The sequence below is a fragment of the Streptomyces sp. NPDC004031 genome (assembly GCF_053604375.1).
The window spans coordinates 1-115,343 of the sequence record NZ_JBSGHL010000009.1 but is presented as its reverse complement, the minus strand read 5'-3'; the positions used below and the strand labels follow the sequence as shown (position 1 = coordinate 115,343).

General features: G+C 73.1%; 94 protein-coding genes and 1 tRNA gene (1 of these 95 running past the window's edge). 34 read left to right on the top strand and 61 right to left on the bottom strand.

Translation table 11 applies throughout. From position 1 onward, the window contains the following. Positions 1–15: the 5' portion of a 5-dehydro-4-deoxyglucarate dehydratase gene (locus tag ACWERV_RS08085; protein ID WP_452930220.1), read on the bottom strand. The gene continues 918 nt to the left of window position 1, outside the view; only the first 15 of its 933 coding nucleotides appear in the window; the start codon lies at positions 13–15; the stop codon falls past the left edge of the window. A 313-nt stretch (positions 16–328) separates the two neighbouring features. Between ACWERV_RS08085 and ACWERV_RS08080 the strand changes: the two genes are divergently transcribed. Beyond that, positions 329–1,138, top strand: coding sequence for an NAD-dependent epimerase/dehydratase family protein (locus ACWERV_RS08080; RefSeq protein ID WP_452930218.1), 810 nt, complete (start codon positions 329–331; stop codon positions 1,136–1,138). A 14-nt stretch (positions 1,139–1,152) separates the two neighbouring features. Here ACWERV_RS08080 and ACWERV_RS08075 read toward each other — a convergent pair whose 3' ends face one another. After that, positions 1,153–1,914, bottom strand: a complete 762-nt coding sequence (locus ACWERV_RS08075) for an MgtC/SapB family protein (RefSeq protein WP_398187492.1) — start codon at positions 1,912–1,914, stop codon at positions 1,153–1,155. Positions 1,915–2,037: 123 nt separating this feature from the next. On the opposite strand from ACWERV_RS08075, the gene ACWERV_RS08070 reads away from it, so the two are divergent. The 7 genes from ACWERV_RS08070 (at position 2,038) to ACWERV_RS08040 (ending at position 8,430) form a co-directional block, all read left to right on the top strand. Continuing rightward, on the top strand, positions 2,038–2,676 hold the full coding sequence (locus ACWERV_RS08070) for a CatB-related O-acetyltransferase (protein ID WP_398187662.1): 639 nt from the start codon (positions 2,038–2,040) through the stop codon (positions 2,674–2,676). Positions 2,677–2,884: 208 nt separating this feature from the next. Beyond that, complete coding sequence (locus ACWERV_RS08065; RefSeq protein WP_452930215.1) at positions 2,885–4,060, top strand: macrolide family glycosyltransferase; 1,176 nt, start codon at positions 2,885–2,887, stop codon at positions 4,058–4,060. 135 nt (positions 4,061–4,195) lie between these two features. Next, positions 4,196–5,173 (top strand): cupin domain-containing protein, encoded by a 978-nt coding sequence (locus ACWERV_RS08060; RefSeq protein WP_452930212.1) that lies wholly within the window; start codon positions 4,196–4,198, stop codon positions 5,171–5,173. A gap of 237 nt (positions 5,174–5,410) precedes the next feature. Further along, complete coding sequence (locus ACWERV_RS08055) at positions 5,411–5,746, top strand: hypothetical protein (RefSeq protein ID WP_452930210.1); 336 nt, start codon at positions 5,411–5,413, stop codon at positions 5,744–5,746. A gap of 201 nt (positions 5,747–5,947) precedes the next feature. Continuing rightward, entirely contained in the window at positions 5,948–6,166 is a 219-nt protein-coding gene (locus ACWERV_RS08050) for a DUF397 domain-containing protein (RefSeq protein WP_452930207.1), read from the top strand. A gap of 75 nt (positions 6,167–6,241) precedes the next feature. Then, positions 6,242–7,438 carry a TerD family protein gene (locus ACWERV_RS08045; protein WP_452930347.1) on the top strand — a complete coding sequence of 399 codons (1,197 nt, stop codon included), beginning with the start codon at positions 6,242–6,244 and terminating at the stop codon, positions 7,436–7,438. Between the two features lie 347 nt (positions 7,439–7,785). Next, a complete protein-coding gene (locus tag ACWERV_RS08040; protein ID WP_398187477.1) occupies positions 7,786–8,430 on the top strand; it encodes an HNH endonuclease family protein in 645 nt (214 codons plus the stop codon). Positions 8,431–8,496: 66 nt separating this feature from the next. Here the strand turns inward: ACWERV_RS08040 and ACWERV_RS08035 are convergent, their stop codons facing one another. After that, positions 8,497–9,423: a quinone oxidoreductase family protein gene (locus tag ACWERV_RS08035; RefSeq protein ID WP_452930204.1), complete on the bottom strand. Its 927-nt coding sequence runs from the start codon at positions 9,421–9,423 to the stop codon at positions 8,497–8,499. A 146-nt stretch (positions 9,424–9,569) separates the two neighbouring features. On the opposite strand from ACWERV_RS08035, the gene ACWERV_RS08030 reads away from it, so the two are divergent. After that, positions 9,570–10,010, top strand: a complete 441-nt coding sequence (locus ACWERV_RS08030; protein WP_452930201.1) for a MarR family winged helix-turn-helix transcriptional regulator — start codon at positions 9,570–9,572, stop codon at positions 10,008–10,010. Positions 10,011–10,080: 70 nt separating this feature from the next. Here ACWERV_RS08030 and ACWERV_RS08025 read toward each other — a convergent pair whose 3' ends face one another. Together ACWERV_RS08025 and ACWERV_RS08020 are read right to left on the bottom strand one after the other, a co-directional pair. Then, on the bottom strand, positions 10,081–11,586 hold the full coding sequence (locus ACWERV_RS08025; RefSeq protein WP_452930198.1) for an alkaline phosphatase PhoX: 1,506 nt from the start codon (positions 11,584–11,586) through the stop codon (positions 10,081–10,083). A 757-nt stretch (positions 11,587–12,343) separates the two neighbouring features. Then, complete coding sequence (locus ACWERV_RS08020; protein ID WP_452930195.1) at positions 12,344–13,825, bottom strand: hypothetical protein; 1,482 nt, start codon at positions 13,823–13,825, stop codon at positions 12,344–12,346. A 368-nt stretch (positions 13,826–14,193) separates the two neighbouring features. Between ACWERV_RS08020 and ACWERV_RS08015 the strand changes: the two genes are divergently transcribed. Next, entirely contained in the window at positions 14,194–15,678 is a 1,485-nt protein-coding gene (locus ACWERV_RS08015) for a hypothetical protein (protein ID WP_452930192.1), read from the top strand. 19 nt (positions 15,679–15,697) lie between these two features. Here the strand turns inward: ACWERV_RS08015 and dapD are convergent, their stop codons facing one another. Further along, positions 15,698–16,678: a 2,3,4,5-tetrahydropyridine-2,6-dicarboxylate N-succinyltransferase gene (dapD, locus tag ACWERV_RS08010; RefSeq protein WP_398187462.1), complete on the bottom strand. Its 981-nt coding sequence runs from the start codon at positions 16,676–16,678 to the stop codon at positions 15,698–15,700. Between the two features lie 426 nt (positions 16,679–17,104). After that, positions 17,105–18,067 carry a helix-turn-helix domain-containing protein gene (locus tag ACWERV_RS08005; protein WP_452930189.1) on the bottom strand — a complete coding sequence of 321 codons (963 nt, stop codon included), beginning with the start codon at positions 18,065–18,067 and terminating at the stop codon, positions 17,105–17,107. A gap of 52 nt (positions 18,068–18,119) precedes the next feature. Between ACWERV_RS08005 and ACWERV_RS08000 the strand changes: the two genes are divergently transcribed. Further along, a complete protein-coding gene (locus tag ACWERV_RS08000) occupies positions 18,120–18,515 on the top strand; it encodes a cupin domain-containing protein (protein ID WP_452930187.1) in 396 nt (131 codons plus the stop codon). Between the two features lie 3 nt (positions 18,516–18,518). Here ACWERV_RS08000 and ACWERV_RS07995 read toward each other — a convergent pair whose 3' ends face one another. After that, on the bottom strand, positions 18,519–20,357 hold the full coding sequence (locus ACWERV_RS07995; RefSeq protein ID WP_452930184.1) for a DUF2264 domain-containing protein: 1,839 nt from the start codon (positions 20,355–20,357) through the stop codon (positions 18,519–18,521). A 111-nt stretch (positions 20,358–20,468) separates the two neighbouring features. Between ACWERV_RS07995 and ACWERV_RS07990 the strand changes: the two genes are divergently transcribed. After that, positions 20,469–21,260, top strand: a complete 792-nt coding sequence (locus tag ACWERV_RS07990; protein WP_452930181.1) for an alpha/beta fold hydrolase — start codon at positions 20,469–20,471, stop codon at positions 21,258–21,260. Positions 21,261–21,282: 22 nt separating this feature from the next. On the opposite strand, the gene ACWERV_RS07985 is transcribed toward ACWERV_RS07990, so the two are convergent. Continuing rightward, positions 21,283–21,936 (bottom strand): TetR/AcrR family transcriptional regulator, encoded by a 654-nt coding sequence (locus tag ACWERV_RS07985; protein WP_452930179.1) that lies wholly within the window; start codon positions 21,934–21,936, stop codon positions 21,283–21,285. 92 nt (positions 21,937–22,028) lie between these two features. Between ACWERV_RS07985 and ACWERV_RS07980 the strand changes: the two genes are divergently transcribed. After that, positions 22,029–23,573 carry an MFS transporter gene (locus tag ACWERV_RS07980; RefSeq protein WP_452930177.1) on the top strand — a complete coding sequence of 515 codons (1,545 nt, stop codon included), beginning with the start codon at positions 22,029–22,031 and terminating at the stop codon, positions 23,571–23,573. Positions 23,574–23,657: 84 nt separating this feature from the next. On the opposite strand, the gene ACWERV_RS07975 is transcribed toward ACWERV_RS07980, so the two are convergent. The 8 genes from ACWERV_RS07975 to ACWERV_RS07940 all read right to left on the bottom strand — a co-directional run bounded on the left by ACWERV_RS07975 (position 23,658) and on the right by ACWERV_RS07940 (position 30,315). Next, positions 23,658–23,996 carry a metal-sulfur cluster assembly factor gene (locus ACWERV_RS07975; RefSeq protein ID WP_031520951.1) on the bottom strand — a complete coding sequence of 113 codons (339 nt, stop codon included), beginning with the start codon at positions 23,994–23,996 and terminating at the stop codon, positions 23,658–23,660. Continuing rightward, positions 23,993–24,457 carry a Fe-S cluster assembly sulfur transfer protein SufU gene (gene sufU, locus ACWERV_RS07970; protein WP_398187439.1) on the bottom strand — a complete coding sequence of 155 codons (465 nt, stop codon included), beginning with the start codon at positions 24,455–24,457 and terminating at the stop codon, positions 23,993–23,995. The genes ACWERV_RS07975 and sufU overlap by 4 nt, the downstream gene beginning before the upstream one ends. 13 nt (positions 24,458–24,470) lie before the next feature. Continuing rightward, complete coding sequence (locus ACWERV_RS07965; RefSeq protein ID WP_398187656.1) at positions 24,471–25,718, bottom strand: cysteine desulfurase; 1,248 nt, start codon at positions 25,716–25,718, stop codon at positions 24,471–24,473. A 26-nt stretch (positions 25,719–25,744) separates the two neighbouring features. Next, entirely contained in the window at positions 25,745–26,509 is a 765-nt protein-coding gene (gene sufC, locus ACWERV_RS07960; RefSeq protein WP_452930174.1) for a Fe-S cluster assembly ATPase SufC, read from the bottom strand. Between the two features lie 7 nt (positions 26,510–26,516). Beyond that, complete coding sequence (locus ACWERV_RS07955; RefSeq protein WP_398187433.1) at positions 26,517–26,846, bottom strand: non-heme iron oxygenase ferredoxin subunit; 330 nt, start codon at positions 26,844–26,846, stop codon at positions 26,517–26,519. Further along, the gene (gene sufD, locus ACWERV_RS07950; RefSeq protein WP_452930171.1) at positions 26,843–28,012 is read right to left on the bottom strand and encodes a Fe-S cluster assembly protein SufD; all 1,170 of its coding nucleotides are present in this window, start codon (positions 28,010–28,012) and stop codon (positions 26,843–26,845) included. Before sufD ends, ACWERV_RS07955 begins: the two co-directional genes overlap by 4 nt. An 84-nt stretch (positions 28,013–28,096) precedes the next feature. Further along, positions 28,097–29,518 carry a Fe-S cluster assembly protein SufB gene (gene sufB, locus ACWERV_RS07945; protein WP_031520964.1) on the bottom strand — a complete coding sequence of 474 codons (1,422 nt, stop codon included), beginning with the start codon at positions 29,516–29,518 and terminating at the stop codon, positions 28,097–28,099. Beyond that, positions 29,515–30,315, bottom strand: coding sequence for a helix-turn-helix transcriptional regulator (locus tag ACWERV_RS07940; protein ID WP_398187425.1), 801 nt, complete (start codon positions 30,313–30,315; stop codon positions 29,515–29,517). Before ACWERV_RS07940 ends, sufB begins: the two co-directional genes overlap by 4 nt. 133 nt (positions 30,316–30,448) lie before the next feature. On the opposite strand from ACWERV_RS07940, the gene ACWERV_RS07935 reads away from it, so the two are divergent. From ACWERV_RS07935 to ACWERV_RS07925, 3 genes are all read left to right on the top strand, one after another. Further along, positions 30,449–31,384, top strand: coding sequence for an ABC transporter ATP-binding protein (locus ACWERV_RS07935; RefSeq protein WP_452930168.1), 936 nt, complete (start codon positions 30,449–30,451; stop codon positions 31,382–31,384). Then, on the top strand, positions 31,381–32,190 hold the full coding sequence (locus tag ACWERV_RS07930; RefSeq protein WP_452930166.1) for an ABC transporter permease: 810 nt from the start codon (positions 31,381–31,383) through the stop codon (positions 32,188–32,190). The genes ACWERV_RS07935 and ACWERV_RS07930 overlap by 4 nt, the downstream gene beginning before the upstream one ends. Before the next feature lie 66 nt (positions 32,191–32,256). Then, a complete protein-coding gene (locus ACWERV_RS07925; RefSeq protein WP_452930164.1) occupies positions 32,257–33,297 on the top strand; it encodes a COX15/CtaA family protein in 1,041 nt (346 codons plus the stop codon). Positions 33,298–33,360: 63 nt separating this feature from the next. Here the strand turns inward: ACWERV_RS07925 and ACWERV_RS07920 are convergent, their stop codons facing one another. The 3 genes from ACWERV_RS07920 to ACWERV_RS07910 all read right to left on the bottom strand — a co-directional run bounded on the left by ACWERV_RS07920 (position 33,361) and on the right by ACWERV_RS07910 (position 35,788). Continuing rightward, positions 33,361–34,410, bottom strand: coding sequence for an amidohydrolase (locus ACWERV_RS07920; RefSeq protein WP_452930161.1), 1,050 nt, complete (start codon positions 34,408–34,410; stop codon positions 33,361–33,363). Positions 34,411–34,477: 67 nt separating this feature from the next. Then, positions 34,478–34,783 carry a hypothetical protein gene (locus tag ACWERV_RS07915; RefSeq protein WP_452930158.1) on the bottom strand — a complete coding sequence of 102 codons (306 nt, stop codon included), beginning with the start codon at positions 34,781–34,783 and terminating at the stop codon, positions 34,478–34,480. 60 nt (positions 34,784–34,843) lie between these two features. Further along, positions 34,844–35,788 carry a heme o synthase gene (locus tag ACWERV_RS07910; protein ID WP_398187407.1) on the bottom strand — a complete coding sequence of 315 codons (945 nt, stop codon included), beginning with the start codon at positions 35,786–35,788 and terminating at the stop codon, positions 34,844–34,846. A gap of 397 nt (positions 35,789–36,185) precedes the next feature. Between ACWERV_RS07910 and tkt the strand changes: the two genes are divergently transcribed. The 5 genes from tkt to pgl are packed head-to-tail and all read left to right on the top strand — an operon-like array spanning position 36,186 to position 42,787. Then, positions 36,186–38,273 carry a transketolase gene (gene tkt, locus ACWERV_RS07905; RefSeq protein WP_452930155.1) on the top strand — a complete coding sequence of 696 codons (2,088 nt, stop codon included), beginning with the start codon at positions 36,186–36,188 and terminating at the stop codon, positions 38,271–38,273. A gap of 36 nt (positions 38,274–38,309) precedes the next feature. Continuing rightward, positions 38,310–39,428 (top strand): transaldolase, encoded by a 1,119-nt coding sequence (tal, locus tag ACWERV_RS07900; protein ID WP_452930152.1) that lies wholly within the window; start codon positions 38,310–38,312, stop codon positions 39,426–39,428. Position 39,429: 1 nt separating this feature from the next. Further along, on the top strand, positions 39,430–40,980 hold the full coding sequence (gene zwf / locus ACWERV_RS07895; protein WP_398187398.1) for a glucose-6-phosphate dehydrogenase: 1,551 nt from the start codon (positions 39,430–39,432) through the stop codon (positions 40,978–40,980). Further along, positions 40,977–42,029 carry a glucose-6-phosphate dehydrogenase assembly protein OpcA gene (gene opcA, locus ACWERV_RS07890; RefSeq protein WP_452930150.1) on the top strand — a complete coding sequence of 351 codons (1,053 nt, stop codon included), beginning with the start codon at positions 40,977–40,979 and terminating at the stop codon, positions 42,027–42,029. The genes zwf and opcA overlap by 4 nt, the downstream gene beginning before the upstream one ends. 38 nt (positions 42,030–42,067) lie before the next feature. Beyond that, positions 42,068–42,787: a 6-phosphogluconolactonase gene (gene pgl, locus ACWERV_RS07885; protein ID WP_452930344.1), complete on the top strand. Its 720-nt coding sequence runs from the start codon at positions 42,068–42,070 to the stop codon at positions 42,785–42,787. Between the two features lie 88 nt (positions 42,788–42,875). Here the strand turns inward: pgl and pgi are convergent, their stop codons facing one another. From pgi to ACWERV_RS07870, 3 genes are all read right to left on the bottom strand, one after another. Continuing rightward, entirely contained in the window at positions 42,876–44,543 is a 1,668-nt protein-coding gene (gene pgi, locus ACWERV_RS07880) for a glucose-6-phosphate isomerase (RefSeq protein ID WP_452930148.1), read from the bottom strand. A gap of 111 nt (positions 44,544–44,654) precedes the next feature. After that, positions 44,655–45,419, bottom strand: a complete 765-nt coding sequence (locus ACWERV_RS07875; protein WP_452930146.1) for a sugar isomerase domain-containing protein — start codon at positions 45,417–45,419, stop codon at positions 44,655–44,657. A gap of 159 nt (positions 45,420–45,578) precedes the next feature. Further along, complete coding sequence (locus tag ACWERV_RS07870; protein ID WP_452930143.1) at positions 45,579–46,721, bottom strand: BadF/BadG/BcrA/BcrD ATPase family protein; 1,143 nt, start codon at positions 46,719–46,721, stop codon at positions 45,579–45,581. 164 nt (positions 46,722–46,885) lie between these two features. On the opposite strand from ACWERV_RS07870, the gene ACWERV_RS07865 reads away from it, so the two are divergent. Then, positions 46,886–47,773: a MurR/RpiR family transcriptional regulator gene (locus ACWERV_RS07865; RefSeq protein WP_398187383.1), complete on the top strand. Its 888-nt coding sequence runs from the start codon at positions 46,886–46,888 to the stop codon at positions 47,771–47,773. A 50-nt stretch (positions 47,774–47,823) separates the two neighbouring features. Here the strand turns inward: ACWERV_RS07865 and ACWERV_RS07860 are convergent, their stop codons facing one another. From ACWERV_RS07860 to uvrA, 11 genes are all read right to left on the bottom strand, one after another. Beyond that, positions 47,824–48,159: an RNA polymerase-binding protein RbpA gene (locus ACWERV_RS07860; protein ID WP_078862516.1), complete on the bottom strand. Its 336-nt coding sequence runs from the start codon at positions 48,157–48,159 to the stop codon at positions 47,824–47,826. A 199-nt stretch (positions 48,160–48,358) separates the two neighbouring features. Next, positions 48,359–48,592 (bottom strand): preprotein translocase subunit SecG, encoded by a 234-nt coding sequence (secG, locus tag ACWERV_RS07855; protein WP_031521006.1) that lies wholly within the window; start codon positions 48,590–48,592, stop codon positions 48,359–48,361. A 99-nt stretch (positions 48,593–48,691) separates the two neighbouring features. Then, positions 48,692–49,447, bottom strand: coding sequence for a triose-phosphate isomerase (gene tpiA / locus ACWERV_RS07850; protein ID WP_398187650.1), 756 nt, complete (start codon positions 49,445–49,447; stop codon positions 48,692–48,694). 31 nt (positions 49,448–49,478) lie between these two features. Next, positions 49,479–50,693: a phosphoglycerate kinase gene (locus ACWERV_RS07845; protein WP_398187378.1), complete on the bottom strand. Its 1,215-nt coding sequence runs from the start codon at positions 50,691–50,693 to the stop codon at positions 49,479–49,481. A gap of 191 nt (positions 50,694–50,884) precedes the next feature. After that, positions 50,885–51,889: a type I glyceraldehyde-3-phosphate dehydrogenase gene (gene gap, locus ACWERV_RS07840; protein WP_452930139.1), complete on the bottom strand. Its 1,005-nt coding sequence runs from the start codon at positions 51,887–51,889 to the stop codon at positions 50,885–50,887. 200 nt (positions 51,890–52,089) lie between these two features. After that, the gene (gene whiA, locus ACWERV_RS07835; protein ID WP_398187372.1) at positions 52,090–53,067 is read right to left on the bottom strand and encodes a DNA-binding protein WhiA; all 978 of its coding nucleotides are present in this window, start codon (positions 53,065–53,067) and stop codon (positions 52,090–52,092) included. After that, positions 53,058–54,074: a gluconeogenesis factor YvcK family protein gene (locus ACWERV_RS07830; protein ID WP_398187369.1), complete on the bottom strand. Its 1,017-nt coding sequence runs from the start codon at positions 54,072–54,074 to the stop codon at positions 53,058–53,060. Before ACWERV_RS07830 ends, whiA begins: the two co-directional genes overlap by 10 nt. Positions 54,075–54,076: 2 nt before the next feature. Beyond that, entirely contained in the window at positions 54,077–54,979 is a 903-nt protein-coding gene (gene rapZ / locus ACWERV_RS07825; RefSeq protein ID WP_398187647.1) for an RNase adapter RapZ, read from the bottom strand. Between the two features lie 104 nt (positions 54,980–55,083). Further along, positions 55,084–57,210, bottom strand: a complete 2,127-nt coding sequence (uvrC, locus tag ACWERV_RS07820; RefSeq protein ID WP_452930135.1) for an excinuclease ABC subunit UvrC — start codon at positions 57,208–57,210, stop codon at positions 55,084–55,086. 96 nt (positions 57,211–57,306) lie between these two features. After that, positions 57,307–57,738, bottom strand: a complete 432-nt coding sequence (locus tag ACWERV_RS07815; protein ID WP_452930132.1) for a Rieske (2Fe-2S) protein — start codon at positions 57,736–57,738, stop codon at positions 57,307–57,309. Continuing rightward, positions 57,738–60,743: an excinuclease ABC subunit UvrA gene (gene uvrA, locus ACWERV_RS07810; protein ID WP_452930130.1), complete on the bottom strand. Its 3,006-nt coding sequence runs from the start codon at positions 60,741–60,743 to the stop codon at positions 57,738–57,740. The genes ACWERV_RS07815 and uvrA overlap by 1 nt, the downstream gene beginning before the upstream one ends. Positions 60,744–61,021: 278 nt before the next feature. Here uvrA and ACWERV_RS07805 point away from each other — a divergent pair, with 278 nt between their 5' ends. The 3 genes from ACWERV_RS07805 to ACWERV_RS07795 all read left to right on the top strand — a co-directional run bounded on the left by ACWERV_RS07805 (position 61,022) and on the right by ACWERV_RS07795 (position 62,984). After that, positions 61,022–61,756 (top strand): maleylpyruvate isomerase family mycothiol-dependent enzyme, encoded by a 735-nt coding sequence (locus ACWERV_RS07805; protein WP_452930127.1) that lies wholly within the window; start codon positions 61,022–61,024, stop codon positions 61,754–61,756. A gap of 4 nt (positions 61,757–61,760) precedes the next feature. Next, positions 61,761–62,417: an MBL fold metallo-hydrolase gene (locus ACWERV_RS07800; RefSeq protein WP_452930124.1), complete on the top strand. Its 657-nt coding sequence runs from the start codon at positions 61,761–61,763 to the stop codon at positions 62,415–62,417. Positions 62,418–62,621: 204 nt separating this feature from the next. Then, positions 62,622–62,984, top strand: coding sequence for a hypothetical protein (locus ACWERV_RS07795; RefSeq protein WP_452930121.1), 363 nt, complete (start codon positions 62,622–62,624; stop codon positions 62,982–62,984). Here the strand turns inward: ACWERV_RS07795 and ACWERV_RS07790 are convergent. From ACWERV_RS07790 to uvrB, 7 genes are all read right to left on the bottom strand, one after another. Then, entirely contained in the window at positions 62,965–64,557 is a 1,593-nt protein-coding gene (locus tag ACWERV_RS07790; RefSeq protein WP_452930119.1) for a protein kinase domain-containing protein, read from the bottom strand. The two genes, ACWERV_RS07795 and ACWERV_RS07790, sit on opposite strands and share 20 nt — an antisense overlap. Before the next feature lie 2 nt (positions 64,558–64,559). Beyond that, positions 64,560–65,357, bottom strand: a complete 798-nt coding sequence (locus ACWERV_RS07785) for a serine/threonine protein kinase (RefSeq protein ID WP_452930116.1) — start codon at positions 65,355–65,357, stop codon at positions 64,560–64,562. Between the two features lie 170 nt (positions 65,358–65,527). Next, a complete protein-coding gene (locus ACWERV_RS07780; RefSeq protein ID WP_452930113.1) occupies positions 65,528–66,535 on the bottom strand; it encodes a cytochrome c oxidase assembly protein in 1,008 nt (335 codons plus the stop codon). Positions 66,536–66,611: 76 nt separating this feature from the next. Further along, complete coding sequence (locus ACWERV_RS07775) at positions 66,612–67,673, bottom strand: TerC family protein (RefSeq protein WP_452930110.1); 1,062 nt, start codon at positions 67,671–67,673, stop codon at positions 66,612–66,614. Positions 67,674–67,811: 138 nt separating this feature from the next. Continuing rightward, positions 67,812–69,785: a TerD family protein gene (locus ACWERV_RS07770; protein WP_452930107.1), complete on the bottom strand. Its 1,974-nt coding sequence runs from the start codon at positions 69,783–69,785 to the stop codon at positions 67,812–67,814. Between the two features lie 118 nt (positions 69,786–69,903). Next, the gene (locus tag ACWERV_RS07765) at positions 69,904–70,482 is read right to left on the bottom strand and encodes a TerD family protein (protein ID WP_398187644.1); all 579 of its coding nucleotides are present in this window, start codon (positions 70,480–70,482) and stop codon (positions 69,904–69,906) included. A 120-nt stretch (positions 70,483–70,602) separates the two neighbouring features. After that, the gene (gene uvrB, locus ACWERV_RS07760) at positions 70,603–72,705 is read right to left on the bottom strand and encodes an excinuclease ABC subunit UvrB (RefSeq protein ID WP_398187332.1); all 2,103 of its coding nucleotides are present in this window, start codon (positions 72,703–72,705) and stop codon (positions 70,603–70,605) included. Between the two features lie 140 nt (positions 72,706–72,845). Here uvrB and ACWERV_RS07755 point away from each other — a divergent pair, with 140 nt between their 5' ends. Then, positions 72,846–73,373: a methylated-DNA--[protein]-cysteine S-methyltransferase gene (locus tag ACWERV_RS07755; protein WP_398187330.1), complete on the top strand. Its 528-nt coding sequence runs from the start codon at positions 72,846–72,848 to the stop codon at positions 73,371–73,373. A 20-nt stretch (positions 73,374–73,393) separates the two neighbouring features. Here the strand turns inward: ACWERV_RS07755 and ACWERV_RS07750 are convergent, their stop codons facing one another. From ACWERV_RS07750 to ACWERV_RS07720, 7 genes are all read right to left on the bottom strand, one after another. Continuing rightward, on the bottom strand, positions 73,394–74,626 hold the full coding sequence (locus ACWERV_RS07750; RefSeq protein ID WP_452930102.1) for an AfsR/SARP family transcriptional regulator: 1,233 nt from the start codon (positions 74,624–74,626) through the stop codon (positions 73,394–73,396). A gap of 121 nt (positions 74,627–74,747) precedes the next feature. Next, positions 74,748–76,838 carry an MMPL family transporter gene (locus ACWERV_RS07745; RefSeq protein WP_452930099.1) on the bottom strand — a complete coding sequence of 697 codons (2,091 nt, stop codon included), beginning with the start codon at positions 76,836–76,838 and terminating at the stop codon, positions 74,748–74,750. Between the two features lie 114 nt (positions 76,839–76,952). Beyond that, the gene (locus ACWERV_RS07740; RefSeq protein ID WP_452930096.1) at positions 76,953–78,590 is read right to left on the bottom strand and encodes a prenyltransferase/squalene oxidase repeat-containing protein; all 1,638 of its coding nucleotides are present in this window, start codon (positions 78,588–78,590) and stop codon (positions 76,953–76,955) included. Between the two features lie 115 nt (positions 78,591–78,705). After that, positions 78,706–80,247 (bottom strand): FAD-binding oxidoreductase, encoded by a 1,542-nt coding sequence (locus tag ACWERV_RS07735; RefSeq protein WP_452930093.1) that lies wholly within the window; start codon positions 80,245–80,247, stop codon positions 78,706–78,708. 176 nt (positions 80,248–80,423) lie between these two features. Further along, on the bottom strand, positions 80,424–82,193 hold the full coding sequence (locus tag ACWERV_RS07730) for an FAD-dependent monooxygenase (RefSeq protein WP_452930090.1): 1,770 nt from the start codon (positions 82,191–82,193) through the stop codon (positions 80,424–80,426). A 143-nt stretch (positions 82,194–82,336) separates the two neighbouring features. Continuing rightward, on the bottom strand, positions 82,337–83,269 hold the full coding sequence (locus tag ACWERV_RS07725; protein WP_452930087.1) for an aromatic prenyltransferase: 933 nt from the start codon (positions 83,267–83,269) through the stop codon (positions 82,337–82,339). A gap of 117 nt (positions 83,270–83,386) precedes the next feature. Continuing rightward, positions 83,387–85,237 (bottom strand): BTAD domain-containing putative transcriptional regulator, encoded by a 1,851-nt coding sequence (locus tag ACWERV_RS07720; RefSeq protein WP_452930084.1) that lies wholly within the window; start codon positions 85,235–85,237, stop codon positions 83,387–83,389. Positions 85,238–85,388: 151 nt separating this feature from the next. Between ACWERV_RS07720 and ACWERV_RS07715 the strand changes: the two genes are divergently transcribed. Next, complete coding sequence (locus ACWERV_RS07715; protein WP_398187307.1) at positions 85,389–85,553, top strand: hypothetical protein; 165 nt, start codon at positions 85,389–85,391, stop codon at positions 85,551–85,553. A gap of 105 nt (positions 85,554–85,658) precedes the next feature. Here ACWERV_RS07715 and ACWERV_RS07710 read toward each other — a convergent pair whose 3' ends face one another. The 4 genes from ACWERV_RS07710 to ACWERV_RS07695 form a co-directional block, all read right to left on the bottom strand. Then, on the bottom strand, positions 85,659–88,631 hold the full coding sequence (locus tag ACWERV_RS07710) for a BTAD domain-containing putative transcriptional regulator (protein ID WP_452930081.1): 2,973 nt from the start codon (positions 88,629–88,631) through the stop codon (positions 85,659–85,661). Between the two features lie 210 nt (positions 88,632–88,841). Next, positions 88,842–91,715: an AMP-binding protein gene (locus ACWERV_RS07705; RefSeq protein ID WP_452930078.1), complete on the bottom strand. Its 2,874-nt coding sequence runs from the start codon at positions 91,713–91,715 to the stop codon at positions 88,842–88,844. Between the two features lie 145 nt (positions 91,716–91,860). Further along, on the bottom strand, positions 91,861–93,483 hold the full coding sequence (locus ACWERV_RS07700) for an AMP-binding protein (protein ID WP_452930075.1): 1,623 nt from the start codon (positions 93,481–93,483) through the stop codon (positions 91,861–91,863). A gap of 201 nt (positions 93,484–93,684) precedes the next feature. Continuing rightward, the gene (locus tag ACWERV_RS07695; protein ID WP_452930072.1) at positions 93,685–94,782 is read right to left on the bottom strand and encodes a polyprenyl synthetase family protein; all 1,098 of its coding nucleotides are present in this window, start codon (positions 94,780–94,782) and stop codon (positions 93,685–93,687) included. A gap of 277 nt (positions 94,783–95,059) precedes the next feature. Between ACWERV_RS07695 and ACWERV_RS07690 the strand changes: the two genes are divergently transcribed. Together ACWERV_RS07690 and ACWERV_RS07685 are read left to right on the top strand one after the other, a co-directional pair. Further along, entirely contained in the window at positions 95,060–95,584 is a 525-nt protein-coding gene (locus ACWERV_RS07690) for a cupin domain-containing protein (RefSeq protein WP_452930069.1), read from the top strand. Between the two features lie 23 nt (positions 95,585–95,607). Next, a complete protein-coding gene (locus ACWERV_RS07685; protein ID WP_452930066.1) occupies positions 95,608–96,750 on the top strand; it encodes a DegT/DnrJ/EryC1/StrS family aminotransferase in 1,143 nt (380 codons plus the stop codon). Between the two features lie 76 nt (positions 96,751–96,826). Here ACWERV_RS07685 and ACWERV_RS07680 read toward each other — a convergent pair whose 3' ends face one another. The 6 genes from ACWERV_RS07680 to rpsA all read right to left on the bottom strand — a co-directional run bounded on the left by ACWERV_RS07680 (position 96,827) and on the right by rpsA (position 103,024). Beyond that, a complete protein-coding gene (locus ACWERV_RS07680; protein ID WP_398187288.1) occupies positions 96,827–97,834 on the bottom strand; it encodes a methyltransferase in 1,008 nt (335 codons plus the stop codon). Beyond that, positions 97,831–98,979, bottom strand: coding sequence for a type III polyketide synthase (locus tag ACWERV_RS07675; RefSeq protein WP_452930063.1), 1,149 nt, complete (start codon positions 98,977–98,979; stop codon positions 97,831–97,833). Before ACWERV_RS07675 ends, ACWERV_RS07680 begins: the two co-directional genes overlap by 4 nt. A 280-nt stretch (positions 98,980–99,259) precedes the next feature. After that, positions 99,260–99,622 (bottom strand): tetratricopeptide repeat protein, encoded by a 363-nt coding sequence (locus ACWERV_RS07670; protein ID WP_398187282.1) that lies wholly within the window; start codon positions 99,620–99,622, stop codon positions 99,260–99,262. 140 nt (positions 99,623–99,762) lie between these two features. Beyond that, a complete protein-coding gene (gene coaE / locus ACWERV_RS07665) occupies positions 99,763–100,383 on the bottom strand; it encodes a dephospho-CoA kinase (RefSeq protein ID WP_452930060.1) in 621 nt (206 codons plus the stop codon). 44 nt (positions 100,384–100,427) lie between these two features. Further along, positions 100,428–101,366 (bottom strand): proteasome assembly chaperone family protein, encoded by a 939-nt coding sequence (locus ACWERV_RS07660; RefSeq protein ID WP_452930058.1) that lies wholly within the window; start codon positions 101,364–101,366, stop codon positions 100,428–100,430. 158 nt (positions 101,367–101,524) lie between these two features. After that, entirely contained in the window at positions 101,525–103,024 is a 1,500-nt protein-coding gene (gene rpsA, locus ACWERV_RS07655; RefSeq protein ID WP_452930055.1) for a 30S ribosomal protein S1, read from the bottom strand. Positions 103,025–103,308: 284 nt separating this feature from the next. On the opposite strand from rpsA, the gene ACWERV_RS07650 reads away from it, so the two are divergent. Both ACWERV_RS07650 and hrpB read left to right on the top strand, forming a co-directional pair. After that, positions 103,309–104,130: a class I SAM-dependent methyltransferase gene (locus ACWERV_RS07650; RefSeq protein WP_398187271.1), complete on the top strand. Its 822-nt coding sequence runs from the start codon at positions 103,309–103,311 to the stop codon at positions 104,128–104,130. Between the two features lie 88 nt (positions 104,131–104,218). Further along, on the top strand, positions 104,219–106,759 hold the full coding sequence (hrpB, locus tag ACWERV_RS07645) for an ATP-dependent helicase HrpB (protein ID WP_452930053.1): 2,541 nt from the start codon (positions 104,219–104,221) through the stop codon (positions 106,757–106,759). A gap of 291 nt (positions 106,760–107,050) precedes the next feature. On the opposite strand, the gene ACWERV_RS07640 is transcribed toward hrpB, so the two are convergent. Continuing rightward, the gene (locus ACWERV_RS07640; protein WP_452930050.1) at positions 107,051–108,340 is read right to left on the bottom strand and encodes a lytic murein transglycosylase; all 1,290 of its coding nucleotides are present in this window, start codon (positions 108,338–108,340) and stop codon (positions 107,051–107,053) included. A gap of 221 nt (positions 108,341–108,561) precedes the next feature. Next, positions 108,562–111,231 carry a DNA polymerase I gene (polA, locus tag ACWERV_RS07635; RefSeq protein WP_452930340.1) on the bottom strand — a complete coding sequence of 890 codons (2,670 nt, stop codon included), beginning with the start codon at positions 111,229–111,231 and terminating at the stop codon, positions 108,562–108,564. A 160-nt stretch (positions 111,232–111,391) separates the two neighbouring features. Here polA and ACWERV_RS07630 point away from each other — a divergent pair, with 160 nt between their 5' ends. Both ACWERV_RS07630 and ACWERV_RS07625 read left to right on the top strand, forming a co-directional pair. Continuing rightward, entirely contained in the window at positions 111,392–113,731 is a 2,340-nt protein-coding gene (locus tag ACWERV_RS07630; protein ID WP_452930047.1) for an FdhF/YdeP family oxidoreductase, read from the top strand. A gap of 88 nt (positions 113,732–113,819) precedes the next feature. Further along, entirely contained in the window at positions 113,820–114,293 is a 474-nt protein-coding gene (locus ACWERV_RS07625) for a PaaI family thioesterase (protein WP_398187257.1), read from the top strand. Positions 114,294–114,376: 83 nt separating this feature from the next. On the opposite strand, the gene ACWERV_RS07620 is transcribed toward ACWERV_RS07625, so the two are convergent. Then, positions 114,377–114,449, bottom strand: a tRNA-Leu gene (locus ACWERV_RS07620). A gap of 214 nt (positions 114,450–114,663) precedes the next feature. Between ACWERV_RS07620 and ACWERV_RS07615 the strand changes: the two genes are divergently transcribed. Then, a complete protein-coding gene (locus ACWERV_RS07615; RefSeq protein WP_452930337.1) occupies positions 114,664–115,227 on the top strand; it encodes an ANTAR domain-containing response regulator in 564 nt (187 codons plus the stop codon). Positions 115,228–115,343: the final 116 nt, after the last annotated feature.

Below are 115,343 nucleotides of genomic sequence, written 5' to 3'. Positions count from 1 at the left end.
TGAGGGTGCGGTCATCTGGTCCCCCTGAAGGTCCGGATCTGTGCGCTCATCTGATTCACGTCCATATTCATGAACGCTGCCACGCTAAGCGAGCATCCGTGCGCGGGTCAAGCCGACGGACGCAGGTCAGAAGGGTCCGGGGCGGCCTGATCGATGTCCATATCCATGAACCAGAGCCACGGATATACTCGCCGGGCGCCGTCCGGGGCCGCCCGCGGCACCCCCGCGGACCGCACCGCACCGCCCCAGACACCGTCCCCGTACCGCCCCCGTACCACCCGCGCACCCCCAGGCCCCAGCGGCCGGTGAGACCGAGGAGAGACCCGCCATGACCGCTCCCCGCACCATTCTGCTCACCGGCGCCGCCGGCGGCCTCGGCACCCTCATGCGCGGCCTGCTCCCCTCCTACGGCTACCAGCTGCGGCTGCTGGACATGCTGCCGGTCGAGGGCGAGCCCGGCGCGATCACCGCCGACCTCGCCGACACCGAGGCGCTGCGCGAGGCCGTCCGCGGGGTGGACGCGATCGTGCACCTGGCGGGCATCTCGCTGGAGTCCACCTTCGACAAGATCCTCAAGGCCAATATCGAGGGCACCTACAACCTCTACGAGGCCGCCAGCGCCGAGGGCGTGCGCCGCGTCGTCTTCGCCTCCAGCAACCACGCGGTCGGCTACACCCCGCGCCCGCAGGGCGACGACCCGCTCATCCCGATCGGCACCCCGCGCCGCCCCGACACCTTCTACGGCCTGTCAAAGTGCTTCGGCGAGGACCTGGCGCAGCTCTACGCCGACCGGCACGGCATCGAGACCGTCTCGATCCGCATCGGCTCGTGCTTCCCCGAACCCGCCACCGTACGGGCCCTGTCGGTGTGGATGAGCCCCGCCGACGGCGCCCGCCTGCTGCACGCCGCCCTGACCGCCGACGTCACCGGCCACACCGTCGTCTACGGCAGCTCCGCCAACACCCGCCTGTGGTGGGACCTCGCCCCCGCCCGCGCCCTCGGCTACGAGCCGCAGGACGACTCCGAGGTCTTCGCCGCGAAGCTGATCGCCGAGCAGGGCGAGCTGGACCCGGACGACCCGGCGCACGCCCACCTGGGCGGCGCCTTCTGCACCGAGCCGCCCATCTGGCCGTACTGAGCCCCCGGCGGGCGTCAGTAGTCGGAGTCCTCGGCGGGCGAGGACACCCCGACGACGCCCGGCATCTCGGACAGCTCCGTCACCAGCAGCGGGACGTCCCCCGTGCCCTCCACCGACAGCGCGACCTCCGCCGCGCCCGCGCCGCCCCGCCCGTCCTCCCGGTCGGCCCACGGCGCCCGGTCGACGCGCACCTCCACGACCCGGAAACCGGCCTGCGTGCACCGCTCCAGGATGCGCGCCAGCACACCGGTGCCGACCTGGTAGGAGATGCGCAAGTCCGTCTGCCCGGGTCCGGCGACCGCCGGGAAGCGCGCGGTGACCAGCGGGAAGACCCGCACCACCAGGAAGTGCGCGGCGGTCGCCGCGACCGCGAGCAGCACCAGGCCGCCACCGCAGGCCATGCCGATGGCGGCGGTCAGCCAGATGGTCGCCGCGGTCGTCAGCCCGCGTACGGCGTCCCGGCGTACGAAGATCAGCCCGCCGCCGATGAAGCCGATCCCGCTGACGACCTGCGCGGCGATCCGCGACGGGTCCAGCACCACGCCGTCGTGGCCCAGCACTGTGCCGAAGCCGTGCTGCGAGACCTCCATGAAGAGCGCGGCCCCGACACCGACCAGGGTGTGCGTGCGCAGCCCCGCGCTCTTCTGCTGGACCGCCCGCTCCAGCCCGATCAGCGTCGAGAGCACGAGCGCCAGCCCCAACTCGCCGAGCTGCCGCACCCCCTGACCGCCGCCCGGATCCCACACAACTGACGCCGCAGGTTGCAAGGTGTGCATCTGACCCACGCTACTCCCCCGCCCCGCGGACCCGGCGGCCCCGTAAACGGGTGTCGCGCGGCGCACGTCCTGGCGATCATGGTGCGGACCCCCGCAGCCGAACGACGAGGAAACACCGTGCCCCTGCCCGTACCCGCCGATCCGACCGTCCTCCACCCGATGCCGGAACAGCCGCGGGTGGTGCTGCTCAAACCGCTGGTGACGTCCCCGCTGATCGAGGTCGGGGAGTTCTCGTACTACGACGACCCGGACGACCCGACCGCGTTCGAGACCCGCAACGTCCTCTACCACTACGGGCCGGAGAAGCTCGTCATCGGCAGGTTCTGCGCGCTCGGCACGGGGGTGCGGTTCATCATGAACGGCGCCAACCACCGGATGGACGGCCCCTCGACCTTCCCCTTCCCCACCATGGGCGGCTCGTGGGCCGAGCACTTCGACCTGCTGACCGGCCTGCCCTCGCGCGGCGACACCGTCGTCGGCAACGACGTCTGGTTCGGCCACGGGGCCACGGTGATGCCCGGGGTGCGCATCGGCCACGGCGCGATCGTCGCGACCGGCGCCGTCGTCACCGCCGACGTCCCCGACTACGGCATCGTCGGCGGCAACCCGGCCCGCCTCCTGCGCACCCGCCACCCGGCGGACGACGTCGCCCGGCTGCTCGCGGTGGCCTGGTGGGACTGGCCCCTCGACCACATCACCGCCCACGTCCGGACGATCATGTCGGGCAGCGTCGCCGAGCTGGAGGCGGCCGCGCCCCGGTAATCGGCGTGCGCCCTCGCCCGGAGCACGGTTACGCTCCGGGGCATGTTCTTCATGCACCAGCTCTACGGCTGACGCGGGGCGGGGCACCGCCCCGGCTCCCCGTCGCACACCCGCATGCGCACGGCCCGCTCCCGGACGACCGGTCGAGGGGCCGGCGCGCGGGCGTGCCGTGCCCATCCGCCGTAGACCTGAAGCGAGTTGATCATCCATGTCCCGTCGCCGCGCCCATGTCGCGATGATCGGTGTCCCCCTCGTCAGCCATGTCCTGCCCAGCCGCGCCGTCATCCGCGAGCTGGTCGCACGCGGCCACCGCGTGACGTATGCCAACGACCCCGCCGTGGCCGACCTGGTCGCCGCCACCGGCGCCGAACCGGTGTCCTGCCCCTCCGTGCTGCCCTTCGCCGACAACAACTGGCCCGAGGACCCCATCGCCGCGGCGGCCCTCTTCCTCGACGACGCGGAGCAGGCGCTGCCCCGGCTGCGCGCCTTCTACGACGCCGACCCGGCGGACCTCTACCTGTACGACATCGGCGCCTACGCCGCGCGCGCCCTCGCCGAGGCGCAGGGGCGGCCGCTGATGCAGCTGTCCCCGACGTTCGTCGGCTGGGACGGCTACGAGCAGGACGTCGCGGTCCACCTGCGGCAACTGCCGGGCGCGACCGCGTACCAGGAGCGGTTCGCCCGCTGGCTCGCGGAGTGCGGCGCGGTCACCACCGACGTGGACGCCTTCTGCGGCCACCCCGCACGGGCGCTCGCACTCATCACCCGCGCGATGCAGCCGCACGCCGACCGGGTCGACACCGGGGCGGTGACCTTCGTCGGCCCGTGCTTCGACCCGGCCGACGACGCCGGCACCTGGACCCGCCCGGCGGGCGCGGCCCGCGTCCTGCTGGTGTCGCTGGGCTCGGCGTTCACCCGGCAGCCGGAGTTCTACCGACGCTGCCTGGCCGCGTACGGCGACCTGCCCGGCTGGCACGTCGTCCTGTCGGTCGGCCGGCACACCGACGTGTCCGCCCTCGGCCCGATCCCGGCGAACACCGAGGTGCACCCGTGGGTCCCGCAGCGGGCCGTCCTGGCGCAGGCGGACGCGTTCGTCACGCACGCGGGCATGGGCGGGTGCAGCGAGGGGCTGCTCGCGGGTGTCCCGATGATCGCCGTACCGCAGGCCGCCGACCAGTTCATGAACGCCGACCGCCTGGCCGAACTGGGCGTCGCCCGCCGCCTCGACACCGCCGACGCGACCGCGCCCGCACTGCGCTCCGCCCTGCTCGCCCTGACCTCCGACCCGGAAGTGGCCCGCCGCAGCAGGGAGTTGCGGGCCGCCGCCGGCGCCGAGGGCGGCACCGCGCGGGCCGCCGACCTGGTGGAGGCCATGCTGAACTGAGCGCCAGGTCACACCCGGTGGGTCCGGGGAAAGCCCGGACCCGTCGGGCAGACTGCGTAGTCGTCCGGGCGGTGTCACGCCCGGGACGGGGAAGCGAAGGACGGGGGTCGGGGGATGTGGCACGGGGTGACGGCGGTGGACGTGCCGGCGCCGGACAGGTTCGACTGGTTCGTGGAGACGATCTCCAACTCCCTCATGCCCTCGGCCTTCTCCGCCCCCGACCCCGCCGCCTTCCACGCCGAGGGCGCGTTCCTGGACCTCGGCGCCGCGCAGCTGTCCCGGTTCGCGTTCTCGCCGCTGCACTCCCGGCGCACCCCCGCGCTGATCCGCCGCGGAGACCCCGAGCAGTACCAACTGGGCCTGGTGACCCGGGGTTCGGCCTGGTACGCGCAGAGCGGCGGTGAGGCAGAGCTGCGTTCCGGGGACATGGTGCTGTGGGACACCTCCCGGCCCTACGAGTCCCGTTCGGGCCTGGACGGCGCGGGCGTCGAGGCGCTCGTCCTCCAGATACCCAAGGCGGACCTGCCGCTGGCCGGCCGCCAGGTCGACCGGCTGCTGGCCCGCCGGGTCGGCGGCGACGCGGGAATGGGCGCGGTCCTCGCGCAGTTCCTGCTCGCCGTCGCCGGGAACGCCCCCGACGTCCGCGCCCAGGACCTGGACCGGCTCGGCGGCATGGCGGTGGAGCTGGCCACCTCGTGCCTGGTCCAGCAGCTCGGCGCCGAGGCCGAACCGCCCGCCGCCACCCGGACCCACGTCCTGCTCCGCCGGATCGACGCCTTCATCGAGCAGAACCTCGCGGACCCGGACCTGACCCCGCGGGTCATCGCCGAGCACCACCACATCTCGCTGCGCGGCCTCTACACCCTCTTCCAGGAGCACGCCCGCGGACCGCGCGGCGAGGGCGTCGCGGCCTCGATCCGCCGCCGCCGGCTGGAGCGCTGCCGCGCCGACCTGGCCCGCCCCCAGCTGCGCCGCCACCCCGTCCACGTCATCGGCGCCCGCTGGGGCTTCGGCAACGCGGCCGCCTTCAGCCGCGCCTTCCGCGCCGCGTACGGCACGACCCCGCAGGCCTACCGCGCGGCGGCGGCGCAGTCCGGCCCACCCCGCGCATGACGGCCCGCCGGGTGGCCGCGCCGTCACCCGCCCCTGCACGCATCGTCAAGGAGCGCTGCACGCGCGGCACACCTGCAAGATCCCCCCGTCCCTAGGCTCGGGACCGACCGGAACCGGGAGCCGGCCATGCGCCAGCCGTGGCGACCACGGCCCCCGGCGAGAAAAAAATGGGGAAGCACGATGAAAAGGAAATCTCTCGGCACATGGGCAGCCTCCGTCGCGGTAACGCTGGGAATCATGGCCGCCACCGTCGTCAGCAGTGCTGGGACCGCGTCCGCCGGGACCAACGGCCAGCAGCTCAGGTTCTACGACAGCGAGCACAAGGTCTACTCGGTGTACGTCGTGGGCCCGGACCAGAACGGCAACACCGTCAGCCACTGCTTCTCGACACCCGCCACTGACAACCACTTCACCGGCTGGTGGTGGAAGGGCCAGGTCCTGCTCTACGTCTACACCGACGCCAACAACTGGTCCTGCAAGAACATGCAGGAGGGCATGGCCTACGCCATCGTCCCCGCCTACCAGTCGGGCAGCGACTGGTACACCGTCTACGACACGGGCTGGTGGGACTGACCCCGTCACCCGCCCCCTGATCCCCGCGCCCCGCTCCCACCCCCGGGACCGGGGCGCGGGCTTTCCGCCACACCGGGCGGGCCCGCCGCGCCGAGGTGCCCCTCAGGCGATACGGCCCGCCTCGACGTCGGCGACGAACGCGGCCCAGGCCGACGCCGTAGCTCCGGTTTCGGGTGAGGTCCGCGAGGACATGCATGAGCCATGCAGCCGTACATCGAGTCCGCCTCGGCCACCGGACTGGACTGGGTGAAGTCGTCCTACTCCGGCAACAACGGCGACTGCGTCGAGGTCGCCGTCCTCCCCGACGGCAGCCGGGCGGTCCGGGACAGCAAGGACCCGCACGGTCCGGCCCTGCTGTTCCCGGCGGAGGCGTTCGCCGGGTTCGTCCGCGCGGCGGCAGGGGGCGGCCTCACGGCGTAGGGAAGGTCGTACCCGGACGGGTGCGGGTAATGGAACCGCAAAGGCCGCTGACGCGTTAGTGCGGGCATGACCGTAATGACCCCCGGCTCGAATGTGCCGCTGTCCGTGCCCCGTGTGACCGTCGAGGTCAGCGCGCCGGTGCGGCTGGACGTCTCGGGCCTGCTGCTCACCGGCGACGGCAAGGTGCGCTCCGACGACGACTTCGTCTTCTACAACCAGCCGCAGGGCGGCCCGGGGGTGACGCACCGCGCGGGCGGGGGCGGCGCGCCCGACGCCATCACCGTGGACACCGGCGCGGTGCCCGCCGGCATCGAGAAGATCGTCGTCACGGCGAGCATCGACGGCGGCGGCGCCTTCGCCGGGACGACGCCGACCGCCACCGTGCGCGGCGCCGACGACGGCGCCGTGATCGCCACCTTCTCCCCCACCGGGCTCGGGCCCGAGACGGCCCTGGTCGTCGTCGAGGTCTACCGCCGGGGCGGCGCCTGGAAGGTGCGCGCCGTGGGGCAGGGGTACGCGAACGGGCTCGCGGGCATCGCCACCGACTTCGGCGTGAGCGTCGAGGAGCCCCCGACGCAGGCACCGCAGGCCTCGCAGGCGCCGCCCGCGGGCCCGGCGGCCACGCATCTGCCGCCCCCGCCGTCCGCTCCCCCGGCGATGCCGCCCGCCCCGCCCGCGCCGCCGGCCGCGCCCGGCCGTATCAACCTCGACAAGGGCCGGGTGAATCTCCGCAAGAACGAGACGGTCTCCCTCGTCAAGGCGGGCAAGCCGCTGCTCTCCTCCGTCCGGATGGGCCTCGGCTGGGAGCCCGCGTACGGCGGCCCGGCGATCGACCTGGACGCGTCGGTCATCGTCTACGGTCCGCAGCGCAACCACCTGGAGACGTGCTACTTCGGGCACAAGAAGGCCCAGAAGGGCGCGATCAAGCACTCCGGCGACAATCTGACGGGCCACGGCTCGGGCGACGACGAGACGATCGTCGTCCACCTCGGCCGTCTCCCGCAGGACGCGACCGGCCTGGTCTTCACCGTCAACTCCTACTCGGGCCAGGCCTTCGACCAGGTCGCCAAGGCGTACTGCCGGCTGCTGGACGACTCCACCGGAGAGGAGCTGGTCCGCTTCGACCTGACCGGCGGCGAGCCGCGCACGGGCGTGCTGATGGCCAAGCTCGTCCGGCAGTATTCGGGCGAGTGGGAGATGACGGCGCTGGGCACCTTCGCGGACGGGCAGACCGCCAGGGCCCTCGTCCAGCCGGGCGCCGCCGCGCTCTGACGGACGCGGGCCCGCGCCCAAGGCTCCGCACCGAAGGGCCCCGCGCCGAACGGCCCGCGCCCAAGCGCTCCGGCGTGCGGCGCGAGGGCGCCCGCGCGTCCCGGCGAGCCCCGCCGAACGCGCACGCGCCCCGGCGCTCCTGACGCGCCGCCACACCTACCGGACGGTCCGATTCCACTTACGGAACTGGACCGTCCGGTTGTGCGCCGGGGCCCGGACACCCCCCGTAGTGTCATGGCCACCTAAATTTTACCGCTGAGCATCTACCCGCATAGACCCCGGGCCGGGACGCTGGTGTGAGTACGCCCCCTCACCCTCAACCCCCCTAGTCACGGGAGCGCTCAGCCATGCCCGCTAACCGCCTCGCCCGCCGCATAGCCGCCACCGCCGCCACCGCCGCGCTCGCCGCGACCGCCCTGCTGGCCGGCAGCGGCAGCGCCTCGGCCGCCCTGCCCACTCCCATCGCCGCCTCCACCGCCCGCAGTTACCTCTCCGGGATGACGGCCACCGCCGAGACGCACGCCTCGACCTACGACCGGGACCTCTTCCCGACCTGGATCACCATCTCGGGCACCTGCGACACCCGCGAGTACGTCCTGAAGCGGGACGGCAGCGGTGTGACGACCGACAGCTCCTGCAAGGCCACGTCCGGCACCTGGACGAGCGTCTACGACGGGGCGACCACGACCAACGCCTCCTCCTTCGACATCGACCACCTCGTGCCGCTGGCCGAGGCCTGGGGCTCCGGCGCCTGGGCCTGGACCACCGCGCAGCGGCAGGCCTTCGCCAACGACGTGACGCGCCCGCAGCTGCTGGCCGTCTCGGCGTCCTCCAACCGCTCCAAGGGCGACCGCGACCCGGCCGAGTGGCTGCCGCAGGCGTCCTTCCAGTGCACGTACGCGCGTGCGTGGGTGCAGGTCAAGCACTACTACGGTCTCACCGTGGACAGCGCCGAGAAGACCAAGCTCAGCTCGATCCTGAACGGCTGCTGACACGGGGCAGACACGTCACGGCCTCCCCGGCGGCGTACCCGGGGCGGCCGTGACACCCCAGGAGCCTCACGGCACGAGCACGACCTTGCCGCGGTTCTCCCGGGCCTCGATCACCGCGTGAGCCCGCGCCGCGTCGGGGAGCGCGAACTCCCCGTGCACGGCGGGCCGCAGCGCGCCCTCCGCGAACAGCCGCCACAACTCCCGCACCCAGCCCGCGTACCGCTCCGGCTGGGTCCTCGCCACGAGCGCGATCTGGAAGCCGATCGCCGACTTGCCGCCCGCCAGCAGGTCGTAGGCCTCGATCGTGCCGCCGCCCGAGCTGTACGCGACGAGCCGCCCGCCGGGCGCGAGCGCGCGCACCGCGGGTTCCAGCAACTCCCCGCCGACCGCGTCGAGTACGGCCTCGTACGGCTCGCCCCAGCTCTCGTCCCCGTAGACCACCACGTCGTCGGCGCCGAGCGAGCGGACGAAAGCGGCCTTCCCCGGGTCGCCCACCGCCCCCACGACGCGCCGCGCGCCCCGCAACCGGGCGAGCTGCACGGCGAGATGGCCGACACCGCTCGCGGCCCCGGTGACCAGCACCGATTCACCCGCCGCGACCCGCCCCGCCTCCAGCACGCCGAGCGCGACGACCCCGCTGCGCACCAGCGCGACCGCGTCCCGCGCGGTGGCGCCGTCCGGGATCCGCACCGCCATCGCGGAGTCGAGCAGCGCCTGGTCGGCGTAGCCGTGCCCGAAGCACAGGCCGGTGACGCGGTCGCCGGGCGCGAACGCGGTCACACCCTCGCCCACCCGGACGACCTCGCCCGCGACCTCGCCGCCCAGCGGGACCGGCGGGCCGCCCGCGCGCACCTTGCGCACGACGGGGAGCGTGACGCCCACCGCCGCGACCTCGACCAGCAGTTCGCCGGGCGCGGGCGCCGGGGCCGGGACCTCCTCCAGGAAGAGCCCGCCGTCCTGCTCGCCGCCGTGTCCGTACCGTATGCGCCGCATGCGCGATCGACCCCCGTGGTGACAGTCGTGTACGACCGTCGTGATGACCGTCGTACGACCTTCGTGACCGGTGAAATCCATTGGATGTCCCAACGGTATCCAGAAAACCGTGGGGATGTCCAACGTTTTCTCGTATGCTGCCGGGCATGACGGAGAACCCGCAGGCCCCCAGCAGCATCCGCGGCCTCCCCAGCTGGCTGCTCGGACGGGCGGCGGCCCGCGGACGGTCACTGGTCGCGGACGCGCTCGCGCAGCACGACACGAAGATGTGGCACCACGTGGTCCTGTCGGCCCTCGCCGACCTCGGCCCGGTCGCCCAGGCCGAACTGGGCCGGGCCGTCGCCCTCGACCCCAAGGACGTGGTCGGCGTCCTCAACGACCTCCAGGCGGCCGGCCTCGTCGTCCGCGCGCCCGACCCGGCCGACCGCCGCAAGAACGCGGTACGCCTCACCTCGGCGGGCGAACAGCGTCTGCGTGCCTGTACGGTGGCCGGCCAGGAGGCCAACGACCGGCTGCTGGAACCCCTTTCACCCGCCGAACGGGCGCAGTTCCTCGACATGCTGCGGCGGGTCAGCGGCGTGGCATGACCCGGCGGCGGGCATGCGAACGGCCGCCCCGGCGGCGAACTCCGGGGCGGCCGTCGGTCGTTCGGCGCGGTCAGCCGCGGGCGCGCTGGCGGCGCCACGGGCCGGTGATCGCGACCATGATGCCGGGGGTCTGGATGTTGGCGAAGAGCGTGCCACCGTCGGGCGAGAAGGTCACCCCGGTGAACTCGCTGAACTCCGGCTCCTCCTCGGTGCCGATGTTCAGCTCGTTGCGGGCCAGCGGGTAGGTCCGGCCGTCGTCGAGGGCGCCGAACAGGTGCTGCACGCCGACGCCGTCCTCGGCGATGATCAGGCCGCCGTACGGCGAGACGGTGATGTTGTCCGGGCCGTCGAACGCCCCGTCCTGCTCCGGCGCGGTGTTCACGCCCAGCAGCACCTTGAGGGTGAGCGTGCGGCGGGCCGGGTCGTAGAACCACACGGCGCCGTCGTGCTGCACCGGGCTCTCCTCGCGCGCGAAGGACGACACGACGTACGTGCCGCCGTCCGCCCACCACATGCCCTCCAGCTTGCGGGCGCGGGTGACCTGGCCCTCGGTGAACTGCTTGCGCACCGAGGTGGTCTTCGCGTCGCGGTCCGGGACGTCCACCCAGTCCACGCCGTAGCGGGTGCCGATCACGGTCGCCCGCGACAGGTCGTCGACGAAGTGACCCTTCGCGTCGAAGCAGCGGAAGGCCTGGAGCACGCCGTCGGTGTCGCCGAGCGTCGCGAGCCGGCCGCGGCCGTGGTGGAAGCCGTGCGGCGGAGTCCAGCGGTAGAGCAGGCCGTTGGGACCGGCGGCGTCCTCGGTGAGATACATGTGGCCGCGCTTGGGATCGACGACGACGGCCTCGTGCGCGTAACGCCCCAGCGCCCGGATCGGCTTGGGGTGACGGTTGGCGTGCCGGTCGTGCGGATCGACCTCGAAGACGTAGCCGTGGTCCTTGGTCATGCCGTTCTGACCGGCCCGGTCCTCGGTCTCCTCGCACGTCAGCCACGTGCCCCACGGGGTCGCGCCGCCCGCGCAGTTGGTGGAGGTGCCGGCGATGCCGACCCACTCGCCGACCGCGTCCGCGTGGCCCTTGCCGCGCCCGCCCTCGTCACCGCGCCAGTGCTGGGGCACCTCCACGACCGTGCAGCCGCCCGCGGCCGCGGGGTCGTACACCAGGTCCGCGGCATGCGGCACGGGATACGGCGCCTTCGCCAGCGGGCCGCCGATCTCGTGGTTGTTGACCAGCAGCGTCGCACCCCGGCTGCCGGCGAAGGCGGCGGTGCCGTCGTGGTTGGACGGCGTCGTCTCGCCGGAGTCCAGCGTCGTCGTCCCCGTACGCGTCACGACGCGGTACGAGAAGCCCGCGGGCAGCGCGAGCAGGCCCGCGGGGTCGGACTTCAGCGGCCCGTACCCCAGCTCGGGCGCGTGCCCGTGATCGTGGCCGTCGTGGCCGTGGTGACCGTCGTGGCCGTGCGCGTCCGACGCGAGCGCGCCGGGAGCGGTGGCCAGTACGTCGACGGCACCCGCCAAGGCGATGCCGGCCCCGGTGAACGCCGAACGCTGAACGAAATCCCTGCGGCTGAGCGGCACGGTGATCCCCTTGTCTCGCCTCCGCGGCACCCGCGCGCCGCGTGCGTCCTCTTGCCTGCGGCCGCCACGGTCCCCGCCGGGGGCCAACCCCGCATGAACGCTGCGCGTACGGTGGGGGTCAGCTTCATGGTGACCCCAAGAATTCGCAAAGCCCGCTTCAAGTCTCCCCCTGCGTGGGGCCAGCACTACCGTGCAGGGCCGTCGCCCGCAGGGCACACCTGCCCTGCTGGGCACCCGCCCTCAGGGCACGCGTACGCCGCGGGCCGAGCCTCCCCCGCCGGGGGCCTCCGCCGCGGGCACGCGCTTTCAGGGCACGGCTGCGCTGCGGGGCGAGCCTTCCCCGCCGGGTCCGCCACGGGCTCCCGTTTCCAGGGCGCAGCTGCGCCGCTGGGCACGCGTTTTCACGGCACGGCTGCGCCGCGGGACGAGCGTTTTTAGGGGCGCGGGGAACTGCGCGACAAGCCCCCACCGGGGCGCGGGTCGGATACCGACCCAAAGGGTCTCTTCGGTCCGATCCGGACCACCGGCCGGTGGGGGCGGGCCGCGCAGTTCCCCGCGCCCCTGATGGTTGCCCGGCGGCGCAGCCTCAGCGACTTCCGACTCCGCGCGGCGGAAAAACGCTCACCCTGCGCGGAAGGGGCGCCGCCCCGCGGGGCGAGGTCGATGGGCCCAGTGCGGCACGCGCAGCGACTTCCGCGTTCGCGCGGCCGAAAAACGCTCACCCCCCGAGGAGGGGGCGGCGTCTCGCGGGGCGAGGTCAGTGGGCCTCGCGCGAGCGGGCCTTGAATGCCGCTTTGCGCGCAGCCTTCGCCGCCCGGCGATCCGGGTGCAGCTGCCCCATCGCCTCCAGGACATCCGCCGCGGCGGGGTGGTCGACGCGCCAGGCCGCGTCGAAGAAGCCGTCGTGCCGGGCGACGAGATCGGCGACCAGCTCCGCGAGCAGCTCGTGGTCGTCGCCCGCGGCGAGCTGCGCGGCCAGCGTGTCGACGGTGAGCCAGTACACCATCTCCGGGTCGGGCGCCGGCACATCCCCCGCACCGCTCTCGGTGAGCCACACGCGGGCGAGCCCGCCGAGCTGGCGGTCGTCGAGGACCTCGCGGAGCGCGGGTTCGGCGCCGGCCCCGACGAGCGTGAGGGTCTGCTGGCACATGAGGCGCCGGGAGGGGCCGCCCTCGTCCGTGCCACGGGCGGCGGCGAGCAGCTCGCGGGCCGCCTCGGCGGGCTTGCGGTCGGCGAGCCAGCCCTCCGCTTCGGCGCGGGCGAGCTGGTCGGGGTAGCTCGCGAGCGCGTCGAGGAGTTCGGAGCCGGAGGCCTCGGCGAGGTCGCCGACGACGGGGGCGGACGCGCCGGCGTCCAGCAGGAGCTGCCGCAGGCCGTAGACGCCGAGCGGGGTGAGCCGGACGAGCCCGTAGCGGGAGATCTCGTCGGGGTCGAGGTCACCGCCGGACTCGGGGATTCCGGGTTCGTCCTCGTCCTCGATGAGGGCGTCGTCGAGCGGCTGGTAGTCGACGAGCCCGGTCGGGGCGAGCAGCCGGAAGTGGTCGTCGAGGCGCAGCATGACCTCGGTGACCTCTTCGAGGACGGCGTCGCTGGGCTGCTCCATCTCGTCGGGCACGACGAGCGACGCGGCGAGGACGGGCAGCGGTACGGCGCCCTGCACGGATTCGGTGCCGTCGTCGAGGGCGGCGAGGGTGTAGAGGTTGGCGAGGGCCGTGTCGAGGAAGTCGGCCTCCTCCTCCGGGTCCCAGTCGGGCCGGTCGGCGGGCGGCTCACCGTCCTCGGCGTCGTAGAGGCTCTCCAGGTCGGGGGCGGCGGCTTCGGCGAGCGCGGACTCGGCGGTCGCGAGCCACGCGTCCAGCACCTCCTGCACCTCACCGGCGGCGACGGCGTCGAAGGACTCGCCCGGCACCGCGCGCCCGGCGGCCTCACCCTGCGGGGTGGACTCCTCGGCCTCCTCCTCGATCTCCAGGGCGAGCAGCCCGGAGTCGACGGCGGCGGCCCACGCCTGCGCGGTCTCACCGAGCACGTCGGAATCCTCCGCGGAGAACCCCAACTCCTCGGCGGCGGCGACGAGATCCGCTTCCAGCAGCTCCCCCATCGCGTCCACCGCCCGCTCGGACCCGGCCCACCGGGCCAGCCGCAGCGCCCGCTCCAGCAGCGGCACGTCCAGCGCCGACCGGGCGAGGTCACCGGCGGGAAGCAGCCGCACCGGCGGCAGGACGAAAGGACTTGCGGACATCGGGACGGCTCCCCTTCGGCGTTCGGCCACATCGTCGGCGGCGACCCGCACCGCCCTGCTCCCCCTCAGCCTAGGGGGTGGGACCGCCCCGGCGGTGCCGCGCCGCAGGTGCGACGCAATCGGAGCCCGTATGTCAGTAGGGCGCCGCACACTGTCCCTGATGTCCTAACGATCACCGTTCCACTCAGAGGAGGCTGGAAATGTTCCGGTTCACGGCACTGCGCCGACTGCGTCATGCCGCACGCAGAGGCGTCCCGGCACCACACGGTACGGCCCCGACATCCGGCGTCCCGCCGGTGATCACCGGTCCTTCCGGTCCCCTGCCCCAGGTCCCATTCAACCGTCGTGTCCTGATGCTGGTGGATGTGGTGGATCAAGCGCATCACCTCGAACTGGCACAGCAGTTGCTGGAGGGACGCGGCTGGCCGGTGCGCCGCGCGGTCGCGGACGAGGGGCTTGCCACGGCGGCCGGGCATGTCGTCCTGATCGTCGAGGCCCGGTTGTATGGGGCAGCGCGCGGCGCGGTGCAGGCGGCGGTGCGGCACGTGGAACGGCTGGCCGCGAGCAACAAGGTCGGGATGTGGGTCCAGCAGGCTGCACCCGTCCGCCAGCCGCACCGGAACCAGCCCGTCTACCGGATCCACCGCAGCCCGACATACGGCAGCACGCGTGTACAACGGCTCACTTCATGGTGGATCCGCTACGGCTTTCCGAAGCTGGAGGGCGTACTGAGCGTGCCCGGACGCGCGATGTCCGCGACGGCCGAAGCGGCGCTGGCCACGCGCACCCTGGGCGACGAGCGGTACAGCCCCGGCACTCACGTCATCCGCGTACCGCTCGGCGGCCGCGGCGTCACGCGCTTCCCCGACGAGACCGCGCGCAGGCACAAAACCGTAAAACAAGGGGTGCTGTTCGGCCTGGCGGCCTTGGCGCTGTTCGTCGCGGGCATGGCCGCCTACGCGGCGCCATCACCGTGGGAGGCGCTGACCCTGCTCCCCGTGTTCGCCCTGGCCGGTCCGCTGGGCAGCGTGATCGTCCCCGAACCACCGGCGCCGCTGCGCCGACCGCGGTCACGGGTCTGGGCGTACGGCCTGGCGGGCAGCCTGCTCGCGTCGGCTATGGGGTTCCTCGTGGAACAGCAGGCGCCGGGGCCGCCCCGGCAGCAGGTGCTCGCCGTCGCGGTGGTCGTCGTGGGCGGCCTCGTCTTCTGGGGTGTGTGGCTGGCGCTGGCGCACTCGTGGTTCAGCCGCAACGCCAACTGGATCCTGCCGCTGAGCCTCGCGCCCGCCGCGCTCGTGCTGCCTTGGTTCGGGCACCTGATGTACGCCGTCTACCTCGACGAGACCTTCGGCATACCGGCCGGCTCGGTGCCGATGGAGATCGGCTCGAATTACGCGGTGGCTCTCAAACCGGTGCTGATCGCCGCGGCCTTCGCCCTGTTCTTCCTGAGCGTCGCCGGATGGGCCCGGCATTTTCACCAGCTCGTCGTCACGCCGCATCTGGTGTGGCTCTTCGTCCCACTGCTCACCGTGGTCTACGTCGGAACGGCACTCCTGGTGGGCCTCCAGCAGGCGGACAGCGCGGCGAACCGGACCGCGGCAGCAGCACGTGCGGGCCACGATCCGGCGCCGTACTTCGGTCTCGACGGCCGCCTGATGTGCGTACGACCGCTCGCCTCCGCGATACCTGTGTGGGACGGCCCCGTCCCCACGGGCCACGCCGTGCTCACCTTCGGGGGCGACGGGGACCGGCTGTGGGCCTGGGACCCTGACCGGGCCCGGTCCTTCAGCGTGCGGATGGAGGATGTCGCGGTCACCGCCCCGCAGGGGCACGGGGCCACCTGCGGGCGGTGATCTCTGTCGTCCTTGCGGGTCAGTTGTGGCTGTGCAGGACCGCGTTCAGGCCGCCCCACGAACCGGTGCGCGGGAGGACCTCGACCTTGCCGGTGGTGGAGTTGCGGCGGAAGAGGAGGTTGTCCGCGCCGGACAGCTCGACGGCCTTGACGATCTCCCCGTCCGGGAGCGTCAGACGGGTGCCGGCGGTGACGTAGAGGCCGGCCTCGACCACGCAGTCGTCGCCGAGCGCGATGCCCAGGCCCGACTCGGCGCCCAGCAGGCAGCGCTCGCCGACCGAGACGATCTGCGTGCCGCCGCCGGACAGGGTGCCCATGATGGACGCGCCGCCGCCGATGTCCGAGCCGTCGCCGATCACGACGCCCTGCGAGATGCGGCCCTCCACCATCGACGAGCCGAGGGTGCCCGCGTTGAAGTTGCAGAAGCCCTCGTGCATCACGGTCGTGCCGGACGCGAGGTGCGCGCCGAGGCGGACCCGGTCGGCGTCGGCGATGCGCACGCCGGACGGGACGACGTAGTCCGTCATCCGCGGGAACTTGTCCACGCCGTACACCGACAGGTGCAGGCCCTCGGTGCGGGCGGCGAGGCGGGCCGCCTCCAGCCGCGGCACCGGGACCGGGCCGATCGACGTCCAGGCGACGTTGGCCAGGACACCGAAGAGCCCTTCGAGATTCTGCTGGTTCGGGCGGACCAGGCGGTGGCTGAGCAGGTGCAGCCGCAGGTACGCGTCGTGCGCGTCGAGGGGCTTGTCGTCCGTGGACGCGATGACGGTACGGACGGCGATCACCTCGACGCCGCGGCGCGGGTCGGGGCCCAGCGCGGCGGGCGCCGCGCTCCCCAGGGCCTCGGCGGCCTCGTCCGCGGTCAGCCGCGTGGTGCCCGCGGGGCCCGGCTCCGCGGTGAGCTGCGGGGCGGGGTACCAGGTGTCGAGCACGGTGCCGTCGTCGGCGACGGTGGCGAGGCCGGCGCTGATGGCGCCGGTGGCGCGGAAGTCATTCATACCCCGACGCTAGCGGTTGCCGTGCCCGTCCCCGCACCCGGCCCGCCGCGACCAGGCCCTTCCGGGCCCCGCCCCCTCCGCCCCGGGGTGCCCCTTGCGGTGGGCGTCGCGTCCTTCCCCCGGTGGTGAGCTGAGCGCGCAGTTCCCCGCGCCCCCAGGTGATTGCCACTTGGCGCGGCATATCGCCTTTCCCCCGGTGGGGGCTTGTCGCGCAGTTCCCCGCGCCCCTGGTGTGTTGCCCTGCGCGGCATGAGCCAAGCGTTTTAGGGGCGCGGGGAACTGCGCGACCAGCCCCCACGGCGGGAAGGTCGCGACGCCCACCGCAAGAGGCACCCCCGGAGCGAAAGGGGCGCGGGGAACTGCGCGCGCAACCACCCACCGGCGGACGGTCGCGCGGGCCACCGCAAGAGGCACCCCGGGGCGGCCTCACGCCGCGCCGAAGCGGGAGCGGTACGCGGAGGGGGAGAGTCCCGTCACCCGGCGGAGCACCCCACGGAGGTGGGAGGCCGTGCCGAGGCCGGCCCGGCGGGCGACGACGTCGAGGCGGGGCTCGCCGCGTTCGATGAGCCGGCAGGCGAGGGCGACGCGCTCGCCGGTGAGCCAGGCGAGCGGCGTCGTCCCGAGCTGCGCCCGGAAGCGGCGGTGCAGCGTCGCGGGGCTGACGGCCGCGCGCGCGGCGATGTCGGCGACGGTCAGCGGCGCGTCGAGGTGTTCGAGGGCCCACGCCAGGACGGGTCCGAGCGACTGGTCGCGCAGTTCGGGCACGGGGCGTTCGACGAACTGGCGCTGTCCGCCGTCCCGGTGGCCGGGGAAGACGAGCCGCCGGCTCACCGCGTTGGCGATCTCCGCGCCGTGGTCGCGGCGTACGACGTGCAGCCCGAGGTCGAGCGCGGCGGCGCTCCCCGCCGCGGTGAGGATGTCGCCGTCGTCGACGAAGAGCACGTCGGGTTCGAGCCGTACCGCGGGGAAGCGGGCGCGGAAGAGGTGGGCCCAGCGCCAGTGCGCGGTGGCGCGGCGCCCGTCGAGGATGCCTGCTTCGGCCATGGTGAAGGCGCCGCTGCAGAAGCCGACGATCCGGGCTCCGCGCGCGTGCGCGCGGCGTATCGCGTCGAGTACGGGCGCGGGCCGGGGCGCCTCGACGTCGGGCCGGTTGGGGACGATGAGCGTGTCCGCGGTGTCGGCGGCGTCGAGTCCGGCGACACCGCCGAGGGTGAAGAAGCCGTCCCGCATGCGGGTCCGCGGCTGGGCGGCGCACAGCGTGAAGTCGTAGAGGTCGCGGCCGAGTTCGGGTCTGGGCAGGCCGAAGATCTCGATCGCGCAGCTGAGTTCGAAGGGGTTGGAGTTGTCGTCGACGAGGACGACGACCCGGTGCGAGGATCCCTGCGGCATGTGCGATTCCTAGCACTGCCACGGCGGTTCGCGCTCCCCGAGGATGATCGGCATGACGACTGAACCCACCGCCCTGGCCGCCGCTCTCGCTTCCTTCGACGACCTGTGGAGCCCGCGGATCGTGACGCGGGTCAACGATTACGACGTGCGGGTCGCGAAGGTGCGGGGCGTGCACGTGTGGCACGCGCACCACGACACGGACGAGTTCTTCCTGGTCCTGGACGGGGAGTTGAGCATCGCGCTGCGCGAGGAGGCGGGCGAGCGCACGGTGGTGCTGCCCCGGGGGTCGGTCTTCACCGTGCCCCGGGGCGTCGAGCACTGCCCGTCCTCGGCGGAGGGCGCGTCGATCATGGTGCTGGAGCCGACCGGCACGCTCACGGTCGGCGACAGCCACGAGGAGGTGCCGGACCACGTGGACGCCACGACCGGCCACCCCCTCGCGCTGTGACGGTCAGTGCCGCGCGGCGGGCGGCTCGGCCTCCCAGGCCGACGCCTGCTCGGGCCCGGCCCCCAGGACGGCGCAGCGCAGCCAGTGCTCGCCCGCCGGGAGGTGGGCCAGCAGGGTGGGGATCGCGGTGCGGCGGGCCAGCACGTTGGTGCCGGGGAGCGCTTCGACGACGTGGCCCTCGCGCGGTGCGGTGCCCGGTTCGGGCAGGTCGGCGAGGGCGCTGAGGTCGCCGGTGGGTCCGGCGGCGAGGGCGCGGCCCTCGCCGGTCACGCGGCGCGTGCCCGTACCGTCGCGGTCGACGGCGAAGCCCGCTTCCGCGGTGTGCAGGGCGCGCCCGGTGCGGATGCGGTGGGTGCGCAGGTGCCAGGGTCCGGCGGCGGTGAGCCAGGTGGTGATCTCGACGTCGGCCCAGGGGCGCCAGGTGCTGCGGACGGTGCCGTCCTCGGCGGAGGCCTCGAATTCCTCGCACGTCTCGCGGACACGGAAGTGGACGGGCTCGCCGTCGTCGTCGCTGACGGCGAGGACGGAGTCGTACGCCCCGTGGACGAGCCCGAGGTCACCGGCGGGGAGGCTGAAGCCGAAGCGCGTGGAGTAGGCGAACTTGGCGTACTTGGCGGGGCCGCCGCGCGCCCAGGTGTTCTGCTGGAGCCCGCTGAGCAGCGTGACGTCGCCTCCGGAGCGGGACAGAACGGCGCCCGCGGGCGGCTGGACGAGGGTTCCGGGCAGATCGTCCGGCAGCGGCTGCTCGTCCGCGGTCCAGAAGGCGTCGGTGGCGGGCAGCGCGAGTGGCAGGAAGGCCTTCATCGCCCAGTACGGGGAGGCGGGCCCGTTGTACTGCTCGGCGACTGCGGGCTGCGGGTAGCCGTAGCCGATGCTGAGCAGCCCGTCGGGCGCGATGCTCTCCGTACGGTCGCGCCACCAGCGCAGATGCCGCATGAGCAGGCCCTTGACCTCGCCCGCGGGCAGCGCGTCGGAGCCGGAGTGGGCGAGGGCGCCCCAGAAGGAGCCCTGCGCGAAGCGGTAGATGAGGCTGCGCCCGTACGGCACGGCGGAGCCGTCGTCGGCGAACCAGTGCCGGAAGCCCTGGGCGAACTCCCCCGCGCGCTGCCGGAACCGGGCGGCGCGGTCGGCATCCTCGTCACCGGCGAGGGTGGCGTAGATGAGGCCGTAGAAGTGCATGGCCCAGGGGATGTAGTAGTCGCGCTGCGGGGTGGGGCCGTCGGCGTACCAGCCGTCGGCGAGCGCGTAGGTCTCCAGCCGGTCGAGGCGGGCGTGCCGGGCGTCGCGGTCGTGGGCGTAGCCGACCCGGTCCAGGCCGAGCGAGACCATGACGGGGAAGAAGTTCCAGTTGTTGTCCGGGGTGCGGGCGTCGACGAAGCGGGCGAGCCAGGCGCCCGCGCGGTCCTTCTCGGCGCCGCTGAGCGGGTCCCAGAGCTTGTCGGGCGCGAGGGCGAGGGCGAAGCCGAGCGCGGCGGACTCCACCGTGCGCTGGTCGATGTCGCGCGGCTCGCCCCAGTACTCGGGGTGGGCGGGATCGGTGCCAGCGGCGAGGCCGCGCGCCCACAGGTCCCAGTGCGCGAAGTCGCCGCCGCCCGCGGCGAGCGGGGCCAGGCCCCACAGCGGGCGGGCGTAGCCCTCGAAGTCGGCGGCGGTGTCGGGGTGGTGGGCGATGTTGACGCCGAGCCGGATCCTGGCCCCGCCGGGGCTCGCGTACGGCGGCAGCGCCTCCGCCAGCTCCCGCGCGTACGCCTGCATCTCCGCGCGTGCCGACGCGGCCCGCGGGGGTGCGGACGCGCCGCCGCCCGTGCCGCCGAACGCCCCGCCATCCGTACCGCTGCCCATGCTGGCCGCCCTCCCGACGCCGATGTTGCGACAACTTTCGCAACTCCTTCGGCCCACGTCAACGCCCCTCCCGCCGTCACGGCCACGGCAGCGGTGCAGCACAATGGCCGCATGGAGCACGCGATACGGCACAAGGTCACGGTGTCCGGCGGCAGTTGGGTCACGGTCGACGTGTACGGGGAGCCGGGCGCGCCCGCGCTGCTCGTGCTCCCCGGCGTGATGAGCGACGCCGCCGGCTGGCGGGACGTGGTGGGCGCGCTCACCGCGTGGCCCTCGGCGGCGGTCGTCAACCGGCGCGGCCGCACCCCGTCCGGGCCGCTGACCGGCGACTACTCGCTGCGCACCGAGGTCGCCGACCTGGCCGCCGTCCTCGACGCGCTCGGCGAGCCGCGGGCGGTCTTCGGCTGGAGCTACGGGGCGCTCGTCGCACTGCTGGCCGCCGAGGAACGCCCGGTGCGGCGGCTGATCGGGTACGAGCCGGTGGTCCGGCCGTTCGGCGCGGACGCCCTGGAGGAGCTGAAGGCCGCGGACGCGGCAGGTGACCTGGACCGCGCGGTGGAGATCGTCAACCGGCGGATCTCCGGCTTCTCGGCGTCCTACGTCGAGGCGCTGCGCGCGGACCGCCCCACCTGGGAGCTGCTGCGCCGGCTCAGCGAACCGCTGTACGCCGAGATCGCCGCGCTGAACGCCGAGGAGCCGCGGGCCCTGGGCGGGCGGGCGGAGCGCGTCGACCTGATCGTCGGCGCGCACAACCGGGGCCTGCCGCCGTACGGAACGGCGTTCGAGGACGTCCGGGCGCTCGTACCGGGCGCGGCGGTCCACGAACTGCCCGGCCAGGGCCACCTGGCCCACGTCGAGGGACCGGCGGCGCTGGCCGCCCTGCTCGACACGCTCGCCGACTGAGCGGACCCGCCCGCCGCCCGGGTCAGGGGAAGGCCTTCGCCAGCAGCCCGAAGGCCAGTTCCGCCTCCGCGGTGGCCTGCGCGAGGGCGTCCGGGTCCCGCTCCCGCGCGAGCATCCGCTCCAGGTTGCGTACCGTCAGGGCCCGCTGCACCGCGAGGGTCTGACCGGCGAGCGCGCGCGGCACGATGCCCCGGGACGGGTCGCCCGCGACGCCCCCGTCCTCGGCGAAGAGGACCTCGGCGAGCGCCTCCGCGAGGCTGTCCTCGCTCAGGATCCACTGCTCCATCAGCCGCAGCTTCAGGCTGGGCGCGGCCATGACCATGCGCTGGAAGGCCAGGAACTCCGGGTAGTCGGCGAGCCCGGTGCTGGGGTCCCCGGCGGCCAGGCCCGCGAGGAAGTGCCGCCGCAGCGCGGCCACCGGGGACTCGCCGGACCGCCGGGACCTGACGACGCGCGCGGGCTCGTCGATGTGGTCGCGCAGCGGGTGGAAGACCAGGTCCTCCTTGGTCGGGAAGTAGTTGAAGACCGTCTTCTTCGACACCTCCGCGGCGGCGGCGACATCGGCGACCGAGACCCCGTCGAAGCCGTCCCGCAGGAAGAGCGCGACCGCCGTCTCGGAGATGTGCTCGCCCGTCCGCAGCTTCTTACGCTCCCGCAGCCCCAGTTCGTCAGCCATGGCCGGATCCTACCGGCAATGTTCGCCCGGGTTGATTATTGCACTCACTACATAGATTGCCTCCGAGCATCTTTACACCTAGTGTAAATCGCATGGGAGACAAGAACACCTGGGCCCCCGTCCACGACGGGCCGGTCCTGCTGATGAGCACCCGCCAGGTCAGGCTGGTGGGCGCGGCCGCCATCACCGTGCTGCTGCTGGCGATCCTGGACATCAACATCGTGTCCGCCGTGGCGTGGAAGACCGTCGCCGACCTCGACCCGGTCCACGGCATCGCCGAACTGCCCTGGCTGACCTCGTGCTACGCCCTCGCGGACTGCATCGTCGTACCGCTGTACGGCAGGCTCGCCGACGAGTACGGCGCCAAGCCGCTGCTGCTCACCGCGCTCGGACTCTTCACCGTCGGCTCGCTCGGCTGCGGCCTGTCCCGCACCCTCACCGAACTCATCGCCGCCCGCACCGTGCAGGGGCTCGGCGCGGGCGGACTCACCGCGATCACCCTCGTCGTCACCGGCACCCTCTTCGACGACCGCGACGACAGCGACCCGGACCGTACGGTCAAGCCCTCCAGCGCCGTCGGCATCGGCGCGGCGGTCATGTTCGGCATCGGCCTCGCCCTCGGGCCGACACTCGGCGGCCTCATCTCCGACAGCCTGAACTGGCGCTGGGTCTTCCTGCTCAACCTCCCCATCGCCGCCGCCGCGTTCGCGGTCTTCGCCCTCGTGCTGCGGCTGCCCGCCCGCCCGGTACGGCGCCGCGTCGACTTCCTCGGCGCCGCGCTGCTCGGCGGCTTCGGGGCGTGCGCGCTGCTGGTCGCCCAGTGGGGCGGCAGCCGCTACGCGTGGACGTCGGGCGTCGTCACCGCGCTCGCCGCGGGAGCGGTGCTCCTCGCGGGCTGCTTCGTGTGGCGCAGCCTCGTCGCACCCGAACCGCTCGTCTCACTGACCCTGCTGCGCAACCCCGTCTTCCGGATGATGATGCCCGTCTCCCTGGTCGCGGGGACGGGCGTGGCGGGCGGCCTGTTCTACGTCAACGGCTACCTACAGGTCGGCCGCGGCCTCAGCACCGGCCACGCCGGACTGCTCACGGCGTGCATGGCCGCGGGCGTCCTGGCATCCGTGCCGGTCGCGAGGCTCATCGTCAACACCCTGGGCAAGTTCAAGTACCTGCTGGTGGCGGCGGGCACGTTCGAGGCCGCGGTACTCATCGCCTTCGGCGGGATAGGGACGGGCACCAGCTACTGGCTCATCGGCGCCGGATGCTTCGTGCTCGGCATCGGCGTCGGGCAGTCGCTCGGCCTGGGCCTGCAGTACATGCAGAGTTCGGTGGACCCGGCGGACCTGGGGGTCGCGACGGGGTCCCTGCGGTTTGCGCAGCAGCTGGGGACGTCGTTCGGGTTCGCGCTCTACAGCACGATCGTCGCGCGATACCTGGACGCGCACCTGCGCGGTGCGGCGCGAGTGAACGGCAACCTCGACACGAGTGCGCTGCGGTTGCTGCCGGGGGCGGAGTACCGGGCCGCGGTGGGGGTGTTCGTGCACGCCACGAACGTGGTTTTCGCCGTGGCCGGCGTGCTGTGCCTGGCGGCGGGCCTGATGGCACTCGCCATCCGCGAGCGCGGCCGCTCCGCGGCGTAGCAGTTGACGCGTGCCGCGCGGGGCGCCCGTTTTTAGGGGCGCCCCGCGGGCGAAAAACGGGCACCGCCTTCCGCGGAGGGCAGCTCAGACGTTGAAGCCCAGGGCACGCAATTGCTCGCGGCCGTCGTCGGTGATCTTCTCCGGGCCCCACGGCGGCATCCAGACCCAGTTGATCTTCAGGTCGGCGACGATGCCCTCCGTCGCGGTCTGGGCCTGCTCCTCGATCACGTCGGTCAGCGGGCAGGCCGCGGACGTGAGGGTCATGTCCAGGGTGGCGACGTTGGAGTCGTCGACGTGGATGCCGTAGATGAGGCCCAGGTTGACGACGTCGATGCCCAGTTCGGGGTCGACGACGTCGTACAGCGCCTCGCGGATCTCTTCCTCGGAGGCCGGCTTCAGCGCGACCTCGGTGCCGTCAGTCATGCGGTCTCCTCGGGGGTGGTGCCGGACAGTGCCTGCGCCGTGGCGTCCTTCCAGGCCATCCAGCTCAGCAGCGCGCACTTGACCCGCGCCGGGTATTTCGAGACGCCGGCGAACGCGACGGCGTCCTCCAGCACCTCCTCCATCGCGTCGTCGGGCTCGATCTGGCCGCGGGACTGCATCAGCTCCAGGAAGGTCTCCTGGATCTTCCGCGCCTCGGCCAGTTCCTTGCCGACCAGCAGGTCGTTGAGGACGGACGCGCTGGCCTGGCTGATGGAGCAGCCCTGGCCCTCGTACGAGACGTCGCCGACGGTCTCGCCGTCCATCCGTACCCGCAGGGTGATCTCGTCCCCGCAGGTGGGGTTGACGTGGTGCACCTCGGCCTGGCCGTCGCGCAGGCCGCGCCCGTGCGGGTGCTTGTAGTGGTCCAGGATCACGTCCTGGTACATCGAGTCCAGCTTCACAGCAGCACCACCGTCACCCGAAGAAGTTCCTGACCTGCTCCAGCCCGTCGACCAGGGCGTCGACCTCGGCCGGAGTGGAGTACAGATAGAACGACGCTCGCGTGGTCGCGGGAATTCCGTACCGCAGGCAGACCGGGCGGGCGCAGTGGTGGCCGACCCGGACGGCGATGCCCTGCTCGTCGAGCACCTGGCCCACGTCGTGCGGGTGGATGTCGCCGAGCGTGAAGGAGATCGCCGAGCCCCGGTCCTGCGCGGTGTCGGGGCCGATGATGCGCAGCGACGGGACGTCGCGCAGCCGCTCCAGCGCGTACTCGGTGAGCGTGTGCTCGTGCGCGGCGATCTTGTCCAGGCCGATCGCGGTGAGGTAGTCCACGGCCGCGCCGAGGCCGATGGCCTGGGCGATCGGCGGGGTGCCGGCCTCGAACTTGTGCGGCGCGGGCGCGTAGGTGGAGGAGTGCATCGAGACGGTCTCGATCATCTCGCCGCCGCCGAGGAAGGGCGGCAGGTCCTCCAGCAGTTCCTGGCGGCCCCACAGCACGCCGATACCGGTCGGGCCGACCATCTTGTGGCCGGTGAAGGCCACGAAGTCGGCGCCGAGCGCCTGCACGTCCAGCACCATGTGCGGGGCGGCCTGCGAGGCGTCGATGAGCACCAGGGCGCCGACGTCCTGGGCGCGGCGCACGATGGCCTCGACCGGGTTGACGGTGCCGAGGATGTTGGACACCAGCACGAAGGAGACGATCTTCGTCTTCTCGGTGATGACCTGCTCGATGTCGGACAGGTCGAGCCGGCCGTCGTCGGTGAGGCCGAACCACTTCAGCGTCGCGCCGGTGCGCTGCGAGAGCAGCTGCCACGGGACGATGTTGGAGTGGTGCTCCATCTCGGTGATGACGATCTCGGTGTCCCGGTCGACCCGGTACGGCTCGTCCGCCCAGCCGAGCATGTTCGCGACCAGGTTGAGCGACTCGGAGGCGTTCTTGGTGAAGATGACCTCGTCGCGGCTGGGCGCGTTGATGAACGCGGCGACCTTGTCGCGCGCGCCCTCGTACAGCGCGGTGGCCTCCTCGGCGAGCACGTGCACACCGCGGTGGACGTTGGCGTTGGAACGCTCGTAGTACGCGTTCAGCACGTCGAGGACCTGGCGCGGCTTCTGCGAGGTCGCCGCGTTGTCCAGGTAGACGAGCTTCTTGCCGTCGTGGACGACCCGGTCGAGGGCCGGGAAGTCCTTGCGGATCGCCTCGGTGTCGAGGAGGCCGGGCAGGGGCCGCCGGGTCGGCGGGGGGAGTGTCACGCGGCAGCGCCACCCTTCACGTAGGACTCGTAGCCCTCTTCCTCCAGCTTGTCGGCCAGCTCCGCGCCACCGGACTCGGCGATGCGGCCGGCGGCGAAGACGTGGACGAAGTCGGGCTTGATGTACCGCAGGATGCGCGTGTAGTGGGTGATCAGCAGGGTGCCGACCTCGCCGGACTCGCGTACCCGGTTGACGCCCTCGGAGACGATGCGCAGCGCGTCCACGTCCAGGCCGGAGTCGGTCTCGTCGAGGATCGCGATGTGCGGCTTGAGCAGCTCCAGCTGGAGGATCTCGTGGCGCTTCTTCTCACCGCCGGAGAAGCCCTCGTTGACGTTGCGCTCGGCGAAGGAGGGGTCCATCTGGAGCCGCTCCATCGTCTCCTTGACCTCCTTGACCCACGTGCGCAGCTTGGGGGCCTCGCCGCGGATGGCGGTCGCGGAGGTGCGCAGGAAGTTGGAGACGGAGACGCCGGGGATCTCGACCGGGTACTGCATGGCCAGGAAGAGGCCGGCGCGGGCGCGCTCGTCGACGCTCATCGCGAGGACGTCCTCGCCGTCGAGCGTGACGGTGCCGCCGGTGATCGTGTACTTGGGGTGGCCCGCGAGCGAGTACGCGAGGGTGGACTTGCCGGAGCCGTTGGGACCCATGATCGCGTGGGTCTCCCCCTGCTTCACGGTCAGGTCGACGCCCTTGAGGATCTCCTTGGTGGAGTTGTCGGCCTCGACGGTGACGTGCAGGTCGTGGATTTCAAGCGTGGCCATGGGTGACTCAGGACTCCTGGGTGACGGAGACGAGCACGTCGTCCCCAACGATCTTGACGGGGTATACGGGCACGGGCCGCGTGGCGGGCAGCCCGGAGGGCTTGCCGGTGCGCAGGTCGAAACGGGACCCGTGCAGCCAGCACTCGATCTGGCAGTCCTCGACCTCGCCCTCGGAGAGCGAGACGTTGGCGTGCGAGCAGATGTCGTGGATGGCGTAGACGTCGCCGCCGGTGGAGACGACGGACACCGGGGTGCCGTCGATCTCGACCCGGCGGGGGGTGTCCTCCTCCAGCTCGGCGAGCTTGCAGACGGCGACGTACGCCTCGGTGGCGGTCATCCGACGGACGCCTCCAGCTCCGCGTCGATCTTCGCCATCAGCCGCTCCTCCAGGTCGGCCAGGCCGATCTGCTGGACCAGCTCGCCGAAGAAGCCGCGGACGACCAGGCGGCGCGCCTCCTGGCTGCGGATGCCGCGGGACCGGAGGTAGAAGAGCTGCTCGTCGTCGAAGCGGCCGGTCGCGGAGGCGTGACCGGCGCCGACGATCTCGCCGGTCTCGATCTCCAGGTTCGGCACCGAGTCGACGCGGGCGCCGTCGGTGAGAACCAGGTTGCGGTTGAGCTCGTAGGTGTCGGTGCCCTCGGCGGCGGCCCGGATGAGCACGTCGCCGATCCACACCGCGTGCGCGTCCTGGCCCTGCAGCGCGCCCTTGTAGGCGACGTCGGAGCGGCAGTGCGGGGTGTCGTGGTCGATGAAGAGCCGGTGCTCCTGGTGCTGGCCCTCGTCGGTGAAGTACAGCCCGTACAGCTCGGCCTCGCCGCCGGGGGCGCCGTAGACGACCCGCGGGTGCAGGCGGACCAGGTCGCCGCCGAAGGTCACGACGACCGACTTGAAGCTGGCGTCGCGGCCGACGAGCGCGGTGTGCTGGGCGGCGTGCACGGCGGTGTCGTCCCAGTCCTGCACGGACACCACGGTGAGCTTGGCGCCGTCGCCGATCAGGTACTCGACGTTGGCGGCGAAGGTGGTGTCGCCGGTGTGGTCGATGACGACGACGGCCTCGGCGAAGGCGCCGACCTCGACGACCTGGTGGCCGAAGGACGTGCCGCCCTCGCCGTGGACGGCGATCCTGACCGGCTCGGTCAGGATCGTGTCCTTGGGGATGCTGACGACCGAGGCCTTCTCGAAGGAGCTGAACGCCTGCGCGGCGACCCGGTCGACGGGCTTGCCCGCGCGGCCGATCCGCGGGTCGGTGCGGTCCACGGTCTGCACCGTGACCCCCTCCGGGGCGGTCACCTCGACGCGCAGGGCGCCGGTGGCCTCGGCGGTGCCGTCGTGCAGCCCGCGCAGGCGTTCCAGCGGAGTGAAGCGCCACTCCTCCTCGCGGCCGTGCGGCACCGGGAAGTCGGCCACGTCGTAGGACGGGGCCGCGCTGACCCGGGCGTCGGCGGGCTGTCCCACCGTGATGGCACCGTCCGTGGTGCTGCCCGCAGGGGTGATGTCAGCCATGGCTAGTCGTACAGCTCTCTTTCGGGAGGAACTCGGGAAGGCTCGCCGAACGTCGCGAGCGGGGTACGGGAGGCGGGCCGGCCGTCAGCCGACGGCGCCCTCCATCTGCAGCTCGATCAGCCGGTTCAGTTCCAGGGCGTACTCCATCGGCAGCTCCTTGGCGATCGGCTCGACGAAGCCGCGCACGATCATCGCCATGGCCTCGAACTCGGTCAGTCCGCGGCTCATGAGGTAGAAGAGCTGGTCGTCGGAGACCTTGGAGACGGTCGCCTCGTGGCCCATCGACACGTCGTCCTCGCGGACGTCGACGTACGGGTAGGTGTCGGAGCGCGAGACGGTGTCGATCAGCAGCGCGTCGCACAGCACGTTGGACTTCGATCCCGCCGAGCCCTCGCCGATCTCGATGAGGCCGCGGTAGGAGGTGCGGCCGCCGCCGCGCGCCACCGACTTGGAGACGATGTTGGACGACGTGTTCGGCGCCATGTGCACCATCTTGGCGCCCGCGTCCTGGTGCTGGCCCTCGCCGGCGAACGCGATCGACAGCGTCTCGCCCTTGGCGTGCTCGCCCATCAGGTAGACGGCCGGGTACTTCATGGTGACCTTGGAGCCGATGTTGCCGTCGACCCACTCCATGGTGGCGCCCTCGTAGGCGACGGCGCGCTTGGTCACCAGGTTGTAGACGTTGTTCGACCAGTTCTGGATCGTCGTGTAGCGGCAGCGGCCGCCCTTCTTCACGATGATCTCGACGACGGCCGAGTGCAGCGAGTCGGACTTGTAGATCGGCGCGGTGCAGCCCTCGACGTAGTGGACGTACGCGTCCTCGTCGACGATGATCAGCGTCCGCTCGAACTGGCCCATGTTCTCGGTGTTGATCCGGAAGTAGGCCTGCAGCGGGATGTCCACGTGCACGCCCTTGGGGACGTAGATGAACGACCCGCCGGACCACACCGCGGTGTTCAGCGACGCGAACTTGTTGTCACCGGCCGGGATGACCGTGCCGAAGTACTCCTGGAACAGCTCCGGGTGCTCGCGCAGCGCGGTGTCGGTGTCCTGGAAGATGACACCCTGGCTCTCCAGGTCCTCGCGGATCTGGTGGTAGACCACCTCGGACTCGTACTGCGCGGCGACACCGGCGACCAGGCGCTGCTTCTCCGCCTCCGGGATGCCGAGCCTGTCGTAGGTGTTCTTGATGTCCTCCGGCAGGTCCTCCCAGGACTCGGCCTGCTTCTCGGTGGACCGCACGAAGTACTTGATGTTGTCGAAGTCGATGCCCGACAGGTCCGAGCCCCAGGTCGGCATGGGCTTCTTGCCGAACAGCCGCAGGCCCTTGAGCCGCAGCTTCAGCATCCACTCCGGCTCGCCCTTCTTCGCGGAGATGTCCCGGACCACGTCCTCGGACAGCCCGCGCCGGGCGGACGCGCCGGCGATGTCGGAGTCGGCCCAGCCGTACTCGTAGTTGCCGATGCCTTCCAGCTCCGGGTGAGTGGTCTCGGTGGGAGCAGTCATGCGGGGTTCCTCCCGGACGTGCGGGCTGTTGCCTGATCGGTGTGGGTGGTGCTGTCAGCGGTTCCGAGCTGCGCCGTCTGCGGCGCCTGCGGGGCTCTCGGCACGAAGGTCGTGCACACGCCGTCGCCGTGGGCGATGGTGGCCAGCCGCTGGACGTGGGTGCCGAGCAGCCGGGAGAAGACTTCCGCCTCCGCCTCGCACAGCTCGGGGAACTGCTCGGCCGTATGGGCGACCGGGCAGTGGTGCTGGCACAGCTGCTCCCCGGCGGGGCCGGAGTCGCTGTTGGTCGCGGCCGTGGTCGCCGCGTAGCCGTCCGCGGACAGCGCGCGGGCCAGCGCCCGGGTGCGGTCCTCGGGGGCCGCGGCCTCGACGGCGGCGCGGTAGCGCTCGGCCTGCGCGGCGACGCGTGCCCGCGCGAAGGCCGACACGGCGGCCTGCCCGTCGGCTCCGCCGCCGGCGGTCTCGGCGATCCAGCGCAGCGCGTCGGCCGCGAGGGCGTCGTAGGCCTGGTCGAAGGCGTCCCGGCCGCAGTCGGTGAGCGCGAAGACCTTGGCCGGGCGGCCGCGGCCGCGCTGGCCGTAGACCCGCTGTTCGCGGGGCTCCACCACGTTCTCCGCGACGAGCGCGTCGAGGTGGCGGCGGACGGCGGCCTGGGTGAGGCCCAGCCGCTGCGCGAGATCGGCGGCGGTGGACGGTCCGTGGTTCAGGATGGACCGGGCGACCCGGTTGCGGGTGCGCCGCTCCCCGGTCGTCTGCTCCTCCGCCGCCTCCTGAGCGGCACCACCGACGTATTTCACAAAGACATTGTTGCGTAATTCCTCAGGCACGGGCAAGCCGCCTCGGCACCACCCGCGGTGTGCTGCGTCACTTAGGGTCACCTAATTCCGCCCCGCGGCCGGATCCGCTTTCCCGGCTCCCTAGACTCGTCCCATGCGAAACGCGTCCGGGGTCCCTGCTGTCGAGGTGACCGGTCTGGTCAAGCGGTACGGGGCCAAGGCCGCGGTCGACGGTCTCGACCTCGTGGTGCCGCGCGGCAGCGTCACCGCCGTGCTCGGCCCCAACGGAGCGGGCAAGACCACCACCGTCGAGGTGTGCGAAGGCTACCGCCGCCCGGACTCCGGAAGCGTACGCGTCCTCGGGCTGGACCCCGTCACCGAGGGGGCAGCGCTCCGCCCCCGGATCGGCGTGATGCTCCAGTCCGGCGGCGTCTACCCCGGCGCCCGCGCCGAGGAGATGCTCCGGCACACCGCCGCGCTGCACGCCCATCCGGTGGACCCGGCGCTGCTCATCGAACGGCTCGGCCTGGAATCCTGCGGCCGCACCGCCTACCGCCGGCTGTCCGGCGGGCAGCAGCAGCGGCTCGCGCTCGCCATGGCCGTCGTCGGCCGCCCCGAGCTGGTCTTCCTCGACGAGCCCACCGCGGGACTGGACCCCCAGGCCCGCCGCGCCACCTGGGACCTGGTGCGCGAGCTGCGCGCCGACGGCGTCGGCGTCGTGCTGACCACCCACTTCATGGACGAGGCCGAGCAGCTCGCCGACCAGGTCGTCATCATCGACGCCGGCCGCGCGATAGCCCGCGGCACCCCGGAGGAGCTGTGCCGCGGCGGCGCCGAGGGCACCCTGCGCTTCACCGGCCGCCCCGGCCTGGACCTCGCCTCGCTGCTCAAGGCGCTGCCCGCCGACAGCACCGCCGCCGAGCTGGGCCCCGGCAGCTACCGCATCGAGGGCAAGGTGGACCCGCAGCTGCTGGCCACCGTCACCTCCTGGTGCGCCCAGCACGGCGTCCTCCCCGAGGGGCTCGCGGTGGAGCGGCGCACCCTGGAGGACGTCTTCTTGGAACTGACCGGCAGGGAGCTGCGCGGATGACCGCCACCACGAGCACCACGGACACCGCGCCGGACGCCCCGCACGCCGGCATGTTCGCCCCCGGCCCCGGCCCCGCCGGGACCGCCGCGATGATCCGCGCCCAGGCGGTGCTGGAGACGAAGATGCTGCTGCGCAACGGCGAGCAGCTGCTGCTCACCGTCGTGATCCCGGCGCTGCTGCTGCTCGTCTTCAGCTCCGTCGACATCGTCGACACCGGCGCGGGCAAGTCCGTCGGCTTCCTCGCCCCCGGCGTCCTCGCGCTCGCCGTGCTCTCCACCGCCTTCACCGGCCAGGCCATCGCCACCGGCTTCGAGCGCCGCTACGGCGTGCTCAAGCGGCTCGGCGCCTCGCCGCTGCCGCGCTGGGCGCTGCTGACCGCCAAGACCTGCTCGGTGCTGGTCACCGAACTGCTCCAGGTCGTGCTCCTGGTCGTGATCGCCTTCGCGCTCGGCTGGTCCCCGCACGGCAACCCGCTCGCCGTGCTCGTCCTGCTGCTGCTCGGCACCGCCGCCTTCTCCGGGCTCGGCCTGCTGATGGCGGGCACGCTGCGCGCCGAGGCCACGCTCGCCGCCGCCAACCTGGTCTTCCTGCTGCTGCTCATCGGCGGCGGGGTCATCGTGCCGATGGACAAGTTCTCCGGCCCCGTACGGGACGTGCTCCAGCTGCTGCCCGTGTCCGCCCTGTCCGACGGCCTGCGCGACGTCCTGCGGGACGGCGCCGCGATGCCCTGGGCCGACCTGGGCATCCTCGCGGTGTGGGCGGCCGTCGCGCTGGCCGCCGCGAGCCGCTTCTTCCGCTGGGAATAGCCGCCCACGGACCCCGCGCGGGCCCCCTCGTGAAAACACGCACAAGGAGGCGCCTACGATGGCTCCGTGCCGAAGCTGCCCGAAATCGCGCGAAACCCGCTCGCCTTCATCGCCGCCAGGTGGACCCCGGACCCCGTGACGGTCCGCCGGGCGACCCTGGCCGCCCTGGTGATGTCCGTGGTCATCGTGATCACCGGCGGCGCGGTCCGGCTCACCGCGTCCGGCCTGGGCTGCCCGACCTGGCCCACGTGCAGCGGGGACAGCCTGCTCGGCACCCGCGAGATGGGCATCCACCACGCCATCGAGATCAGCAACCGCATGCTGACGTACGTGCTGTGCGCGGCGGTCGGCTGGGCGATCATCGCGATCCGCGCGATGGAACCGCACCGCACCGGCCTCCACCGGCTCGCGTGGGCCCAGTTCTGGGTCGTCGTCGGCAACGCGATCTGGGGCGGCCTGACCGTCCTGACCAAGCTCAACCCGTACGTCGTCGCGCTGCACTTCCTGCTCACCGCGGCCCTCATCACGGTCGCGGTCCTCACCTGGCAGCGCACCGCCGAGGGCGACGCCTCCCCGCGCCCGCTGGTCGGCAAGCCGGTACGCCAGCTGGGCCTGGTGCTCGTCGCCGCCTCCGCGGTGCTGATCACGGTGGGCACGCTGGTCACGGGCGCGGGCCCGCACCCCGGCGACAGCAGCGGCAAGTACAAGCTCCAGCGCATCGAGGTCGACTGGAAGACCATCGCCCAGCTGCACGCCGACTTCGCCTGGATCGTCGTCGGCCTGACGATCGCCCTCTGGTTCGTCCTGCGCGCGGTAGACGCCCCCCGCGGCCCCCAGCGCCGCGTGACCGAACTCTTCGCCGTCCTCATGGCCCAGGGCGTCATCGGCTACGTCCAGTACTTCACCCACCTCCCGGCGGCCCTCGTCGACCTCCACATGTTCGGCGCGAGCCTCGTCTGGATCGCCGTCCTCCGCGTGGTCCTCGCGATGCGCGAACGCCCGGAATCCGAACCGGGAGAAGCCCATCAGGGGCGCGGGGAACTGCGCGACCAGCCCGCACGGCGGGAAGGCCGCGAACCGGCCGCCAGTGGCACCCCGGGAGCGTAGGACCAGCCACGACGGCGGGAAGGCCGCGCGACCAGCGCGAGACGCACCCCCGGAGCGAAACCCCTACCCGGCCGGCAGGCCGAAGACGCGCCGGGCGTTCTCCGCCCCCACCAGCGCGGCCACGCGCCCCGCGTCGGACGCGGACCACTCCCCCGCCCCGACCCGCGCGGCGGCGAAGGACTCCAGGGCCGCCCGGAACCCCCGCGCCGCGGCAACGTGCAGCTCGGCCAGCCCCACCGCGCCGCCGGCATAGAGCACCTTGCCGAAGGGCGCCAGCGCGAGCACGGGCCCGGGGTCCCCGCCGACCCCCACGTAGACGTGCGCCAGCTCCCCCGCGAGGCGTGCCCCCGCGGTCTCGTGGGCCGGTCCCGGCAGCAGCACGACGTCCGTGCCCTCCCCCGCGGTGTCCCGCAGGAACCCGGCGGCGGCGTCGGGCCCCGGACCGTCCTGGCGGTGCCGCAACAGCAGCGGCAGGCCCTCCGCCACCGCCTGCCAGGCGAGGTGCCGCAGCAGTACGGGGTCGGCGGGCCGCTCGCCCACCCGGCGGGAGCCGAGCCAGCGCGCGGCGGCGGTTCCCAGTTCCGAGGGGCCGGGCGGCCCGCCGTCCAGCTCCTCCGCCGCGCACGCGAAGCCCACCGCGCCCAGCGCGGCGCCCCGCGCGGACTCGGCGAGATTGGCCAGAAAGCCCCCTGCCGTTCCGGAGGTGTCGGCAACCTGCTGGGCCATCTGCTCCAGCCGCACGATCTCGTACGCGGCCGCGCCGCCCGCCGCCGCGAGTTCCGCCGGCGGCGCCAGTTCACCGGGCTCCCCGGTGTCGACCAGGTACGTGTCCACGCCGGTGCCGCGCAGCAGCCGCCGTACGGACTCGTACGCGCCCAGCTCGCGGCGTCTGGCCAGATAGCGCGCCGGGGCGCAGTGCGGTTCGAGGCCCAGCAGCGGCGGGCACCAGCGGCGTACGGCGAAACCGGCGGGGCTGTCGAAAAGCGTGGTGTGCGGCGCGGCGGTCCCCGGCAGCCAGGCCTCGAAGGCGCCGATGCCGAGGTCGGCGGGGTGCACACCGTGGCCGTACGCGTCCACCAGGTGCCCCCGCTGGAGCGCCCGCGCCCCGGCCATCGCCGCCCCCTCGCCGTCCTGCCCGCCCGTCAGGACCCCGTCATGGTCCTCATGGCAGGTGACAGCGTCAGGTGTGCGACCCGCCGCCGATCTGAATTCCGGCCATCCTTCGCCACTCGTAGGGCCCGGTCCGCACGCGGCCCGCGAGTTCGCCCCCGAAGTCCTCGGCGAGGGTGAGGCCGGCGGCGGTCACCGCGTCGCGGGCGGCGTCGTAGCCGGGTGCGACGAGGTCGCCCCAGGCGCCGTCCTGTCCGACCAGCACGATGCGGGCGCCGCGGGCGCCGATGTATTCGACGGTGGCTTCGGCGCCGCCGTGCTTCTGCGCGAAGCGCGCTGCCTGCCGGGCGAGCCGCGCTGTCCCTTTGCTCTCCATGGGCGTCATGCTACTCGCGGGTAGCCAGAGCGGGGCCCCCGCTGCGGCGGGCGGGAGCGCTCAGTGCAGGAAGGGGTCCACCGCGACGGCGACGAAGAGCAGCGTGGCGTACGTGATCGACCAGTGGAAGAGCCGCATCTCCTTCAGCTTCGGGCCCGTCACCCCGGCCTTCGCCCGCGCGTGCAGCGCATGCGCTTCCTTGAGCCAGAAGGCGCCCAGCAGGGCCGCGACCACGGGGTAGAACCAGGACGTCTCGCCGAGCGGCCACCACAGCGCGAGCGAGGTCAGGACCATGACCCAGCTGTAGAGGACGATCTGCCGGGCCACGACCTGGTTGCCCGCGACGACCGGGAGCATCGGGACGCCGACGCGCTCGTAGTCGTCCTTGACCTTCATGGACAGCGGCCAGTAGTGCGGCGGCGTCCAGAAGAAGAGGACGAGGAAGAGGACGAAGGGCGCCCACGCCAGCTCGTTGCGGACGGCGGACCAGCCGATGAAGACCTGGAGGCAGCCGGCCACCCCGCCCCACACGATGTTCTGGGCGGTGCGGCGTTTGAGGCCGAGGGTGTAGACGAAGACGTAGTAGAGGATCGCGGTGAGCGACAGGCCCGCGGACAGCGGGTTGACCAGCAGCGCGAACCACACCGTGGAGACCACGGAGAGGGTGATGCCGAAGACCAGGCCCTCGCGCGGCGAGATCAGCCCGGTGACCAGCGGACGCTGCTCCGTGCGGTGCATCATCGCGTCGATGTCGCGGTCGATGTACATGTTGAGCGCGTTGGCGCCCCCCGCGGAGAGATAGCCGCCGATCATGGTCGCGACGACCAGCCACAGGTCCGGCACGCCACCGGCGGCCAGGAACATGACCGGAACCGTCGTGATGAGCAGCAGCTCGATGATCCGCGGTTTCGTCAGTGCCACGAACCCCATGACACGGGCCGCCAGCGGCCGATGCACGGGGCCTGTCGCGATGACCCCCGCGGGTCGGGTTTCGACGGCCGTCACGAACACCCCAAGGAGATGAGTCCAGCAGGCCGGCAAACACCTGGCCCCGCCTGCTGCACCAGCGGGCCGGCCACGGTGCGGCCTGCGCGTACCACGCCACTCTAGACGTAGGGAATACCCCGGCTGCTTCCGGGGTCGGTCGTGTTGCCGGGCCCGGCCCCCGGCGCCGGACCGCGGACCGTTATCGGGTGTTCGTCCGGTGTTCTCCGGCGTTCGTACGTGGTCCCTACGCCGTTCAACCGGGGCATATAAGCCGTCACCGGGATTCGGGAGGCGAACACGGACGTACGGGGGCAGGATCGAATAGGTGAGCGCGCTCGGCGGTAGGCTCAGCCGCGTCGGGTAGGCACCACGTCACCGGCGCGTTCGACATTGTTGAGAGGAGCCCTGACCCAGGGTGAGCAAGCAGCCGACCACCGCAGACCTTGACTGGACCGATCTGGACCGGCGGGCCGTTGACACCGCCCGAGTCCTGGCCGCCGACGCCGTGCAGAAGGTCGGCAACGGCCACCCCGGCACCGCGATGAGCCTGGCCCCGGCCGCGTACCTGCTCTTCCAGAAGGTGATGCGGCACGACCCCGCGGACGCCGACTGGACGGGCCGCGACCGCTTCGTGCTGTCCGCGGGCCACAGCAGCCTGACGCTCTACACCCAGCTCTACCTCGCCGGTTACGGCCTGGAGCTGGCGGACCTGGAGGCCTTCCGCACCTGGGGTTCGCGGACCCCCGGCCACCCGGAGTACGGCCACACCACGGGCGTGGAGACCACCACCGGCCCGCTTGGCCAGGGTGTCGCCAACGCGGTGGGCATGGCGATGGCCGCCCGCTACGAGCGCGGCCTGTTCGACCCGGACGCCGCCCCCGGCGCCTCGCCGTTCGACCATATGATCTGGGCCATCGCCGGTGACGGCTGCCTCCAGGAGGGCATCTCGGCCGAGGCGTCGTCCATGGCCGGGCACCAGAAGCTGGGCAACCTGGTGCTGCTGTGGGACGACAACCACATCTCGATCGAGGGCGACACCCAGACCGCGGTCTCCGAGGACACCCTCAAGCGCTACGAGGCGTACGGCTGGCACGTCCAGCGCGTCGCGCCGCTGGAGAACGGCGACCTCGACCCGCAGGCGCTGTACACCGCGCTGCTGGCGGCCAAGGCCGAGACCGAGCGGCCGTCCTTCATCGCGATGCGCTCGATCATCGCCTGGCCCGCGCCGCACGCGCAGAACACCGAGGCCGCGCACGGCTCGGCGCTCGGCGAGGACGAGGTGCGCGCGACCAAGGAGGTGCTCGGCTTCGACCCCGACCAGCACTTCGCGGTCGAGGACACGGTGATCGCCCACACCCGCGCGGTCGGTGACCGCGGGCGCGAGGCCCGGCAGGAGTGGGAGAAGTCCTTCGCCGCCTGGCGCACCGCCAACCCGGAGCACGCGGCGACCTTCGACCGGGTCGCGGCGGCTGAGCTGCCCGCGGGCTGGGAGGAGCACCTGCCGGTGTTCGAGACCGGCAAGTCCGTCGCCACCCGCGCGGCGTCCGGCAAGGTGCTGGAGGCGCTCGGCGCGATCGTGCCCGAGCTGTGGGGCGGCTCCGCCGACCTCGCGGGCTCGAACAACACCACGATCGACAAGACCTCGTCGTTCCTGCCGGCCGGCAACCCGCTGCCGGAGGCGCAGCCGTACGGCCGCACGGTGCACTTCGGCATCCGCGAGCACTCGATGGCCGCCGAGATGAACGGCATCACGCTGCACGGCAACACCCGTGTCTACGGCGGCACGTTCCTGGTCTTCTCCGACTACATGCGCAACGCGGTCCGGCTGTCGGCGCTCATGCACCTGCCGGTCACGTACGTGTGGACGCACGACTCGATCGGCCTGGGCGAGGACGGCCCGACCCACCAGCCGGTGGAGCACCTGGCCTCGCTGCGCGCGATCCCGGGCCTGAACGTGGTGCGCCCGGCGGACGCCAACGAGACGGTCGTGGCGTGGCGCGAGATCCAGAAGCGCTGGACGAAGGAGTTCGGCAAGGGCGCCCCGCACGGTCTGGCGCTCAGCCGCCAGGGCCTGCCGACGTACGACCGCAACGAGGACGCGGCGCGCGGCGGTTACGTGCTCTTCGAGGCCGAGGGCGGCCCGGCGCAGGTGATCCTCATCGCCACCGGCTCCGAGGTGCAGCTCGCGGTGGGCGCGCGCGAGGAGCTCCAGGCGGCCGGCGTCCCGACGCGGGTCGTCTCGATGCCGTGCGTGGAGTGGTTCGAGGAGCAGGACCAGGCGTACCGGGACGGCGTGCTGCCGCCCTCGGTGAAGGCCCGGGTCGCGGTCGAGGCCGGCATCGCGCTGACCTGGTACCGCTACGTGGGCGACGCGGGACGCGTGGTGAGCCTGGAGCACTTCGGTGCCTCGGCGAGCGCGGGCGTGCTGTTCCGTGAGTTCGGGTTCACCGCGGAGGCGGTGGCCGCAGCGGCCCGGGAATCTCTCGCCGCCGCAGATCGCTGACGCAGTCAACACGACACACCAGGAGATGCAATTCCCATGACAGACGCACTCAAGCGCCTCTCCGACGAAGGCGTCGCGATCTGGCTGGACGACATGTCCCGCAGGCGTATCACCACCGGCAACCTGGGCGAGCTGATCGACCAGAGCCACGTGGTCGGCGCCACCACCAACCCGGCCATCTTCCAGAAGGCCATCGTCGGTGACGCGCTCTACGACCCGCAGGTCTCCGACCTGGCGGCGCGCCGTCTGACCCCGGACGAGGCGGTGCGCATGATCACCACCGCCGACGTGCGGGACGCGGCGGACATCTTCCGCCCGGTCTTCGACGCGACGAACGGCCGCGACGGCCGGGTCTCGATCGAGGTGGACCCGCGGCTGGCGCACAACACCCGGGCGACGGTCGCCGAGGCCAAGCAGCTCGCGTGGCTGGTGGACCGGCCGAACACGCTCATCAAGATCCCGGCGACGAAGGCGGGCCTGCCGGCCATCGCGGACGTCACCGCGCGCGGCATCAGCGTCAACGTCACGCTGATCTTCTCGCTGGACCGCTACCGCGAGGTCATGGACGCCTACCTGACCGGTCTGGAGAAGGCGAACGCCGCCGGCCTGGACCTGTCGAAGATCCACTCGGTGGCATCCTTCTTCGTCAGCCGCGTCGACACCGAGATCGACAAGCGCCTGGAGAAGATCGGCACGGACGAGGCCAAGGCGCTCAAGGGCAAGGCCGCCGTCGCGAACGCCCGGCTGGCCTACGAGGCCTACGAGGAGGTCTTCGGTTCCGACCGCTGGGCCGCCCTGGAGCGGGCCGGCGCCAACCGGCAGCGCCCGCTGTGGGCCTCCACCGGTGTGAAGGACCCGAACTACCCGGCGACGCTCTACGTCACCGAGCTGGTCGCGCCCAACACGGTCAACACCATGCCGGAGGCCACCCTGGAGGCGACCGCCGAGCAGGGCGAGGTCACCGGGAACACGATCGCGGGCACGTACGAGCAGTCGCGTGCCGAGCTGGCCGCGATCGCGGCGCTCGGCATCTCGTACGACGATGTTGTCCAGCTGCTGGAGGACGAGGGCGTCGAGAAGTTCGAGACGGCCTGGAACGAGCTGCTGGACTCCACCAAGGCGGAACTCGAACGGCTCGCTCCTTCGGAGGCCTGAGGTGACCACTGCGACCGATGAGGACGGCTCGCGCGCCGACAACCCGCTGCGCGACCCGCTGGACCGGCGGCTGCCCCGCATCGCCGGTCCCTCCGGCCTGGTCATCTTCGGCGTGACGGGTGACCTGTCGCGCAAGAAGCTGATGCCGGCGGTGTACGACCTCGCCAACCGCGGGCTGCTGCCGCCGGGCTTCGCGCTCGTCGGCTTCGCCCGCCGGCAGTGGGAGAACGAGGACTTCGCGCAGGAGGTGCACGACGCCGTCAAGGAGCACGCGCGCACGCCCTTCCGCGAGGAGGTCTGGCAGCAGCTGGCCGAGGGCTGCCGGTTCGTGCAGGGCGACTTCGACGACGACACCGCCTTCGAGACGCTGAAGTCCACGATCGAGGAGCTGGACAAGGCACGCGGTACGGGCGGCAACTTCGCCTTCTACCTGTCCGTGCCGCCGAAGTTCTTCCCGAACGTGGTGCAGCAGCTCAAGAAGCACGGTCTGTCGCAGGGCACCGGCGACTCGTGGCGGCGCGCCGTCATCGAGAAGCCGTTCGGCCACGACCTGGCGAGCGCGCAGGAGCTCAACCGGATCGTGCACGACGTCTTCCCGCCCAACGAGGTCTTCCGGATCGACCACTACCTGGGCAAGGAGACGGTCCAGAACATCCTGGCGCTGCGCTTCGCCAACACCATGTACGAGCCGATCTGGAACCGGTCCTACGTCGACCACGTCCAGATCACGATGGCCGAGGACATCGGCATCGGCGGCCGTGCCGGGTACTACGACGGCATCGGCGCGGCCCGCGACGTCATCCAGAACCACCTGCTCCAGCTGCTGGCGCTCACCGCGATGGAGGAGCCCGGCTCCTTCCACCCCAAGGCGCTCACGGCGGAGAAGCTCAAGGTGCTGGGCGCGGTCGAGCTGCCCGAGGACCTCGGCAAGCACACCGTGCGCGGGCAGTACGCGCACGCCTGGCAGGGCGGCGAGGAGGTGCTCGGCTACCTGGAGGAGGACGGGATCGACCCCAAGTCCAAGACCGACACCTTCGCCGCGATCAAGCTGACCATCAACAACCGCCGCTGGGCCGGGGTGCCGTTCTACCTGCGCACCGGCAAGCGGCTGGGCCGCCGGGTCACCGAGATCGCGGTGATCTTCAAGCGCGCGCCGTACCTGCCGTTCGAGACCGGGGCGACCGAGGAGCTGGGGCAGAACGCCCTGGTCATCCGGGTCCAGCCGGACGAGGGCGTCACGGTGCGGTTCGGCTCCAAGGTGCCGGGCACTTCCACCGAGGTGCGGGACGTGACGATGGACTTCGCGTACGGCGAGTCCTTCACCGAGTCCAGCCCGGAGGCGTATGAGCGGCTCATCCTCGACGTGCTGCTCGGCGACGCCAACCTCTTCCCGCGGCACCAGGAAGTGGAGCTGTCCTGGAACATCCTCGACCCGGTCGAGGCGTACTGGGACAAGCACGGCAAGCCCGCGCAGTACGCGGCGGGCACCTGGGGCCCGGCCGAGGCGGACGAGATGCTCGCACGAGACGGCAGGAGCTGGCGCCGGCCATGAAGATCGACCTCACGGACACCACGTCCGCACGCATCAACTCCGGACTGATCGACGCCCGGCACGCCAGCGGCACCCCCGCGGTGGGCATGGTGCTGACGCTGGTCATCGTCACCGACGAGGGCAGCGCGTACGACGCGCTGCGGGCGGCGCACGAGGCCTCGCGCGAGCACCCCTCGCGCATCCTCGCCGTCATCAAGCGCCCCGGCCGCTCCCCCCGGGAGCGGGCGGGCGCCCGCCTCGACGCCGAGGTGGTCGTGGGCGACGAGGCCGGCACCGGCGAGACCGTCGTGCTGCGCATGCACGGCGAGCTGGCCAACCACGCCGAGTCCGTCGTACTGCCGCTGCTGCTGCCGGACGCCCCCGTGGTGTGCTGGTGGCCCGACCAGGCGCCGGAGTACCCCGGCAAGGACCCGCTGGGGCGGCTCGCCCAGCGCCGGATCACCGACGCGGCCTCCGCGGAGGACCCGGTCGGCTCGCTGACCCTGCGCGCCGAGGGCTACACCCCCGGTGACACCGACCTGGCCTGGACGCGGCTCACGCCGTGGCGCTCCATGCTGGCCGCGGCGCTGGACCAGAAGCACGCCCGGATCATCTCGGCGGCCGTCGAGGGCGAGGCGTACAACGCGAGCACCGAACTGCTCGCGCTGTGGCTCGCCGACCGGCTGGGCGTCGAGGTCGAGCGCAAGGTCTCGGACGGGCCCGGCATCACCGGGGTGCACCTGTTCACCGAGGCCGGCGACATCTGCCTGGACCGCGCCGACGGACGGCTCGCCGAGCTGTCGGTGCCGGGCCAGCCGGACCGGCACGTGGCGCTCAAGCGGCGGGAGACCTCGGAGCTGATCGCCGAGGAGCTGCGCCGGCTCGACCCGGACGACATATACCGCGCGACGGTGGACTTCGGCGTCAAGCACCTCGTGGGCGCCGGGGCCTCCGCCAAGGGCGGCAAGGAGACCGGTACGGCCGCCAAGAGCGCGTCCGGCGCGACCCCGTCGGCGGCGAAGAAGGCGGCCCCGGCCGCCGGATCCGGCAAGGCGGCGAACTCGAAGTGAGCACTCCGCACGTCGTCGTGCACCGCGACAAGGAACTGATGGCCGAGGCCGTCGCGGCCCGGCTCGTCACCCGGATCGTGGACGCGCAGGCCGCCCGCGGCACCGCCTCGGTGGTGCTGACGGGCGGGCGCAACGGCAACGCGCTGCTCGCGGCCCTCGCCCAGTCCCCCGCGCGCGACGCGGTGGACTGGGCGCGGCTCGACGTGTGGTGGGGCGACGAGCGCTTCCTGCCGGACGGCGACCCGGAGCGCAACGTCACCCAGGCCGCGGTGCTGCTGGACGCCGTCCCGCTGGACCCCGCCAGGGTCCACCCGATGGCGCCCTCGGACGGCCCGTACGGCTCCGACCTCGAAGCGGCGGCCGGGGCCTACGCGGCCGAGCTGGCCGCCGCGGCGGGCCCGGAGAGCCACACCCGGGTGCCGGCCTTCGACGTGCTGATGCTCGGCGTCGGACCGGACACCCATGTGGCGTCCCTCTTCCCGGAACACCCCGCGGTCCGCGAGGACGTCCGCACGGTGGTCGGCGTCCACGGCTCGCCGAAGCCGCCGCCGCTGCGGATCTCGCTGACGCTCCCGGCGATCCGGGCGGCCCAGGAGGTCTGGCTGCTCGCCGCGGGCGCGGACAAGGCGGAGGCGGTCGCCCTCGCGTTGTCCGAGCCGGGCGAGTCCCAGGCCCCCGCCTCGGCCGCACGGGGCCTGACCAGCACGCTGTGGCTGCTGGACACCGAAGCGGCGGCGAAGCTGCCGCCCCGCATGTGACCTTGGCGCTTCTCGCCGGGTGAGCGTTTTCAGGGGCGCGTGGGGGCACCTCCCACGCGCCCCTTCGGGCCCAGGCCCCCCGCAGGGGTCAGCGGCCCCGCAGCTCGCGGTACCTGGCCACCAGGTGGGACGTACTGGCGTCCAGGCCGGGCACCTCGGTTCCTTCCACCAGAGCGGGCTCGATCCGCTTCGCGAGGACCTTGCCGAGTTCGACGCCCCACTGGTCGAACGAGTCGATGTTCCAGATCGCCCCCTGCACGAACACCTTGTGCTCGTACAGCGCGACGAGCTGCCCCAGCACCGACGGCGTCAGCTCGGTGGCGAGGATCGTCGTCGTCGGGTGGTTGCCGCGGAAGGTCTTGTGCGGGACCAGTTCCTCGGCGACGCCCTCCGCGCGGACCTCGTCCGGGGTCTTGCCGAAGGCCAGCGCCTGGGTCTGGGCGAAGAAGTTGGCCATCAGCAGGTCGTGCTGGGCGGTGAGCGGGCCGAGTTCGGTGAGGGGGCGGGCGAAGCCGATGAAGTCCGCGGGGATCAGCTTCGTGCCCTGGTGCAGCAGCTGGTAGTAGGCGTGCTGGCCGTTGGTGCCGGGCGTGCCCCATACGACGGGGCCGGTCTGCCAGTTCACCGGCTTGCCGTCGCGGTCGACGGACTTGCCGTTGGACTCCATGTCCAGCTGCTGGAGGTAGGCGGTGAACTTCGTCAGGTAGTGGCTGTAGGGCAGCACCGCGTGCGACTGCGCGTCGTGGAAGCCGCCGTACCAGACGCCGAGCAGGCCGAGCAGCAGCGGGGCGTTGCGCTCCGGCGGGGCGGTCCTGAAGTGCTCGTCGACCAGGTGGAAGCCGGCCAGCATCTCGCGGAAGGCGTCCGGGCCGATCGCGACCATGAGGGACAGGCCGATGGCCGAGTCGTAGGAGTAGCGGCCGCCGACCCAGTCCCAGAACTCGAACATGTTGTCCGGGTTGATGCCGAACTCGGTGACCTTCTCCGCGTTCGTCGACAGCGCGACGAAGTGCTGGGCGACCGCGTCGTCCCCGGCGCCGAGCTGGGCGAGCAGCCAGGTGCGGGCGGAGGTGGCGTTGGTGATGGTCTCGATCGTGGTGAAGGTCTTGGACGCGATGATGAAGAGCGTCTCGGCCGCGTCCAGGTCGCGTACGGCCTCGTGCAGGTCGGCGCCGTCGACGTTGGAGACGAAGCGCACGGTCATGTCGCGGTCGGTGTAGGCGCGCAGCACCTCGTAGGCCATCGCCGGGCCGAGGTCGGAGCCGCCGATGCCGATGTTGACGATGTTGCGGATCCGCTTGCCGGTGTGGCCGGTCCACTCGCCGGAGCGGATGCGGTCGGCGAAGACACCCATCTTCAGGAGGACCGCGTGCACGGCGGGGACGACGTTGTGGCCGTCGACCTCGATCGTGGCGGACTGCGGGGCGCGCAGCGCGGTGTGCAGCACCGCGCGGTCCTCGGTGGTGTTGATCTTCGCGCCGCGGAACATCGCGTCCCGCAGTTCCGACACGCCGGTCGCCGCGGCCAGTTCGCGGAGCAGCGCCAGCGTCTCGTCGGTCACCAGGTGCTTGGAGTAGTCCAGATGGAGGTCTCCGACCTGGAGGGTGTAGCGCTCGGCCCGGCCGGGGTCGGCGTCGAACAGATCCCGCAGGTGGGTGCCCGCCGTCTCGTCGCGGTGCTTGGCGAGCGCGTGCCACTCCGGTCGCTGGTCGAGACGGATGCGGCTCGTGCCGTCCTGCGCGTTGGTTTCGGACATCAGTCCACTTCTCCTCGTCCTCGCTGCGGGATCAACGCTAGTTGATGACGCGGCGGAACGCGGGCCCGGCACCCGGTGCGGCCTGCGGTGACCGTGCCTCAGAAGAGGTGCTCAGAAACCGCCGCGGTGGATCCGTCCGGCGTAGTGCTCCTCCAGACCCGCGTTGCGCTCGAAGCCGCCGGGCAGGTTCGCCGAGATGTAGACGGGCGCGGTCACGCCCTCGGCGACCAGCAGGCCCACCGCCTCCGCGACGACCATCTGCACCAGCAGCGCCGAGGTGATGGTGGACACCCCGCACAGGGCGCCGCCGTCGGGCAGCGGCAGCAGCGCGTCACCGGCGGGGGCGCAGTTGTCGAGGACGGCGTCGGCGATGTCGGCGAGCCGGCGCCCCGACGGGTGCAGGGCGGGCACGGCGCGGGTGTGGGTGAGCGAGGTGAGCGCGACCAGCTTGTGGCCGGCCTCCTTGACGTGCAGGGCCATGTCGACGACGGAGTTGTTGACGCCCGAGTTGGAGACGATGACGAACAGGTCCTGCGGGCGCGGGGTCGCCAGCTCGTACAGCCGCTTGGCCAGGCCCGGGGAGCGCTCCAGCAGCGGGTCGGCGAGCACCGAGCGGTCGTCGCCGCCGCGCAGCACCAGGTCGGACAGGCCGATCCGGTTGGTGGGGATGAGGCCGCCCGCGCGGCCGACGATCTCCAGCACGGTGGCCTGCGAGTGGCCGGTGCCGAAGCCGTGGATCACGCCGTCGGCGGCGACGCAGTCGGCGAACAGCCGCCCGGCGGCGGCGACCGAGTCCTTGTTGGCCTCGATGGCCCGCTCGACCGCGTCCCGGCCTGCGTCGGCGAACGTGGCGGCGCTGATCTGTGCTTCGGCCATGGCCGGACCCCTTTGCGTGCGGTTGCCTGCGGGTGCGTGCGGGTAAGTGCGGCGGTTCTCCGTACGGCGTACGACCGCGCGGTCCCGCGCCGTTGCGATCTTCGGCTCAACGAACCGAAGACGTGCCCTCATGATGGAACAACCAACCGGGCGCGGCCGTCAAGAGCGCAGCAGCCGGGCCAGCGCCACCGCGCCGACCACACCGTCGGACACCGGGAAGACCCGCACCCCGGTGCCTGCCAGCAGCGCGCCCACCTGCCCCACCAGCGGGCCGCCGGGCCCGAGCAGCCCGCCGCTGAGCACCAGCGGCTCCCCCGCCCGCGGCCGCAGCGCCCGTACGCTCCCGGCCAGCAGCTCCGCCGCCCGCGCCAGCAGCCCCGCGGCCACCGCGTCCCCCTCCCCCGCCGCGGTGACGACCAGCGGACTGAGCAGCGCCAGCTCGACCGGCGCCGCCTCGTACGCCCGCACGACGAGCCCTTCCGCGACCGCCTGCGCGACCGGCCCCCCGGGGGCTCCCCCCACGGGCCCGGTGAGATCCCGCGCCCCGGCTGCCGGGCGGCCCGAGCCGCCGTACGCCGGACGGCCCGGACCGCCGTAAGCGATCCCCGCACCCAGCGCGCTTCCCCCGGAGGCCGCGGCGGGCGGCGACCCGGCCGCGTCCGCCGGCCGTACTCCCGGGCCGGAGGCCGCGGGTACCCCGTAGTGCGCCAGCACCGCCGGGAGCAGCGAGGTGGCCGGGCCGCGGCCGTCCAGGGCGGCCAGCGTGGCGCGGACGGCCTGGGCGCCGAGCCAGAAGCCGCTGCCCTCGTCGCCGAGCAGCCAGCCGTGGCCGTCGGCGACCAGCGCGCGCTGCCCGGCGGTGACGCGGGCGGCGACCGCGCCCGTGCCCGCGATGAGCACCAGGCCGTCGCGCGGGGCGCCCGGCGCGGCCGCGAGCGCGACCTCGGTGTCGCCGCCGACCTCCACCGCGTCCGGTGCCATGCCGAGGGCCGCGAAGGCGTCGCCCAGGCACGCGAGGACCAGGCCGTGGCCGCGTTCGGGGCCGAGCCCGGGGGCGGCGCCCGCGAAGCCGCCGTGGACCGCGCCGACCCGGGCGCGCGCCGCGGGCGGCACGGCCTGCGCCAGGGCCGCGGCCAGGTGCGCGGTGAGCTGGACCCGGCCGACGCTGAGCGCGTTGCCGGGTCCGCCCGAGCCGGTGCCGAGGAGCGCGCCGCCCGGCTCGGCCGCCGCGAGCGCGGCCCGGATGCGGGTACCGCCCGCGTCGATCCCGACGACGAGCCGCCGGTTGTAGATTTCGTTCATCGCCACGCATGGTGGTTGACGGATTCACCGCGCACAAGCCCCGCGCCGCGGACGCGCCGGGACCGCGGGGCCCGGCGCGCGGCGCGCGCCCGCGGCGGTCCGGAAGCCCGCCGCAGGCGTACCGCACCGCGACCGGGGCGGCCAGGACCGAGAAAGGCGCAGCCATGATCACCGCACTGATCCGCTCCGAGCTCCCCCGGATGTCCGACTCGCTGCGCAAGGTCGGCGAGGCGGTGCTGGCCGACCCGGCGGCGGCCGGGCACGGCTCGGCGGCCGAGCTGGGGCGCCGTACCGGGACCTCGCAGGCCACCGTGACGCGCTTCTGCCGCGCGCTGGGCCTGGAGTCGTACCAGCAGCTGCTGATCGAGCTGGCGCAGGAGCAGGGCCGCAGCCAGGCGGCGCCGGAGGGGGACGGGGGCGCCCGGCAGGCCGCGCTGGGCCCGCGCATCGGGCCGGACGACGACCTGGAGCATGTGATAGCCGTGGTCGCACAGGCGGATCTGCGGGCCATGCAGCACACCGCCGACCACCTGGACCGGGAAGGACTCGAAAGGGCCGCCCAGTCCCTCTCCAGGGCCCGCAGGATCGACGTCTACGGCGTCGGGGGCTCCGGGATCGTGGCGCGCGAGGCGCAGGCCCGGCTCTTCGGCATCGGCTGCGCGGCCCACGCCTGGACGGAGGTGCACAGCGCGGAGACCTCCGCGGCGCTGCTGACGCCCGCCGACACCGCGCTCGCCGTCTCCCACTCGGGGACGACCCGCGAGGTGCTGGAGCCGCTGCGGCTGGCCGCCGACCGCGGGGCCTTCACCGTCGCGGTGACCGGCGACCCGCGCTCACCGGTGGCGCAGGCGGCGGACGTCGCGCTGACGTCCTTCTCCGGCGAGACCAGCTTCCGGCGCGGCAACTTCGGCACCCGGCACTCGGTGCTGCTGATCGTGGACTGCCTGTACGCGCGCGTCGCGCAGCTCACCTACGAGCGCGCGACCGCGTCCATCGCGCTGACGGCACACATCGCCGACGCGCACGCCGCCGGCCGGCCGCGCCGCCGCTGACGGCCCGCGGCGCGTGCCGCCGCCCCGCGGGCGGGCCCGCGGCGGCGGTGTCAGATCTCGCCGCGGAGCTTCGCGAGCGCCTCGGCGAGGATCGCCTCGCCGTCGGCGGCCGAACGCCGCTCGCGCACGTAGGCGAGGTGGGTCTTGTACGGCTCCGTACGCGGCGGGGCCGGCGGATTCTCCTCGTCCTGCCCGGCGGGGAAGCCGCACCGGGGGCAGTCCCAGGTGTCGGGGATCTGCGCGTCGCTGGCGAAGCTCGGCTGGGTCTCGTGCCCGTTGGAGCACCAGAAGGAGATGCGGAGACGCGGCGCGGACTCGCCGCGCTCGGCCTCTCCCATCGGCCCCGCTCCGACCCGACTGCCACGGATCGCGTTGCCACTTGCCACGGTCGTAACTCCCTGCGTGATGGTGCTGCGAGGTTCGCCAGTTTACGGGGACCTTACGTGCCGTCCAGTGGCAGGCACACGACCGCCCCCCGAAGGCGTTCCCTCATAGTAAGCCGCAGGGGCGACGAGGCGTCAGTTCCCTGTGGACGGGCGGGAGTCGCAGCGGGGGGCGTCGGGTGCCGTCGAACGCGGGCCGGTCCTACTTGTACTTCATGACCAGGCCGAGGACGACGATGCACGCGAACCACAGCAGGCCGATGACGACGGTGATCCGGTCGAGGTTGCGCTCGGCCACGGACGAACCACCGACGGAGGACTGCATGCCGCCGCCGAACATGTCCGACAGGCCGCCGCCCTTCCCCTTGTGCATCAGCACCAGCAGCAGAAGCAGCAGGCTGAGGATGATGAGGGCGATGGAGAACCCGATTTCCACGGCTGGACCAACTCTCTCGACTACAGGACAACGGCACGGGGCCGAGCCGCGTGGATTCCCGGTTCGGCCCCGCCAGGGTACTTCACAGTGCCGCGGACCTCACTGGTCGCGGAAGCGGACGATCTTCACGAACTCGTCCGCGTCCAGCGCGGCACCGCCGACGAGCGCCCCGTCGACGTCCGGCTGCGCCATGATCGCGGCGACGTTGCCCGCCTTGACCGAGCCGCCGTACTGGATGCGGATCGCGTCCGCGGTCGGCTGGTCGTACAGCTCCGCCAGCCGCGCCCGGATCGCGCCGCAGACCTCCTGCGCGTCCTCGGGGGTCGCGACCTCGCCGGTGCCGATCGCCCAGACCGGCTCGTAGGCGACCACGATCGACGCGGCCTGCTCGGCGCTGATGTCCTTCAGCGCGCCGTCCAGCTGCGCCAGGGTGTGCGGCACCTGCTGTCCGGCCTTGCGGACGTCCAGGCCCTCGCCGACGCACAGGATCGGCGTGATCCCGTTGCGGTAGGCGGCCTTGACCTTGGCGTTGACGATCTCCTCGGCCTCGCCGTGGTACTGCCGCCGCTCGGAGTGGCCGATGACCACGAAGGTGCACTTGAGCTTGGACAGCATCGGTCCGGAGACCTCACCGGTGTACGCACCGGAGTCGTGCGCCGACAGGTCCTGCGCGCCGTACTTGATCCGCAGCCGGTCGCCCTCGGCCAGCGTCTGCACCGAGCGCAGGTCGGTGAAGGGGACGAGCACGGCGACCTCGACGGCGTCCAGGTCCTTGTCGGTGAGCCCGAAGGCCAGCTTCTGGAGGTGCGCGATGGCCTCCAGGTGGTTGAGGTTCATCTTCCAGTTGCCCGCCATGAGCGGGGTGCGGCTCTGCTCGGTCACGTCGTCAGTCCTCCAGTGCTGCAAGCCCCGGCAGGGTCTTGCCTTCCAGGTATTCCAGGCTCGCGCCGCCACCCGTGGAAATGTGGCCGAAAGCCGACTCGTCGAAGCCCAGGATGCGGACGGCCGCGGCCGAGTCGCCGCCGCCGACGACCGTGAAGGCCGGGGAGTCGATGAGGGCCTGGGCCACCGCGCGGGTGCCCTCGGCGTAGTCCGGGTGCTCGAAGACGCCCATCGGGCCGTTCCAGAAGACGGTGGCGGTGTCCGCGAGCTTGGCCGCGAAGAGCTTGCGCGACTCCGGGCCGATGTCCAGGCCGATCAGGTCGGCCGGGATGCCGTCGACCGGCACGGTGACCGGGTCGCTCGGCGTCTTGGCCTTCAGGTCGGGGAACTCGGGGCTGCCGACGACGTCGACGGGCAGCACGAACTCCACGCCCTTGGCCTTCGCCCGCGCCAGGTAGTCCTGCACCACGGGGATCTGGTCCTCCTGGAGCAGGCTGCTGCCGACCTCGTGGCCCTGGGCCTTGAGGAAGGTGAAGACCATGCCGCCGCCGACCAGGATGCGGTCGGCCTTCTCCAGCAGGTGGTCGATGACCCCGAGCTTGTCGGACACCTTCGAGCCGCCCAGCACGACCGCGTACGGCCGCGCGACGTCCTCGGTGAGCTTCTTGAGCACACCGACCTCGGTGGCGATCAGCCCGCCGGCGGCGTGCGGCAGCCGGGCCGGCAGGTCGTAGACCGAGGCGTGCTTGCGGTGCACGGCGCCGAAGCCGTCGCCGACGTAGGTGTCGGCGAGCGCCGCGAGCTGGTCGGCGAACGCGCCGCGCTCGGCGTCGTCCTTGCTGGTCTCGCCCGCGTTGAAGCGCAGGTTCTCCAGCAGCGCGACCTGCCCGTCGGCCAGGCCTTCGACGGTGGCGGTCGCGCTGTCGCCGACGGTGTCGGTGGCGAACGACACGTCCTTGCCCAGCAGCTCACCGAGCCGCTTCGCGACCGGCGCGAGCGAGAACTGCGGGTCGGGCGCGCCCTTGGGACGGCCCAGGTGGGAGGCGACGATCACCCGCGCGCCGGCCTCGGCGAGCTTGGTGATGGTCGGTACGGCGGCGCGGATCCGGCCGTCGTCGGTGATGGTCTCGCCCGCGAGCGGCACGTTCAGGTCGGCGCGGACGAAGACCCGCTTGCCCGCCACCCGCCCCTCGCCGATGAGGTCGTCGATCGTCTTCATCTTCTGCGGTCACTCCGGTCTGCCGGCCCGGCCGCTCGGCCGGGTCTGCCTGGGTCTGCCCTGTCTGCTTGCGGGGGGCACCGCACGGCGACAGGGCCCGGCGCGGGCGCTCCGTCGCGCCCGGCCGGACCCTGTCCCTCACATCCGCGGTGCCGTGTCGGCTGTGCCGTCTGCTGCTGCCGTGCGGCAGGTCAGAGCTGACCGCCGACGAAGACCGTCAGGTCCACCAGGCGGTTGGAGTAGCCCCACTCGTTGTCGTACCAGCCGATGACCTTGACCGTCTTGCCCTGCGCCATGGTCAGCGAGGAGTCGAAGGTGCAGGAGGCCGGCCAGTTGACGATGTCCGAGGACACGATCGCGTCCTCGGTGTACTCCAGGATGCCCTTGAGCTGGCCCTCGGCGGCCTTCTGGAAGGCGGCGTTGACCTCGTCCTTGGTGACCTCGCGCTCCAGGTCGACGACCAGGTCGGTGACCGAGCCGGTCGGGACCGGCACGCGCATGGCGATGCCGTCCAGCTTGCCCTTGAGCTGCGGGATGACCAGCGCGGTGGCCTTCGCGGCGCCCGTGGTGGTCGGGATGATGTTCTCCGCCGCCGCGCGGGCGCGCCGCAGGTCCTTGTGCGGGAAGTCCAGGATCCGCTGGTCGTTGGTGTACGCGTGGACCGTGGTCATCAGGCCCTTGACGATGCCGAAGTTCTCCAGCAGCACCTTCGCCATCGGCGCCACACAGTTCGTCGTGCAGGACGCGTTGGAGATGATGTTGTGGTTGGCGGGGTCGTACTGGTCCTGGTTGACGCCCATCACGATCGTGATGTCCTCGTCGGAGGCGGGCGCCGAGATGATGACCTTCTTGGCACCGCCGGCCAGGTGCTTGCCGGCGTCGGCGGCCTTGGTGAAGATGCCGGTCGACTCGACGACGATGTCGACGCCCAGCTCGCCCCAGTTCAGCGCGGCCGGGTCGCGCTCGGCGAGCACCTTGATGGTCTTGCCGTCCACCGTGATGGAGTCGGCGGTGTGGGTCACCTCGGCCTTGAGGCGGCCCAGGATGGTGTCGTACTTCAGCAGGTGTGCCGTGGTCGCGGTGTCACCCAGGTCGTTGACAGCCACGATCTCGATGTCCGCGCCCTGCTCCAGGACGGCGCGGAAGAAGTTACGACCGATGCGGCCAAAGCCGTTGATGCCTACCCGGATCGTCACGAACCGATCTCCTCGCTCAGTCGCCGGAATCCGTTCCGGCTGCGAAATATGGGATGTCCCCGACCACGTCCGACCCTACCTCGCCCGTGTCGCGCGAGTGACATTGCCCATCCCGGGCCGAGCGTTTTCCGCTCCCGCGGGGGGCGCGTCCCGCGTGCGGCCGCGCCCCCGGGGGCACGGGCCCTGCCCGGCAGGTGAGATCAGCCGACCATCTCGTCGGTGAGGCTGGCCTCCGTGCCCGGCAGGCCCAGGTCGGAGGCGCGCTTGTCCGCCATCGCGAGCAGGCGGCGGATCCGGCCGGCCACCGCGTCCTTGGTGAGCGGCGGCTCCGCGAGGGAGCCCAGCTCCTCCAGCGAGGCCTGCTTGTGGTCCATCCGCAGCCGGCCCGCGGCGGCGAGGTGCTCGGGAACCTCCTCGCCGAGGATCTCCAGAGCCCGCGCGACCCGCGCGCCCGCCGCCACCGCCGCCCGCGCGGACCTGCGCAGATTCGCGTCGTCGAAGTTGGCGAGCCGGTTCGCCGTGGCCCGCACCTCGCGCCGCATCCGGCGCTCCTCCCAGGCCAGGACGGAGTCGTGGGCGCCGAGCCGGGTCAGCAGCGCGCCGATCGCGTCACCGTCGCGTACGACGACACGGTCGACGTTGCGCACCTCGCGGGCCTTCGCCGGGATCTGCAGCCGGCGGGCGGCGCCGACCAGGGCGAGCGCGGCCTCGGGGCCGGGGCAGGTGACCTCCAGCGAGGAGGAGCGGCCGGGCTCGGTGAGCGAGCCGTGCGCCAGGAAGGCCCCGCGCCACGCGGCCTCCGCGTCGCAGGTGGCGCCGGAGACGACCTGCGGGGGCAGCCCGCGGATGGGGCGCCCGCGGCCGTCCACCAGGCCCGTCTGCCGGGCGAGCTGGTCGCCGCCCGCGACGACCCGGACGACGTACCGGCTGCCGCGGCGCAGCCCGCCGGGCGCCATCACGACCAGGTCGGAGGAGTGGCCGAAGATCTCCAGGATGTCCTTGCGCAGCCGCCGCGCCGCGATCCCGGTGTCGAGTTCGGCCTCGATCACGATCCGGCCGCTCACCAGGTGGAGTCCTCCGGCGAAGCGCAGGATCGACGACACCTCCGCCTTGCGGCAGCAGGTCCGGGTGACGGGAAGCCGGGAGATCTCGTCCTTCACCGCTGCCGTCATCGCCATGGGCCGATCCTTCCACGCATACGAAAAATCCGGTCATACGCGGCGGCCAACAACTCCGGGTCGTGCCGCGGCCCGTCGGGGGCGGCGACCGGGGCCAGGTGGACCGTGCCGCCCAACCGCAGCGCGGCCTCGTCGAGGCTGTCACGGTCGGGCACGGCGGCCTCGTCGGCGAGAACCACGTCGATGGTGAGTTTAGGGGCGTGTCGCCCCAAAACCTCCAAGTGACGCTGCGGAGAAAATCCTGGGGTCTCGCCGGGCTGCGGTGCCAGGTTGAGCGTGAGCACCCGCCGGGCACGGGTCGTCATCAGGGCGTCCGCCAGTTCCGGCACCAGCAGATGCGGGATGACCGAGGAGAACCAGGAGCCGGGCCCGAGCACCACCCAGTCGGCGTCAAGTACCGCCTGCACGGCCTCCGGTACGGCCGGCGGGTCGGCCGGCACGACCATGACCTCCTGCACCTCGCCGGGGGTCAGGGCGACGGTGGCCTGCCCGCGGACGGTGCTGATCGCGTCGGGCGCGGCCGGGTCGTGGCCGCGTACGGTCGCGTGCAGGTCGAGCGGGACGGCGGACATCGGCAGCACCCTGCCGTGCGCGCCCAGCAGCCGGCCGACCCACTCCAGCGCGGCGACCTCGTCGTCCAGCTGCTCCCACAGGGCGACGATCAGCAGGTTGCCGACCGCGTGGCCGTGCAGGTCGCCGCCGCTGACGAAGCGGTGCTGGACGACCTGCGACCAGGTCCTGCCCCACTCGTCGTCGCCGCACAGCGCGGCCAGCGCCTTGCGCAGGTCGCCGGGCGGCAGGACGCCCATCTCGCTGCGCAGCCGCCCGCTGGAGCCGCCGTCGTCGGCGACCGTGACGACGGCCGTCAGATCGCCGGTGATCCTGCGCAGCGCGGCGAGCGAGGCGGCCAGCCCGTGGCCGCCGCCGAGCGCCACCACCTTGGGCGGCACGCCGCGCCGGCCCGCCGCGTTGCGCCCGGTGCGGCGGCCGTACCGCCGCCCCGCCATGATCACTCGCGCCCCATGTCCCGATGCACCGTCACCGTCTCCACTCCGTCCGCCGCCAGCCGCTGGGCCAGCCGTTCCGACATCGCCACGCTGCGGTGCTTGCCGCCCGTGCAGCCCACCGCGATCGTCACGTACCGCTTGCCCTCACGCCGGTAACCGGCGGCGATGATGTGCAGCAGCTCGGCGTAGCGGTCGAGGAACTCCTTGGCGCCCGGCTGGTTGAACACATACGTCGCCACCTCGTCGTTGAGCCCGGTGAAGGGCCGCAGCTCCGGCACCCAGTGCGGGTTCGGCAGGAAGCGGCAGTCCACCACCAGGTCGGCGTCGACGGGCAGGCCGTACTTGAATCCGAACGACATCACGGTGGCCCGGAGTTCCTGCTCCTCCTCACCGGCGAACTGCGCGTCGAGCTTCGCGCGCAGTTCGTGCACGTTGAGGCTGGAGGTGTCGACCACCAGGTCGGCGTCGCCGCGCAGCTCGCGCAGCAGGTCGCGCTCGGCGTTGATGCCGTCCACGATGCGGCCCTGGCCCTGCAGCGGGTGCGGGCGGCGCACCGACTCGAAGCGCCGCACGAGCGCCTCGTCGGAGGCCTCCAGGAAGATCACCCGGCGCTTGACGTGCTTGGTCTCCAGGTCGGCGAGCGACTCGCGGAGGTTGTCGAAGAACTGCCGGCCGCGGACGTCCACGACGACCGCGATCCGCGCCACGTTGCCCTGCGAGCGGGCGCCGAGGTCGACCATGGTCGGGATGAGGGCGGGCGGCAGGTTGTCCACCACGAACCAGCCGAGGTCCTCCAGGCACTTGGCCGCGGTGCTGCGGCCGGCTCCGGACATCCCGGAGATGATCACCAGTTCCGGGATCGCCTGGGCCGGCTGGCCGGCCTCGCCCGGTGCGGTGCTGGTCATACGCGCTGCGTCCTTCTCGGGGCCCGGCTCGGGGCCCTGGTCGGTTTCCTGGTCGGTTTTCTGGCCGGTTTCCCGCTCTGCGTCCTGCTCTGCGTCCTGCTCGCTCATGTGCTCTTCCCCCGTGGGTCGCGCCCGGACGGCACCGGTTGGGTGCCGTCGGCCGGGCCGCCGTCGTCTTCGATGATCTCTCCGGTCGCGGTGTTCACCGCGGGTGCGGCCGGGGCCGCGGTCGCCAGCGCCCCGGCGACCGTCTCCGCCGTACGGCGGCCGATCCCCGGGACCTGGCAGATCTCCTCCACCGTCGCCGCGCGCAGCCGCTTGAGCGACCCGAAGTGCTTCAGCAGCGCCTGCTTGCGGGTCTCGCCCAGACCCGGCACCTGGTCGAGGGCGCCGGCCTTGAGCGTCTTGGTGCGCTTGCTGCGCTGGTAGGTGATGGCGAAGCGGTGGGCCTCGTCACGGACCCGCTGGAGCAGGTAGAGGCCCTCGCTGCTGCGCGGCAGGATGACCGGGTCCTCGTCGTCCGGGACCCAGACCTCCTCCAGGCGCTTGGCCAGGCCGCACACGAAGACGTCGGCTATGCCCAGCTCGTCCAGCGCCCGGCGGGCGGCGGCGACCTGCGGCTTGCCGCCGTCGACGACGACGAGCTGCGGCGGGTAGGCGAACTTGCGCGGGCGGCCGGTGTCCGGGTCGATGGGCCCGGCGGGCTGCTCGCCGCCGCCCTCGGTGTGCCCTTCCGCTGCGTCCGGCTCGCCGTTCGCCGCCGCGTCCGCGTCCTGCGGCTGGTCGGGCTCCCACTCGCCGGTCTTCTGCCGCTCCTGGAGGTAGCGGCGGAAACGCCGGGAGATCACCTCGTGCATGGAGCGGACGTCGTCCTGTCCCGCGAAGGACTTGATCTGGAAGCGGCGGTACTCGCTCTTGCGGGCGAGCCCGTCCTCGAAGACCACCATCGAGGCCACCACGTCCTCACCCTGGAGGTGGCTGATGTCGTAGCACTCGATGCGCAGCGGCGCGGTGTCCAGGTCCAGCGCCGCGGCGATCTCCTCCAGCGCGCGCGACCGGGTGGTCAGGTCCGAGGCGCGCCGGGTCTTGTGCAGCGCCAGCGCCTGCTGCGCGTTGCGCTGCACGGTGGTCATCAGGTCCTTCTTGTCGCCGCGCTGCGGGATCCGCAGGCTCACATGCGAACCGCGCCGGTCGGCGAGCCACTGGGCCAGCGGCTCCACGGGGCTCGGCAGCACCGGGACCAGCACCTCCTTGGGCACGCCACCGCTGCCGCCGGACCGGCTCGCGTCACCGCTCTCCTCGCCGTAGAGCTGCTGGAGGGCGTGCTCGACCAGATCCGCGGTGTCGACCGCCTCGACCTTGTCGGTGACCCAGCCGCGCTGGCCGCGCACCCGGCCGCCGCGGACGTGGAAGATCTGCACGGCCGCTTCCAGGTCGTCCTCGGCGACGGCGATCAGGTCGGCGTCGGTGGCGTCGGCGAGCACGACCGCGTTCTTCTCCATGGCGCGCCGCAGCGCCTCCAGGTCGTCGCGCAGCCGGGCCGCCTGCTCGTACTCCATCTCCGCGGCGGCGTCCTTCATCCGCTGCTCCAGCCGGCGGGTGTACGTGCCGGTGTGGCCGGCCATGAAGTCGCAGAACTCCTCGGCCAGTTCGCGGTGCTCGGCGGGGCTGATCCGGCCGACGCAGGGCGCGGAGCACTTGCCGATGTAGCCGAGCAGGCAGGGCCGGCCGATCTGCGCGGAGCGCTTGAACACCCCGGCGGAGCAGGTGCGGACGGGGAAGACCCGCAGCAGCAGGTCCACGGTCTCGCGGATCGCCCACGCGTGCGCGTACGGGCCGAAGTAGCGCACACCCTTGCGCTTGGGGCCGCGCATGACCTGGACGCGCGGGAAGTCCTCGTTCATGGTGACGGCGAGCGACGGATAGCTCTTGTCGTCACGGTATTTGACGTTGAAGCGCGGGTCGAACTCCTTGATCCAGGAGTATTCGAGCTGCAGCGCCTCCACCTCGGTGGAGACGACCGTCCACTCCACCGACGCCGCCGTGGTGACCATGGTGGCGGTGCGCTGGTGCAGGTTGGTGATGTCCTGGAAGTACGAGGACAGCCGCTGGCGCAGGCTCTTCGCCTTGCCGACGTAGATCACCCGGCCGTGCTCGTCCCGGAATTTGTAGACCCCGGGAGAGTCGGGGATCTGGCCCGGCTTCGGTCGGTAGCTGCTGGGGTCTGCCATGGCTCCCACCCTACTGGCGGGATGCCGCCGACCGGGGTCAGGCTCGGGCTCCCGGAACCGTGCGATCCGGATTCCGGGAGCGGGCCGGACCGCCGGTCAGCTCGCGGGTCCCGCGGTGATCGTGCCGCCCGCCACCGTCAGGTGGACGGCGGGCAGCGGTCTGGTCGCCGGGCCCTGGACCACGGCCCCGGTCTCTGCGTCGAACTGGCTGCCGTGGCAGGGGCAGGACACCGTCGTGCCCTCCACCCGGTCCACCACGCAGCCCGCGTGCGTGCACACCGCGCTGAACGCCTTGAAGGTGCCCTGCTGCGGCTGCGAGACCACCACCCGGTCCTCGCGGTAGAGCTTGGCGCCGCCGACCGGTACGTCACCGGACGGGCCGAGCGCCACCGGCGTGGTGGGCCCGGAGGCGGAGCCGGTCTTGCCGCCGCACGCCGCCAGGCCGATACCGGCCGCGCCGGCGGCCCCGGCGAGGGCCGCCCCGCGCAGGACCGTACGGCGGCAGGGCGCCGGCTGTTCGGTGCTCATCAGGCCTTGGCCGCCCTCTTGCGGGCCGCGGGAGCCTTCTTCGCCGCCGTGGACTTGGCGGCGGTGCTCTTCGCGGCCGTGCCCTTGGTCGCTGCACCCTTGGCCGCCGTGCTCTTGGCCGCGGCGCGCTTCCTGGGCTGGGGCACGGCCGCGTCGCTGACCCGGTCGGCGCCCAGCACGTCCCGCAGGAACTTGCCGGTGTGGCTGGCCGGGACGGCGGCGACCTGCTCGGGGGTGCCCTCGGCGATGACCAGGCCACCGCCGCTGCCGCCCTCGGGGCCCATGTCGATGACCCAGTCGGCCGTCTTGATGACGTCCAGGTTGTGCTCGATGACGACCACCGAGTTGCCCTTGTCGACCAGTCCGGAGAGCACCTTGATGAGCTTGCTGATGTCCTCGAAGTGCAGGCCGGTGGTGGGCTCGTCCAGGACGTAGACCGTACGGCCGGTCGAGCGCTTCTGCAGCTCGGAGGCGAGCTTGACGCGCTGCGCCTCACCGCCGGACAGCGTCGGCGCGGACTGGCCGAGCCGGACGTAGCCGAGGCCGACGTCATTGAGGGTGCGCAGGTGGCGGGCGATGGCCGGTACCGCCTCGAAGAAGTCCAGCGCCTCTTCGATGGGCATGTCCAGCACCTCGGCGATGGACTTGCCCTTGTAGTGCACCTCCAGGGTCTCCCGGTTGTAGCGCGCGCCGTGGCAGACCTCGCAGGGCACGTACACGTCCGGCAGGAAGTTCATCTCGATCTTGATGGTGCCGTCGCCCGCGCAGTTCTCGCAGCGGCCGCCCTTGACGTTGAAGGAGAAGCGGCCCGGCAGATAGCCGCGCACCTTCGCCTCCATCGTCTCCGCGAACAGCCGCCTGACGTGGTCGAACACCCCGGTGTACGTCGCCGGGTTGGACCGCGGGGTGCGGCCGATGGGCGACTGGTCGACATGCACGACCTTGTCCACCTGGTCGTCGCCGTCGACCCGGGTGTGGCGGCCGGGGACGCTGCGCGCGCCGTTCAGCTCGCGCGCCAGGTGGGTGTAGAGGATGTCGTTGACCAGCGTGGACTTGCCGGAGCCGGACACGCCCGTAACGGCGGTGAGCACACCCAGCGGGAAGGACACGTCGATGTCCTGGAGGTTGTGCTCGCGCGCGCCGTGCACCGTCAGCTGCCGCTTGCGGTCGATCGGGCGGCGCACGTCGGGCGTCGGGATGACCCGCTTGCCCGCCAGGTACTGCCCGGTGAGCGACTCGTCGTTGCCCAGCAGCTCCTTGAGGGAGCCGGAGTGGACGACCTTGCCGCCGTGCTCACCGGCGCCGGGGCCGATGTCGACGACCCAGTCGGCGGTCTTGATGGTGTCCTCGTCGTGCTCCACGACGATGAGCGTGTTGCCCAGGTCGCGCAGCCGGACCAGGGTCTCGATCAGCCGGTGGTTGTCGCGCTGGTGCAGGCCGATGGACGGCTCGTCCAGCACGTAGAGCACGCCGACCAGGCCGGAGCCGATCTGGGTGGCGAGCCGGATGCGCTGCGCCTCGCCGCCGGACAGGGTGCCGGCCGCGCGGTTGAGCGAGAGGTAGTCCAGGCCGACGTCGACCAGGAAGCGCAGCCGCTCGTTGACCTCCTTGAGCACCCGCTCGGCGATCTTGCGGTCGCGCGCGTCGAGCTTCATGGCGCCGAGGAAGTCCGCGCAGTCGCTGATCGACATCGCCGAGACGTCGGCGATGGACCTGTCCTGCACGGTGACGGCCAGCACGATCGGCTTGAGCCGGCTGCCCTGACAGGTCGGGCAGGGCACCTCGCGCATGTAGCCCTCGAAGCGCTCCCGGCTGGAGTCGCTCTCGGAGTCCTGGTGGCGGCGCTTGACGAACGGGATGGCGCCCTCGAAATGCGCGTTGTAGGCGCGCTCGCGGCCGTACCGGTTCTTGTACGCGACGCGGATCTCCGATTTGTGGCCGTGGAGCAGCGCCTTCTTGGCGCGCGCGGGCAGCCCGGCGAACGGGATGTCGGTGCGGAAGCCCAGCTCGGAGGCCAGTCCGTCGACCAGGCGCTCGAAGTAGCCCTTGGACATGCCGCCGGTCCAGGGCGCGATGGCGCCTTCCTGGAGCGTCTTCTGGTCGTCCGGGACGACCAGCTCCGGGTCGACCTCCATACGGGAGCCGATGCCGGTGCAGTCGGGGCAGGCGCCGAAGGGCGAGTTGAAGGAGAAGGAGCGCGGCTCCAGCTCCTCGAAGGACAGATCGTCGTACGGGCAGTACAGGTGCTCGGAGAACATCCGCTCGCGCTGCGGGTCGTCCTCCGGCAGGTCGACGAAGTCCAGGATGACCATGCCGCCGGACAGGCCGAGGGCGGTCTCCACGGAGTCGGTGAGCCGGCGCTTGGCGGAGTCCTTGACCGTGAGGCGGTCGACGACCACCTCGATGGTGTGCTTCTCCTGCTTCTTGAGCTTCGGCGGGTCGGTCAGCTGGACGGTCGTGCCGTCCACCCGGGCCCGACTGTAGCCCTTGGTCTGCAGATCGCCGAAGAGGTCGACGAACTCGCCCTTGCGCTCGCGCACCAGCGGGGAGAGCACCTGGAAACGGCTGCCCTCCTCCAGCTCCAGCACCTTGTCGACGATCGCCTGCGGCGACTGCCGGGAGATCGGGCGCCCGCACTCGGGGCAGTGCGGCTTGCCGATCCGGGCGAAGAGCAGCCGGAGGTAGTCGTAGACCTCGGTGATGGTGCCGACGGTGGACCGCGGGTTGCGCGACGTCGACTTCTGGTCGATCGAGACGGCCGGTGACAGGCCTTCGATGAAGTCGACGTCGGGCTTGTCCATCTGGCCGAGGAACTGCCGGGCGTAGGACGACAGTGACTCCACGTAGCGGCGCTGGCCCTCGGCGAAGATCGTGTCGAAGGCGAGCGAGGACTTGCCGGAGCCGGACAGCCCGGTGAACACGATGAGCGAGTCCCGGGGCAGCTCCAGCGAGACGTTCTTCAGGTTGTGCTCGCGAGCGCCACGGACGATGAGTCGATCGGCCACGCCAGTGCGCACCTTTCCTAGAAACGGGGGGAGAGTCGTCACCCCCCAGTCAGCCTAAACGGGGAGCCCACGGCATTTCTTCCTGTCGCGGAGGTTGCGACACACCGACCATATAGCACGTGCATTCGATTTACGGGCTCGTGCCGGCAGGTTCACCCGATCGTGTGGCGGACATCGCCGCCCACTCCCCGGGGCATACGGAAACCTGATGCCGTACCCCAAGCCTGCACGACACCACTGACAACGCCGCCCGACGACGCCGACCCCCTGGAGCGCCCGTGACCGTCCAACGACCCGATCCCGAGCGCGATGCGGCCGAGGTGGCCGCGGCCACCTCCGAGCTGCTCGACACCGCTGCCGGGCTGTCCGCGGAGGACCTCGCAAGGCCCTCGCTGCTGCCCGGCTGGACCCGCGGCCACGTCCTGGCCCACGTCGCCCGCAACGCCGACGCGCTGGTGAACCTGCTCACATGGGCGCGGACGGGCGAGGAGACCCCGATGTACACCGACGCCGCCACCCGCGACCGCGACATCGAGGCGGGCGCCGCCAGGAGCCCCGAGGAGCAGCTCGCCGACCTGCGCGCATCGGCCGACCGGTTCGCCGCGGCCGCCGCCGGGATGCCCCCGGCCGGCTGGGCGGCGCAGGTCACGATGCGCTCGGGCCGGGTCGTCGCGGCGGCCGAGGTGCCCTGGCTGCGACTGGTGGAGGTGCGGATGCACCACGTCGACCTGGACGCCGGCCCCGGCACGGACGACCTGCCCGCCGACTTCGCCGACCGCGAGCTGGCCTATGTCGTCGACCGGCTCGCGGCGCACGAGGGGGTGGCCGCGGTACGGCTGCGCGACACCGGCTCCGGCGCCACATGGGACCTGGGCGCCGCCGCGGAGCCGGAGCTGACGGTGGCGGGCCCGGCCCGCGCGCTGCTGGCGTGGGTCAGCGGGCGCGGCACCGGCGAGAAGCTCGACGTGAGCCCCGCCGGACACGCCCTGCCGGTGCTGCCACCGCTAGGCTGACGCCATGGCCTACAGCGGACAGGTGACGGTGGGCGGACCCGCCGACGCGCACGAACTGACCGACCTCATCATCAGCAAGGTCGCGGTCGGCGCGATGGAGAACAACGCATATCTGCTGCGCTGCCGGGCGACCGGCGAGCAGCTGCTGATCGACGCGGCCGCGGAGCCCGCGACACTGCTGAACCTGGTCGGCGAGGACGGCCTCGCCTCGGTGGTGACCACCCACCGGCACCAGGACCACTGGCAGGCGCTGCGCGAGGTCGTGGACGCGACCGGGGCGCGTACCTACGCGGGCCGGGAGGACGCGGACGGCATCCCGGTCCCGACCGACGTGCTCGTGGACGACGGCGACACGGTGACGGTCGGCCGGATCACCCTGACCGCGCGCCACATCGTGGGCCACACCCCGGGCAGCATCGCGCTGGTCTACGACGACCCGCACGGCCACCCGCACGTCTTCACCGGCGACTGCCTCTTCCCCGGCGGCGTCGGCAACACCTTCGGGGACACGGTGGCCTTCACCTCGCTCCTCGACGACGTGACGGAGAAGGTCTTCGGCCCGCTGCCGGACGAGGCCTGGGTCTACCCCGGCCACGGCAACGACACCACGCTCGGCGCCGAGCGCCCGCACCTGGCGGAGTGGCGCGAGCGCGGCTGGTGACGCCGGGCGACCGCCGCGCCTGATCCGCCCCCTTCCCCCCTTCCCGCCTTCCCGCTTCCCGCTTCCCGCGGGCGGGTGTGCGGGCGCGCGCGAAGCACGAAGCGGCTTCCGCTACACCCTGTCATCCGTCAGGAGCGGAGCGTGCTCGACGGTGGCTACTTTTCTGATGGCTGGACGGACCAGCCATCGGAGAAGGAGCACATCATGCGGAAGATCACGAAGGCGATCACGGCCCTGGTGTTCGCGGCGAGCGTGGCCGCGACGGGCGGCATCGCCCAGGCGCAGCCCGCAGGCGACTCGTGGGACGGCTGCCCCTCCGGGGCCGTGTGCGTCTACGGCCAGGACGCCCCGGCGCAGACGCCGACGGCCGTCTACTACAGCTACGGCGCCCACAACCTGAGCAACCAGCTCGGCTGGCACTGGGTGCTCAACAACCAGACGGGCGGCGCCCACGCCCATCTGTGCCTCGGCTACGACGGGGCGAACTGCACCTACGACATCGCCCCGCAGACCGGGGTGCGCGCCGACCTCACCCCGGTCAACTCCATCACCCTGGACCGCCCGTAGCGGCGGCGCGCGGTGCGTAGTCGGCCATGAAGCGGCGGACCTTGTCGACGTACGGCCGCAGCCGGGCGGGCACCCCTCCCGCGTCGAGGACGGTCCGGACGCTGGTGCGGTAGGAAGCGGCGATCCACGAGGGGAGATCGCCGCGCATACCGCGCTGCTTGAGCTGCTGGTCGATCCAGCACAGGTACACGCCCATGGTCGCGATGGCGTCCGGCGGCGACATGTAGTCCTTGGTGCCGTCGAGGTCGCCGTCGACGGCCCAGGAGGCGAAGACCCGGGGCGTCCACATCGCCACCCCGTACTCGTCGGTGGCCGGCCGGCGGGCGTGGACGTCGAAGCCGCTCTCCGCCTTGAGCATCGCGGCGACCAGGGCGGGAGTCACTTCGGGCTGCACGCACAGCCGGGTGGCCTGGTCGATCGCGGGGCGCAGGGTGACAGGGACGTCGGAGCCGGCGGGCAGCGCGTCGGCGAGGGGGGCGACCGGCGCCGCGCGGGTGCCGTCCGGCCGGGCCGCGGGGGCGTGGGCGGAGTGGCCGTGCTCCGCCGACAGCAGTCCGGCGGCGGCGCCCGAGGCGAGGAGCAGCCCGCTCGCCGCGGCGGCGGCCCGCCGGATCCGGCGCCGGGCCGGGCGGGGCGGTGCGGTCCGGCCGGGGGCGGGGACGGGTCCGGCGGTCAGCGCGGCGACGCGCTCGGTGAGCAGGGTGGCGGTCAGACCGGCGCGGCGGGCGTGGTCGGGGGCCAGGCAGTCGGTGACGAGGCGGCGCCAGTCGTCGGGAAGGGAGGAGTCGAGCCGCAGCGGCGCCGCGCCGCGGGCGTAGGACTGGGCGGCCAGCGCGCGGGCGCGGGCGGTGGCGCCGGGGAAGGGGTGCAGTCCGCCGCACAGCACCTCGTGGGCGAGCACGCCGTAGGCCCAGATGTCGGCGCTGGGCCGGACGGCGGTGCCCTGGCTGCCGGTGCGGGCGGACCACCACTCCGGGGGCAGGTGGTCGAGGGTGCCCATGGGCGGGACGTAGGCGTGGGTGCCGTCCAGTTCGGCGGTCAGGCCGAAGTCGGCGAGCCACACCTCGCCGCGCGGGCCGAGCAGGATGTTGGCGGGCTTGAGGTCACCGTGCAGCCAGCCCAGCCCGTGCAGGTAGGCGAGCCCGTCGGCCACGCCGCGCAGGATCCGGTGGGCGTCCACGCGGGGGCCTGCGGGCGGGGGCACGGGCGGCGGGGGGCCGGGCGCGGCGAGGAGGTCCTGGACGCTGCCGGTGGCGCGGTCCATGACCAGGGCGGTGCAGCCGTCGAGCGCGGGGTGGGCCGGGTCGTGGACGATGACGGCTTCGCGGGTGCGGATCAGGTGCGGGTGGCGCGCGGCCAGGCTGAAGCGCACCTCGCGGCGGACCAGGTCGGCCATCGAGGCCTGCTGGCCGGGGGTGAGCAGGGCAGTGCCGAGGAGTTTGACGGCGACCGGGGTGCCGTCCGGGCCCTCGGCGGTGTAGACGCTGCCCCAACTGCCGGAGCCGATGAGGCCGGTGACGGTCCAGTCGCCGATCCGGTAGCCCTGGGGGACGTCGGCGGGGTGCTGGTGCATGGTCAGGCCGTTCCGGCGGGACGGCGGGGGGCCGTGCGGGACGGGAGGAGGGTCAGGTGCTCCTCGCGGACGAGGTCGAAGCGCAGGGCGAAGGCGATGAGTTCGGCGCGTTTCCCGCCGGCGAGGGTGTCGGGGGCCTCGGGGTCGGCCGTCTCGTCGCCGAGCCGGAGCTTGGTCGTGGCGAGATAGCCGATGTGGTAGTTGACGGCGGAGCGGGTGAGGTCGTGGCAGGAGGGGAGCGGGCGCAGCCGGTCCAGGACGTCGCCGACGCGCGGGACGGCGCCGGTCGAGGGGTTGCGGAGCCTCGGCTCGCACAGGGCGAGCAGGACGAGGAAGTACTTCGCGGTCGGGTCGAGGGCGAAGGGGGTGACGGTGTGGTCGCCGGCCGCGGGGTCGGTGCCGGGGTCGTCGCGGTAGGCGTGCTGGGGGGCGAAGACCTTGAAGCCGGCGTCGGCACCCTCGGAGGGCAGGACGACCCGGGAGAACTCGAAGGGGACGGGCGCGCCCAGCCGTCCGGGGGCGACCTTGATGTGCTCGCCGGCGCCTTCGAGGTTCTCCACCACATAGGTGGCGGTGCGGCTGTAGTTGGACAGCCGCCAGTAGTCCTCGGCGGCGGTGATCTGCCCGGCGCAGCGGGAGACCCCGGGGTCGGTGAGCCGGATCGGGACCGGGCGGCCGGGGGCGCCGCGGCCGAAGTCGGCGGTCTGCCCGGGTCCCAGTCTCAGCAGCCGCGGTGGCCCGCACGGCTCGGGCTGCCGCAACCCGCGCACCTCGGGCAGCTGCACGATGACGGTGTCCACGACCCACCCCGTTCGTTCACTCGATCAGCGATCTTCACTGTGAGTGACGAGAAACGCCGGAGCGTAGTTGCGGGAGGAGGGCCGATGGGCCGGGAGTTCACTCGCCCGGGGGAACCCGCTGGGCTGTCCGGGTGACCGGTCGAACGGCCGCGCGACCGCGGGTCGGCGAGTCAGCGGCGGCGGCGCATCCGCTCGCCGACCTCGCCCTGGTCGGTCTCCCACCAGGGCCTGGTCATCTCGGGGACGGCCGGGGGCGGCGCGGGGGTGACCTCGGGCGAAGCCTTGGGAGAGGGTGCGGCCGCGGGGGCGGGGGCCGCCGCTGCGAGGGCCTCGCGGTCCAGGCGGGCGTCCAGTTCGGCGGTCTTGAGGCGTTCGGCGCGCCACCACTCCAGGAAGACCAGCAGGATGAAGGGCAGACCGACGAGTTCGGCGAGCGTCAGCATCAGCCCGCCGCCGAGCATCTGGTCGTGCTCCAGGCTGGGGCCCCAGGTGCGCGGGTGCGCGGTGTACCAGTGGCCGGCGATCAGGCTGCCGCTGGTCATCACGACGATGCCGGGCACCGAGTCGAAGAGCCCGTCGAGGAAGACGAGCGCGGCCCGCACCGGGTGCGAGCACCAGCGTGGCAGGAGTTCCTGGCGGCTGAGCATGGGCAGTACGAAGAGGCTGCCGGTGAGCAGCAGTTGCAGATGCATGAGCTGCCGCACCGCCGGGTTGCCCAGCGCGGTGGCGAAGTAGGGCGTGAAGTAGATGGTCAGCTCGGAGGCGAGCACCAGCAGCGAGCTGACCAGCGGGTAGGTGAGCGCGCGCACCGGCCGGGAGGAGAAGGCGCGGTGCAGCCGCCCGCCCGGGTCGGCCAGGCCGAGCGGGTCGCCGAGCGCGAGGCCCAGCGGCGCGAAGAGGTCCAGCAGGATGTTCTGCACGGCCGCGGGCCAGAAGAGCACCCGGTCGTAGACGGCCAGCGAGGACATCGTCGCGACGACGAGGGTGCCCAGGCCCAGGACGTAGAAGGCGGCGGTCCGCCACAGCGGCCACCGCTCCCCCGCGCACAGTCGGCGGCGCACCCCGTAGGCGTAACCGGCGCCGAGCAGCACGACGACGGCGAGCGCGATGCCGTCGAGCTGCCAGGCGTCCAGGTACCGCGCCCCGGTCAGCTCCGGGAGCGCCTGGGAATTCGCCACATCCGTACCTTTCCGCCGTCCGCCACCGGGGTCACGGTAGACCCCGGGGGACGGCGGGCGGCGGGCAGGGCGGCGGTCAGGCGTCTATCCGCCGGTCGGAGGGGGTGGCGGGCGTGTCGCCGCTCCCCTCCCGCGCCCCGGGTGCGGCGGCGGCTTCCCGGGCGGTGCGCCGCGAGGCCAGCAGACTGGTCGCGGTGGTCACGGCCAGGACGCCGACGATGACGGCCAGCGAGACCGGCACCGAGATCTCCGGGACGTGCACCCCCTGCTCGTGCAGCGCGTGCAGCAGCAGTTTGACGCCGATGAAGCCGAGGATCACCGACAGCCCGTAGGACAGGTGCACGAGCTTCTTGAGCAGCCCGCCGATCAGGAAGTACAGCTGCCGCAGGCCCATCAGCGCGAAGGCGTTGGCGGTGAAGACGATGTAGGCGTCCTGGGTGAGCCCGAAGATCGCCGGGATCGAGTCCAGGGCGAAGAGCACGTCCGTGGTGCCGATGGCGAGCATCACCACGAGCATCGGAGTGATCAGGCGCTTGCCGCCCTCGGTGACGACCAGGCGGGTGCCGTGGTAGCGGTCGGTCGCGGGGACGCGCTTCTCGACCGCCTTCAGCAGCCGGTTCTCCTCGTACTCCTCCTCCCCCGCGTCCGGGTCGGCGCCGCTGCCGGACGCGGCGCCGGAACCGGCTCTGGCCTCGGCGATCAGCTTCCACGCCGTCCAGATCAGGAAGGCGCCGAAGAGGAAGAAGATCCACGAGAAGCTCGCCACGAGCGTGGCTCCGGCGGCGATGAAGGCCGCGCGCAGCACCAGCGCTATGAGCACACCGACCAGCAGCACCCGCTGCTGGTACTGCGAGGGCACCGCGAACTTGCCCATGATCAGGACGAAGACGAAGAGGTTGTCGACGCTGAGCGACTTCTCGGTGATGTATCCGGCGAAGAACTCCCCGGCGGGCTGCCCGCCGCTGAAGAGCAGCAGGCCGAGGCCGAAGAGTCCGGCGAGGACCACCCAGACGGCGGTCCACAGACCGGCCTCGCGGATGGTCACGTCATGGGGTTTGCGGCCGATCAGGAAGTCCGCGCCGATGAGCGCGCACAGGCCGGCGATGGTCAGCACCCAGAGGGCGAGGGAGACGTCCACAGGTCCTCCGACGGGATGGATTGCCGGCTCGCGATACCCGTAGCGTCCGGGGACACCACAGGTACCGCGGAAAGCGGCACGTCAAAGAACCGTACACGAATACCCAAGAAATGGTAAACAGATCACCAAGTGCCCAGGTCAGGGGCCATATGCCGGGCGAGCGGCAGCAACCCTCCCGAGCACGTCCGTGAGCACCCGACTGCCCGGCGGCACCATCGCGGGCTCGTACGTCCAGGCGTGGCCCACCCACGGATCGCACAGGTGGTCGCTGGGCAGCGGGGTCAGCCGCAGCAGCGCGCGCCACATCGGATCGAGCACCGGACCGTACGCCGACGCGTCCTCCCGGTCGGCCACCACCAGCAGATGCACCCCGGCCGAGGGGCCCTCGTCGGCGAGGTAGCGCAACTGGTTGACCGACCGGTCGTCGAAGCCGTACGGGAACTCGTTGACGATCAGCAGCTGCTCCGCGGTGTCGAAGCCGGGCGGCAGCTCGTCGGCCACCCCGCCCCTGCGGGCCATCTGGATCAGGTCGACCCGCTCGGTGAGCCGGGTCAGCAGCCCGCTCACCCCCGCCACGCCCGCGGCGGGCGGCGGCAGCACCAGCGCCCCGCCCGCGTACAGCGGGGCGAAGGCGGCGGCGCCGGAACCGGCCGGGTCCAGCGCGTGCACCGCGAAGCTGCCGACCGGGTGCGAGGCCAGCAGCCGGGCCGCGATCGACACCGCGGTGTCCATCGCCGCCCTGCGGTTCTCCGCGCCGTCGATCCACAACCCCCGCTCCAGCGGCAGCCGGGACAGCAGCGGAATGCGCAGATCCGGCACCTCGGGCAGGCTCAGACTGCCCAGCCGCACGGCGAGCGGCAGCCGCTCCGGCACCCGGTAGGCGTGCCAGGCGGGATTCTCCCAGCCCGCGAACTCCGGCGGCAGCGCCGGATCGACGGCCTCGACCTCCGCGGCGAGCTGCGCGAGATCCCGGTCCAGCACCTCCCTGGCCTGGTCGATCAGCGCGGTCTGCCGGGCCTGCGCCTCCTCGCGCGCCGCTTCGGCCGCCGGGCCGCCACGAGTGCGCGGGTCGGCCAGCAGCCGGTCCAGCTCCTGCTCCAGGCGGGACTGCGCGAAGTCGGCGGCACTGCGGTAGGCGGCCACCGACCGCGCCAGGTCCTCGAACATGCCCCAGACCTGGTTGTAGAGCCGCTCCTCCATCGAGCGCCCCGGCGCGTCCCCGGCCACCGGCACGTGCGGTGCGTTCGCGGGCGGGGGCGGCGGCGCCTGCCCGCCGGACCGCGGCTGCGGCACCGGCCCCGCGGCGGGGGCCGCGGCCGGGCGCGGCGGCGCGGCGGGCGGCTGCTGCGGCTGGGCGGCACGGCGCCGCGGGTGGCTGTAGTCGACCTTGCCGCCGGAGGAGCCCGAGGAGCCGGAGGAGCCCGAGGCCGCGGAAGGACCGGGGGCCGCGGAAGGACCGGAGGGATCCGCGGTCCCTGCCGTACCGCCCGGCCGGGCCGCACCGCCGCGCGGTCCCGCGGCGGGCGGCGGCGGGGCGACGGAGCGGGCCTGCTCGCGGTCCACCGCGGTGTGGATGGTGCCCGCGACACCCGCCGCGTCCGGCACCCCCTGGTCCAGGAAGAGCGCGGGCAGCCCGCCCCGGTAGCCCTGGCCGACGGCCCTGACCTTCCACGCCGCCTGCCGCCGGTACAGCTCGACGGCCAGCAGCGCGGTCTCCGGGCCGAGCCCGGTGATGCTGAAGCCGGCGATGGCGGTGCCGTCCGGCCGGGTGACGGCGAGCCGCGGGGTGGGCGCGGCGCCGAAGTCGGCGGGCGCGGCCGGGCGGGCGGCGGCGCCGGGCAGCGCGAGCAGTACGTGCACCACGTGCACGGACGGCGGCATCGCGCCGAGGTCCACCGCGAGGCGGTGCTCCGCGGCGGCCTGCCGCGGCACCTCGACGCCCTCCAGGTGCGGCTCGCCGGGGTGGGCGAGCCACGGCCGGTCGGCGATGACGCGCCCGGCCCCGTCCCCGAGCGTGACGGCGGCCACCACCGGTGTGCCTGCCGTGACCCGGATCTCCAGCCGGTTGTCGGGCAGCGGATGGTTCTGCCCCCGGACCAGTTCGGCCGTCATGACCGCCGCCCCCGTCTTCCTGTGTAGTGAACTGCCCCGGCCCGCAAGGCCGCGGGCACCTGCCCCGCCCCTCACCGGTACGTCCGGGCCGCCCTCCCACGGGGACCCGGACGTGCCGTCAGAGCGCCGGAAGGATGGCCGGGATGAGGTCCTGGAACGTCCGCCCGTTGGCGGGGTTGCCGATCGCGGTCATCGACCAGCCGCCCTGCCCGCGCTGCACCTTCGCCATGATCTGCGCGGTGTACGGGCCGCCGCCGGTCAGCGTGTAGCGGGCCAGCTCCTGCCCGTTGGTCTCGTCCACCAGCCGGCAGAACGCGTTCTGCACCTCGGCGAAGGTCTGGCCGGTGAAGGAGTTCACGGTGAAGACGATCTGGTCGACGTGCACGGGCACGCGCGCCAGGTCGACGATGATCGACTCGTCGTCGCCGCCCTGCCCCGCGCCGCCGACCAGGTTGTCACCGGTGTGCCGGACCGAGCCGTCGTCACTGATCAGGTGCTGGAAGAACACCACGTCGACCGGCTGCTTGTCGGCGAAGAGCACCGCGGAGGCGTCCAGGTCGATCTCCCGGGTACGGCTTCCGAACAGCCCGCGACGCGGCGCCGCCTGCCAGCCCAGCCCCATCCTGACCGCCGTCAACGAGCCCCCGTCGGACTTGCTCAGGCTGATCTTCTGGCCCTTGGTCATGTTGACCGTCACGGTCTTGCCCCTCTCACCCGTCACCTGACTGTGCGGTTGTTGCCCCGCACCCTAACAAGACGCCGCCCGACCGTATCCCGGTTCGTCCGAGCCCTCCCAGCGCGGCGATTCCCACCCCACTCAGGCCATTCCGGCATCCCGCATCTGGCGCAGTTCCTTCTTCAGATCGCCCAGTTCGTCCCGGATCCGGGCGGCGACCTCGAACTGCAGCTCGGCGGCCGCGGTGTGCATCTGGTCGGTCAGCTGGGAGATCAGGTCGGCCAGCTCCTCGGCGGGCAGCGCGCCCTTGGTGTGCTTCTCGCCGCCCTTGCCGCCGGACAGGCCCGGCACCGGCGCCTTGCCGCGCGAGCGCTGCCGTCCGGAGCCGAGCAGCTCGTCGGTGTCGGCGTCCTCCCGGGCGAAGGAGTCGAGGATGCCGGCGATCTTCTTGCGCAGCGGCTGCGGATCCACCCCGCGCTCGGTGTTGTACGCGATCTGCTTGGCGCGGCGGCGGTTGGTCTCGTCGATCGCCCGTTCCATGCCCGGTGTGACGCGGTCGGCGTACATGTGGACCTGGCCGGACACGTTGCGGGCCGCGCGGCCGATGGTCTGGATCAGGGACGTGCCGGACCGCAGGAAGCCCTCCTTGTCGGCGTCCAGGATCGCCACCAGGGACACCTCGGGCAGGTCCAGGCCCTCGCGCAGCAGGTTGATGCCGACCAGCACGTCGTACTCACCGGCCCGCAGCTCCTGGAGCAGTTCGACGCGGCGCAGCGTGTCGATGTCGCTGTGCAGGTAGCGCACCTGGATGCCGAGCTCCAGCAGGTAGTCCGTGAGGTCCTCGGACATCTTCTTGGTCAGCGTGGTGACCAACACGCGTTCGTCCCGCTCGGTGCGCAGCCGGATCTCGTGGACCAGGTCGTCGATCTGGCCCTCGGTGGGCTTGACGACGACCTCGGGGTCGACCAGACCGGTCGGCCGGATGATCTGCTCGACCACCCCGTCCGTGGCACGGGACATCTCGTACGTGCCGGGGGTCGCCGACAGGTAGACGGTCTGGCCGACCCGCTTCAGGAACTCCTCCCACTTCAGCGGGCGGTTGTCCAGCGCGGACGGCAGCCGGAAGCCGTGGTCGACCAGGGTGCGCTTGCGCGACGCGTCGCCCTCGTACATCGCGCCGATCTGCGGCACGGTGACGTGCGACTCGTCGATGACCAGGAGGAAGTCCTCCGGGAAGTAGTCGATGAGGGTGTCGGGGGCGCTGCCCTGCTCGCGGCCGTCGATGTGCCGCGAGTAGTTCTCGATGCCGGAGCAGGTGCCGATCTGCCGCATCATCTCGATGTCGTACGTGGTGCGCATCCGCAGCCGCTGGGCCTCCAGCAGCTTGCCCTGCTTCTCCATCTGCGCGAGCTGGCCCTCCAGCTCCTTCTCGATACCGGCGATGGCGCGTTCCATCCGCTCGGGACCGGCCACGTAGTGGGTGGCGGGGAAGACGTAGATCTCCTGGTCCTCGGTGATGACCTCGCCGGTCAGCGGGTGCAGGGTGTAGAGGGCCTCGATCTCGTCGCCGAACATCTCGATGCGCACCGCGAGCTGCTCGTAGACCGGGAAGATCTCGATCGTGTCGCCGCGCACCCGGAAGGTGCCGCGGGTGAACGCCAGGTCGTTGCGCGTGTACTGCACGTCGACGAAGCGGCGCAGCAGCTGGTCGCGGTCCACCACGTCCCCCACGCGCAGCCGGACCATGCGGTCGACGTACTCCTGCGGGGTGCCGAGGCCGTAGATGCAGGACACCGAGGCGACCACGACGACGTCCCGCCGGGTCAGCAGGGAGCTGGTGGCGGAGTGCCGGAGCCTTTCGACCTCCTCGTTGATCGAGGAGTCCTTCTCGATGTAGGTGTCCGTCTGCGGGACGTAGGCCTCGGGCTGGTAGTAGTCGTAGTACGAGACGAAGTACTCGACCGCGTTGTTCGGCAGCAGCTCGCGGAACTCGTTCGCGAGCTGGGCGGCGAGGGTCTTGTTCGGCGCCATCACCAGGGTGGGGCGCTGGAGCCGCTCGATCATCCAGGCAGTCGTGGCGGACTTGCCCGTGCCCGTCGCACCGAGGAGCACCACGTCCTGCTCGCCGGCCCGGATCCGGCGCTCCAGGGCGTCGATGGCCGCCGGCTGGTCGCCGCTGGGCTGGTAGGGGCTGACGACCTCGAAGGGCGCCACACTGCGTTCGATGTCTGAAACGGGCCGCATGGGTCCACGGTACGACCCCCCACCGACAATCGGCCGCGGACGCGGTCCTGGCCCCTCTCGGCGGCCCGGGACGGCGTCCCGACCAGGGCGGGGACCGCTGCCGGGACCCGGCTGTCGTACCCCGCCTCTAGGCTGGCCGCATGACGAGCGCTGCGTGGACGGTGTACGACGCCCCCATCGGGCCGCTGCTGCTGATGGCCACCGAAGAGGGCCTGGTCCTGGTCGCCTTCCGGGCCGACCAGGCGACGGTCGCGCGGGCCGTCGCGGCGGCCGGGCGGCGGCTCGGCTGCGAGCCCGTCGAGGACGCGGAGCGGCTGGCGCCGGTCGCCGCGCAGCTCGACGACTACTTCGCCGGGCGCCGCACGGGCTTCGACCTGCCGCTGGACTGGTCGCTGGTCACCGGCTTCCAGCGGCGGGTGCTGCGCGAGCTGGCCACCGGGGTGCCGTACGGGGCGGTGGTCGGCTACGGGGACCTGGCCGACCGGGTCGGCGAGCCGGACGCCGCGCGCGCGGTCGGTGTCGCGATGGGGGCCAACCCGCTGCCCGTCGTCGTGCCCTGCCACCGGGTGGTGGAGAGCGACGGCGGCATAGGCGGCTTCGGCGGCGGCCTGGAGATCAAGCGCGCGCTGCTGGCCCTCGAAGGTGTGCTGCCCGCGCCGCTCTTCTGACGCCCGGCGCCCGGCGGGGGCTACTGGACGCGGCCGGGGGCCCGCAGCTCCGGGGCCTGGCGGAGGATCTCCAGCTCCAGGTGCTGGAGTGCCGGGCTCGGCGAGATGCCCAGGTCCTCCACCATGCGCTGCTGGTGCGCCCGCAGCACCGACAGCGCGTCGGCCTGCCGTCCGGCGCGGTAGAGGGCGAGGCTCAGCAGCTCGCAGCCGTACTCGCGCAAGGGGTGGCCCTGCGTGAAGGCCACCAGCTCGGGCACCGCCAGCTCGTGGTTGCCGAGCGCGATCAGGGTCGCGCTGCGGCCCTCGATCATCGACAGCCGCAGCTCCTCCAGGCGTACGGCCTCGGGTGTGACGGGCGCGGCCGTCGCGACCTCCGCGTAGGCGTCGCCCCGCCACAGGGCGAGGCCCGTCTCGAACTCGCGCAGCGCCCGCTGCGGCTCGCCGCGGTCCAGGGCCTGCCAGCCGGCGGTGGCGCATTCCCCGAAGCGGTGGGCGTCGACCTCGACGGCCCGGCTGTCGAGCAGGTAGCTGCGCCCCCGGGTGCACAGCACGGAGGCGGGGGTGCGCGGGGCCCGGTGGGGTTCCAGGGCACGGCGCAGGTTGGCGATGTACGCGTGCAGCGAGGTGATCGCCGACTGCGGCGGGCGGCCCGACCACAGGGACTCCACCATCACATCGACCGAGACCGGCTGGCCGACCTGGCTCACCAGCAGGGCGAGGGCGGCGCGCTGCTTGGGCGCGCCCAGATCCACCCAGCGGCCGCCGACGGCCGCCTCGATGGGGCCGAGCACCCGGAACTCGACCTTGCCGGTGGCTCCGGCGCCGGGCCACGCCATGCGGCCCCCGGCGGCGGCCGCGGTGCCGGGCAGGCCGGGCAGTCCCGGCACACCGCGCAGGTCGGCCAGGCCCGGCAGGTCCGGCCCACCGGGGAATCCGGAGGGGGCGAAGCCGGTCGCCCCGGGAGACGTCCCGGCGCGGTCCGCTCCCCCGCCGCCGGGGGCCGCGGCCGTACCGGCTCCGCCGCCCGCGAAGGGGTCCGCGAAGGGATCCGCTGCGCTCCCGCGCCCGTCCCGCTGCCGCGGCAGGATGTCCAGCTCCAGCGCCTTGCTGACGTAGCTCTTCAGCGTCTCGTTGGCGCGGCGGAGTTCCCGGACCTCGCGTTCGAGTTCCGCGATGCGCTGCGCGCTGCCGGTGGTCGCGTCGGCGACCGCGGTGCCGCGGCGGATTTCTCCGTCCATCGTCTCTGCACGCATGGAGTCAGCCCCCGTAGGTCCGTGTCCGGGCATGCCCCGGACTGCGCATGCGGATGCCCCCGCCGCGGGGCCCGGCGCGCGCCGCGGGGCGCGCGCCGGGACTCCGGGCGGGGGGTGTCGCTCACCGGCCGCTGAGCGAGGGAACCTGGCCGGCGTCGCCCTCGGCGGGCTGGGCCTCGTCGCGGCGGTGGAAGAGCGCGCTGGGCCACCACATCCACCGGCCGGTGTCCAGGGTGAGCGCGGTGACCAGCACGGAGCGGACCACGAGGGTGTCCAGCAGCACCCCGAACGCCACCGTGAAGCCCAGTTCGGCGGCGAAGACCATGGTCAGCGAGCCCATGGCCCCGAAGGTGCCGGCCAGCACCACCCCGGCCGAGGTGATGACGCCGCCGGTGGTGGACAGGGCGCTCAGCGCGGCCTTGCGGGTGCCGAGCGTCGTCGCGTCCTCGCGGATGCGGGTGACGAGGAAGATGTTGTAGTCGATGCCGAGCGCCACCAGGAACACGAACGCCAGCAGCGGGTAGGACGCGTCCGCCCCGGCGAAGTGGAAGAGGTGGTTGAACACCAGGCTGCTGACGCCGAGGGTCGCGCCGAACGACAGCAGCACGGTGCCCATCAGCAGCAGCGGGGCGACGATCGAGCGCAGCAGCAGGCACAGGATGAGCAGCACCACGGCCAGCACGAGCGGGATGACGACCTTGTCGTCGCGGGTCGCGGCGTTCTCGGTGTCCGCCATGATCGCGGTGCTGCCGCCGACCTGCGCGTCCGCGCCGTCGATGCGGTGCACGGCGGTGCGGATCCGGTCCAGGGTGGCCAGTGCCGCGTCGCTGCTGGCCTCGTCCTTGAGGTCGGCGAGCAGCACCGCCTGGTCGCCCTTGGCGAAGGGGTCGCCGACCTGGGCGACGCCGGGCACCGCGGCGACCACGTCCTTGACGTGCCCGGCGGCGGCGGAGTTCGCGGCGACGTAGACGGGGTCGCCGTTGCCCGCGGGGAAGTGCTCGGCGCGCAACTGCTCGCCCACCGCCATCTGCGGCTTGTTCGTGAACTGGTCCTTGTTGGCCAGGCCCGAGGCCTTGAGCCCGAAGATCCCGGCGCACAGCGCGAGCAGCACCACGACGGTGCCGGTCCACACCAGCCGCGGGCGGCCGGAGATGCTGGTGCCGATCCGGGCCCACACGCCGTCCTTGTGCACGGCGTCGGCGCCGAAGACGGGCTTCTTGGGCCAGAAGACCCAGCGCCCGCACGCCACGAGCAGCGCGGGCAGCAGGGTGATCATGGCGAGCAGCCCGACGGCGACGCTGATGGCGCAGGCCGGGCCCATGCCCGCGGTGGAGTTGAGCCGGGCGAGCATGAGCAGCAGCAGGCTGATGGAGACGGTCGCGGCGCTCGCGACGATCGCCGGGCCGGAGCGGTAGAGCGCCTCGGCCATGGCCTTGTGCCGGTCCTCCTCGCGGGTCAGCTCCTCCCGGTAGCGGGAGATGAGCAGCAGCGCGTAGTCGGTGCCCGCGCCGAAGATGAGCACGACGAGGATGAAGCTGGTCTGTTTGTTGATGACCAGTCCGGCGTGCTGGGCGAGCAGGTAGATCAGGCCCTCGGCCGCGACCAGGGCCACGCCGACGGTCAGCAGCGGCAGCAGGGGCAGCCAGGGGCTGCGGTAGGTGAGCAGCAGGATGATGACGACGACGAGCGCGGTGATGGTGGTGAGCACGCCGCTGCCGCCGAAGGCCTTGATGGAGTCGGCGCCGTAGCCGACGGGTCCGGCGACGTGGAAGCCGAGGCCGTCGGGGTTCTTGGCTCCGATGTCCTGCATCGAGTCGACGACCTTGCTCAGGCCGTCCCAGCCGGACTTGTCCTTGTGGACCTGGACGACGGTCTGGATGGCCTTGCCGTCGTCGGACCTCACCGGCTCGGAGAGCGGGCCCTGCACGTTGGCGATGTGCTGGAAGGCCTGGGCGTCGGCCTGCGCCTTGGCCATGTCGGCGTCCGTGACGCCGGCCGCGCGGTCGTAGATGACGATCGCGGGCACGGCGTCGGCGGGTATCAGTTTCTCCACCCGGTCGACGACCGCGGTGGACTCCGCGTTGCCGGGCAGCCAGGCGGAGTTGTCGTTCTGCTCGGCGTCGGAGAGCTTGCCGGCCAGCATCATCGCGGGAACCAGCAGGACGACCCAGATGGCGATGACCACCCACTTGCCCACCCTTCCGCTGGGCAAGGCGGCCAGTTTTCGCATCATGCCGGTTCCTCCGTGTTCTGTGGGGGCGTCGGATTTCTCAGGGTGCCGGGCGTCCCTGATCACATGTCAGGATCCCGGACGGGGCTCGGCCCGTCACCGCACTCCCTGAAGCTCGCTTCGCGGATCCAGTACCCGGGCGCGGAAGTGCCCATAGGCGAGCAGCACGGGAATGTCGGTGAGCAGCGGGAAGTGGTAGGCGAAGGGGCGGGGGCCGACCATGTCGGGCGGGCCGGCGTAGCCGCCGTCGGCCTTCTGCCGTTCCAGCAGCCAGCGCATGCCGCGGCCGACGGGGCGCGGGTCGTCGGCGTAGCTCAGGGTGATCAGGCCGTAGGCGGTGCTGATGTCGTCGCTGGGGTCGCCGGGCTGCATGCCCCAGCCGCCGTCGGCGTTCTGCGTGGCGCGGACGGTCTGCTCGATGCGGGCGGCCATCGCGGCGGCGCGGATGTCGTCGGGGCTCGCGGTGCAGGCGGCGAGGCGGACCCGGAAGAGGCTGTGCAGCCGGCTGCGGCTCCAGCCGGGCTCGAAGCCGCCGTCGGCGTCCTGGACCCCGGCGAGGAAGGCGAGCGCCCTGGTGCGGGCCGCCTCGGTCGCGGGGTGCGGGGAGAGCGCGCAGACAGCGGCGGCGGTCATGCACGGCTCGGAGGAGGCCCCGGCGACGTACGTCGGGAAGCCACCGTCGGCGCCCTGGACGGCGAGCAGCGCGTCCACGCCCCGGCGGATCGACCCGGCGTGCGTGACGGGGTCGACGGCCTGGAGGAACTCCAGCGCGCAGGAGGTGTCGTCGACGTCGTTCTGCGCGACGATCGGGGACATCGACCAGCCGTCGGTGAGGGTGTTGCCGCGCGACAGCGTGGCGTGCGCGGCGCCGCCCTGGTGGGTGGCGAGCATGCCGGCCATCCGGCGCAGCAGCGCGGGGTCGGCGCCGGCCGCGTGCAGGGCGAGACCGCCGGTGGAGGTGCACCAGTTGTGCATCTCCAGCACGAACGGGAAGCCGCCGTCGGGGCGCTGGTGGCGCAGCAGGGTCTCCAGACCGCGGCGCACGGTCTCCTCGTGGCCGGGCACCCCGGCGAGCGCGTTGAGCACGAGCAGGTGCATGAGGGCGTAGCCCTCCCACACCGCGGCGCCGGGGTCGGTGGCGAGCAGGGTCTGCAGGGCGGCGTCGGTGGAGCGGTCGTGCACGCCCATCGCGTGGGCGATGATCAGCGTGATGGAGGCCTGCTGCACGGCGGCCCAGGAGTGCAGCGGGTCGGTGGGGACGGCGCCGCCGCCGGGGAGTTCGGCGTCGGCGGGCAGCGGGCAGCCGAGCACGGAGAGCACGGCGTAGACCATGAGCCGGCGGCGGACGGAGATGAAGCCGGGGGCGGCGGCGAGGACACCGGCCGCGAGGGTGTCGACGAGGGTGCTGTCGCCGTCGGCGTCGCGTCCGGCGGCGCGGGCGAGGGCCAGCGAGGCGAGCACCGTCTCCAGCCGGTCCGGCGACTCCTGGTGCCCGCGCAGGTAGCCGAGCAGGCGGTCGCGGGCGGGCGAGGTGTGGCCGGTGCGGGTCATGAGGGAGAGTGCGAGGGCCGATTCGAGCACTCTGCTCTCGCAGTGCTCGCGTATCGCGCCGTCGGGGTCGGTTCTGCCGCTGATGTGCGCGGTGAGCCGGGCGGCGGCGGTGCGCACCTCGTCCGCGTCGATCCCGTCCGGCAGTTGCAGCGGGGTCGGGCGCGCGAGGTCGGCAATCTTCATGGAGTGCTCCTGTCTGGGCCGGACCGAGCCGGTGGGTGGGCCGGGGGGACGGGGGTGGGGCCCGGCCCCGCGGGAGGTGTCCTCCGTGGCGGGGCCGGGGTGCCGGGGGTCCGGGTCAGCGCACGCTCTGCGCGAAGCGGAAGAGCTGGTGGGGGTCGTACTTGTGCTTGACCCTGGCCAGCCGCGCGTAGTTCTCGGCGTAGTAGGAGCGCTGCCAGTCGGGCAGCCGCGGGTCGATGAAGTTCTGGTACGTCTCGCCCGTCGAGTACGGGTCGATCGTCGCGAAGCCGTCGTCGACGAAGGTGTACGCGGCGGCCTCGGCCTCCGCCGAGACCGGGGCGACGGCGTCGGAGGTGAGGTAGCTGACCGAGAACAGGGCGTCGCGGTGGACGTACGCGGTGGCGTCGCGGGCGACGGTGTTGGCCTTGCCGCCCAGTGCGGAGATCTGCAGCTGGCGCATCTGGCCCGCGTAGCGGTGGTCGTCGAAGGCGGCCAGGGCCTTGGCCCAGCCGTCGCGGGGCATGTCGCCCTTCTCGAACAGCCGGCTGCGCCAGGCGCCGAAGGCCGGGCGCTGGATCTGGCCGCCGCCGGTGTCGGCGCGGTGGCACTGCTGCACCGTCAGTTCGGTGCAGGAGTAGAGCTGCATGAGCACCGACCGGTAGGGGGCGGTGAACTGCTGCCGGAAGACGGTGGGGGTGCCGACGAGCGAGACGAGGCGGGCGATCTCGGCGTCGAAGGCGGCGCTGGTGTCGACCGAGGCGAGGAACACCGAGGCGGTCGGCACGGTGCCGGGACCGGCGTCGACGAGGGTGACGTTGACGCCGCTGCCGATCGTCCAGGGCGCGTCGGGCAGCCACTTGGCCCAGCCGTCGAGCATGTCCAGCGCCTGGTCGAAGGTCCACACCAGGTTGATCGCGGCGACGTCGGTGAGCGGCGAGGGCGTGACGTCGTAGCCGGTCACGATGCCGAAGTTGCCGCCGCCACCGCCGCGCAGCGCCCAGAAGAGGTCGGCGTTGCAGTGCGGGGAGGCGGTGACGGTGCGGCCGTCGGCGAGCACGACCTGGGCGGAGTTCACCTTGTCGGCGGCGATGCCGATGCTGCGGGTGAACAGGCCCATGCCGCCGCCCTGGAAGAACCCGCCCGCGGCGACGGTCGGGCAGTAGCCGCCGGAGATGCCGAGGCCCTGCGGGGCGAGGGTGTCCATGATGTCGACGAGCTGGGCGCCGGGGCCGATGTGGACCGAGTCCTTGCCGAGCGCGACGGTGTTCAGACCGGCGACGTCGATGACCAGGCCGGGCGTGGTGGAGTAGCCGCCCGCGCTGTGGCCGCCGCTGCGGGCGGCGACGGGGATGCCGCCGGCCTGCGCGAAGGACAGGCACGCGGCGACGTCGGCGGCCGAGACGCAGTACGCCACGGCCTGCGGGCTGACGTCGTCGAACTGCACCTGGTAGAGCTGCTTGGCGCGCTGGTAGTCGGCGTCGGTGGGGAGCACGAGGTGCCCGCGCAGCCGGTCGGAGAGCCGGCTCCACTGGGCGCCGCCGTGCCGGGTCCGGGGCTTGGCCGCGGAGTGGGCCTGCGCCTGGGTGGCGCCGGCGACCGCGGTGGCGGCCACCGCGGCACCGCCGGTGCCGGCGAGGAACGATCGTCTGTTGATCATGGTGCTTCTTCCGTGGTCGTGGAGCGCGGTCGTGAAGCGACGTCAGGGCGTACGGCCGGACGGGCGGCCCGGGGGAAGGCGGGCGCGCGGCGGGTACGTGGTTGCGGGTCCGGCAGGACGCCCGCGGGGCGTCCTGCCGGACCGTGCGGCGCGGGGTCCGGGCGCCGCGGGGTGGTCTACGCCTGGTGGCCCAGGACGGTGGTGAGCGCCTCGGTGAGGGCGCCCGCGGGGTCCTCCGCGGCGCCGGGCACACGCCAGGCGACGTGCTGGTCGGGGCGGACGAGGACGGCGCCCGCGGGGTCCGTGCCGCGCAGCTCCTGCCAGGTCCCCTCGGCGTCGGCGGCGTCCGCGCCCTCGCCGATCCGCACGACCGTCACCGGCACCGACAGCTTCTCCGCGGCGAGCGCGGCGGCGTCCGCCCAGGCCGCCCCGTCGGGGCCGGTCAGCAGCAGGAAGCCGGGGCCGGAGCCGACCAGGTCCTGGGTGGACACGCGTGCGCCGTCCTGCTCGACCCAGGCGTGCGGCAGCAGGTGCCCGGGGCGGGTGGTGGGCGTGTACACGTCGCCGAGCGGCGCCGGCAGCGGCGGCCGGGTGCCGTCCGGGACGACCGCGCCCTGCATGTACGCGAAGCCGTTCTCGACGCCGATGGCCTGGCACTCGCCGCGGTGCGTCGCGAAGATCTCCGCGGCGCGGGCGCGCTGGGCGGCGCCCATCGGGCTGGGCGCGAAGTAGCCGAAGAAGACCGGCGTGCGGCGCTCCGGCGGCACGTGCGGGCCGATGCCCACGGCGGCGTCGATGACGACCTGGTGGTGCGCGGCGGCGGACATCGCCCAGCCCAGGTTGAACTGGCCGACCGGGCGGCGCTCGGCCTCGTAGGTGTCGAGCAGCGCGTCGGGCGAGGCGCCGGACACGACCGCGGCGAGCTTCCAGGCCAGGTTGTGCACGTCCTGGATGCCGGTGTTGAGGCCGAGGCCGACGGCCGGCGGCTGGCGGTGCGCGGCGTCGCCGACGAGGAAGACCCGGCCCTTGCGGTAGCTCTCGGCGATGACGGCCTCGACCGTCCAGCTGGTGACCTCGTGCAGCGTCAGCTCCAGCTCGGGCAGGCCCAGGATCTCCCGGATGCGGGCGGTGACGGCCTGCTCGTCGTTCCGGTCCAGCCCCATGAGGGGCAGGTGCAGGCCCCACTCCTCGCAGTTCTTGCCCCAGGTCGGGCCCATCTCGATGAGCGCGCTGGACAGGTCCGCGCGGTAGGGGTTGAGGAACCAGGTGATGATGGTCCCCTCGTTCCAGTACTGCGACAGGTCCGCGGAGAAGTACGCCGTGGTCGCGTCGAAGAGCGCCGGCAGGCCCTCCATCTTCACGCCGAGGGCGGGGCCGACCGTGCGGCCGGCGTCGGCGGCGATGACGTACCCGGCCTTGACGGTGGTGGTCTCGCCGCTCTCGACGGAGCGGATCTCGGCGGTGACACCGTTGCCGTCCTCGTCCTGGACGAGCGACACCAGCTCGTGCCCGAACAGGATCCGGTCGGGGTTGCGGGCCTCGGCGTGCCTCCGCAGGATCGGCTCCAGGCGCAGCTGCGGCAGCTTGACCGGCAGCACCGGGCCGGCGGCCTCGTACGACGCGCGCAGGCTCCCGCCGCCGAAGGCGTCCATCTCGTGGATGACCTTGCCGTCCAGCGGGCCCTGGCCGGTGAGCGTGGTCTGCCAGCGGACCTTGCCGAACTGCTCGGGCGAGGCGCCGATCTCCAGGACGTCGTCCGCCAGGCCGTGCTGCCGGAAGATCTCCATGGTGCGCTGGTTGACGTAGTGCGCCTTGGGCAGGCGCGAGGTGTCCGCGCGGCGCTCCACCAGCAGATGGCCCACGCCGTGGTCGGACAGGAAGACGGAGGCGGACAGGCCGGAGCCGCCGCCACCCACGATCAGTACCGGAACTTCTACGGTGGCCAAGGGATTTCGTCCTTCCGGAAGTACGGCCCGGGACGGCGGCAGCACGCGGCTGCCGCCGGGGGCCGTGGAGGTGCGGGACTAACGGGAAACACCGGGGAGGCGGTGGGGCACCCGCAAGGGGTGCGAGGGGGCGGGACCGGGGGTCACACCGGGTCCTGGAGGGCCCCCTCCGACAGCTGCATGATCTCCGGCACGCCGGAGCCCCAGCGGTAGTAGGACTGGAGCTTGTAGTACTCGCCGTCGGGCTGCGAGGCGACCGCGTAGACGAACTTCGTGGTCGGGTCGGCGGCCCGCACGTGCCGGACGAACAGCTCGATGCGCTCGTCGAGTTCGACGGGCAGCGAGGCCGGGTCGGTGGTCGCCACGGCGAAGCTGATCCGCTCGATCTGCGGGTTGTCCCAGCTGAGCGTGACGTAGACGCCGAAGATCTCGCGGCCGAGCCGGAGCATCTGCTCGCTGGGCTCGGCCTGGCCGATCTCGCCCAGCATCGCCTGGAGGGCCTCGGGGGCGATGCCGCCCTCCGGGGGCTCGCCGAAGTAGATGTTCACGGTCCGGTGGCGGTAGTCGATGCCGAGCAGGCCGACGGTGTCGCCGAGGCCGTGCCGCTTGATGAAGTCCAGGCTGTTGCCCAGGCTCGGCGGCATCGAGGGGATGCCGGCGAGCTTGGCGACCTCCTGGAGGGCGGTGCGCGGCAGCACGACCCAGATCTTCTTGAACCCGCCGACGACGCCGAAGTCGATGCCGTAGCCGTCGACCGGGCACGTGCCGCGGATGTCCCCGAGCAGCCGGGAGACGGGGTGGTCCGTCTTCTCCAGCAGCCCGCTGCCGACGGCCAGGTCGTACGGGTCGGTCTCCTGGGGCACGGTGAACCGGCAGTCCAGCTCGCCGGCCCGGCCCGCGCCGGTCGAGACCCGGAACGCGACGACGGCCTGGGCGAGGTCCCCGCCGTACAGGTCGAGGATGCGCTGCACCCTCTCGCGCGGGTAGTCCACCTCCAGGATCCCGGCCGCTTCCTCGATCGCCGAGTGCAGCGCCTGCGCGGCGCTCTCCTGACTCTTCACAGCCGCCTCACTCATGGCGGTCACCATCCATGGGCTTCATGGCGGTCAGCCTCTGCCATGCATCTTGATCAGGCCTCTTGCGGGACTTGCCGTCGGCTTGGCGCGGGTCCGGCGCGGGGTTGCGGGGCGGTGTCATCGGGGAAGTTCCTTTCGGGGCAGTGCGGCGGCGTGCAGCAGGACCAGCGGGTGGAAGCGGTAGCGGTCCTCGCCGAGGGCGGCGCCGCCGGGCTCCGACGTCAGCAGGCAGGCGTCGACGAGCTCCTCCAGCGCGTCCTCGGGTTCGGCCAGCCCGATGACCTCACCGGCGAGCCGGGCGGTGAACGGGCCGCCGCCGACGGCCGCGAGCCACGGCAGGACGGCCGCGGTGGCGGGGCTCAGCCGGGACAGCGCCCGGTTGAGGGAGCGGGTCAGCTCCAGGTCGCCGTAGGAGAGCGCGGCGAGCCGGGTGCGCGGGTCGGCGAGCTGTGCGGCGAGCCGGGCGACGGGCCAGTGCGGGCGGGAGGCGAGCCGGGTGCCGGCGATGCGCACGGCGAGCGGCAGCCCGGCGCAGTAGCGCACCAGGTCGCGGGCGGCGGGCAGTTCGGCGCGGATGCGCTCGGCGCCGACGGTCTCGGCGAGCAGCGCGACGGCGTCCTCGTCGGCGAGCGGTTCCAGCGAGACGGTGGACGTGGCGGGTACGGTCACCAGCCGGCGGCGGCTGGTGACCAGCAGCGCGCTGTCGGTGCCGGCCGGCAGCAGCGGGGTGAGCTGGGCGTCGCTGGTGGCGTCGTCCAGCACGACGAGCAGCCGGGCGGAGGCGGTGCGGGAGCGGTAGCGGCGCACCAGGTCGTTGAGGTCGCGGGCGGGGCCCTGCGCCGTCTCGCCCAGCGCGGACAGCAGTTCGGCGAGGACGTCGGCGGGCGGCCGGGCGGCCCCTTCCGCGTCCTGGAGGTCGGCGTGCACCACGCCGTCCGGGAAGGCGCGGGCGCAGGAGTACGCGACCTCGGCGGCCAGCGCGGTCTTGCCGCTGCCGGGCATGCCGGTGACGAGGGCGGCCCGCAGCCGCGCGGCCGGTCCGGCGGAGCGGCGCAGCAGCAGCGACCGGAGGCGGGCGGCCTCGGTGGTGCGGCCGGTGACGGCGCCGTCCCGGACCGGCAGCGCGACCGGCGGTCTGCGCTGCGGGGTGCCGGTGCCGCCCTCGCCGCGCAGGATGCGCAGGTAGGCGCGGCTGAGCTGCTGGCCGGGCACCACACCGAGCTGCTCGTCGAGGATGCGGCGGCCCTCGCCGTAGACCTGGACGGCCTCGGCCTGCCGGTCGGAGCGGTGCAGTGCGGTGATGAGGTGGGCGCGGAGGTTCTCCTCCATGGGGAAGCGGGCCACCAGGGACAGCAGTTCGGGCACCAGCGCGCGGTGCCGCCCGAGGGCGAGGTCGGCCTGGATCCGGCGTTCCAGCGCCTCGGCGCGGAGGAATTCCAGCCGGGGGCGCTCGGACTGGAGCAGGTGCTCGGTGACGTTGTCCAGGGCGTGCCCGCTCCAGCAGCCGAGTGCGCTGCCGAGCAGCCGGCCGGCCTCCTCGTAGCGGCTCTCCTTCAGCGCCCGGCGGCCCATGCGGTCGAGCCGTTCGAAGGAGAAGAGGTCGACTTCGGCGTCGCGGACGTCGAGGACGTATCCCGGGCCTTTACGGGAGATCTGCACCGGCTGTCCGAGGACTTTCCGCAGCCGTGACACATAGGTGTAGATCTGTGAGTTCGAGGTGGGCGGCGGTGTGTCCCCCCACAGTGCGGCGCTCAGCCGGCCGTCGGCGACCAGTGTGCCGCGGGCGAGCAGCAGGACGGCGAGTACGGTGTGGATTTTCGTTCCGGGCAGCGGTACCGCCTGACCCGCTCTGCTCACGGAGACCGGGCCCAGCAAGCGGAATTCGAGTGATCCGTTCGTTCCGCCGCCCCGGTCCTCCTCGGTGATCCCTTCGGCGGGCGCCACCGCCACGCCAGCGATGTTCGGCACAGTGCATTCCCCATCCCCTGGATGTCCCCGTACGAAATTGCATCCGCAACCTATCCAGCCGCCCTATTACCGCATTATCGAGTCGATTTCGAGTGGCCGAAATCGCCGGGAAATCACCCCAAAAGCGACCCGGCCTAAGGTGATCCAAGAAATGCTGCACAAGGAAATTGCCACACACCACGGGGAGTCAGTCATGCGCAAGTTCCGCACCGTCGCAGCCGTGTTCGCCAGCTCCGCAATGCTTCTTCTCCCGCTGCTCGTCGCCCTCAACGCGCTGGGCTCCGGTATGGGCACCAACGATCTGCCCTGGACGTGATCCGGAATCAGGACGGGCAGCAGCCGAAGGAATATGCCGGGGTAATACGCACAGACCCCGGAAAACCCGGAGACCCGGGAAGACGCAGGGAGCCCGGCGAGGGGCTCAGCAGCCGCTGAGCAGCCGGGCCAGTTCGAGCCCCTCGACGGGGCTGTCGGCGCCGCGGGACTCCAGGACCTCGCGCAGCCGGCCCGCACGCCGCACCCACACCGGTGCGTTGAGCGAGCGGAACTCCTGCTGGGCCCAGGCCAGGGGCGCGTCGGCGCCCGTGCCGCCGCACAGGGCCTCGGCGCAGGCGAGGTTGGTGGTGATCCGGGCCTGGAGGAAGCGGTCGTTGACCTCTTCGGCGGCCCGCAGGGCGCGCAGCAGGCTCGCGCGCGCCTTGTGCGGCTCGTTCTGCCGCCACTGCGCCTCGCCGAGCACACACAGCGCGTGGGCCTCGCCCAGCCGGTCACGCTGGCCGCGGGTGAGGCCCACGACGTCGTGGCACACCCGCTCGGCCTGCTCCGACTGCCCGGCGCTGAGCAGCGCCTCGGCGAGGCGGTAGAGGTTCTGGGTGCGGCTGCGCAGCGACCCGGCCTCGTAGCTGACCTCGATCGCCTGGTTGCTCAGCTCCACCCCGCGCTCGGGGTTGCCCTGCTCGATCTCGATCTGGGCGAGCAGGCCCAGCGCGTGCGAGAGGCCCGAGGCGTCACCGGCCTGCCGGAAGAGGACGAGGGAGGCCTCGCAGTAGCGCGCGGCCTCGGCCAGTTCACCGCAGAAGCGGGCGCAGACGGCGAGGTTGCGCCGCACGATGGCGCGGCCCTGGGTGTCGTCGGTCTGCTCCAGCAGGTCCAGGGCGGTCAGCAGCCGTTCGCGCGCCTCGTCGTAGCGGCGCTGGTAGATGGCGAGCGTGCCCAGCGAGCGCAGCATGGTGCCGGCGCCGTGGGTGTCGCCGGCGCGCTGCGCGCCCTCCAGGGCGCTGTCGGCGGCGCGCCGCCAGTCCTCCAGGTAGTTGCGGGTCTCGAAGAAGGGCACCGAGCCGATGGCCAGGACCCACGCGCGGCCCTCCTGGCCCTCGCGGGCGGCCTGCGCCACGAGCGCGCCGAGCGCCTCCCGTTCGCCCTCGAACCACTCGATGGGGTCGGACACCAGCTCGCTCACCGCGGCGCCGGGCAGCTCCTGGATGTGGGCGGGGACGTGCGGGGCGACCTCGCCCTTGCCGTACAGCTGCTCCTGTGCGGCGTAGACGAGCGTGAGCACGGCGGACAGCACCCGGTCGAGTGTCTGCTCGCGCTCCTGCGCGCCGTCCTCGGCCAGGCACCGTTCCTGTGCGAACAGCCGCATCAGCTCGGGGATGCGGAAGCGGGTGCCGCCGCCGCGCACCGAGCAGCGCTCCAGCAGCTGCGCCCCGGCGAGCTGGTGCAGCAGTTCCTCGGAAGCCCCGGGGGTGACGCCGAGCACGGGGGCGCCGATCCAGGGCGGGAAGTCGGGCACGTCGAGGACGCTCAGCTGCCGGTAGAGGCGCGCGGCCTGCACCGACAGCGCGCGGTAGCTGAGCCACAGGCTGGAGCGCACCCCGCTCTCGCCGGGGCTGACGACGTCCAGCCGCTCGCGGCGGTCCTCCATGCGCGCGACCATCCGGCGCAGCGACCACTGGTGGTCGGACAGCAGCCGGGTCGCGACGATGCGCAGGGCGAGCGGTAACCGGTCGCACAGGTCCACCAGGCGCCGCGCGGCGGCGGGTTCGGCCGCCACCCGCTGGTCGCCGATGGTGGCGGCCAGCAGGTTGAGCGATTCGGTCGTGCTCATCCCGTGCAGCTCGATACGGACCGCGGCGACCGCTCCGGCCAGCCCGTTGAAGGGGTCGCGGCTGGTGAACAGGGCGCGGGCGGGGCCGCGGCCTGGCAGCAGCGGGCGGATCTGCTCCAGCGAACCGGCGTTGTCCAGGACGATCAGCAGCCGCTTGCCGTCCAGGGTGCTGCGGTAGAGCGCGGCCCGGTCCTGGAGGCCCACGGGGATCGACGCGCCGGGCACGCCGAGCGCGCGCAGCGCCCGGTCGAGGGCGGCCTCGGCGGTGACCCCGCCGTGCGCGCGCAGGCCCTGGAGGTCCAGGTAGATCTGGCCGTCGGGGAAGCGCCGGGCGACGCGGTCGGCCCAGTGCTGGGCGAGCGCGCTCTTGCCGACCCCGGCGGCGCCGCAGATCGCCGCGACGCGCACCGGCAGGCCGCCGCCGGGCCCGAGGGCGGGCTGCACGAGGCGGCCGAGCAGTTCCAGCTCGGCCTCCCGTCCGACGAACGGCTCGGGCGGCAGCGGCAGTTGGTGCGGTACGGCCGGGGTCGCGGCGGGCGCGGGCACGGTCTCGGGCACCGCGGCCACCGCCAGCGGTACGGGGACGGCCACCGCGGCGGGCGCGGGGACGGGCGCGGGCGGCCGTACCGGCGCGGGGCCGTCGCCCTCCAGGACGGTGCGGTGCAGCTCCTGGAGTTCGGCGCCCGGCTCGACGCCCAGCTCGGCGATGAGGACGCGGCGCCCCTCGCGGTAGCAGCCGAGCGCCTCCGAGCGGCGGCCCGACAGGTGGTAGGCCTGCATGAGGACGGCCCGCGCGTGCTCGCGCAGCGGGTACTCGGCGACCAGCGGGCCCAGGCTCTCCACGACCGAGCGGTAGCGGCCCTGCTGGAGCTGGACGGTGGCGTACTCCTCGGCCAGATCGACCTTCAGCTCGGTGAGCCGGCGCACCACCTCGGTCAGCGAGCCGCCGTCCATGCCGTCGAGCACCGGGCCGTCCCACAGCGCGAGGGCGTTCTCGAAGCGGGCCGCGGCCGCGTCCGGGTCGCCCGCCTCGGCTGCCGCCCCCGCGGCGGCAGCCGATTCGTACAGGTCGACGACATCGACGTAGTGGCCCGTGGTGTGCAGCACGTAGCCGGGCGGCACGGTCTCGATGAGGCCGTCGACGCGGGCCTCGTCGCGGAAGGTCTTGCGCAGGGCGGAGACGCAGATGGCGATCTGGTTGCGCGCGGTGGCGGGGGGTTCGCTGTGCCAGACGGCTTCGGCCAGGGAGTCGACGGAGACCACGCGCCCGGGAGTGAGCAGCAGCACGGCCAGAATCGTTCGCTGCCGCGCGCTGCGCAGTTGCAGCGATCTGCCGTCCGCGCTCACTTTGAGCGGGCCCAGCACCTGAAACGATAGCCGGGTCGACACACCGTCCCCTTCCCGAGGCGCACCCGCGCCCCGTCCCCCACGGGAGACATTGCAGAGCCATTCTGCGTACAAGTTTTCGTCTCGACAACACAGTTGGACCACTTCACGCTACGTGCCGGTCAGCCAACCCGTTCCCTGCGCCTCTTCGAGGAACCATAACTTTCCGTCACCCGATGGCCGGGACCTTTCGGTCAACCGGCCGCCGTCCCGCAGCCGGACGGCGATCTCCCGGCGCAGCCGCTCGCCCGATCCGCCGTTGGCGAGCACGACCAGGCCGCTGCCGGTGCGCAACCGCAGCGTGGAGACGGCGTAGTGGCCCGCCGGCGCCCCCTCGTGCCCGAACTCGGTGTCGGAGCCGAGGACGTCGACCATCGTGCCGAGGCCGTAGAGGTCGTCGGGGCTCGGGGTGAGCATGCGGGCCGCGCTGTCCGCGGTGAGCAGGGCGAGCGGGACGCCCCGCGCGGAACGGCGGACCTCCAGCGCCACCTTGGCGAGGTCGGCGGCGGTCGTCCACAGCTCGGCGGCGCCGGAGGCGGGGCCGGAGGCAGGGCCGGGGTCCCCGCCGGGCGCGGTGGCCGGTTCCGCTCCCCGCCGCCCGCCGGACGCGGTGGCCGGTTCCGTGCGCGGCGCGGTGCGGGATTGCGGCCGTGCGCCCAAGGCGCCCGCGGCGGGCAGCGGGCGGCCCGCCGCGTCGTGGCCGATACGGGCGGCCGGGGCGCCCGTACGCCCGCCGCTGCGGGGCGGCGGGCCGCCGAAAGAGCTGTCGTCCAGGCCCAGCGGCCCCAGCACCAGGCGCCGCATCAGCAGCCCGAACGGCTCGCCGGTGACCTCCTCCAGCAGTCCCGGCAGCAGGGCCGCGCCCGTCCCGAGGCGGTCGCCCAGCAGGTCCGCCAGGGTCGGCCGGCGGGCGGCGCGGTTCCTGCCCCCGGTGTCGAGGGCGGCGTCCGGCGGCGCGTCCAGGTCGAGCAGGCCCTCGTCCACCAGCCGCAGCACGCCCAGCGCCGTGACGTGCCGGCTCAGGTCGCCCGCCGGGAAAGCGGTGCGCGGGGTGACGGGGCGGCCCTCCCCGTCGTCGCCCGCGGCCTCGACCGCGACCAGGCCGCCGCGTTCGAGCACGGCCACGGAGGCGCCGGGCACCCGGCACTCCGCGAGCAGGTCGGCCAGCGGCCGCCCGCCGAAGGCGACGTGCCGCCCGCTGCGCGCGGCCCTGCGCGGGGCGTCCAGCAGCGGACCGCCGGGCCGCGGCAGCGCCGCGAGGTCCACCCGCCCGTCGGCGGCCCGCGGCAGCTCGCCGAGCAGCACCAGGTTCGCGGGCACCAGGTGGTCCGGCAGCAGCCGCCGGCAGTGCGCGGCCAGCGCCGCCGCGTCCAGGCCCTGCGCGCCGGGGCGCGGCACCACGTACCCGGCGAGCCGGACGTCGCCGGAGGCCGCCCGCACCCCGACGACGACGGCCTCGTCCACGCACGGGTGGTCGTACAGCGCCTCCTCGGCCTCCGCCGGGTCGGCGCGGTGGCCGCAGATCCACACCTGCCGGTCGGTGCGGCCGAGCGGCTCGGCCTCGCCGGTGGCGGTGCGCCGCACCAGCTGCCCGGTGCGGAACATCCGGGCGCCGGGCGGGCCGTAGGGGTCGGGCAGGAAGCGTTCGGCGGTCAGCGCGGTCCGCCCCACGTAGCCGAGGGCCACCCCGGGACCGGCCACGTACAGCTCGCCGACCTCGCCCGCCGGGACCTGCCGCCCGTCGCCGTCGAGCACCCGGATCCGGCTGTCGGCGCCGGGGCGTACGGGGTCGGGGCAGCTGCCGTACGACGTCTCGACCGAGCCGTACGCGGGGAGCAGCCGCCCGCTGCCGAGGAATTCGGCGAGCCGCGCCGCGGCGGGGCCCGGTGTGCTGCCGCCCGCGACGACGAACGTCCCGGCGAGCGCGGCGACCACCGCCGGGCCGGACTGCCGTACGAGCAGGTCGAGATGGCCCGGCGCGAGGTGCAGGAAGGCGAACGGACCGGCCGAGGCGAGCCACTCCCCCAGCTGGGCCAGATCCGGTGCGCGCGGGGCGAGCACCACCCGCTGCCCGGCCGCGAGCGGCGCCCACAGGCCGGTGGCCGTCACCTCGGAGGCGACCGAGCAGAAGACGGCGGTGCCGCCCGTGCCCCGGCCGATCAGCTCCCGCCCGGCCCAGGCCACATGGTCCGCGAGCCCGCGGTGCGTGACGGCCACGGCGTAGGGGCGCCCGGCCACGGTGGGGGCGTGGGCCACCAGCGCGACGTCGTCGGGGGCGGGCGGCTCCGCAGCGGCGCCGCCCCCCGGGTGCGCGGCCAGCTCGGCGGCCAGCTCGGGGTCGTCGGCGTAGAGCACGGTGCCGTCGAAGCCGTCGAGCGCGGCGGCCCCGTAGCCGAGTTCGGCGACCACCACGCGGGCCCCGGCGTCGGCGAGCAGCAGGTGCAGCCGCGCCGCGGGGAAGTCCGGGTCGAGGGGTACGCAGGCGGCCCGCGCCTTCCACGCGCCCAGCGTCACGGCGTGCAGGTCGGCGCCCCGGCCGAGGAGGACCCCGACCAGGGCGCCGCGCCCCACCCCGCGTGAGCGCAGTAAGCGGGCCCACCGGTCGGAGGCGGCGTCCAGCTCGCCGAAGCCGAGCGCGAAGCCGTCCCCCTCGACGGCGACCGCCCCGGGGGCGCGCCGCGCCCACCGCCCGAGCGTGACGGGCAACGGCTCCCCTGCGGGAACGGGTCCACCCGGCGCCACGGGTTCCCCGGCGGGAGCGGGCCCGTCGGGATCCGCGGGCCGCGGGCCCTCGCGCAGGCTCAGCGGCCGCAGGTCCTTCCAGGTCTCCTGGATGTGCGCGAGGCACCGCTCCCGGGGCCCGGTGGTGCCCTCCGCGTGCCAGCCGGCGGGCAGTGCGCGGTCGGTCCACCAGATCGAGTGCTGCCCCTCGCCGTTGAGCACGACGCGCCGGTCCGCGGGGTCGGCGGTCTGCTGTTCTGACAAGGTCACTCCTGCGGATCCGGGGACGCTGCCCGGACCGGCGGCCGACGGGTGCGTCAGGGGGTGGGTCGGTGGGCCGGGGCACGGTGAGGCGGCCGGACCGGGTGAGCCTTCCGGTCCGGCCGCGGGGACGCCCGGCGCGGGCGGGTCAGGGCCGTTCGGTCAGTTCGTCCTCCAGCCGGCGGGACAGCTCGACACGGCGGGTCTTGAGCGTCGCGGTGCGCGGCAGTTCGGCGAGCGGGATCTGGACGGGCTCGGCGAGCTGCGGGTACGCCGCGGTGGCGGCGCGCCAGCGGTCCATGTCCAGCGGCTCGTCGCGGTGGGTGCACACCACCGGGACCGCCTCGGAGCGCGGGCCGGGCACCACGACCAGCTCGGCCAGCTCCTCCAGTTTGTCGAGGATGTCGTCCTCGACCTCCAGGTTGCTGCCGACGCCCTCGATCGTGTCGAACTCCCGGTCCAGCATGTGCAGGCAGCCGAAGCGGGTGCGGTAGCCGACGTCGCCGGTGCGCCACCAGCCGTCGTGCACGTTCTCGTCGTAGCGGTCCTGCTCGCCGTGGTAGGTCTTGGCGATGCCGTCCCAGCGGACGTCGATGTAGCCGGGGTTGGCCTGCGAGGGCCGCTTGCCGTCCCGGCTCACCACCCGGACCTTCGCGCTGCCGGGCAGCGCGAAGCCCATGCAGCGGCCGTCCATGCGGTGCGCGAACTTGCGGAAGTACGGGCGGCCGGCGGCCGGGCCGACCTCGCTCTGGCCGTAGATCTGGAAGAACTGCGCGCGCTGCGCCGAGGAGTGCAGCAGCCGCCGCACGGTACGCGGGTGGATCGCGTCGAAGGTGCTGCTGAAGTACTTGACCGAGGCGAAGGGCCTGCGCCGGTCGTCGGTCAGCCCCTCCCAGGCCAGGAAGGAGTTGGGCAGCGCCTCGATGAGCCAGGGGCGGTGCTGGACGAAGAAGTCCGCGACGGCGTCCGGTGTGCCGTTGTTGACCGCGAGCACCGGCATGCCCTTGAGGAAGCACAGTGAGAGCGCCGCGAAGGTGCGGGAGTGGCCGAAGGGGATGTGGACGGCGACGGTGCCGCGCTTGCGCATCATCCCCAGCAGGAAGAGCTGCGGGCGCAGCCGGGTGCGCATCGTGCGCGGGGTGTGCACGACGAGCTTGGGCAGCCCGGTGGTGCCCGAGGTGTGGGTGATCATGGCGGGCTCGTCCAGACCGCGCAGCACCGGCTTGACGGGTGTGCCGCCGTCGAGGTCGGCGAGCCGGGTCGCGCCGGGGCCGGTCTCGCCGATCCCGATGACGCCGCGGGTCAGCTCGCCGAGATCGACGCCGTCCTCGGTGAGGGCGCGCAGCTTCGGCGCGTCGGTGATCAGGTGCGGCCGGTCCAGCCGCTGCATCAGCGCGGACAGCGCCTGGGAGTCCAGGTGGTGGGAGAGCATCACGGGGACGGCGCCGGTGCGCTCCACCGCGGTCGCCAGCAGCCACAGGTCGAAGTTGGGGGCCTTGCAGATCACCACGTGGCCCCCCGGGCGCACCCCGGCCGCGGCCACCCGGTTGGCGAAGTCCGCGGCGTATCCGGCGAGTTTCGCCACCGTCAGCCGGCGGCCCGCGTCGGGCAGCGCGTCGAGGTCGTGGTCGAGCGTGACCGGTGTCCCGCCGCGGACGAGCGCGGCCCGCTCCGGGACGACGCCGAGGTAGAGGCCGGTCCTGTGCAGGGACTCCTGGTCCGTGGCGCTCCGCGTTCCGGAGTCGAGCTTGTCCAGCAAGGTGCTTCCCATCAGATCTCCCTCCGGGCCCGCCTCGTTCCGGTCGTGCAGCGGACGGCGGTTCGGTGTTCTCGGGTGCCGGTGGAGCACAGCGTCCTGCACCGGGCTTGGTGCCGAATGTGCGCCCGCGCGGGCCGGTTGCGGCGCTTGCGCGGGCGGACCGCTGTACGGACCGGGCGGGGCGGGCGGCGTACGACGCTGTACGGCGCCGGGTCAGCGGTCGCGGTAGGCGACCATGTCGGCCAGCTCCTCCAGCCGCAGCCGCCAGCCGGCCGGCAGCGGGGAGTCGGCCAGGGCCCCGTAGGCGTCGGCGACGAGCGCGTCGATCTGCTCCTCGACGTCCGCGCGGACCCCGGAGGCGAGCAGCGCGGCACGCAGCTCCGCCGGGTTCCAGTCGCTGTTCCTGCTGTCCTCGACGAGCCGGGCGACCTGCGGGTCCTTGGCCGCGGCCAGCGCGATCAGCAGCGTCATCTTGTGCTCGTCGAGATCGAGCCCGGTCGGCTTGCCGGTCGCCGCCGACTCGCCGAACGCGTCGAGCAGGTCGTCGCGCAGCTGGAAGGCCTCGCCGGCCGCGACGCCGTACGCCTCGAAGACCGTGTCGAGTCCGGGGCGGCCGGCGATCGCCGCGCCGAGCGCGAGCGGGCGGTGGATGGTGTAGCGGCCGGACTTGCAGACGGCGACCCAGCGGGCCAGCCGCGGGTCGGGCTTGACCTCGGCGGCCAGCGCGATGTCCAGCTGCTGGCCGACGATCATCTCGGCGACCAGTTCGTGCCACACCTCGGCGGCCGTGCCGGTCAGGGTGCCCGCGAGCCGGTTGGCGTAGGCGAGCGCCAGGTCCCCGGCGAGCATCGCGACACCCTCGCCGTACCGGCGGGACTCCCCCGCCCAGCCGCGCAGCGCGTGCACGTCGGTGTACTTGGCGTGGACGGTCGGGACACCGCGCCTGCTGGGCGAGTTGTCCATGATGTCGTCGTGGATGAGCGCGAAGGCGTGCAGCAGTTCCAGGGCGGCGGCCGCGTCGACGACGGTGTCCTCGGTCCCGTCGCCGGAGCCGCCGCCCGCGGCGAGGTAGCCGGTGACGCAGAACAGCGGCCGCAGCCGCTTGCCGCCGGCGGTGACCAGCTCCGTCACGGCGCCCACGGGCACCGCGACACGGGCGTCCACCTCGCTCCAGCGCGCCGACTCGGCGCTCAGCAGCTCCTCGATCCGCCGGTCGACGCGGGCCAGCAGCTTCTCGCAGGTCTCCTGGTCACCGGCGTCCCGCTGTGCGGTCGCCGCTTCCGTCAGAACTCGTCCCAGGGCGGACGGCATGGTTTCCCCCTCATCCCACCACGTGCTGGATTCCGTACGGGCGCAGTCGTCCGGGCGTGCTCGGCGGACCGCTCACCGGATTCTCGGCAGGCCCGCTTGCAGCGGTCTTCGTGACGGGTTGGCCCCGGCTTGGCGCATCCGGCGCCAATCGCGGGACCAGTGGCGGACAAGCTGCCGCCGGGAGGGTCGGCCAGGGGCGCGGCTGCGCACGCGGACCGGCACGCCGCCCTTTTCCGCGCGGGCCCGCCCGCACCGAACCCGAGGGAAGCGACATCACATGAGCGGTCTCATCCTTCCGCCCGGCCACGGCCGCAGACTCGTCACCAAGGCGCAGGACGTCACCTTCAAGGCCACCGCCGCGGACGGTTCCGTCGTCTCCGTCTTCGAGGTCGTCGTGCCGCCGGGATTCGACGTCGGCGCGCATGTGCACGCCAACTCGCAGGAGTTCTTCTACGTCCTGGAGGGCGAGCTGCAGCTGCTCGCCTTCGAGCCCACCGAGCGGACCGGGGACACCTGGCACGACTGGACGTCGAAGGACGGCGACACCGCGGTGCGCGCGGCCGAGGGCGCCTGCATGTTCGTGCCGCCCGACACCCCGCACGCCTTCCGCAACGCCTCGGACAAGCCGGCCCGCATGCTCTTCCACAACTACCCCTCGCCCGACCACGAGCTGTACTTCGAGGAGATCGTCGAGATCTTCGCGGCGGGCAGGACGGTCGACTCCGGCGCGGTCGAGGCCATGCGCAAGCGCTACGACGTCCAGCAGATCACCCCGCTCCGCTACACCCCGCCCACGGCGTGACGCCACACGAAAGGTCGGCACTGATGAGCAAGGACAGCATCCCGCTGGTGCACCCGAGCCTCGGCGAGCGGGAACTCGCCGCCGTCGCCGAGGTGTTCGCCTCCGGCTGGCCGGCCGGCCAGGGCCCGCGCGGCAAGGCCCTGGAGGCCATGCTCGCCGAGCGCTACGGCGTGGGCGACGCGGTCGCCGTGAGCAACTGCGGCGCCGCGCTCCACCTGGCCATGCTGGCGCTCGGGGTGGAGCCCGGCGACGAGGTGATCGTCGCCGACTACACCTTCCCCGCGCCCGCGCACGCGGTGCGCTACGTCGGCGCGACCCCGGTGTTCGCGGACGTGCGCGCCGACACCGGCACGGTGGACGCGGCGGCGGTCGCGGCCCTGATCGGGCCGCGCACGGTCGGCATCATCGCGGTGGACACCCTCGGGATGCCCGCCGACTACACCGAGCTGATGGCGCTCGCCGACGCCCACGGGCTGTTCGTCGTGGAGGACGCGGCGTGCGCGGTCGGCGCGACCTACCAGGGCCGCCCGGCCGGTTCGCTCGCTCCGGTGGCGTGCCTGTCCTTCCACGGCCGCAAGGGCGCGACCAGCGGTGAGGGCGGCGCGCTGCTCGCCGCCGACCCGGTGATCGGCGCGGACGCCCGGCTGCGGTCGTCGTTCGGCATCGGCAGCATCTACGACCAGGCGCAGGTCGTCGGCCTGCCGATCCCGGTCTTCACCGACATCGGCTACAACTACAAGCTGTCCGACATCGCCGCCGCGATCCTCCAGGTCCAGCTGGACCGGGTCGACGAGCTGCTCCAGCGCCGCAACACGGCGGCCGCCGCCTACGCCGAACTGCTCGGCGGCGACGACCTGCTGACGCTGCCGCACGTGCCGGACGACCGCACCCACGCGTGGCAGTCCTACCTGGTGACCCTCGACCCGCGGGTGGACCGCGCCGGGGTCGCCGCCGCGCTGCGCGCCCAGGGCATCGGCTGCGGCCAGGGCGCGTGGGCCACCCACCTCCAGCCGGTCTACCGCTCGGAGCAGAGCTGCCCGGTGTCGGCGGACCTCTTCGCGCGCAACCTGGCCATCCCCATGCACGCCGAGCTGACCCTCGACCAGGTCGAGCAGGTCGCGAACACGCTGCGGGCGGAGCTGAAGAACAACCTGCGCGCGGGCTGACCGCACCCGACCCGCACGGTGAAGCCCGGCCGGAGGATTCTCCGGCCGGGCTCCGTCGTACGGGGTGGGGCCGCGGTCAGCGGGCGAGCACCAGGACCGTCGGGGAGGAGGTCTCCACGAAGCGGACGTCCTCGAAGCCCGCGGCGGTCAGCCAGGCGTGGTAGTCGCCGCGCCGCCAGGTGCTGCCGTGCCGGGACTTGATGAGCATCTCGCCGGCGAAGGTCAGCGCGAAGGGCGGGCCGCTGCGGTCGTCGTCCACGACGTAGTCGGAGACGACGAGCGTGCCGCCGGGACGCAGCGCCTTGCGGATGCGGGTGAAGACCGCCTGGTTGTCCTCGGGGCCCTCCTGGTGGGCGATGTTGGAGTACACCACCACGTCGTGGTCGCCGTTGCCGAAGTCGACGGTGTGGAAGTCGCCGTCCACGTGCTCGACCCGGTCGCCCACGCCCTTCTCCGCCAGCAGCCGGCGGGCGATCGCGTTGATCGGCGCCCAGTCGATCTGGGTGGAGCGGGCGTCCGGGTTGAGCGCGAGCCAGATCGCCGAGCAGATGCCCGAGCCGCCGCCGATGTCGAGGATCGAGACCTTCCCGGCGTCGGCGAGCCCCAGCTCGGCGGCGGCGATGTGCGCGACCGGCACGGACTGCGCCGCGATGGCCTGCACCAGGTTCTCCCAGTGCGGGTTGTCGGCGACCTCGACGACGACGTTCGACGTCGGACCGCCGTCGCGCACGGAGTCGGGCAGCGTCGCCATCGAGCCGATGTGGCCCAGCTTGAGCTGGGCGAAGCCGGTGAGCGACGCGGGCCGGCCCTCCACCAGGAACGCCGCCGCCTCCGGGGTGTTGCGGTAGCGGCCGTCCTCCACCACGACCACCTCCAGCGCCACCAGGCCGTCCAGCAGCGCCTGCGCCCCGCGCGGCGCGATCCCGGCCCGCTCGGCGACCTGCTCCGCGGTGCCCGCGCCGTCCTCCAGGTGCGTGAAGACCCGGTACTGCGCCGCCGTGCCCATGATCCCGGTGGCCCAGTAGCCGTTGATCAGCCGCATGATGCGCTGCGAGTCGGGCCCGCCGTGTGCCGCGCCGCTCATGAGATCCTCCCCGCGTACGGGAGCGACGCGGCGACGCCGGCCAGCTCCGCGGTGTCGTCGTGTGATGCCGCGCCCTCGGGCACGGTGCCGTCGGCCCAGGTGCCCAGGGCCATCTCGGCGGTGATGCCGGGGCCGAAACCGGCGATGACGCCGGTGGCACCGGTGGTCAGCGGCCGGTCCTCCTCGAACCGGCGGCGCAGCGCGTCGAAGACGACGGCGCTGGCGATGTTGCCGTACTCCGTCAGGGTGCTCCAGCTGTGCCGGAAGACCGTGCGGTCGACCTCCAGGAACTTCGCGAGGTCGTCCAGGATCCGCGGGCCGCCCGCGTGGATGATGTAGAAGTCCAGGTCGGAGGCGTTCCAGCCGTAGCCCGCGGCGAGCTGGCGCAGCACCGGGGCGAGCGGCTCCATGGTGCCCGGCACGCGCTTGTCGAGCTGGAAGTGGAAGCCGGTGTCCCGCACCGCGTAGGAGATCCACTCCTCGGTGTTCGGGATGAGGTAGGAGGCGTTGCGCTCCAGCCGCACGCCGCTCACGCCCACGTCACCGTGCCCCCGCACCACGGCGGCCGCGACCGCGTCACCGAACAGGCCGTCCGACAGCAGCGAGCCGATGTCGTCGGCGGAGGGCTGATAGCACAGCGAGCACAGCTCGCACGAGACGATCAGCACATTGCTGTCCGGGTGCGCCATGCAGAAGTCATGGGCGCGGTTGATCGCCGCGCCGCCCGCCGCGCAGCCGAGCTGGGCGATGGGAATCTGCCGGGTGTCGAAACGGAAACCCATGGTGTTGATGAGCCACGCGGTGAGCGAGGGCATCATGAAACCGGTGCACGACACGTAGACGATCGCGTCGATGTCCTCGGCCCGCAGCCGCGCGTTGGCGAGCGCGTCCTCGATGACCTCCGGGCACCGCTTCTTCGACTCGGCCTCGTAGATCCGGTTGCGTTCCTCGAATCCCGGGTGTTCCAGCGTCTGCTCGATGGGCTGCACGAGGTGCCGCTTGCGCACCCCGGTGTTCTGTATCAGCCGGAGCGCAAGCGGAAGCTGCGGCTTTCCCGCATGGGCTTTCCTGGCGAATTCCAGGGTCTGCTCCATGGTGATCGTGTATTCCGGTACGCGCACCGCGGGCTTGCACAAGATCGGCATGTCCGGCGCCTGCCTCTCAGAAATAGAAGACATTCCCCTGCCCTTTGGCCTTCGCCCTCTGACCTCTGCCCTCTGTTTTTTGGCCGTGTCAATGTCGTACGGCCGGCTTGCCCGCGCCTTGGCGCCGACTTGCCGCGGGACGCCGCGGGACGCCGCCGGATGCCGCGGGATACCGCCGGTTGCCGCCGCCGGTTGCCGCCGGGGAGGGGAACAGCGCGACGCGGCGCCCACCGGATCTTTCCGGTGGGCGCCGCGTCGTGACGGGCCGGGGGGCCGGGGGCTACGCCTCGAAGCGGGCGGCGGCCAGGTAGTCCGGCCGCGGGTCGAGCGCCGCGGCCAGCCGGAAGTGCCGCTGGGCCTCGGCGGGGCGGGCGGCCCGCTCCAGGGTGCGGCCCAGCGCGAAGTGCGCGAACGCGTTGTCCGGCTCGCGCTCCAGGACGACCTGGAACTCCAGCTCCGCGGGCCGCAGTTGCGCCGCGAGGAAGAACGCGCGGGCGCGCAGCAGCCGGGCCGCGGTGTTCTCCGGGTGGGCGGCGATGACCGGGTCCAGCAGCTTCACAGCGCCGCGCGGGTCGCGCGCGGCGAGCAGCTGCTCGGCGGCGCGGAAGTCGATCACATGGGTTTCCGGGGTGCGCTCGGGCACTGTCCGCCTCCCTGACATCGGGCACGGGGACGAATGATCGTCGGGACAGACATACCCAACACGCCGGGCGGCAATCGCATTCCCGCCACGGCGCCCCGGCGGGGCGCGGCCGCGCGCCCCTCGTACGGCCCCGCCCGGTGCTACCCGTCCTCGCTGCCGCGCCCGGCCGCCAGCCGCTCGCGCAGCTCGGCCCACACCGCCTGGACCTGCGGTTCCAGCGCCTCCAGCGGTCCGTTGTTGTCGATCACCAGATCCGCGACGGCCAGCCGGTCCGCCCGCCGCGCCTGCGCGGCCATCCGCGCCCGCGCCTCGTCCGGCGTCATCCCGCGCAGCCGCACCAGCCGGTCGGCCTGCGTGTCCGGATCGGCGTCGACCACCACGACCAGGTCGTAGAGCGGTGCCAGGCCGTTCTCGGTGAGCAGCGGGACGTCGTGCAGCACGATGTCACCGGGCCCGGCCGCCTGCTGGAGCTCGGCGGAGCGGGCGCCGACCAGCGGATGCACGATCGCGTTGAGCGCCTTGCGGCGCTCCTCGTCGGCGAAGACGATCGCACCGAGCTTCGGCCGGTCGAGCGAGCCGTCGGGCGCCAGCACCCCCGGCCCGAACTCCTCGACGACCGCGGCGAGACCGGGTGTGCCCGGCTCGACGACCTCCCGGGCGATCCGGTCGGCGTCCACCAGGATCGCCCCGTAGGACGCCAGCAGCCGTGCGACCTCGCTCTTGCCGGCTCCGATCCCGCCGGTCAGCCCCACTGTCAGCATGCCGGTCACCCTATCCGGCCGCTCCTGCCGGGCACCGTCGCCCGTCAGCGTCCGTTGTCGTCCTCACGGTCGGCGAGGAAGCGCTCGAACTCCGCCGCCAGGTCGTCGGCCGAGGGCAGATCGACGGGCTCGGCGATGAGGTTCTCCCGGCTGTCCATACCGGCCACGGCGTCGTACTGGCTCTCCAGGCCGCGCACCACCGAGACCAGCTCGCCGTCGCCCTCGGCGACCTGCCGGTCGATCTCGACACGTACCGTGTGCGCCTCGTTGCGCAGCGCGTGCGCGATCTCGGGCAGCACCAGGCCGGTGGCCGCGGTGACCGCCTCCAGCACGGCGAGCGCCGCGTCCGGGTACGGGGAGCGCGCCAGGTAGTGCGGCACGTGCGCGGCGACGCCCAGCACGTCACGCCCCGCCTCGGCGAGCCGCAGCTCGACCAGCGCGGCCGCGCTGCCGGGCACCTGCGCCTCGTCGAACCACGCGCGGTGGCCCGGTACCAGGTCCACCCGGTTGCCGTGCGGGGTCAGGCCGACCGGGCGGGTGTGCGGCACGCCCATCGGGATGCCGTGGAAGTTGATGGCGATACGGACCCCGAGGCGCTCGATGACCTGGAGCACCGCGGTCGCGAAGCGCTCCCACTCCACGTCCGGCTCGGAGCCGGTGAGCAGCAGGAACGGGGTGCCGGTGGTGTCGCGCAGCAGGTAGAGATCGATCGTCGGCGCCTCGTAGGACGACCAGTGGTCGCGCTCGAACGTCATGATCGGGCGGCGGGCCCGGTAGTCGACCAGCCGGTCGGCGTCGAAACGGGCGACGAGCTGGTTGTCGAGACGGTCCAGCAGCTGCTCGCTGATCTGCTCGCCGGCCTCACCGGCGTCCATGAACCCCTCGAAGTGGTAGAGCAGCACCGGTCCGGTGTCCCCGACCGCCTCGTCGACGGCCTCGGCCCCGCCCGGTACGTACTCGTACAGCCCTTGCGGATCCAGCACGATGATCGTCCTCCTCGTTATCTGTCACCACAACGAACAACTCCGGCCGCCCATTCCCGCCCCGGGGCGGGGCCAGCAGCCGGTGGACGCGGTGCGGCCCCGCACCCGGGAGGGGTGCGGGGCCGCGGTGGCCTGGGACGTGAGCCCCGGGCCGGGGGTCAGCTCTGGCCGCCGGCCAGCTTCTCGCGAAGCGCGGCGAGCGCCTCGTCGGAAGCGAGGGCACCGGAGTTGTCGTCCGACTCCGAGGAGTACGAACCGCCGGAGCCCGCGCCACCGGACGCCGGAGCGGCGCTGCCGGCCTCGGCAGCGGCCTGCTCGTCGGCCTCGCGGGACTTGATGACCTGGGCCTGGTGCTGCTCGAAGCGGGCCTGGGCCGTGGCGTACTGGGCCTCCCACTCCTCGCGCTGCTTGTCGTAGCCCTCGAGCCAGTCGTTGGTCTCGGGGTCGAAGCCCTCGGGGTAGATGTAGTTGCCCTGCTCGTCGTACGACGCGGCCATGCCGTACAGCGTCGGGTCGAAGTCGACCGAGGCCGGGTCGGCGCCGAAGGACTCGTTGGCCTGCTTGAGGGACAGCGAGATGCGGCGGCGCTCCAGGTCGATGTCGATGACCTTGACGAAGATCTCGTCGTTGACCTGGACGACCTGCTCCGGGATCTCCACGTGGCGCTCGGCCAGCTCGGAGATGTGGACCAGGCCCTCGATGCCCTCGTCCACCCGGACGAACGCACCGAACGGGACGAGCTTGGTGACCTTGCCGGGCACGACCTGCCCGATCTGGTGCGTACGGGCGAACTGCTGCCACGGGTCTTCCTGCGTCGCCTTCAGCGACAGGGAAACACGCTCGCGGTCCATGTCGACGTCCAGGACCTCGACCGTGACCTCCTGGCCGACCTCGACGACCTCGGAGGGGTGGTCGATGTGCTTCCAGGACAGCTCCGAGACGTGCACCAGACCGTCGACACCGCCGAGGTCCACGAACGCACCGAAGTTGACGATGGAGGAGACGACGCCGGAGCGCACCTGGCCCTTCTGCAGGGTGGTGAGGAAGGTCTGGCGGACCTCGCTCTGGGTCTGCTCCAGCCAGGCACGGCGGGACAGGACCACGTTGTTGCGGTTCTTGTCCAGCTCGATGATCTTGGCCTCGAGCTCCTTGCCCACGTAGGGCTGGAGGTCGCGCACACGGCGCATCTCGACCAGGGAGGCGGGGAGGAAGCCGCGCAGGCCGATGTCGAGGATGAGACCACCCTTGACGACCTCGATGACGGTACCGGTGACGATGCCGTCCTCTTCCTTGATCTTCTCGATGGTGCCCCAGGCGCGCTCGTACTGGGCGCGCTTCTTCGAGAGGATCAGGCGGCCTTCCTTGTCCTCCTTCTGGAGGACCAGGGCCTCGATCTCATCGCCCACGGCGACGACCTCGTTGGGGTCGACGTCGTGCTTGATGGACAGCTCGCGGGAGGGGATGACACCTTCGGTCTTGTAACCGATGTCGAGCAGGACCTCGTCCCGGTCGACCTTCACGATGACGCCGTCGACGATGTCGCCGTCATTGAAGTACTTGATCGTCTCGTCGATCGCCGCGAGGAAGGCTTCCTCGTTGCCGATGTCGTTGACCGCCACCTGCGGGGTGGTACGAGGGGCCTCGGTGCTGCTCGTCATTAGGGAAAGGACTCCGGTACGGACAGTAAGTCGTAGGTACTGCTACGCCGAAGCCTTTTTCGGTCCCACCGTGCCTCCGGCTCGCCCAAAGGGGGCCGTGAGACTGCGGCGGTGTCGAGCGTGGCCTGCTCCGTCTGAGGCGCGCAGGCTACCAGCGCAACTTGTAGCATACGGGGGCAGCCGGGCAGGGTCAATGCACGAAGAGCCCACCGGGCGCGTAACGAACCAAACCGCCGTAAGCCCCCCGTCCGCAGGTCTTTTCAGAGAGTACGACGACTGCCGCCATGATCCAAGGACCCGAACCCGAAGCGACCCGGCGCAGCGCGGGGACCACGGAGAGCAGCCGGGCCAACCGGGGCTGGTGGGACCGCAACGCCGACGACTACCAGCGCGAGCACGGCGACTTCCTCGGCGACGACCGCTTCGTCTGGGGCCCCGAGGGGCTCGACGAGGCGTCCGCCGCCCTCCTCGGCCCGGCGGCGGAGCTGCGCGGCAAGGCGGTGCTGGAGATCGGCGCCGGGGCCGCGCAGTGCTCGCGCTGGCTCGCCGCGCGGGGCGCCCGGCCGGTCGCCCTCGACCTCTCGCACCGCCAGCTCCAGCACGCCCGGCGCCTCGCCGAGGACGCCCCCGCGGCCGCCGCCGTCCCCCTCGTCGAGGCCGACGCCGGTTTCCTGCCCTTCGCCGACGACTCCTTCGACCTGGCCTGCTCGGCGTACGGGGCGCTGCCCTTCGTCGCCGACGTCGCGCGGGTCCACCGCGAGGTCCGCCGGGTGCTGCGCCCCGGGGCCCGCTGGGTCTTCTCCGTCACCCACCCCGTGCGCTGGGCCTTCCCCGACGAACCGGACGAGGAGGGCCTGACGGTCTCCGGCTCCTACTTCGACCGCGTCCCCTACGTCGAGCAGGACGACCGGGGCCTGGCCGTCTACGTCGAGCACCACCGCACCCTCGGCGACCACATCCGCGCCCTCACCTCCTCCGGCCTGCGCCTGCTCGACCTGGTGGAACCGGAGTGGCCCGACTGGAACACCCAGGAGTGGGGCGGCTGGTCCCCGCTGCGCGGCCGCCTGCTGCCGGGCACGGCGATCTTCGTGTGCGTGGCGGAATGAGCGGGGCGCCGCGCGGGCGTACGGGCGACCTCACGGGCCGCGCTGCCCCGGGCGTGACGGTGACGGTCGCCGGCGGCGGGGGCCGCGGATGAGTCCGGGCACCGCCCGCGGGGGCTTCGCGGTACGGGACGAGGGGCGGGGGCTGCCGGTCGCCGCGGTCGTGCCCGAACTGCTGGACGCACTCGCGCGGGAAGGCTGCGCGGTACTCGCCGCGCCGCCCGGCACGGGGAAGACGACGCTGGTGCCGCTGGAGCTGGCCGCGGCGGGCGGCGGCCGGGTCGTCGTCGCCGAGCCGCGCCGGATGGCCGCGCGGGCGGCCGCGCTGCGGATGGCGTGGCTGCTGGGCGAGCGCGTCGGCGGCACGGTCGGCTACACCGTGCGCGGCGACCGGAAGGTCTCCGCCACCACCGCGGTCGAGGTCGTCACCACCGGCGTCCTCCTCCAGCGCCTCCAGCGCGACCCCGAGCTGGCCGGTGTCGGCACCGTCGTCCTCGACGAATGCCACGAACGGCACCTGGACGCCGACACCGCGATGGCCTTCCTGCTCGACGTGCGCGCCGCGCTGCGCCCCGAGCTGCGGCTCGTCGCCGCCTCCGCGACGACCGACACGGCGGCGTGGTCCGCGCTGCTCGGCGGGGCGCCCGTGGTCGAGGCCGCGGGCGTGCTGCACCCGGTCGCCGTGCGGTGGACACCGCCGCCGCGTCCCGTACGGCCCCCGCACGGCATGAGCGTGGACCCCGCGCTGCTCGCGCACGTCGCCGCCGTCGTCCGTACCGCGCTCTCCGGCACCGAGGGCGACGTGCTGTGCTTCCTCCCCGGCGCCGGGGAGATCGCCCGGGTCGCCGGAATGCTCGGCGGGCTCGGCGTCGACGTGCTCCAGCTGCACGGGCGGGCCCCGGCCGCCGTGCAGGAGGCCGCCCTCGCACCCGGCGAACGGCGCCGGGTGCTGCTCGCCACGTCGGTGGCCGAGTCCAGCCTGACCGTGCCGGGCGTACGGGCGGTCGTCGACAGCGGCCTCGCGCGCGAACCGCGCACCGACCACGCGCGGGGGCTGGGCGCGCTCACCACCGTGCGGGTGTCACGGGCCGCCGCCGAGCAGCGCGCCGGGCGGGCCGGGCGGGAAGCCCCCGGCACGGTCTTCCGCTGCTGGTCGCAGGCCGAGCACGACCGGCTGGCCCGGCAGCCCGAACCCGAGATCGCCCTCGCCGACCTCACCGGCTTCGCCCTCCAGGCCGCGTGCTGGGGCGAGCCCGATGCGACGGGCCTGGCCCTGCTGGACCCGCCGCCGCCCGGCGCGCTCGCCGCCGCCCGCGCCACGCTGCGCACGCTGGACGCCGTGGACGGTACGGGCCGCGCCACCCCGCGCGGCCGCCGCCTCACCCGCCTCGGCCTGCACCCCCGGCTGGGCCGCGCGCTCCTCGACGCCGCCCCCGAGGTGGGCGCCACCCGCGCCGCCGAACTCACCGCGCTGCTCTCCGAGGAGGTCCCCGCCGCGTACGGCCCCGACCTGACCGCCGCCTGGCACACCGCCCGCCGCGCGACCGACCCCTACGCCCCGCGCTGGCGCGCGGAGACCCGCCGCCTGGAGGCGGCTCTGCGCACGGAGGCCGAGCCCGGGGCGAAGGGCCCGGCCCGCACCACGGGCGGCGGGCGGCCATCGGCGCTCAGTGACGACGACGCCGCCGGGCTCGTCGTCGCCCTGGCCTTCCCCGAGCGGCTGGCACGGCGGCGTTCGACCGGCGGCTACCTGATGGTGTCCGGCACCGCCGCCGACGTCGGGGACGCGCTCGGCGGCGCCGAATGGGTGGCCGTCGCGGTCGCCGACCGTGCCGCGGGCCGGGCGGCGGCCCGGGTGCGGCTCGCCGCAGTGACCGACGGGACGACCGCGCGGACCGCCGCCGGGTGGGCCCTGGAGGCGTACGAGGAGGTGCGCTGGGCGCAGGGCGACGTGGTGGCCCGGCAGGTGGAACGGCTCGGCGCGGTGGAGCTGGAGTCGGCCCCGCTGCGCTCCCCCGACCCCGCCGCCGTACGCGCCGCCCTCCTCGACGGGCTCGCCGCCGAGGGCACGGGGCTGCTGCGCTGGTCCCGGGAGGCCCGCGAGCTGCGGCAGCGGATGGCGTTCGTGCACCACGTGCTGGGCGAGCCGTGGCCGGACGTCACCGAGGAAGCACTGCTGGAGCGCGCCCCGGAGTGGCTCGGCCCGGAGCTGGCCACCGCCCGCCGCCGCGCAGACCTGGAGCGTACGGACGCGGGGCACGCACTCCCGCGGCTGCTGCCCTGGGCGTCGGGCGAGGCGGCGCGCTTCGCCGGGCTGGCGCCCGAACGGCTGGAGGTGCCGAGCGGCTCACGCGTCCGCGTCGACTACACGGGCGAGCAGCCCGTTCTCGCGGTCAAGCTCCAGGAGATGTTCGGCCTCGCGGACACCCCGCGTATCGCGGGCGTCCCCGTCCTCGTCCACCTGCTCTCCCCCGCGGGGCGCCCCGTCGCGGTGACCGCCGACCTCGCCTCCTTCTGGCGCACCGGCTACCCCGCGGTCCGCGCGGAACTCCGCGGCCGGTACCCGCGCCATCCGTGGCCGGAGGACCCCTCCACCACGGCCCCTACGCGCCGCCTCAACCCCCGCACCTGAGCATCCACGGAGGCCGGGGTTTCCCCGGCGGGGGCTGAGCACGGCCCAGGTGACTGCCACTTGGCGTGACACGGCGCCTTTCCCCCGGCGGGGGCTGAGCGCGCAGTTCCCCGCGCCCCTAAAAACGCTCACCCTCCCCCGCAAGGCCGGCCCCCGCAGGGGAAGCGCCTGTCAGGGGCTCGCTGATGCCAGGCGGGGCAAGAAACCAGGGGCGCGGGGAACTGCGCGACCAGCCCCCGCCGGGGGAAGGTCGCGGGAGCCACCGCAAGCGGCACCCCGGGGCAAGCCCCCTTACGAGCGCACGCTCACCGCAGCGGTCGCCGGCTGCGAAGCCGACGGGGAAGCCTCCCCGGACGGGGTCTCCTCCGGCGTCGGTGTGGCCGTCGCGCACGGGTCCTCCGTGGGCGTGCCGGAGTCCGTGGGGGTCGGCGTCGGCGTCGCCGAATCCGTCGGGGTCGGCGACTCGCACACCGGCGGCGTGGTCGGGTCCCCCGGGTCCGTCGGATCCGTGGGCGGGGTCGTCGGGTCGCCCGACCCGTCCGTGGGCGGCGGCGTGGTGGTGCCGCCGTCCGTGGGCGGGGTGGTCGGCGGCGGGGTGGTCGTCCCGCCGTCGGTGGGCGGCGGGGTCGTCGTGCCGCCCCCGGGCTCGACCGGGGTCGTGGACTCGCCGCCGCCGCCCGCCGCGGGCGGCGGCGTGGTGGTGGGCGGACTGCTCGGCGTGCCCGGCTTGGCCGGGGCGGCGGGCGTGCCGGGGCTGTCGGGGACGGAGACGGCCCCGCCCTGCGTGAAGTGGTCGTACCAGGCGCGGACCAGCGCGAGGTAGGCCTGCGAGTGGTTGTAGCCGAGGATGGCCCGGTCCATCTGGGCCGGGACGGCGAGGTCGCGCCCGTCGGCGCACAGGTAGTGCGCGGCGGCGAGGGCGGCGTCGTAGATGTTGTTGGGGTCGTCCCTGCCGTCGCCGTTGCCGTCGGCTCCCCAGTGCTCCCACGTCGAGGGGATGAACTGCATGGGCCCGACGGCCCGGTCGTGGACCGGGTCCCCGTCGTAGCGCCCGCCGTCCGTGTCGCTGATGTTCGCGAAGCCGTTGCCGTCGAGGACGGGCCCGAGGATCGGCTTGTAGGTGGTGCCGTTGGCGTCGACCGCGCCGTGCCGGGCCTGGTTGGACTCGACCTGGCCGATCGCGGCGAGGAGTTCCCAGGGCAGGTGGCAGCCGGGGTCGCTCTCGGCGACGGACGCCTCGGCGCGCTGATAGGCGGCGAGTACGGTCGCGGGCAGGCCGGAGCCGTCGGTGGGGATGTTCACCGAAGGACCGCCGGGGGCTCCCGGTGTCGGGGAGACCAGCGGCGGTCCGGTGGGGGTGTTGAGCGGCGGCATGTCGGTGATGTAGGGCGTGTCACCGTCGATGGCCGGCCCGGGTGGCGGGGCCACGGTCGTCTGCTGCTCGGTGTGCGCGGGTGCGGCGTGGGCGACCGGGAGGAACCCGGGTGCCTGTGACGCGCTGAGCGCTGCCATCGCCGCGGCGGCGACCGCCGTGCCTGCCGCTCCCCTGCGTAGCCTTCGGCCGTAACGCCGCGCTGCCATAGGGTGCTTCCCCTCCCAGGTGCGGAGTGCGCCGTCTCCGGCGCCACAACTCCGCCGACCCTACGGCAACTTGCGGCACGTGACCACCGTGCGGACGTACTCAAAATGTGCGCAAACGGGCACGGTCGGCTTGTCACCGCCCGCCGTTCTCCCCCCGTCCATCTGGTGGTTGCCGGGGCGGCGGGGCGCGCGCCGGAGTGCGCCGCCCCGCCGCGCGCGGCTCAGTGGGCGGCAGACTCCCAGTCCGGTCCGACGCCCACCGACACGTCCAGCGGGGCGCGCAGCGGGTACGCCCCGGCCATCTCGCGGCGCACCAGCTCCTCGACGGCGGCCCGCTCGCCGGGGGCGACTTCGAGCACGATCTCGTCGTGCACCTGGAGCAGCATGCGGGAGGCCAGCTGCTCCTTGGTGAGCGCCTCGTCGACCCGCAGCATGGCGAGCTTGACGATGTCCGCGGCCGAGCCCTGGATCGGCGCGTTGAGCGCCATGCGCTCGGCCATCTCGCGGCGCTGCCGGTTGTCGCTGTTGAGGTCGGGCAGGTAGCGGCGGCGGCCGAGCAGTGTCTCGGTGTAGCCGGTGACGCGGGCCTCCTCGACGACACGGTGCAGGTAGTCGCGCACCCCGCCGAAGCGCTCGAAGTACGTCTCCATCAGGGCGCGCGCCTCGGCGGCCTCGATGCCGAGCTGCTGCGACAGGCCGAAGGCGGACAGGCCGTACGCCAGGCCGTAGGACATGGCCTTGATCTTGCGGCGCATCTCCGCATCCACCGCGTCCCGCGTCACGCCGAAGACCTGGGAGCCGACGGTGGTGTGCAGGTCCTCGCCGGAGGTGAAGGCGGCGATGAGGCCCTCGTCCTCGGACAGGTGGGCCATGACGCGCAGCTCGATCTGGCTGTAGTCGGCCGTCAGCAGCGACTCGTAGCCCTCGCCGACGACGAAGCCGCGGCGGATGGCGCGGCCCTCGTCGGTGCGGACCGGCACGTTCTGCAGGTTGGGGTCGGTGGACGACAGGCGGCCGGTGGCGGCGACGGTCTGGCTGAAGGTGGTGTGGATCCGCCCGTCCGGGGCGACCGTCTTGACCAGGCCTTCGACGGTGACGCGCAGCTTGGCCTGCTCGCGGTGCCGCAGCATGATGACCGGCAGTTCGTGCTCGGTCTGCGCGGCGAGCCAGGCGAGCGCGTCGGCGTCCGTGGTGTAGCCGGTCTTGGTCTTCTTGGTCTTGGGCAGGCCCAGCTCGCCGAACAGCACCTCCTGGAGCTGCTTGGGCGAGCCGAGGTTGAACTCGTGGCCGACCGAGGTGTGCGCCTCGCCCACCGCGTGCTGAACGGCGGCGGCGAACTGCTCCTCCAGGCCCTCCAGATGGGCGCGGTCGGCGGCGATGCCGGCCCGTTCCATCTTCGCCAGCAGCGCGGACGTCGGCAGTTCCAGGTCGTGCAGCAGCTCGGCGGCGCCGACCTCGGGCAGCCGGGCGCCGAAGACCTCGCCGAGGTCGAGCACCGTGCGGGCCTGCACCATGAGGGCGCCCGCGGCGGCCGCGCCCTCCTCGTCGCTCTCCTCGCCGAAGGCGAGCTGGCCGCTGCCGGTGTCGACCGGGGCCAGTTCACGGCCCAGGTACTCCACCGACAGGACGTCGAGCGCGAAGGAGCGGCGGCCGGGCTTGATCAGGTAGGCGGCGAGCGCGGTGTCCATCGACACCCCCTCGACCGTCCAGCCGTGCTCGGCGAAGACGCGGGCGGTGTTCTTGGCGTTGTGCAGCACCTTGGGGCGGGTGGGGTCGGCGAGCCAGCCGGCGAAGGCCCGCTCGTCGGTCTCGTCGAGCTGCGCGGGGTCGAACCAGGCCGCGTCCTCAGCGGTGGCGAGCGCGATCTGGGTGACGCTGCCGGCGCCCAGCGCCCAGGTGTCGACACTGGCGAGGCCGACCGGCACCCCGCTGTGCCCGGTGAGCCAGTCCGGCAGGTCCCCCGCGGCCAGCACCGTGCCCTCGACGGCGACGCCCTCGGCGACCTCCGCCTCCTCCTCGACCTCGCCGGGGTCGGCGGCGAAGAGCCGGTCGCGGAAGTTGGCGTGGCGGAACTCCAGCACGTCGAGCACGCCGGTGACCGCGGGACGGTCGTACGGCACGCGCTCCAGGCCCTCGGGGCCGACGGGCAGCGCGACGTCCTTGACCATCTCCGTCAGCCGCCGGTTGAGCTTGACCGCGTCCAGGTGCGCGCGCAGCGCCTCCCCGGCCTTGCCCTTGACCTCGTCCACCCGCTCGACCAGCGCGTCGAACGAGCCGAACTCGCTGATCCACTTCGTCGCCGTCTTCGGCCCCACGCCGGGGATGCCGGGCAGGTTGTCGGACGGGTCGCCGCGCAGTGCCGCGAAGTCCGGGTACTGGCGCGGGGTGAGGCCGTACTTCTCCTCGACCTTCTCCGGGGTGTAGCGCGTCAGCTCGGACACGCCCTTGGTCGGGTAGAGCACGGTGACGTGGTCGCTGACCAGCTGGAAGGAATCCCGGTCGCCGGTGACGATCAGCACCTCGTAGCCGAGTTCCTCGGCCTGGGTGGCGAGGGTGGCGATGACATCGTCCGCCTCGAAGCCCTCGACGGCGAAGCGCCGCACCCCCATCGCGTCCAGCAGCTCGCCGATCAGCTCCACCTGGCTGCGGAACTCGTCGGGCGTCTTGGTGCGCGTCGCCTTGTACTCCGGGTACTCGTCGAAGCGCCAGGTCTTGCGGGAGACGTCGAAGGCGACCGCCAGATGCGTCGGCTGCTCGTCACGCAACGTGTTCGACAGCATGGACGTGAAGCCGTAGATCGCGTTCGTCGGCTGGCCCGTGGCGGTGCTGAAGTTCTCCACGGGCAACGCGTAGAACGCCCGGTACGCCAGCGAATGCCCGTCCAGCAGCATCAGGCGGGGGCGGTCGGTCGTCGTCTTCGATGCTTTCGTTGCCACGTGAGCGATCCTCCCACGGACCACCGACAATCCCGGATTCCGGCGGATCCCGGCACGCGGTCGGCCCGTCGCACCCCTGGCGCGTCCCGCGGGGAACGGTGGGAGGATCGGGGGCATGGCGAAGAAGGCTCCCGAGGGTGATCCCGTCCAGGACGCGCCGCACGTCGGTGCGCCGAAGAAGGCCGCCGCCGGGCTGCCGGCGGTCGGGCACACGATGAAGGCGGCCGGGGCCCAGATGGGTGCCCGGCGGACGGCGCTCACGCTGCTCAAGGTCAACCAGAAGGGCGGTTTCGACTGCCCGGGGTGCGCGTGGCCGGAGCCCGACCACCGGCACACCTTCGAGTTCTGCGAGAACGGCGCCAAGGCCGTCGCCGAGGAGGCGACGCTGCGCCGCGTCACGCCCGACTTCTTCGCCGCGCACCCGGTCGCCGACCTCGCCCGGCGCAGCGGCTACTGGCTCGGGCAGCAGGGCCGGATCACCCAGCCGATGTACCTGGCCGAGGGCGCCGAGCGCTACGAGGCGGTGCCGTGGGAGCGGGCCTTCGAGCTGATCGCCGGGGAACTGGACGCGCTCGGCTCGCCCGACGAGGCCGTCTTCTACACCTCGGGCCGCACCAGCAACGAGGCCGCTTTCCTCTTCCAGCTCTTCGCCCGCGAGTTCGGCACCAACAACCTGCCGGACTGCTCCAACATGTGCCACGAGTCGTCCGGCTCGGCACTGACCGAGACGCTCGGCGTCGGCAAGGGCAGCGTGCTGCTGGACGACCTGTACCGCGCCGAGCTGATCGTCGTGGCGGGCCAGAACCCGGGCACGAACCACCCGCGCATGCTGTCGGCCCTGGAGAAGGCCAAGCGCGGCGGCGCGAAGATCGTCACCGTCAACCCGCTGCCCGAGGCGGGCATGGAACGTTTCCGCAACCCGCAGACGGCGGGCGGTCTCGCCGGGCCCGGCACGCAGCTCACCGACCTCTTCCTGCCCGTGCGGCTGGGCGGCGACCAGGCGCTCTTCCGGGCGCTGGGGCGGCTGCTGATCGAGGCGGACGCGCTGGACCGCGACTTCATCGCCGAGCACACCCACGGCTTCGCCGCCTACGAGGCCGCGGCCCGCGCCGCCGACTGGGCGGAGGTGGAGCGCGCGACCGGCCTGGAGCGGGCCGCGATCGAGCAGCTGCACGCGATGGTGCTGGACGCGAAAAGCGTCGTGGTGTGCTGGGCGATGGGCCTGACCCAGCACAAGCACGCGGTGCCGACGATCCGCGAGGTCGTCAACTTCCTGCTGCTGCGCGGCAACGTGGGCCGGCCGGGCGCGGGGGTGTGCCCGGTGCGCGGGCACAGCAACGTGCAGGGCGACCGCACGATGGGCATCTTCGAGCGGCCCACCGCGGCCTTCCTGGACGCCCTGGAGCGGGAGTTCGGCTTCGCCCCGCCGCGCGAGCACGGCCTGGACGTGGTGCGGGCGATCCGCGCGCTGCGCGACGGTGAGGCGAAGGTCTTCTTCGCGATGGGCGGCAACTTCGTCGCGGCCTCCCCCGACACCGAGGTCACGGAGGCGGCGATGCGCCGCGCCCGGCTGACGGTGCACGTCTCGACGAAGCTCAACCGCTCGCACGCGGTGACCGGCGCCCGCGCGCTGATCCTGCCGACGCTGGGCCGTACCGAGAAGGACGTGCAGGCGGCCGGGCCGCAGTTCGTGAGCGTCGAGGACTCGATGGGCATGGTGCACGCCTCGCGCGGCGGGCTGCCGCCCGCCTCGCCGCAGCTGCTGTCGGAGCCGGCGATCGTCTCCCGGCTGGCCCGCGCGGTCCTCGGCGACCGCAGCACGGTGCCGTGGGCGGAGTTCGAGCACGACTACGACCTGATCCGCGACCGTATCGCCCGCGTCATACCCGGCTTCGACGACTTCAACGCCAGGGTGCGCCGCCCCGGCGGCTTCACGCTGCCGCACGGCCCGCGCGACTCGCGCACCTTCCCCACCGCCACCGGCAAGGCCAACTTCACGGCCGCGCCGCTGGAGTACCCCACCGTGCCCGAGGGGCGGCTGCTGCTCCAGACGCTGCGCTCGCACGACCAGTACAACACCACGATCTACGGCCTCGATGACCGCTACCGCGGCATCAAGGGGGGCCGCCGGGTGGTGCTGGTGCACGCCGACGACGCGGCGGCCGCCGGGCTGGCCGACGGGGAGTACGCCGACCTGGTCAGCGAGTGGAAGGACGGCTCCGAGCGGCGTGCGGAGGGCTTCCGGGTCGTCCACTACCCCACCCCGCGCGGCTGCGCCGCCGCGTACTACCCCGAAACCAACGTGCTGATACCGCTCGACCACACGGCCGAGACCAGCAACACGCCCGCGGCCAAGTCGGTCGTCGTCCGGCTGGAGCGGGCCCGCGCGGGCGCGCCGGCGGAACCGGCGCCCGGTCCCGCGGCAGGTCCGGCGGCCGACCCGACGCGCTCGTGACCGTGCCCGTGCGGTAGAAAGCGAGGGACAAGGCTGTCCGGTACACCCCACCGCGGCAGCGACGTAGAGGCCGATCGGAGCCGAGCGCATGGGCGAGCAGACCGTCACCCGTTTCCCGCAGGAGATCCTGGAGCAGTACGCCGGGCTCGGCATCGACCTGCAGGCGCTCTTCTCGGCCGGTCACCTGGGCGAGCGGATGAACATCCGCATCCTGGAGGCGTCGCCGGACCAGGTGGTCGGCACAATGCCGGTGGAGGGCAACACCCAGCCGTACGGGCTGCTGCACGGCGGTGCCTCGGCGGTGCTCGCCGAGACCCTGGGCTCGGTCGGCGCGATGCTGCACGGCGGCCCCAGCAAGATCGCGGTGGGCGTGGACCTCAACGCGACGCACCACCGCGGCATGCGCCAGGGCCAGGTCACCGGCACCGCGACGCCGGTGCACCGGGGGCGTTCCTCGGCCACCTACGAGATCGTGATCACCGACGACGACTCCGGCAAGCGCGTCTGCACCGCCCGGCTGACCTGCATGCTGCGCCCGGCCGCTCCGGCGGCGACGGCCTGACCATGGCCGCGCCCACCCCCGTGACGGGGGTCTGAGGCCTGTTGCGGCAAGGGCCCGCGCGGTTGTCCGCGGCGGGCCCGGGGTACCCCGGGTGGGATTCGAACCCACGCTGGATGCTGTTTGAGAGCACTGCCTCTACCGCTGGGCTACCGGGGCTCCTTGCGAAACGCAGGGCCCTCGACGGTCCTGCGTGGTCCTACCTTAGCGGAGCTGGGTAGGCTCTAGTAGCAGCACCCCGCCTGAACCGAGGAGCACCGTGAGCGCCCCCGACGAGTCCGCCGCGCAGTCCGGCGAGCAGACCGATTCCCCCGCCGACCAGCCGTCCGAGCAGCCCGCGGCGACGTCGCACGTCCCTCCGCAGACCACCCGTGTGGTGATCGCGGAGGACGAGGCGCTGATCCGGCTGGATCTCAAGGAGATGCTGGAGGAGGAGGGCTACGCGGTCGTCGGCGAGGCGGGCGACGGGGAGGCGGCGGTCAAACTCGCCGAGGAGCACCGTCCGGATCTGGTGATCCTGGACGTGAAGATGCCGGTCCTGGACGGGATCTCGGCCGCGGAGCGCATCGCGGGCGAGAAGCTCGCGCCGGTGCTGATGCTCACCGCCTTCTCGCAGCGCGAGCTGGTGGAGCGGGCGCGGGACGCGGGCGCGATGGCCTACCTGGTCAAGCCGTTCAGCAAGAGCGACCTGGTGCCGGCGATCGAGATGGCGGTCAGCCGCTTCCAGGAGCTGCGGGCGCTGGAGGCGGAGGTCGCCGACCTCGCGCAGCGGCTGGAGACGCGCAAGCTGGTGGACCGCGCGAAGAGCGTGCTGCAGACGAAGTACGGCCTGACCGAGCCGGCCGCCTTCCGCTGGATCCAGAAGACGTCGATGGACCGCCGGATGTCGATGCAGGCGGTCGCGCAGGCCGTGATCGAGGAGGTCGCGGGCGAGTAGCCCGGACCGGCGTCGCACCGCCGTACCCGAAACGGTGTGATGCAATGCTCATGATCCCCCGCCCGGACCAGGCGGGGGAGCGGTGCCTGACCGGCGAGGATGGATGGATATGGATA

Bases quoted from the DNA above. Each gene is read 5' to 3' on its own strand.
- ACWERV_RS07830 (WP_398187369.1), bottom strand. From the start codon at position 54,074: ATGGCGGGGCGGCGGTACGGCCGCCGCACCGGGCGCAACGCGGCGGGC.
- ACWERV_RS08050 (WP_452930207.1), top strand. From the start codon at position 5,948: ATGCAGCCGTACATCGAGTCCGCCTCGGCCACCGGACTGGACTGGGTG.
- ACWERV_RS07915 (WP_452930158.1), bottom strand. From the start codon at position 34,783: ATGGAGAGCAAAGGGACAGCGCGGCTCGCCCGGCAGGCAGCGCGCTTC.
- sufC (WP_452930174.1), bottom strand. From the start codon at position 26,509: ATGGCCACGCTTGAAATCCACGACCTGCACGTCACCGTCGAGGCCGAC.
- ACWERV_RS07990 (WP_452930181.1), top strand. From the start codon at position 20,469: ATGGAGCACGCGATACGGCACAAGGTCACGGTGTCCGGCGGCAGTTGG.
- ACWERV_RS08035 (WP_452930204.1), bottom strand. From the start codon at position 9,423: ATGCGGCGCATACGGTACGGACACGGCGGCGAGCAGGACGGCGGGCTC.
- ACWERV_RS07700 (WP_452930075.1), bottom strand. From the start codon at position 93,483: ATGGGAAGCACCTTGCTGGACAAGCTCGACTCCGGAACGCGGAGCGCC.
- ACWERV_RS07630 (WP_452930047.1), top strand. From the start codon at position 111,392: ATGGCGAAGAAGGCTCCCGAGGGTGATCCCGTCCAGGACGCGCCGCAC.
- ACWERV_RS07790 (WP_452930119.1), bottom strand. From the start codon at position 64,557: ATGCACCAGCACCCCGCCGACGTCCCCCAGGGCTACCGGATCGGCGAC.
- ACWERV_RS07955 (WP_398187433.1), bottom strand. From the start codon at position 26,846: ATGACCGCCACCGAGGCGTACGTCGCCGTCTGCAAGCTCGCCGAGCTG.
- ACWERV_RS08030 (WP_452930201.1), top strand. From the start codon at position 9,570: ATGACGGAGAACCCGCAGGCCCCCAGCAGCATCCGCGGCCTCCCCAGC.
- tpiA (WP_398187650.1), bottom strand. From the start codon at position 49,447: ATGGCGGGCAACTGGAAGATGAACCTCAACCACCTGGAGGCCATCGCG.
- ACWERV_RS07815 (WP_452930132.1), bottom strand. From the start codon at position 57,738: ATGAGCACCGAACAGCCGGCGCCCTGCCGCCGTACGGTCCTGCGCGGG.
- ACWERV_RS07735 (WP_452930093.1), bottom strand. From the start codon at position 80,247: ATGATCAACAGACGATCGTTCCTCGCCGGCACCGGCGGTGCCGCGGTG.
- sufB (WP_031520964.1), bottom strand. From the start codon at position 29,518: ATGACTGCTCCCACCGAGACCACTCACCCGGAGCTGGAAGGCATCGGC.
- ACWERV_RS07725 (WP_452930087.1), bottom strand. From the start codon at position 83,269: ATGAGTGAGGCGGCTGTGAAGAGTCAGGAGAGCGCCGCGCAGGCGCTG.
- tal (WP_452930152.1), top strand. From the start codon at position 38,310: ATGACAGACGCACTCAAGCGCCTCTCCGACGAAGGCGTCGCGATCTGG.
- ACWERV_RS07985 (WP_452930179.1), bottom strand. From the start codon at position 21,936: ATGGCTGACGAACTGGGGCTGCGGGAGCGTAAGAAGCTGCGGACGGGC.
- ACWERV_RS07930 (WP_452930166.1), top strand. From the start codon at position 31,381: ATGACCGCCACCACGAGCACCACGGACACCGCGCCGGACGCCCCGCAC.
- ACWERV_RS08080 (WP_452930218.1), top strand. From the start codon at position 329: ATGACCGCTCCCCGCACCATTCTGCTCACCGGCGCCGCCGGCGGCCTC.
- opcA (WP_452930150.1), top strand. From the start codon at position 40,977: ATGAAGATCGACCTCACGGACACCACGTCCGCACGCATCAACTCCGGA.
- ACWERV_RS07640 (WP_452930050.1), bottom strand. From the start codon at position 108,340: ATGGCAGCGCGGCGTTACGGCCGAAGGCTACGCAGGGGAGCGGCAGGC.
- ACWERV_RS07740 (WP_452930096.1), bottom strand. From the start codon at position 78,590: ATGAAGATTGCCGACCTCGCGCGCCCGACCCCGCTGCAACTGCCGGAC.
- ACWERV_RS07800 (WP_452930124.1), top strand. From the start codon at position 61,761: ATGGCCTACAGCGGACAGGTGACGGTGGGCGGACCCGCCGACGCGCAC.
- ACWERV_RS07920 (WP_452930161.1), bottom strand. From the start codon at position 34,410: ATGGCCGGGGCGCGGGCGCTCCAGCGGGGGCACCTGGTGGACGCGTAC.
- ACWERV_RS07935 (WP_452930168.1), top strand. From the start codon at position 30,449: ATGCGAAACGCGTCCGGGGTCCCTGCTGTCGAGGTGACCGGTCTGGTC.
- rapZ (WP_398187647.1), bottom strand. From the start codon at position 54,979: ATGACCAGCACCGCACCGGGCGAGGCCGGCCAGCCGGCCCAGGCGATC.
- whiA (WP_398187372.1), bottom strand. From the start codon at position 53,067: ATGGCGATGACGGCAGCGGTGAAGGACGAGATCTCCCGGCTTCCCGTC.
- ACWERV_RS07690 (WP_452930069.1), top strand. From the start codon at position 95,060: ATGAGCGGTCTCATCCTTCCGCCCGGCCACGGCCGCAGACTCGTCACC.
- ACWERV_RS08000 (WP_452930187.1), top strand. From the start codon at position 18,120: ATGACGACTGAACCCACCGCCCTGGCCGCCGCTCTCGCTTCCTTCGAC.
- ACWERV_RS07980 (WP_452930177.1), top strand. From the start codon at position 22,029: ATGGGAGACAAGAACACCTGGGCCCCCGTCCACGACGGGCCGGTCCTG.
- uvrB (WP_398187332.1), bottom strand. From the start codon at position 72,705: ATGCGGCCCGTTTCAGACATCGAACGCAGTGTGGCGCCCTTCGAGGTC.
- ACWERV_RS07755 (WP_398187330.1), top strand. From the start codon at position 72,846: ATGACGAGCGCTGCGTGGACGGTGTACGACGCCCCCATCGGGCCGCTG.
- ACWERV_RS08020 (WP_452930195.1), bottom strand. From the start codon at position 13,825: ATGTCCGCAAGTCCTTTCGTCCTGCCGCCGGTGCGGCTGCTTCCCGCC.
- ACWERV_RS07680 (WP_398187288.1), bottom strand. From the start codon at position 97,834: ATGAGCGGCGCGGCACACGGCGGGCCCGACTCGCAGCGCATCATGCGG.
- ACWERV_RS08040 (WP_398187477.1), top strand. From the start codon at position 7,786: ATGCCCGCTAACCGCCTCGCCCGCCGCATAGCCGCCACCGCCGCCACC.
- ACWERV_RS08065 (WP_452930215.1), top strand. From the start codon at position 2,885: ATGTCCCGTCGCCGCGCCCATGTCGCGATGATCGGTGTCCCCCTCGTC.
- ACWERV_RS07795 (WP_452930121.1), top strand. From the start codon at position 62,622: ATGCGGAAGATCACGAAGGCGATCACGGCCCTGGTGTTCGCGGCGAGC.
- rpsA (WP_452930055.1), bottom strand. From the start codon at position 103,024: ATGACGAGCAGCACCGAGGCCCCTCGTACCACCCCGCAGGTGGCGGTC.
- dapD (WP_398187462.1), bottom strand. From the start codon at position 16,678: ATGAATGACTTCCGCGCCACCGGCGCCATCAGCGCCGGCCTCGCCACC.
- ACWERV_RS08055 (WP_452930210.1), top strand. From the start codon at position 5,411: ATGGCCGCCACCGTCGTCAGCAGTGCTGGGACCGCGTCCGCCGGGACC.
- ACWERV_RS08005 (WP_452930189.1), bottom strand. From the start codon at position 18,067: ATGCCGCAGGGATCCTCGCACCGGGTCGTCGTCCTCGTCGACGACAAC.
- ACWERV_RS07715 (WP_398187307.1), top strand. From the start codon at position 85,389: ATGCTGCACAAGGAAATTGCCACACACCACGGGGAGTCAGTCATGCGC.
- hrpB (WP_452930053.1), top strand. From the start codon at position 104,219: ATGAGTCCGGGCACCGCCCGCGGGGGCTTCGCGGTACGGGACGAGGGG.
- ACWERV_RS07685 (WP_452930066.1), top strand. From the start codon at position 95,608: ATGAGCAAGGACAGCATCCCGCTGGTGCACCCGAGCCTCGGCGAGCGG.
- ACWERV_RS07875 (WP_452930146.1), bottom strand. From the start codon at position 45,419: ATGGCCGAAGCACAGATCAGCGCCGCCACGTTCGCCGACGCAGGCCGG.
- ACWERV_RS07845 (WP_398187378.1), bottom strand. From the start codon at position 50,693: ATGAAGACGATCGACGACCTCATCGGCGAGGGGCGGGTGGCGGGCAAG.
- polA (WP_452930340.1), bottom strand. From the start codon at position 111,231: ATGCTGCTGGACGGGCATTCGCTGGCGTACCGGGCGTTCTACGCGTTG.
- uvrC (WP_452930135.1), bottom strand. From the start codon at position 57,210: ATGGCAGACCCCAGCAGCTACCGACCGAAGCCGGGCCAGATCCCCGAC.
- coaE (WP_452930060.1), bottom strand. From the start codon at position 100,383: ATGCTGACAGTGGGGCTGACCGGCGGGATCGGAGCCGGCAAGAGCGAG.
- ACWERV_RS07995 (WP_452930184.1), bottom strand. From the start codon at position 20,357: ATGGGCAGCGGTACGGATGGCGGGGCGTTCGGCGGCACGGGCGGCGGC.
- ACWERV_RS08075 (WP_398187492.1), bottom strand. From the start codon at position 1,914: ATGCACACCTTGCAACCTGCGGCGTCAGTTGTGTGGGATCCGGGCGGC.
- ACWERV_RS07975 (WP_031520951.1), bottom strand. From the start codon at position 23,996: ATGACTGACGGCACCGAGGTCGCGCTGAAGCCGGCCTCCGAGGAAGAG.
- ACWERV_RS07675 (WP_452930063.1), bottom strand. From the start codon at position 98,979: ATGCCGATCTTGTGCAAGCCCGCGGTGCGCGTACCGGAATACACGATC.
- ACWERV_RS07750 (WP_452930102.1), bottom strand. From the start codon at position 74,626: ATGCGTGCAGAGACGATGGACGGAGAAATCCGCCGCGGCACCGCGGTC.
- ACWERV_RS07870 (WP_452930143.1), bottom strand. From the start codon at position 46,721: ATGAACGAAATCTACAACCGGCGGCTCGTCGTCGGGATCGACGCGGGC.
- pgi (WP_452930148.1), bottom strand. From the start codon at position 44,543: ATGTCCGAAACCAACGCGCAGGACGGCACGAGCCGCATCCGTCTCGAC.
- pgl (WP_452930344.1), top strand. From the start codon at position 42,068: ATGGCCGAGGCCGTCGCGGCCCGGCTCGTCACCCGGATCGTGGACGCG.
- ACWERV_RS07650 (WP_398187271.1), top strand. From the start codon at position 103,309: ATGATCCAAGGACCCGAACCCGAAGCGACCCGGCGCAGCGCGGGGACC.
- ACWERV_RS08045 (WP_452930347.1), top strand. From the start codon at position 6,242: ATGACCCCCGGCTCGAATGTGCCGCTGTCCGTGCCCCGTGTGACCGTC.
- ACWERV_RS07625 (WP_398187257.1), top strand. From the start codon at position 113,820: ATGGGCGAGCAGACCGTCACCCGTTTCCCGCAGGAGATCCTGGAGCAG.
- ACWERV_RS07865 (WP_398187383.1), top strand. From the start codon at position 46,886: ATGATCACCGCACTGATCCGCTCCGAGCTCCCCCGGATGTCCGACTCG.
- sufD (WP_452930171.1), bottom strand. From the start codon at position 28,012: ATGGCTGACATCACCCCTGCGGGCAGCACCACGGACGGTGCCATCACG.
- ACWERV_RS07770 (WP_452930107.1), bottom strand. From the start codon at position 69,785: ATGACGGCCGAACTGGTCCGGGGGCAGAACCATCCGCTGCCCGACAAC.
- ACWERV_RS07695 (WP_452930072.1), bottom strand. From the start codon at position 94,782: ATGCCGTCCGCCCTGGGACGAGTTCTGACGGAAGCGGCGACCGCACAG.